Origin of the sequence: Pseudomonas sp. P179, assembly GCF_000478485.2 — a bacterium.
GTDB lineage: Bacteria > Pseudomonadota > Gammaproteobacteria > Pseudomonadales > Pseudomonadaceae > Pseudomonas > Pseudomonas aeruginosa.
In genome coordinates, this window is the sequence record NZ_KI517354.1 from 1390954 (window position 1) to 1486204 (window position 95251).

Below are 95251 nucleotides of genomic sequence, written 5' to 3' on the forward strand. Positions count from 1 at the left end.
CTGCAACTGGCGTTGCAGATCGTCCATCCGCTGGCTCAGTTCCTCCCGTTGCCGGGCCAACGCCTCGGCCTCGGCATCCGCCTGGCGCTGCGCCTCGACGAGAGCCGCCGGAGCGTTTTCCACCACGGCGGCATCGGCTGGCGGCAGGACTTCCACGGCCGCCTCCTTCACGGCGCCGGGCGCGCCTCGCTCCGGCTGGTAGCCGGCCGGCAGGCGCAGGCGCGCGCCGGCCTTGAGCCGGTGCCGGTCGGCATTGACGAAGGCCTGCGGATTGAGCTGGTACAGGGCCTCCATGAGTTGCGCGCGATCGGCGTTGCCGGCACCACGCAGGCGTCCGCTGATGGCCCAGAGGTTGTCGTTGGGGCGAGCCAGGTATTCGTCGCCCGGCTCCAGCAGTGCCGGGTCTACGACGGCCGCGGCACTACGCGGCGCGGGCGCCGGCGTCGAGGATTGCCGCTGCGGCTCGATCCCGCTGCGCGCGGCCGGAAGCATGCGCGGCGTATAACCGAGCGGATCGAGCAGTACGGTGAATTCGCGCACGATGCGGCCGTTGGGGCGGGCCACCTCCACCAGGAAATTCAGGTAGGGCTCCTGCACCGGTCGGCTCGAGGACACATGGATGCGATTGCCACCGCGCCCCTGGAGCACCGGACTGAAACGCAGCTCGTTGAGGAACTGCAAGCGTTCCACCCCGGCCGCGGCGAAGACGTCGGCGCCCGCCAGGCGGACCTCGATCTCGTCCGCGCCGAGATCGCCGACGTCGAGCAGTTCGATATCCGCATCCAGCGGCTGGTTGAGCGCCGAATGCAGGGTGATGTCTCCCACTCCCAGGGCGCTCGCCTGCCCGGCCAACAGGCACGACCAGGCACACAACATGACACGCAAGGCTTTACCGGGCATTCCGTTCTTTTCTCCGCACTTCGAGCACACAGCCGGCCAGCGGTCGACTGCTACATCTATTTCACGTTAGCCCGAATTTCGCCCCGTACAGGGCTGAACGCACCACATGGCGCAAGACATGGCTTTTTGCCATCACTGAATAGAGGAATGCCGTGGAAACGGTCAAGATTTTTCGTCAGAAAACCGACGAAAACCTCTGTAGAGGGCTTTCGGACGAAAGCCCAGGAGGTGATGCCATAAAAATGGCGATTCTAGCGGAATTTCGTGACGCAGTGCTCAGCGCTTTTCCAGGTTCGCCAGGATTCGCAAGAGCACCTGCTGGCACAGCGCCTGCTCGGACTCGTCGATGCCGGTCAGTACGTCGTTGCGAACGCTGGCGGCGATGGCCTCGATATCGGCGATCAGCACATCGGCCTTGGGCGTCAGCACGATGTGCTTGGCCCGCCGGTCCTCCGCCACCGCCAGGCGCCGTACCAGGCCCTGGGACTCGAGGCCGTCGAGCAGCCGCGCCAGGGTCGGGCCTTCGACCCCGACCGATTGGGCCAACTCGCGCTGGGTGGGCGAATCGCGATGGCGCGCCAGATGCAACAACACCAACCAGCGCGCCTGGGACAGGCCGAGGTGACTGAGGCGGCGGTCGAGTTCAGCGCGCCAAGCACGGGAAGTCTGGGCTAGCAAGGTGCCGAAATAGTGCTTGTCTGTCTGAGCCATAGGAAAAAGGAGGTCCGATATTTCATTTGACTAATTATTAGTCGGCTAATAATGCCCGTCCAATTTTCCCCCGTACAATGACAAATTGTCGCACGATATGCCCAGGCCACGCCCTGTCTACCACTTCGCGTACTGGTCCTCGACGAAGCCCCAGAGCCGCTCGATCCTCACCTCGGCACGACCTCGCGGACGCAGCACACCGCTGAAACAACCGAATATCTGCTTGAAGTTGCTCGCCAGCAGACCGAGGTTCAGCCGCTCCTGATGCATGCCGTGAGCCTCGAAGCGCAGCTCCACCTGGCCATCGTATGAACGGATGGTCCAGGGCCGCAGCGGCTGGTCGCGGTCGAAGTCGAAGCGCACGCTGTCGACCTTCAGCAGTTCGCCGTCCAGCCAGTAGCAGTTCTCGGTGAAGCTGGTCTCGTTGACCCCGCACGACAGGTTCAGGCCGACCCGCAAGCCGTCCGCCTCGCCGGACAGGCAAGCCCAGTTCCAGAAGGTTTCCGGGCGCATGTAGCCCGCCGACCAGTCGTGATGGGCGAAGGCGTCCAGCGCCTGCAGGTCGTGGTCGCCGAGGGCGCTGCGCACGTCGCCGCGACAGCGCACGCCGGCCACCTTCTGCGCGTAGACCCAGCCGTTCACCGCGGTCGGCGTACATAGGCACATCGGCTGGAAGCTCGGCGCCTCCTCGCTGAAGCAGGCGTCGATGCGGGTGCCATCGTCGAGTTCCACCAGCAGGCGTTTCTCCCGGGGAGCCATACGGTTCTCCAGGCGTAGCAGGTTGCGCCCCTGGCGCAGTTCGCAGACGCCGTCGTCCGGGGTCTGGGAAAACCGGGTTCCGAACCCCAGCGGCAGCTTGAAGCGCCGCTCCAGCATGCGTCCGCTGGAAGGCTGGTAGAGGTAGACGAAGCCGACGCCAAGCAAGCTCAGCTGGGCCAGGGCGCAGCCGCCGATCAGCTCCGGGCTGATCAGGCCGAAGTACTGGAACTGATGGAAGCGTCGCCATTTGCCCAGGGCCCCCACGCGCCGGCCCATCGGCGAACGGAAGTCGAAATCGCGGTAATTGATGTGCTGCGGGGCACTCGGGAAGATGCCGTAGTGCGGTTGGCCGTTGGCCTGGATCAAGCGCTGCATGGGGTCCGTCCGGAAGTCGTCTCGCGGTGGGGCCGGCAGCTCTGCGAAGAGCGGCCGTGCCTGGCATTTTTTCCTGTCGAACCTAGCATTCGCCGCCTCGTCCCGCAGTCACCGGCGGCGCCAGCCATAGGGACAAAATCGGCCATGGACTCAGGCCACCACCTGGTTGCGGCCGAACGCCTTGGCTTCGTAAAGCGCGCGATCGGCATGCTCGTAGAGATCGTAGAGACGCTTCAGGTCGTTGCCCGGGGTCGGCCACAGGCAGGACACGCCGACCGACAGGGTCACTTCGCGCGCCGTGTCCGACGCCTCGTGCTCCATGCGCAGCGCCTGGACCTGTGCGCGCAGCGCTTCCGCGCGCAGCCTCGCCTCGTGCTCGTTGGCGCCGTACAGCAACAGGGCGAACTCTTCGCCGCCCAGGCGCACCGCCATGTCCAGCGGACGCCTGGCATTCGCCTCGAACACCGCGCCGATGCGCTGCAGGACCGCATCGCCAGCCTGGTGTCCGTAGCGGTCGTTATAGGCCTTGAAATGGTCGACGTCGCAAAGCAGCAGCGCCAGGGTCTTCTGTTCGCGCTGGGCCTGGCGCCAGAGGCGGTCGAGGTGCTGGTTGAAGCTGCGCCGGTTGTGCAGGCCGGTCAGGCTGTCGTGGTCGGCCATCACCCGCAACAGGCGGCTGATGAGGAAATGCTCGCGCGACTTGAACTCCAGCAGGTAGCAGCCGACCGCGCCGATCAGGTTACCGAACAGCAGGAACAGCAGGTTGTTGCCCAGCGGCTCCTGGGTACCCGCCCACCACTCGAAACCCAGGTAGGCGAGCAGCACGACCAACGCACAGCTCAATGCCTGCGACAACCGCAGGCCGGCGAGGAAATAGGCGGCGAAACTGACCAGCAGCAGGCCTTCGTAGGGATAGCCGGGATCCGCCCGGTGCGCCAGGCCGACCACCGCCGCCGCACCGACGCCAAGGGCGAGGACGCAGGCGATGCTCAGCGGCACCATCAGCTGGATGTGCCGGCGCAGCATGATCAGGCAGCCGCAGACCAGTAGCAGGACCAGCACGCCAAGGCGCACCGCCAGTACGCCCCACAGCGGGGGACCAGCGAGGATCAGCAGGTCGATGCCGATGAACGCCAGCCAGACGAGCATGCCGACGCTGAGGGCGATGCGTTTCAGCGCGAAGCTGTCCTCCAGCATGTAGCGCCGGTAGTCACGCTCCAGTTCGGGAAGGAAACGCAGACCGCGGAAACCGCGGTTCAATTGGTCGGCATAGAGATTGGAACGGGAGTCGTCCAACCGGTCCTTCTGTGTCACGCACACCTCTTCTCTTGGAGGGCTTGGCGTCACAGTAGACGCTTGCGAAGGACGTCACAAGATTGGCGTCAGAAAATACCGGCAAATGGCCATATCACGACTCCAGTTCCACCTGCAGGGCGGCGCGCACGCAGTGCAGCACGCCACTCGGCACCCGCTTGCCGAAACGCTCCTCCAGCGCCGCCACCGGCGGCAGTTCGCCGTCTTCCTCGAGGAAGGCGTCCTGGATTTCGCCGAGGAGTTCCTCGGGCAGATCCAGCGCCTGCTCCAGGCTCACCTGCTGACCGGCGATGGCCTCGGCGAGCATCGCGTAGACGTTCTTCTCGCTGCAATTGAGCTGGCGGGCTATCTGCGCCGGGGTCATCCCCGCACAGGCCAGGCTGGCCAATTCGTGGCGCAGGTCCTGCGGCGGCGCGGCGGGCGCCGCCGGCGAGTCGGTGAGGACATCGAGGAAGGCCTGGCCGTAGCGCTCAAGCTTGCGCGCGCCGACCCCGCTGACCTGGGCCATGTCGGATAGCGAGCGCGGCTGGCTGCGGAGCATTTCCAGCAGGGTCGCGTCGGGGAAGATCACATAGGGCGGCACCGAATGCTCTTCGGCCAGCTTGCGCCGCAGCGCGCGCAGGGCCTCCCACATTTCCCGCTCTTCGCTGCGCACCAATTGGCTGGCGGCGCTGGCGCCGCCGCTGGAGGAGCCCTTGGCGCGCTGGGGTTTGAGGTCGCGGCGCAGCTCCAGCCGCACCTCGCCCCGCAGCAGCGGACGACAGGCCTCGGTCAGGCGCAGGCCGCCGAAGCCGTCCAGGTCGACGTCGGCCAGGCCGCGCGCGACCAACTGACGGAACAGGGTCCGCCACTCGTCTTCGCCACGCCCCTTGCCGATCCCGAACACCGCCAGGTGCTGGTGGCCGAGACTGCGGATCTTCTCGGTCTCGCGGCCGAGCAGGATATCCACCAGATGGCCGACGCCGTAGCGCTGGCCGCTGCGGTAGATCGCCGACAGCGCCTGGCGCGCGGATTCGGTGGCATCCCAGGTTTCCACGCCGTCCACGCAGTTGTCGCAATGCCCGCAGGGCTGCGGCATCTCCTCGTCGAAATAGGCCAGCAGCGCCTGGCGCCGGCAACGGGTTTCCTCGCAGAGCGCCAGCATGGCTTCCAGCTTGTGCCGCTCGACGCGCTTGTGCCGCTCGTCGCCCTCGGAACTCTGCATCATCTGCCGCAGCAGCAGGACGTCCTGCAGGCCGTAGGCCATCCAGGCGTCGGCCGGCAGGCCATCGCGGCCGGCGCGGCCGGTTTCCTGGTAATAGGCCTCGAGGCTCTTGGGCAGGTCGAGGTGGGCGACGAAACGCACGTTGGGCTTGTCGATGCCCATGCCGAAGGCGATGGTCGCCACCATGATCAAGCCTTCCTCGTTGAGGAAGCGCTTCTGGTGGTGGGCACGCAGTTCGTTGGACAGTCCGGCGTGATACGGCAGCGCGGGGAAGCCCTGGTTGCCGAGGAATTCCGCGACCTCCTCGACCTTCTTCCGCGACAGGCAGTAGACGATGCCGGCATCGCCGCGCCGCTCGGAGAGGAAGCCGAGCAACTGCTTGCGCGGCTGCTCCTTGGGCACGATGCGGTAGAAGATGTTCGGCCGGTCGAAGCTGGAGAGGAACTGCTCGGCGTTCTGCAGGTGCAGGCGCTGGATCATCTCCTCGCGGGTACGCATGTCCGCGGTGGCGGTCAGGGCGATCCGCGGCACCTGCGGGAACAGCTCGGCAAGCTGGCCGAGCTGCAGGTATTCGGGACGGAAGTCATGGCCCCATTGCGACACGCAGTGCGCTTCGTCGATGGCGAACAGGCCGACCGGCAGTCGTTGAAGGAAGGCCAGCATGCGCGGCTGGACCAACCGCTCCGGTGCCAGGTAGAGCAGCTTGATCTCGCCACGCTGCAGGCGCTCGGCGATGTCCCGCTGCTGCTCGGGGTTGAGGGTGGAGTTCAGCGCCACCGCCGGCACGCCGAGTTCGTCCAGGGTGGCGACCTGGTCCTCCATCAGCGCGATCAGCGGCGACACCACCACCGTCAGGCCTTCGCGCAGCAGCGCCGGGACCTGGAAACACAGGGACTTGCCACCGCCGGTGGGCATCAGTACCAGCGCATCGCCACCCTCGGCTACCCGCTCGATGATCCGTGCCTGGTTGCCACGGAAGGCGTCGTAACCGAAAACGTCTTTGAGGATGCGTAGGGCTTGCTCGCGCATGAAGGACTCCAAATCGAGCGGCGCATTATACGCCAGGGAGGCTCGATCGGGCCGGTACCTTGTCGCCGGAAAGGACGAAAACCTCAGCGATAGCGCTGACGTTCCTGTTTGAAAAGGATGCGGACGATGGCGAATTCGCGCTCCATCTGTTCGATCAGCGCCGGCGCCCGTTGCAGGTCGCCGCGCCTGGCGCTTTCTTCCAGCTCCTTGCAGTAGCCGGCGAGGAGTACCGCGCCCATGTTGCTGCTGCCTCCCTTGAAGCTGTGTGCGGTATGCCGCAAAGCCTGGGCATCGCCGGCCTGAAGGGCGGCATGCAGGCTGCGCAGGCGCTCCTCGGAGTCGAGCACGAAGGTATCCAGCAGGACCGGATATTCGTCCTCCATGACCTCCTGCAGCGAAGCCAGAACACGATCATCGAGATGCGGCGCGGACATTCGATCGCTCCCTGAAGTCGACTTCCGATGCCCTACCCATTAGGAGCACCGCGACGAAAGCGCGATTATGCCTGAGGCGACCAGAAAAACTCCACGGACACCACCTTTCCGTCGGCCGACCACTGGCAACGATCGGACAATTCGCGGATCAGGCGCAAACCCCTGCCGCAGAGGCGTTCCTGGCGCTCCACGGCATTCAGCGCGCGCTCCACGTCGAAACCTTCGCCGCTGTCCTCGACCCGCACCAGCAGACGCCCCCCCGCGCCATGCGGCGCCAGGTCCAGGTGCAGTCGCACGTAGCCGTCGCGCAAGGCCTGCAGGCGGCTGACCCGCTCCTGGTAATAGCGGGCGAATCCCGCCGCGTCGCTCTTCATCGTCGAATCGAGGCCGATGACGCCATGTTCCAGGGCGTTCGAATAGAGTTCGGCGAGCACCGTATACAGCGCGCCGCCGCGCGCGCGCAGGTCGTGGACCTCGAGCAGCAGTTGCAGCACATGGGGCAGCGGGTTGAAATGCTTGAGGGTTTCGGCGCGGAATTCGAAGCTTACCGACCAGTCCAGCGGACTGCTCACGCCGCTATCGGAAAACGCCAGCGGCGGGCATTGCAGGCCGCTATCCGGCTGCAGCCGCACTTCGAGCATGCTCACGTCGTCCTGCACCGCGCCGCGGAACTGCGCCAGGCTGCGCTGGATCTCGTCGAACAGCGCGGACGGCTGGCGATTGCGCTCGAACAGCTGGAGCAGCCGCGCCTCGCCGAACATCTCGCCAGCCTTGTTGCTGGCCTCGAGGACCCCGTCGGAAAACAGGAATATCCGATCTTCGATATCCAGCGGATAGGTTTCGCAACGGTCGCTGAACGCCGCCGGTTCGAGGATTCCCAGCGGCAGGTGGCGGGACACCAGGGCGACCCGCTCGCCGCTGGCGGCGCGCAGCAGGTAGCCGTCCGGCAAACCGCCGTTCCAGACCTCCACCAGTTCGCGCTGGAAGCTCAGGTTGAGCAAGGTGGCGCAGCAGAACACGCCGACCGGCAGGATGCGCTTCAGCTTGGCGTTCATCTCGCGGAGGATGTCGGCCATCGGATAGCCCTTGGCGGTCATCCCGTAGAACACCTCGGCCAGCGGCATCGCGCCGATCGCCGCCGGCAGGCCGTGGCCGGTGAAGTCGCCGAGCAGCACGTGCATGCCGCCGGACGGCTTGTAGGCGGCCAGCAGCAGGTCGCCGTTGAACAGCGCGAGGGGCGATTGCAGGTAGCGCACGTTGCTGGCGTTCAGGCAGCCGGAATGGGCCACCTTGTCGAACACCGCCTTGGCCACCCGCTGTTCGTTGAGCAGGTGCTCGTTGTGCCGGACGATCAGGTCGCGCTGCTCCAGCACCGTTCGTTGCAGCAGGTGCAGGCGTCCCATGGCGTTGATCTTGGCTTCGAGGATCACCCGGTTGTACGGCTTGGAGAGGAAGTCGTCGCCGCCCGCCTCCAGGCTCTGCACCAGCGCCTCGGTTTCGCTGAGGGAGGTGAGGAAGATGATCGGCACCAACTCCTCGCCGGCCTGCTGCTTGATCCGCCGGGCAGCCTCGAAGCCATCCATCACCGGCATCATCACGTCCATCAGGACCAGTTGCGGCCGCTCGGTCTCGAACAGCGCCACCGCCTCCAGGCCGTTGCCGGCGGTCAGCACGCGATGCCCCTGGCGGCTGACGATGGTCGACAGCAGCAGGCGGTCGGCCGCGTTGTCCTCGGCGATGAGAATCGTCAGGCTCTCGATCCGCGCCGCCGGGGGATTCATTTCAGCTGATCTTGAACAACTGCTCGAAGTTGGAGATGGCGAGGATCTTGCGCACTTCCGGGCTACAGTTCGCCAGGCTTATCTGCGCGTTCTCGCCGCCGGCGTGGTCGCGCAGCAGCAGGAGCATGCCGAGGGCCGAGCTGTCCAGGTAGGTGGCGTTGCGCAGGTCGACGACATAGCGTCGCGGAGTGATCGCGACCCGCTCGTAGGCATCGCGGAAATCCTGATGGGCCCCGAAGTCGAAGCGCCCCTGGATCTGGATGGTCAACTCTTGCCCATCGGCCGAGGGCAGCGCAGTGATGGCCATGGAAGTCTCCTGGTAGGCGTGGCGGATCGAGGGAAGGCTTGAATCATGTAAGCAGTTCCCCGGCAAAGCGGCAACTTGCCAGATCACCTGACTATCAGAAATATCTGTCAATACAACTAGATCGCGCAGTCCTAAACTGCCCCGCTCCGAGCCAGCCGTCCTGTGCCGAGCGGGCTGCGACGGCGCCGCCGCGCGTGGCGCTCGGAGCCTGGGCAGTGGGCGAAAGTCTCGTCCCACCTGCCCGTCCCAAGCGGACCCGCGCCAGGCTGCCAGGTCACCCCCGGCGCAACCTGGCGCGGGTCCGCTTCCTTGCGCTACTTGGCCCGGTAGATGATGCCCGGGCTGCACTGCACCATCTGGTAGTGGTCGGGCAGGTTGTTCAACGCCTCGGAGGCGCCGAGGAACAGGTAGCCGCCAGGCTTGAGCGTGCCATGGATGCGCAGCAGGATGTCGCGCTTCACCTCGGCGGAGAAATAGATCAGCACGTTGCGGCAGAACACCATGTCGAACTTGCCGAGGCTGGCGTAGCTGTCCAGCAGGTTCAGGGCACGGAACTCGACGCGGCTGCGGATCGCCGGCTTGACCGCCCAGCGCCCCGGTCCCTTGGCGTCGAAATAGCGTTGCAGACGCTCCGGGGACAGACCGCGGCCCATCGCCAGGGTGTCGTATTCGCCGGCCTTGGCGGCGGTGAGCATCGACCCCGACAGGTCGGTGGCGACGATCTGCACGCCCGCCTTCAACTGCCCCAGGTTGGTCTTCTCGAACTCGTCGATGGCCATCGACAGCGAGTATGGCTCCTGGCCTGACGAACAGGCCGCCGACCAGATCCGCAGGCGCTGCCCGCCGTTGGCCTTGATCAGTTCGGGAAGAACCCGCTGCTTGAGCACCTCGAACGGGTAGGTATCGCGAAACCACAGGGTCTCGTTGGTGGTCATCGCGTCCACCACCATCTCGCGCAGGCCGCCGCGCTGGGTCTGGATGCGCTGCACCAGCTCTCCCAGGCTCTTGATGCCCTGCTGCTCCATCAGCTTGTTCAGCCGGCTCGAGACCAGGTACTGCTTGTTGCTGCCCAGCACAATGCCGCAGGTCTTCTCGAGGAAGACCCTGAACAACTCGAAATCCGCATTAGCTGCCGACACGCATAAGCCTCTTCGCCCTGGGCGACCGGAACGCAGCCGGTCGCCCGTATTCACATTGTTGTCGAGGGCCGATCGCTCAGCCCGCGTCCACCGCCTTGATCCGCTCCACCACCCGCGCCGCCAGATCGTCCGGACGGAACTTGGCGAGGAAGTCGTCCGCACCGACCTTCTTCACCATCGCCTGGTTGAAGACCCCGGACAACGAAGTATGCAAGAGAATGTGCAGTTTCTGCAGGCGGGGATCGCTACGGATTTCCGCCGTCAGGGTATAACCGTCCATTTCCGGCATTTCGATGTCGGAGATCAGCATCAGCAGCTCGTCTTCCGGACGCCGTCCCTCGGAGAGCATGTTCTGCAGGTACTCCAGGGCCTGGCGCCCGTCGTTGAGCGCGGTCATTTCCACGCCGACCGCCTCCAGGCAACGGATTACCTGCTTGCGCGCCACCGACGAATCGTCCACCACCAGCACCCGCTTGGTCACCGCGCGGCTCTGGGTCTCGGCGTCCACCACTCCGTGGGACACTTCCTCGGACGTCGGTGCGACCTCCGCGAGCACTTTTTCCACGTCGATGATTTCCACCAACTGCTTGTCCACCCGGGTCACCGCGGTCAGGTAATGCTCGCGGCCGGCGCCCTTGGGTGGCGGATGGATCTCTTCCCAGTTCATGTTGACGATGCGCTCCACCGAGCGCACCAGGAAGCCCTGCACCTTGGTGTTGTACTCGGTGATGATCGCGAAGCTGTTGGTCAGGTCCTGCAACCCGCGGCGGCCGGTGGCCAGCGCCAGGTCGAGGATCGGAATGGTGCCTCCGCGGATGTTCGCCACCCCGCGCACCACCGGGCTGGACTTGGGCATCACCGTCAGGCGCGGGCACTGCAACACCTCTTTCACCTTGAACACGTTGATGCCGTAGAGCTGGTTGCCGTCCAGGCGGAACAGAAGCAGCTCCAGACGGTTCTGTCCGACCAACTGCGTACGCTGGTTGACTGAATCCAAAACACCGGCCATTGGCGCTCCCCTCAGACGGTCGTGCCGGACTCCGGCACGACCATTGCTTAACCCGTTGCATGAAACAGGCAACGACAGTTTTTCGACGAATAATGGCATGTAGCCATACTTCTCTACGGTTTTTACCCGTTTTGCTCGGGCTCGGCTACCTGTGCGCGGCTAACAACAGCCAGGCCCAGGGTTTTACCGCTCCCGAGGTACTTATCGGCTCCACCCAGGGGTTTCTTGAATTCAAGGTAGAAGAATATCTGCAGAATAGCGGACTCGACGGGCGCTACCAGATTCAGGTCAATCGCGTCGACCCGCGCTTGCGCCTGGCCGAATGCGACAGGGACTTGACGCTCAGCCAGGAAAGTCCGGCACAACCGATCGGCAGGGTCACCGTGCGCATCAGTTGCGAAGGCAGTGCGCCCTGGACCATCTTCATGCCGGCGCAGGTGAAACTGTTCCGCCAGGTAGTGGTCGCGGTGCAGCCACTCAAGCGCGCGCACGTGCTGGAGGATGCCGACATCGCCCTGGTCGAGCGCGACGTCGGCCTGCTGACCCAGGGCTACCTGACCGATCCGGCCCGCGTCGTCGGGCAGAAGCTGCGCCGACCGGTGGTCAACGACCAGGTGCTGGCGCCGGTCTTCCTCGAGCAGGCCGAGGCCGTGCGCAAGGGCGACCAGGTGGTGATCCTCGCACGCACCGCCACCATCAACGTCAAGATGCCCGGCGAGGCGCTGTCCGATGGCGCCCCGGGCCAGCAGATCCGCGTGCGCAACCTGCGCTCGCAGCGGATAATCAAGGCCCGCGTGATAGAACCCGGCACGGTCGAGGTGAATATGTAGAGGGAAAGCCGTGGCCGGTAGCGCTGGCGCTACCCCGGCGGGTTTCTCTAAACTGGGAAACGACGCACGAAAATAAGTCCTAAAGTTTTTCAAGCCTTCGCCGAAAAGCTAGGCAAGCGTCCAATACCTTCGAGGTTTACAACCATGGTCATCGACTTCAACCGGCTGAATCCCGGCAGCACGCCAGCCACCACCGGCCGTACCGGCAGCACCGCCGCGGGGCGTCCCGACGCCACTGGCGCCGACAAGGCAGGCCAGGCCGCGACTTCCGCTCCGAAGAGCGGCGAGTCGGTGCAGATCAGCGAAACCGCCCAGAACATGCAGAAAGTCACGGACCAGCTGCAGACCCTGCCGGTGGTCGACAACGATAAGGTTGCCCGGATCAAGCAAGCGATCGCCGATGGCACTTATCAGGTCGACAGCGAGCGTGTTGCCAGCAAGCTGCTCGACTTCGAATCCCAGCGCTGACCTCGAAGGACGCGCTGGAGGACATTGGACGCCGAATGAACTCCCGAGCCCGAGATGCCTGACTCCCCTACCCTGCTCGATCTGTTCGCCGAGGATATCGGCCACGCCAGCCAACTCCTGCAGTTGGTCGACGAAGAATTCCAGGCCCTGGAACGGCGCGAGCTGCCGGTCCTGCAACAGCTTCTCGGGGCCAAGCAGCCACTGATGCAGCAACTGGAGCGAAATGGCCGGGCCCGCGCGGAAATCCTCCGCGAAGCCGGCGTTTCCCTCGACCGCGAAGGCCTTGCCCGCTACGCCCGCGAGCGCGCGGATGGCGCCGAGCTGCTGGCGCGCGGCGACGAACTGGGCGAACTGCTGGAGCGTTGCCAGCAGGCCAACCTGCGCAACGGGCGGATCATCCGCGCCAACCAGGCTTCCACCGGCAGCCTGCTGAACATCCTCCGCGGCCAGGACGCCCCGAGCCTGTACGACAGCCGCGGCGGCACCGCCTCGAGCAGCCGGCAACGCCCGCTCAGCCAGGCCTGAACCCGACCAGCACACGTATCAAGGCACAGTGCTATCATTGAGGCATTCGTGCCCCAGGAGAGCATTGAAGGTGCCCAACCCGTTCGTCGAAGAAGCGGGGCCGCAACCCCCGAAGGTGCTCAAGGCCCCCGTGGAAATCCAGGCCAACCTGCGCCTGCTGCAGGATAGCCGCGACTCCCTGCTGATCACCTTTGCCGATCGCAACCAGCGCTTCCAGAGCTTCCTGGTGGACATCGACCGCGACCGCGGGATGGTCGCGCTGGACGAACTCATCCCCAACACCGGCGAACGTTTCCTGCAGAATGGCGAGGCGTTTCGCGTCGAAGCCTTCCACGAAGGCGTGCGTATCGCCTGGGAATGCGAGCGCCCGGTGCAGTTCGGCGAACACGACGGCGTTCCCTGCTACTGGGCCGCCCTTCCCGCCGAAGTGCTCTACCACCAGCGCCGCAACGCCTACCGCGCCAGCATCAAGCAGAGCCAGCCGATCGCCGCGGAAATCGCCGGGGAGAAACTCCGCGCGCCGCTGAGCGGACAACTGCTGGATATCTCCGCCACCGGCGCCAAGCTGCGCTTCGCCGGCAATGTCGCCGAACGCCTGCATCCCGGCGAGATCTACGAAGACTTCAGCGCCCAGCTGCCACAGGGCGCGATCAGTAGCGCGATCGAACTGCGTCACGTGCGCTTCGACGAAAAGCTCGACGCGACCTTCGCCGGCGTCCGCTTCAGCGAGATGAGCGGCCTCGCCCAGCGTCAGGTGGATCGCTTCGTCTACCAGTTACAGCGCGAAGCGCGGCGCTTCGAGAAAGACGAACTGTTCTGAGTTTCACAGGACCAGCCCCAGCGCCGCCAGGCGCGGCAGGTCCTCGGGACGGTCGACGTCCCAGAGCGCCGGCAACAGGTGATGCTCCCAGCCCAGTTGCCGGAGACGCTCGCAGGTGAGCGCCAGCAGGCGGTCTCCGCCCCAGGGCATCGACTCGAACAACAGCGGGTCGACCCGGGTCAGGCCGAGCAGCGCGTAGCCGCCCCGCTCCACCGGCCCCAGCACCGCCTGGTGGCGGCCCAGGGCGGTGCAGGCCGCTTCCAGGTAGTCGCCGTCCAGCACCGGGCAGTCGTGGCGAATCAGCAGTACCGCCTCGCTTTCCGCCAACCCCAGCGCCGCGATACGCCGCATGCGCTCGCCGGGGTCGCCGGCCGGCTGGCTCATCAGGCTCCAGCCCAATGCCACCGCCAGCGCCTGCAGATCGCTGTCCAGATCGTCGTCGAACCAGAGGATGCGGGCGCTGAAACCGCGATCGGGCAGGCGCAGGGCGCGTTCCAGCAATACCCGCTGCAAGCGTCCCGCGCTCTCCTCGCCGATGGCCTGGGCGATCTTCGGCCGCCGCTGCCCGGGCGGCAGGTTGCGCACCATCAGGTGAAGGGAAAGCGTCGGACTCATCGCAACCTCTCCTGCCTATCGGCTCCCGCGGCGAGCGGAGTTCAGTTCTGCGTCGCACCGTCGGCCTGCGGCGCGTCGGGCTCGCCATCGACCATCTGCTCCTGCACCGCCTGTTCGTCTACCCGCGGATCGAGCGCCGCGACCAGCGGGGAGCTGGTCATGTTGTCCGGGGTCGGCACGTGGTGCAGCGGCGCGTCGTCGACCCGGTGCAGGCCGCTGACCTTCTCCGGATGGACCCGCCAGACCAGGATCAGCGCGCAGGCGCTGACGAACGCATATAGCATGTTAGCGCCAAACAGCCGCATCAGCGCGCCGGCCGCCAGCGGCCCGATGCAGGCGCCGACGCCGAAGGTCACCAGCAGCATGGCGGTCAGCGAAACCCGTCGCTCGGTCTCCACATGGTCGTTGGAAAAGGCCACTGCCAGCGGATAGAGGGTGAACTGCAACATGCTCGCGGCGATTCCCAGGGCCAGCAGCAACGCCAGCGGCATCTGTTGCAACAATGCCAGCGGCAAGGCGAACAGGCACAGCAGGATGGCGCAGGCGCGGATCAGCCAGGCGCGGTCGCGACGGTCGGACAGCCAGCCGAGCGGCCACTGCACCAGCAGCCCGGCGAAGATGCAGGCGCCCATGTACAGGCCGACCTGCTCGTTGGGCAACCCCAACTGGTTGGCATACAGCGGCGCCAGGCCATAGAAGGAGCCGACCACCAGCCCCGAGACCAATACGGTGGTCAGCGACTGCGGCACCCGGCGGATGAAGAAGCGTGGTTCGAGCGGCGCCGGGCGCAGCGCTGCGGGGTGGATCTTGTGGGTCAGGGCCAGCGGCACCAGGCACAGGGCGAAACAGAAGGCCACCAGCATCAGCAACTCCGGCCCCAGTTGCGGATGCGCCACCAGGATCATCTGGCCGAGCACCAGGCCCAGGTAGGAAGCCGCCATGTAGCCGCCGAACACCGCGCCGCGCTGGCTGGCATCGGCCTGCTCGTTGAGCCAGCTCTCGATCACCATGTACTGGCACATCAGGCCCAGGCCCATCACCATGCGCAAGGCGATCCAGGCCGGCAGCCAGGGCAGCAGGCCATGGCCGAGGACCGCGGCGGTGACCACCCCGGCGCAGGCGACGTAGGCGCGGATGTGGCCGACCCGGGCGATCAGCCGGTGACCGACCTTGCCGCCCAGCACCAGGCCGAAGTAGTTGGCTGCCATCAGCGCGCCGACCCACAGGCCGTCGACCTTGTCCGCCGCCAGGCGCAGCGCCAGGTAGGTGCTGAGCAGGCCGGAGCCGGTGAGCATCAGCAGAGTAGCGAAATAGAGGGCGCGAAAAGAGAAGAAAATCCGCCGCATCGGACCTCCGGTCCCGTACAAGGGAGCCGGCGCCGCTCGCGGACTGCCCGGCTCGCACAGCGTTGGAGTCCCGGGGAGGCCCCGGGACAGGACGCGGGATGCCGAAGCCGGCACCCGACACCACGACCCTGCCGCCGCGAGGCGGCAGGGGGTGACACAGGGCTAGGAAAGTACCACGGTGGATCAGGCCTGGGCTGCCAGGACACGACGCTCCCAGGGGCTGATCTCGTCGAAGAAGCTGGTCAGCTCCATGCTCTTGGTCGCCACGTAGCCTTCGACGAACTCGCTGCCGAACAGTTCGCGCGCCAGCGCGCTGCCTTTCAGGCGCCGCAGGGCATCGTACATGGTGCAGGGCAGGGTCAGTTCCTCCGGTACCTCGAACTCGCCCTGGATCGCCGGGCTCGGCTCCAGTTCGTGCTCCAGGCCGTAGAGACCGGCGGCCAGGCTGGCGGCGATGGCCAGGTAAGGGTTGGCGTCGGCGCCCGGCAGGCGATTCTCGACGCGCCGCGCGGAGGCTCCGCTGGCCGGGATGCGCAGGCCGGCGGCGCGGTTATCGTGGGACCAGCAGGCGTTGTTCGGCGAAGCGTAGGGATGGCAGAGGCGCTGGAAGGAGTTCACGTGCGGCGCGAAGAAGGGCGTGAAGTCCGCCAGGCAGGCCTGCTGGCCGCCGATGAAGTGGCGGAACGCGGCGGAAGGCTCGCCATCGGCTTCGCTGAAGATGTTTCGCCCGCCGTCCAGTTCGACGATGCTCTGGTGGATGTGCATCGAGCTGCCCGGCGTCTTCGCCAGCGGCTTGGCCATGCACACCACGATCAGGCCGTGCTTGAGCGCGACCTCCTTGAGCAGGTGCTTGAACAGGAAAGTCTGGTCGGCCAGCAGCACCGGGTCGCCATGCAGGAAGTTGATCTCGAACTGGCTGGTGCCCATCTCGTGCATGAAGGTGTCGCGCACCAGGCCCAGCGCATCCATGCAGCGGTAAACGTCCTCGAAGAACGGCCGCAGGCCGTTGTTGGAAGACACGCTGAAGGCCGAATAGCCCAGCTCACGCCGGCCATCCGGCCCCAGCGGGGCCTGGAACGGCTCGTTGGGATCGGTGTTCGGGGCGAAGACGAAGAACTCCAGTTCGGTGGCCACCACCGGTTGCCAGCCGTGGGCGGCGTAGCGCGCCACCACCTGCTTGAGCAGGCCGCGGGTGGACAACCCGGACGGCGTGCCATCCAGTTCCTGCGCGTCGCAGATGGCGAAGGCGCGCGGAGTGTTGCTCCAGGGCAGGCGATGGACCTGGGTCGGCTCGGCGACCAGCGCCAGGTCGCCATCGTCGCTGCCATAGAAGCGCGCCGGCGGGTAGCCGCCCATGATGCATTGCAGCAGTACGCCACGGGCGAGCTGCAGGCGCCGGCCGCTGAGGAAGCCCTCGCCGGTCATCACCTTGCCGCGCGGCACCCCGTTGAGGTCGGGGGTGACGCATTCGATTTCTTCAACTCCAGCCAGCCGTTCGGCGAGTGAGCCTTGGCCTTCGATAGTCATGACTTCTTATCCTTGTTGGTATCGCGGATGCCGCACCGGGCGGCGGCCGCGTACAAAATACGCATCGCTTGTTCAAGATATCAAGCATGCGGCACATTCTCGCGTGTGCAAAGCCTTTCGCCGCAGAGGCGTTCTGCCTTGCCTGCCGGGTACGAGGAAAAACGCCGGCCAGGCGTATATCCTCTGTGCCTTCGCCGCCCTACCCGCCACAGGAGTACTGCCGTTGATTCTCGGAACACCCAAGGCCGACTGGCTCGCCGAATTCCCGCGCCTGGCCGACCTGATCGCCCTGCGCCCGAGCGAGTGGTTCAACCCGGCCATCGCGCCGAGCGCCGAAGCCCTGGCCGACGTCGGCCTCGGCGCCGCCGACGTGGCCGACGCCAGCGCCCGCCTGCAGCGCTTCGCCCCGCTGATCGCCCGGTTGTTTCCGGAAACCGCCGCCAGCGGCGGCATCATCGAGTCCGACCTGGTCGAGGTCGCCGCCTTCCACGATGCCCTGCGCCAGCATTACGCCGCCGAACTGCCCGGCCGGCTCTGGCTGAAACGCGATAGCCACCTGCCGATCTCCGGCTCGATCAAGGCCCGCGGCGGCATCTATGAAGTGCTCGCCCATGCCGAGCGCCTGGCCCTGGAGCACGGCCTGATCGGCCTCGACGACGACTACTCGCGGCTGGCCGAGGCGGATTGCCGGGCATTCTTCGCCCGCCATCGGATAGCGGTGGGCTCCACCGGCAACCTGGGCCTTTCCATCGGCATCATCGGCGCCGCGCTGGGCTTCCAGGCCAGCGTGCACATGTCCGCCGACGCCCGCCAGTGGAAGAAGGACAAGCTGCGCGCCCACGGCGTGACGGTGGTGGAGTACGCCTCCGACTACAGTGTCGCGGTGGAACAGGGCCGCCGCGAAGCGGCCGGCGATCCCTACACCCACTTCGTCGACGACGAAAACTCCCGCGACCTGTTCCTCGGCTATGCCGTCGCCGCCGAGCGACTGCGCGGCCAGCTGGACGCCGCCGGCATCCGCGTCGACAGCGAGCACCCGCTGTTCGTCCATCTGCCCTGCGGGGTCGGCGGCGGTCCCGGCGGGGTGGCCTTCGGCCTCAAGCTGGCGTTCGGCGACGCGGTGCACTGCCTGTTCGCCGAGCCGACCCATTCGCCCTGCATGTTCCTCGGCGTCTATACCGGCCGCCACGAGCAGGTTTCGGTGCAGGACTTCGGCATCGACAACCGCACCGCCGCCGATGGCCTGGCGGTGGGGCGTCCGTCGGGCTTCGTCGGCCGCGCCATGCAGCGCCTGCTCGACGGCTACTACACGGTGGACGACGACGAACTGTTCCGCCTGCTCGCCTTGCTCGAGCGCAGCCAGGGCATCCGCCTGGAACCCTCGGCCCTGGCCGGCGCGCCGGGCATCGCCCGGGTCACCCGTGAGCCGCAGGGCTATCGCGAACGCATGGGGCTGACCTCGGCGCGCCTGGCCAATGCCACCCACCTGGTCTGGGCCACCGGCGGCGGCATGGTGCCCGAGACGGAAATGCGCACCTACCTGGAGCGAGGCCGCTCGCTGCTGGACTGACACCGACACGCGCGGGGCGCCACGACCGTCCCGCCACCTCCCGACGAGGACCTTGCATGCGCACACCCGCCTGGCTCGGCAGCGGCATGCCGCTGCTCTTCGTGCTGCTCTGGAGCACTGGATTCCTCGGCGCCAAGTTCGGCCTGCCGTACGCCGAGCCCTTCACCTTCCTGGCCATCCGCCTGCTCCTCGCGGCCGCCCTGCTGGCCGCCTTCGCCCTGCTCAGCGGTGCGCCCTGGCCGGGCTCGGCACGGCTGGCCGGGCATGTCGCGGTCGCCGGCCTGCTGGTCCATGGCCTGTACCTGGGCGGGGTGTTCCTCGCCATCGAGCACGGCATGTCGGCCGGCCTGACCTCCCTGTTGGTCGGCCTGCAACCGCTGGCTACCGCGGCCCTGGCCGGCATCTGGCTCGGCGAGCAGGTCAGCCGCCGGCAATGGCTGGGACTGGCGCTCGGCCTGGCTGGCGTAGCCCTGGTGGTACTCGGCCGCATCCACGGTGGCGCCGACGGCCTGGCCTGGGCCGCGGTGCTGGTGGCACTGGCGGCGATCACCTGCGGCACGCTGTACCAGAAGCGCTTCTGCGGCGGCATGGACCTGCGCACCGGCGGCGTCGTCCAGTACCTGGCCAGCGGCGCCCTGCTCGGCCTCGCCGCCCTGCTTTTCGAAAGCCGCGAGGTGCAGTGGAGCACGCCGTTCGTGCTGACCCTCGGCTGGCTGGTGCTGGGACTCTCGTTCGGCGCCGTCGGCCTGCTCTACACGCTGATCCGGCATGGCGCCGCGTCGAAGGTGGCGAGCCTGTTCTACCTGGTGCCGCCAGTGACCGCGCTGGCCTCCTGGCTGCTGTTCGACGAGCGCCTGGCGCCGGCGGCGATCGGCGGCATGCTGCTGGTGATGCTCGGCGTCGCGCTGGTCAACTGGCCGGGCCGGCGCGCCTGAGGCCTCAGTGGCTGTAGTGCCGGGTGGCGGCGAAGCGGTTGAGGAACAGGTGGATCACCAGCACCGTCATCAACGTGATCAGCACCGCGAAGCACACCGAGGTAAATCGGTAGAGCACGCTGTACATCATGTCGTGGGTTGGCGTCAGGTACTGGCCGAGGACGATCGCCAGGGTGGTCAGCGCGCCGAAACCGATCCCCGGTACGCCGTTCTCCAGCATGTGGATGCGCGCGCAGAACATCGCCGAGATCCACAGCAACAGGGCGACGAAGGGCAGGATGTCGTAGTGATCGTAGAGCAGCACCTGCAAGCCCACCGCCAGCGCACAGCCGAGCAGCGTACCGAGGGCGCGGATGCGCCCGGCGAAGTGCACGCCCTTCCAGTGCATGGGAAACAACACCAGGATCGAGGCGATCTGCGCCGACAGCGAGTCCTTCAGGTCGAAGGTCTGGAAGACCACGAAGGACAGGGTCGCCACCGTGGCCCCGAGCAGCGTCTCGTGGCGCCGGCTGGGGGCGTCCTTGGCCGGCGCCTGGCGCGGCGGCCGCGGTTCGACGTCGGGGAACAGGTAGAACATCAGCACGGCGATGGCCACCGTCAGCCAGGTGGCGACCATGTTGCTGGCGAGCATGTCGAACAGATCGACGTCCGGATAGCTGGCAAAGTGCAGCAGCATCGAGAGGAACACCGAACTCAGTGCGCCGAAGAAGAACAGCGGGCCGCGCGCCATCAGGGCGAAGCGGTAGACGAAGAGGCCGAAGACGATAGGCGTCATCAGCAACGGCCGGTCGCCGAACAACCCGTACAGCACCAGTACCTCGACGCTGATCACCACCGAGTTGGCGAGGAACTGGCGGACGATGTGCAGGTTGATCACCGGCGTCAGGCCGAGCAGCAGCATCGGGTAGACGCCGAAGAACGAGCCGTAGTCCCAGTTCATCAGCTTGCAGACGAAGAACCCCAGGGTGCCGCCGCCGGCGATGCGCAGGCACTGACGCAGGTCGTTGGCGGACATCGCGAGCTTGGCCGGCATGGCGTCAGTAGACGTAGTGCAGCAGGCTGATGGCGACGATCTGCGCGCGACCGAGCAGATGGCTCAGGCCGTCGCCGGGATAGAGCTGCACGGTGGCCTTGGCACCGGTGGGCAGCAGGCCTTCGGGAAGTTCGTCGAGCACCACGTGCAGGCGCTGGCGCTGGGCGTCGCGGACCCAGCGGTCGGAGGTGACCGGCGCGGCGAGGTCGCCGTTGGCGTCCAGCTGGCCCTCCTTGACCCCGGCGTCGATGGCCGCCACCCGCGCGCCGAACACTTCGCCGGGACGCGCGTCGAACACCACCGCCGCACGGTCGCCAGGGCGCACGTAGCGCAGCGATTTCTCGCGGAAGTCGGCGACGATGTCGATACGGTCGTCCACCAGCGCCGCCACCGGCGTTCCGGCCGGAACGTAGGTGCCCGGGGTCAGTTGCAGGTTGCTCAGGGTCCCGGCGCGGTCGGCCCGGACGCTGCTGTATTGCAGTTGCAGACGAGCCTGGGCCAGGGCATTGCGCGCCTGGCGCAGGCGCAGGTTGTCCTCGCCGGCCGTGCCGCGTCGCGCGGTCAGCTCGCCGATCCGCGCCTGGGCCGCGGCGACCCGGGCACGGGCGGCCTGGGCCTGGGCGCTGACCTGCTCGTGCATCTGCTGCGACACATGGTGGCGCTGCACCAGTTGGGCGGTGCGGCGCGCCTCGCTGTCCAGCTCGCCGGCGCTGCTGCGCGCGGCCAGGAGGTCGGCCTTGGCCGAGGCGATGGCGGCATCCAGCTCGCGGTTGGTGCGCTCGGCTTCCTCCAGTGCCAGTTCGGCCTGGCGCACGGCCAGTCGGAAAGGCTCGGGATCGAGGCGGAACAATACTTCGCCGGGCTGCACGTGGCCGTTGTTGGACACCAGCACCTCGGCGACCTGACCGCTGACACGCGGCGCGACGCGCACCACCGGCCGGGTCAACTGGGCCTGCGGGGTGAGCGGCATCCACAGGTCGGCGACCAGGAAGTAGACGAACAGCAACACAAATACCGCGATAGCGACTTGAACCCAACGGGCAAATCGTTGATCGGGAGTCATAGGGTACGAGCCTCGAATCCAGCGGGAATGCAGTCGCCGCAGCGGGGCCTGAATGCGGGGGTTGGCGCGGCCGGGATGGAACCGGCGACCCGGACGACGGCCAGTGGGTAGCCGTCGCCGCTGCGGCGACCAGGTGACGCAGTATATTTCGAGACAATCGCCCCTGGCCTGCCGGCATCGGCAATAGATCGTTACAGACAGCGTAACAATCGAACGAGCCGGCACGGCAGGCCGCTGCCGCAGTCCGGCACCGGGCCATGCATCGCCAGTGCCAGGACACCCCTGTAGCCCTCCTGCGAACTCTAGCAGTGGTCGCGCCCGGTCGACGGCGTAGATTGGCTGAACGATGCGTCCTTCCTGCCTGCGCATCGCCTGCCGCCAAGGACTGCGGATTTCTCCCGACACGCCATACCGCGCGCCAGACGGCTGCCTGAAAAGGCAGGCCAGGTATTCAGTGGAGATACACCATGGCAACACAAGGAGTGTTCACCCTTCCCGCCAACACCCGGTTCGGCGTCACCGCCTTCGCCAACTCGTCCGGAACCCAGACGGTGAACGTGCTGGTCAACAACGAGACGGCCGCGACCTTCAGCGGGCAAAGCACCAATAACGCCGTCATCGGCACCCAGGTGCTCAACTCCGGCAGCAGTGGCAAGGTACAGGTCCAGGTCAGCGTCAACGGCCGCCCCTCGGATCTGGTCTCGGCACAGGTAATCCTGACCAACGAGCTGAACTTCGCCCTGGTCGGCTCTGAAGACGGCACCGACAACGACTACAACGACGCCGTCGTGGTGATCAACTGGCCGCTCGGCTAGGAGTTCGGAAGGGACGGGATGGCGGCAAGCCGCCATCCCTTTCCGACTTCCTGCTATGCCTTGAGCACCTGCCCGAGCAGCAGCAGGCCGGGCAACCAGGCGGTGAATATGGCGCTGGCCAGGGTCAGGTAGGCCACCGGCTTCTGGATGCTGCGGGACAGCCCCAGCAGCAGGAAGAAACAGAACCAGAGCAACGCCCAGACTGTCCAGTTGACCGCGTTCCACAGGCCGAACGGACCACTGGCGCCGGCGAACGACTCGATCGCCACGGTGCAGGCGGTGAGGCTGACGAACAGGCAGAACCAGCCGAGGCCCTTGCCGTCCACCTCGAGGAACTGGTTGGCGGCCACCCACAGATAGGTAAAAGCGAATAGCAGGGTTAGCGCTCCGGCCTTCAGCGAGCCCTGCCCGGCTGCTGCGGAAAAGATCAGGTAGAACGCGACGCAGGCGCTCAGCACGCCGACCAGGAAGTTGATCACCGCCACCTCCCGACCGCTGATCTTGCCCAGCAACCAGACGGCATTGAGAAACAGCACCGCGCCAACGTACAGCAGAACCAGTCCCAGCATCATGACGATACCCCTCTTGTTATTGTTCTGGTCGGCCCGGATCGCTCAGGCGGACGGCTCGTTTCCCAGCAACTCCTGAGCGATCTTCAGGATCGGCTCGCGCCGCTTCATCGCTTCCCGCGACAGGTACTGGTGCGCCTCGCGCTCGTCCCAGCCATGGCGCTGCATCAGCAACGCCTTGGCCTGGTTGATCCGGGCCTGGCCGGCGATGCGTTCCTGGAGCTGCTCGGTCTTCTGCTTCAGCTTCGCCATTTCCTCGCTGATGCGCCGCGCCGATACCAGCACAGGCAGCACCCGGTGGGCGTCGAGCGGCTGGGTGATCACGCCGTGGCACTCCAGCTCGATGATCTGCGAGAGCACCGCGGGGCTTTCGTACTCCACCAGCGCCACCAGGGTAGTGCGCGGAGTTCCGGCGGCGAGCAGCGCAGCGATCTCGTCGTGGTGGCGATTCTGGAAAATGCTGGTGAAGACCACGTCCACCGGCACGTCGAAAGCTTCCGGCGGCGGCCAGCACTGGCGCACCGAACAACCGATGCGGATCAGCTGCAAGACCAGGGCGTCGCTGACCTCTCCCGGCGGGTTGAGTACCAGCACCTGCAACTCGCGCAGGCTGCCGAGCAGCGAGTTGGCGCTCATGGGAGCGCTCCCCCGCCCATGCTGGCGGACCAGTCGTCGAGGTTATGCACGACGACATAAGGATCGGGGCGAATCGGTTCGGGCGACTGCCAGCGGACCTGGAACACGCCGCGCGCATCGATTTCCGCGATGCGCGAAGACAGGCGGCTGTGGTTGTTCTGGCGCTCCACCCGGACCGGCCCCTGGGGCGCGTCGATGTCGATGTCGTACAGGTGCCGCTGCACGTCTTCCACCCGCCAGCTGCCTGCGGCCTGCGCGGCGCGGCCGAGCAACAAGGTCTGCCAGTAGGCCGCCTCGGCCCAGGCAGTGATGGTCGCGTTCTCCGGGAAGAAACCATGGCAGGCCTGGACGAAGGCTCGGCTGGCGGGCGTATCGATGCTGGAGAAGTAAGGCGCGACCACCACCTGCCCCTCTGCCACGTCGCTCTCCATCTTCGCCACCTCCGCCTCGCTGGTGGTCAGGCTGGCGATCGGCGGCCGCCTGCCATCGCCGTAGCGACGGGCGATGGCGCGATACAGCTCGGCGGTGCCGGTGCCCACCACGGTGGAGAAGACCACGTCGGCGCGCGCCTGGTAGATGCGCTCGACGGCGCGCTGCACGTCGTCGTCGGAGGGATACAGCGGAATGTAGATTTCCTCGAGCACCGTGCCGCCGTGCTGGCGGTACAGGTGGCGCATCACATGGTTGCTTTCCCGCGGATAGATGTAGTCCGAGCCGATGAACACCACCCGCTCGCCGTAGTGGCGAATCAGGTACGCCGCCAGCGGCGCACTGTTCTGGTTCGGCGCCGGACCGCCGTAGACGATGTTCGGCGAATACTCGAAGCCCTCGTAGGGGGTCGGGTAGCAGAGCAGCGCGTCGGCGCGCTCGACCACCGGCATCACCGCCTTGCGCGTGTGCGACATGTAGCAGCCCACGAGGAACCGTACCCCCCGGTTGCGAATGAAGTCCTCGGCGCACAGCCGATAGCGGTCCGGGTCGCCGCCAGGGTCCTGGGACAGCGTTTCGATCGGGCGACCGCCGACGCCGCCCTCGCGGTTCAGTTGCTCGACCGCAAGCAATGCGCCATAGCGCTGCGAGCGCTCGATATCGGCGGTGACGCCGGTTTCGGAGAACAACAGGCCGATCAGCGGCCGCTCCTGGTGCGATCCCATCCGTTTCCTCTCCTGTGACTGTCGCTCAGCGCCGCACGAAGCGAACCCGCTCGTGCTCCAGGCTCGCCAGGTAGGTCGTGCAGTTCCCGTCGCCCGGCTGGTGGTGGTCGAGCAGATGCTCGGCCAGCGGTACCTCGAGATGATGACGGACGCTGCGGCGCAACGCACGGGCGCCGAACTGCCGGTCGAAGCCGGCGCGGGCGATCTTCGCCAGCACCTCCGGGGTCGCCTCCAGGCGGCAGCGATGCTTCTCCAGGCGCCGGTTGAGCCGCTGCACCTCCAGCTCGACCAGGCGCGCGACGACGTCGCGTTCGATCCAGTTGAAGGTGACCACGCTATCGAGACGATTGACGAACTCCGGCGAGAAAGTCTTCAGCAGCCGGGCCCGGACCATCCCGTCGATGTCCCGCCGCCGGCGCTCGCCGCCGACCGGCAGCAGGCGCCAGGGCAGGCGCTGGCGACGCTCGTCGTAGCGCTGGATCTCATGGGCGCAGAGATTGCTGGTCATGAACACCAGGGTATTGCGGAAATGGTAGGTGCGTTCGCCGGAAGCGACCCGCAGCAGGCCGTTGTCGAGTACGTTGAGCAACGCATGGACCACTTCCGGGCTGGCCTTTTCCAGTTCGTCGAAGAGAACGATGCCGGGGCGCCCGGGACTGCCGTCCAGCTTGTCCTGCTCCAACAGGGTGGTGCCCTCCTTCGCCCCGACGTAGCCCGGCGGCGCACCGGTGAGGGCGGCGGCATAGTGCTCCTGGGACAGGGTGTTCATGTCCACCCGGCAGAACCCCTCGGCGTCGCCGTGCAGGGCCCTGGCCAGGGCGCGCACGATCTCGGTCTTGCCGACCCCGGTGGGGCCGAGGAACAGCGCGCTGAACAGCGGACGGCGCGGGTCGGCGATGTCCGCGCGAACCACCTTGAGCATGTCCTCGACGGCCTGTAGCGCCGGTTCCTGGCCGAGCACCTCGGCGCGCAGGCAGTCCATCACCGCCGCCGGGTCGAAACGGAAACGGCTGTGCAGGGCGCTGCGGTGACTCAGGTGGGCCTGGAGCAGACTTGCCTCGGCAAGATTCTCCCGCGCCAGGGCCTGTTCCTCGTCCTGCTGCCGGCGGGACTGGTCGAGCATGTCGCTCAGAAAAGGCATGGATGAAACTCCTTCTGCCACAGGGGGAAATGGCGGAGACGGCGTGCCGCACGACGGCACGCCGGTGCCGTCAGGCCTCCTTCTCCAGTCCCTCGTAGGGCAGCCGGCCGACCGGACATTGCGCCACACCGGTAGTCGAGCGGGTCAGTCGCTCGACATTCTCGCGCGCCTTCTCGGCGTCGGTGACCCAGGTGCGGTAGAACTCGAACGGACACTCCGCCAGGCCCCGGTCGCCATCGCCGGACGCCTGCAAGCCGCTGTAGCCGCGGTGGAGGATCTTGAACAGGTGGTTCTGCGACTGATCGTTGGCGCGCGCATCGCGGATCTGCGAAAGCGACAGCTGGGCGTACTGGATACCCATTTCCTCCTCGCCGCACTCACCGAGGGTACGACCGTCGAAGCCGATGATCGCCGAGTGGCCGAAGTAGGAATACACGCCGTCGAAGCCGGCGGCGTTGGCCACCGCCACATAGCAGTTGTTGGCCCAGGCCATGGCCTTGGCCATCATCACCTGCTGGTCCTTGGCCGGATACATGTAGCCCTGGCAGCGCACGATCAGCTCGGCGCCCTTCATCGCGCAGTCGCGCCAGATTTCCGGGTAGTTGCCGTCGTCGCAGATGATCAGGCTGATCTTCATGCCCTTCGGCCCTTCGCTGACATAGGTCTGGCCACCGGGATACCAGCCCTCGATGGGGCACCAGGGAATGATCTTGCGGTACTTCTGGACGATCTCGCCGTTGTTGTCGATCAGCACCAGGGTGTTGTACGGCGCCTTGCGCGGATGCTCCTCGTGCCGTTCGCCGGTGAGGGAGAATACGCCCCAGACGTTGGCCTTGCGGCAGGCGCGGGAGAATATCTCGGTTTCCTCGCCGGGGATCGCCACCGCGGTTTCCATCATCTCCGCCGGATCGTACATGATGCCCTGCAGGCTGTACTCGGGGAACACCACCAGGTCCATGCCGGGCAGGCCCTGCTTCATGCCAACGATCATGTCGGCAATCTTCCGGGCGTTGTCCAGGACCTCCGCCGCGGTGTGCAGGCGCGGCATCTTGTAGTTGACCACCGCCACTCCGACGGTGTCGTTGCTGCTGGAAATATCGCCGTGACGCATGGGTATCACCTCTTGTTGTTATTTTTTCGGGACGAAAAAAGGCCCTCCCGGGTAACCCCGGGAGAGCCCATTTGCTCTGTGCGTATGCGTTAGGTTCGGTCCCGCGACATCGACGCTGATGCGCACGACCTGATGGCGCCACTTATAAGCCCCGTCGGAAGGAGCTGTCAAGGCTCGGGCAAGGCCATGTAATCGGCGCGCTCGCGCAAGCGCACGGCGCGCGCCTGAGATAGCATGCAGCCATCATTCGCACGGAAGCTTCGCCAATGAAATTCGGACTCTTCGCCTCGACTGCCCTCTTCCTCCTGTCGGTCTGCGCACTTCCGGCGCTGGCTGCCAATAGCCCCTGCTCGGGAAAGAAAGGCGGTATCGCCGGTTGCGACGGCGATATCTTCCTCTGCAACGACGGCTCCATCAGCGCCTCGAAGCGCAGTTGCGCGGCCTACTTCGGCAACGCCGGAGGACGTACCGGACAACCCGCCGTACAGCGTCTGCAAGGCACGACGCAGGGCTGTGCCTGTGGCAGCGGCTCGTTCTGCACAGGCCCGCGCGGAGGGGTGTACTGCCTGACGCCGGGCGGCAAGAAAAGCTATCGGAGAAAGTGACGGCAAGCGGACTGTCGAAGCGGCGAGGGAAGCTGGAGCAGAGCATGAAATGGCGTCCCGGAGAGGGGTCGAACCTCCAACCTTCCCCTTAGGAGGGGGATGCTCTATCCAATTGAGCTACCGGGACACGCCGGACATGGCGAGCGGTGCGCCGCGTCCGGGCGGCATGTTAACGGCAGAGAAAGCGTTTGTCATGCCACTGCCACCAAGGCTGCGCATAATTTTCCGCAACCCTGGAGGTGCAGCATGAACCAGACCGTTGCCATTCCCGCCGCACAGGACCTGCCGGACGCTCCGCGCCAGCCGCGGATACCGGACTCCCCCTTCGCCAGCTTCGACGTGCGGATCGCCAGCGAGCACGACGCGCCGCGCCTGTCGTTGCTGCTACAGCAACTCGGTAGCGCCGATCCGCGCCCGGACCCGGCGTTGCTGGCCATCCAGCTGCAACGACCGCGCGGCGACCGGGTCACCCTGGTGGCCGAGCGCGGCGAGCGCCTGCTCGGCACCTGCACCCTGCATCTGATCGAACACCTGGCGCACGATTTCGCCCGCTCGGCGATTCTCGAAGACATGGTGGTCGACCGCCACGCCCGCGGCCAGGGCGTAGGCCGCGAACTGATCGGCCGGGCCGTGGAGCGCGCGCGCAGTTGGGGCTGCTACAAACTGGCGCTTTCCAGCCACCAGGACCGGGAAACCGCGCAGCGCTTCTATGCCGCGCTAGGGTTCACCAGCCACGGCGTAAGCCTGGCGCTGCATCTGGGCTGACATCATCATGCATTTTGCAACCGGTAAAATGCCCATCCGTGCAAAGTGCATGTGAGAGAGTCTCAGGCACATATATAATTCATTGATTTAAAAGGATTTTTTATAGAAAAAAGTTGGCACAACCGCTGCTACAAGACCCTCAGGATCAAACCTTGGCCATCTGCCTGGCAAAGCTACGAAATGGAGGTGAACATGAGCAGCTCACGCAACCTGGTCGGCACCGGACTTCTTTCCCTGCTGGCTCTCGTAGTCTTCCAGAACAGCGCACTGGGCGACGAGGACAGGACGCAGGAACGCAACGGCGAAAGGCCGGTAGTGCTGGACAGCAACGCAACGCCGCAGTGGGCACCCGCTGCGCAACAACTGGTGATCCAGGCGCCCGACGAATCCCCGCGCATCGTCACCGTAGGCGAGGACGAGCGCGGCACGGCGCTGGTGACCGCGGCCGACGAACAGGCCTGGACATTCTGACGAAGCAAGCGCCGGGAGTCCGGCATCCAACGACGCTACACCGCCGCACAGGTCCCCGGGATGCTGGCGAGCGGAAAGGGAGAAAGAACATGTGGATCCTGGCTTTGCCGCTGACCGCCCTAGCCCTTTCAGTCGGCGTCTACGGGCTGCTCTGGCTGATAGAGCGCGGAGGAGACGAATATCCAGCGAAGCTTCCGCTGAGCGACAAGGGCGCCACGGAACCTCGGCGCCACTGAGCCGGCACAAGGAACAGCGAGCCCGACGGAGAGGGCTCCGGGAGCGAAACCATGTCACGATCCGCCGTCATTCTTCTGTTCGTAGTGATCGCCAGCGCGATCCTGGCGCTGAGCCTGCCGCCCGAGGCCACCCTCCTCGCCTGGTGCGCCTGGGGTCTGCTGGGCATTTCCGGCGCATGGCTGCTGTTTGCACTGGTGGTAGGTCGGCGAATCCGCTTCGATCCAAGCCTGGACTGATTTCGCCCGCAGCGCTTTGCCGGGCGCTACAGCGTCGCTCACAGCGGCAGGCACACGCCGTCGCGCGCCAGTTCCACCCCTTCGGGCAACGCAGCGGGGTGGTCCAGCAGCCAGGCGTCCAGCGTATGCCCGACGTGAGTCAACACGGCCCGCCGGGGACGCAGCGAGTCGATGCACTCCAATGCCCGCGTGAGGTCGTTGTGGTTGCGCGGCGGCTGCTCCTGCGGCGGCATCGAGCAGTCCAGCACCAGCAGGTCCAGCGGCGCCGCGAGCAATCGCGAGGCGCTGTCCGCCGGCAGCCCGACGGTATCGGTGAGGTAGGCCAGGCGCCGTATCGTTCCCTCCTCGGAAGCCCCCTCCAGCAAGTAGCCGAAGGTTGGCTTCGAGTGGACCAGCGGCAACGCGGTCGCCGCCAGCGCGCCCCACTGGCGCCGCTCGAAGGCGCCGAAGGGCTGGCTGAAATCGAGGATGCCCGGATGCTTGTAGAGGTCGGCGAGGCCCTCCGGGTCAGCCGGGCCGTGCACCGGGATCACCAGACCCTGGCCCCAGCGCAGGTGCAGCAGGCCCTGGGCGTGGTCGGCGTGGTAATGGGTCTGGAGGATGCCATCGAGGCTATGGGGCGGGAAGCGCTCGCAGAGATCGACCAGGCCGCTGTCGATCAGCCAACGCTGGCCGGCGCACTCCAGCAGCGCGCTACAGGGACGGCGACGCAGGCCGGCGTCGGCGCGGGCGTTGCGACAGGCCGGGCAATCGCAACCGTAGACCGGCACCTGGCGGGCGTCGCCGGTGCCGAGCAGGGTCAGGCGCATGCGCGGTCGCTGCCGAGACGGGCCAGGAGGGTGCGTAGCGTGTCGTCGAGATCACCGGAGTTGTCCAGTTGGAACAGCGGGCCCTCCAGGCCGGCGGCGAACTCGGCGTTACGCGCCAGGCGCGCCTCGATTTCCTCGGGGCTTTCCCGGCCGCGCGCCAGCAGGCGCTGGCGCAGCACCTCGGGTTTCACCCCGAGCAGGACCGCGAGCAGATCCGGATAGCGCCGGCGGGCCTGCGCCAGGTAGCCGCGCGAGCCGTTCACCAGCACGTCGTAGCCCTGCGCCAGCCACTCGTCGATCTGCACCGGAATGCCATAGCAAAGGCCGTTGGCGCGCCAGCTCATGGCGAACGCCGAGGCCCGCTCGAGGGTGTCGAACTGCGCCGGAGTCACCGCCTGGGCGTCCTCCCCCACCGCTTCCGCGGAGCGCGTGATCACCCGCCGCACGATACGGCAGCCGCGCAGCGCCAGGGGCTCGCGCGCGGCCTGCAACAGGCTGTCCTTGCCCGAGCCGGAAGGCCCCATCAGATAAATCAGTCTGCCTGTCATCAGAACACTCTCTGCCCGCCGCGCCAGACCTGACGCACCACCGGCTGGTTGTTGCCGAGCGCCCGCGCCTGCAGCAGATCGGCGCGCAGGCCGACGCGGATTTCGCCACGATCGGTCAGCCCGGCGGCCAGCGCCGGGGTACGGCTGACCATCGCCACCGCGCGCGGCAGGTCGTAGCGGATCGCATCATACTCGCTGTGCTCGCCGGCGAGCAGCAAGGCCGCATGCAGCAGGCTGGCCGGATAGTAGTCGCTGGAAAGGATATCCAGCACGCCGATTCCCGCCAGTTGCGCCGCCGCCACGTTGCCCGAGTGGGAACCGCCGCGGACCACGTTGGGCGCGCCCATCAGCACCTGCAGGCCGTGCTCGTGGCTGGCCCTGGCGGCCTCCACGGTGGTCGGGAACTCGGCGATGGCCATGCCGTAGCCGGCCGACTCGCGGACATGCGCGAGGGTCGCGTCGTCATGGCTGGCCACCGACAGGCCGCGTCCCTGGCAGACATCGACGATGGCCGCACGGGCGGCGTCGCTGTAGCGCTCGGAGTTGGCTACCTGCTCGACGATGAAGGCGTCCATCTCGGCATCGCTCAGGTGGTACTTGCCCTGGTAGTACTCGCGGTACTTCTCCAGCCTGGCGAACTGGCGCTGGCCGGGGGCGTGGTCCATCACCGAGACCAGTTGCACCAGCGGATGCTCGACCAGTTCGCGGAACACCTCCAGCGTCTGCGGATGGCTGACCTCGCAACGCAGGTGCAGGCGATGGTCGGCGCGCGCGTCGCCGCTGGCGGCGGCCTCGCCGATGGCCTCGAGCATCTTCGGCAGCTGCTGCATGCGCTTGCCCTTGGGGTTGACGTCGCCGATGGACAGCGCGTCGAACACCGTGGTGATTCCCGCGGCGACGATCTGCGCGTCGTGCGCCAGCACCGCCGAGGCCGATGGCCAGTCGACGCCGGGACGCGGGGTCATGTGCTTCTCCAGGTTGTCGGTGTGCAGCTCGACCAGACCGGGCAGCAGGTAGTCGCCCCCCAGGTCCTCGGCCCCGGCCAGGTGGCTGCGGCCTTCGTCGACCGCGGCGATCAGGCCGTCGCGCAGCAGCACGCTGCCGACGAAGACCCGCTCGGCGCTGACTACCCGGGCATTGCTGAGAACGCGTTCAGACGACATGGGCTTGCTCCTGGCGGGAAAGCTCCTGGCTCATGTCCAGGTAGCGGCTGGCCACCGCCTCGCGGGCGGCGCGGTCGTGGAAGATGCCGATCAACGCGGCGCCAGCGGCCTTGGCTTCGCCGATCAGCTCCAGCACTACCTGGCGGTTGGCTTCGTCGAGGGACGCGGTCGGCTCGTCGAGCAGCAGGATCGGCCACTCGACCATGAAGCCGCGGGCAATGTTGACGCGTTGCTGCTCGCCGCCGGAAAAGGTACCCGGCGCCAGTTGCCAGAGGCGTTCCGGGATGTTCAGCCGGGCCAGCAGGCTGCGCGCCCGCAGTTCGGCGCTGTCGCGGCTCCAGCCACGGGCCAGGGCCGGCTCCATGACCACGTCGAGGGTCGCCACCCGCGGGATCACCCGCAGGAACTGGCTGACGTAGCCGAGGGTCTGGCGACGCACGGCGAGCACCTCGCGAGGCTCGGCGCCGACCAGTTCCAACCAGTCGCCGGCGTGGCGCAGGCGGATGCTGCCTCCGGCCGGCAGGTAGTTGCCGTAGAGCGTGCGCAGCAGGGTGCTCTTGCCGGCGCCGGAGCGTCCGTGGAGCACCAGGCATTCGCCGCCGGCGACATTGAAGTTGAGCCCGCGCAGCACATTGAGCACTACGCCCTGTTGCTGGTGCAGGGTGAAGGTCTTGCTGAGGTCGCGGACCTCGATCAGGTTGTTCATCGCTACTTCTCCGGGCGCCCGTCGCGCGGACCGGCGCCGACGCTTCGGCTCAGGGTTGCAGGACCGACGACACCAGCAATTGCGTGTACGGATGCTGCGGGTCGTCGAGAATCTGGTCGGTGAGACCGGCTTCCACCACCCGCGAACGGCGCATGACCATCAGGCGGTCGGCGAGCAGGCGCGCCACCGCCAGGTCGTGGGTGACGATCACCACCGCCAGGTCCAGCTCGCGCACCAGGCCGCGCAGCAGGTCGAGCAGGCGCGCCTGCACCGACACGTCGAGGCCGCCGGTGGGTTCGTCCATGAACACCAGGCGTGGCGCCGAGACCAGGTTGCGGGCGATCTGCAGGCGCTGCTGCATGCCGCCGGAAAAGGTTCGCGGCAGGTCGTCGATGCGCAGCGGATCGATCTCCACCTGTTCCAGCCAGTCCAGCCCGGCCTGGCGCAGCCGACCGTAGTGGCGCACGCCCTGGGCCATCAGCCGTTCGCCGATGTTGGCGCCGGCGGACACGCCCATGCGCAGGCCGTCGCGCGGGTTCTGCTCGACGAAGCCCCACTCGGTGCGCAGCAGGGTGCGCCGCTCGGCTTCGCTGGCGGCGTAGAGGTCCAGCCAGCGGTCGCCGTCGTCGCGGTAGGCGACCGTGCCGGCGTCCGGCGGACAGCGCCCGGAGAGCAACGAGAGCAGGGTCGACTTGCCCGAGCCGGACTCACCGACGATGCCCAGCACCTCGCCGGGGTAGAGATCGAAGTCGACCTCCTGGCAGCCCTTTTCCGGCCCGTACAGGCGGGTCAGGCCACGCACCGAGAGCAGCGGCCGGTCGCGCGCGTCGAGGTTCGCATCGATGGATTCGCAGACCGCGTTCATTGCGCGTCCTCCCCTTCTTCCTGGCAGGCACGCCGCTGCGTGCAGTAATCGGTGTCGGAACAGACGAAGCGCTTGCCGCCACGGTCGTCGACGATCAGTTCGTCCAGGTAGGACTCGTGGCTGCCGCAGAAGGCGCAGCTTTCTTCCCAGCGCTGGACTTCGAAGGGGTGGTCCTCGAAGTCCAGGCTCGCCACCCGGGTGAACGGCGGAACCGCGTACAGGCGTTTCTCGCGACCTGCGCCGAACAGCATCAGCGCCGGGCTCATGTCCAGCTTGGGGTTGTCGAACTTGGGAATTGGCGAGGGATCCATCACGTAGCGCTCGTCCACCGTAACCGGGTAGGCATAGCTGGTGGCGATATGGCCGAAGGTGGCGATGTCCTCGTAGAGCTTCACGTGCATCACCCCGTAGTCGTCGAGCGCATGCATGGTCCGGGTCTCCGCCTCGGAAGGCTCGATGAAGCGCAGCGGCTCGGGGATCGGCACCTGGTAGACCATGATCTGCTCGCCGCTCAGGGCGGTTTCCGGTATCCGGTGGCGGGTCTGGATCACCGTCGCCTCCGGGGTCCGTTCGGTGGTGGCGACCCCGGCGGTGCGGGCGAAGAAACGCCGGATGGATACCGCGTTGGTGGTGTCGTCGGCGCCCTGGTCGATCACCTTGAGCACGTCGTCGGCACCGAGGATGGCCGCGGTCACCTGCATGCCGCCGGTGCCCCAGCCGTAGGGCAGCGGCATCTCGCGGCCGCCGAAGGGCACCTGGTAGCCGGGGATCGCCACCGCCTTGAGCAGGCCGCGGCGGATCATGCGCTTGGTCTGCTCGTCGAGGTAGGCGAAGTTGTAGCCCTGCTCCGGCGCGGCGCTGGCTTGCGGGGAAAGGCTCATGCGCGCTTCTCCTGGTCAGTGGGTTGCGCGGATTCGGCGACGCCGGGACGACGCAGCTTGCGAATCAGCTCCAGCTCGGACTGGAAATCGACGTAGTGCGGCAGCTTCAGGTGCGAGACGAAGCCGCCGGCCTCGACGTTGTCGCAGTGCATCAGGACGAACTCTTCCTGCTGCGCCGGCGACACCACCTCCTCGCCGTATTCCTCGGCGCGCAGGGCGCGGTCGACCAGGGCCATGCCCATCGCCTTGCGCTCGGCGTAGCCGAAGGCCAGGCCGTAGCCACGGGTGAATTGCGGCAGCTCCTCGCGGGAACCGACGAACTGGTTGACCATCTCGCACTCGGTGACCTCGATCTCGCCCACCGGCACCGCGAAGCCGAGTTCCTCGGGCTCCAGCCAGACCTCGCAGGCGCCGATGCGGATCTCCCCGGCGAACGGATGGTTGCGGCCGTAGCCGCGCTGGGTCGAATAGCCCAGGGCGAGAAGGAAGCCCTCGTCGCCGCGGGCCAGGGCCTGCAGGCGCTGGGCGCGGCCGGTGGGGAAGTCGAGCGGCTCGCGGGTGATATCCGGCACCGCGCCGGGCAGCTCGTACTCCGGCGTCATCAGGCCTTCCCGGTCGAGCAGGCCGAGCACGCGCGGACAAGGCTCCAGGGACGCGCCCCGCTCCACTTCGGGGCCGGGGTAGTCGCCCTCGGCGAGCAGGCTGAAGTCGAGCAGGCGATGGGTATAGTCGAAGGTCGGACCGAGCAGTTGCCCGCCCGGCAGGTCCTTGTAGGTCGCCGAGATACGTCGTTGCAGACGCATTCCGGCGGTGTCCAGCGGCAGGCTGGCGGCGAAGCGCGGCAGCGTGGTGCGGTAGGCGCGGAGAAGGAAGATCGCTTCCATCAGGTCGCCGGCCGCCTGCTTGATCGCCAGTGCCGCCAGTTGCTCGTCGTACAGCGAACCCTCGGTCATCACCCGCGACACGGCCAGCGGCATCTGCTGGCGGATCTGCTCCACCGACAGCTCCGGCAGCGCGGTATCGCCGCGGCGCTTGCGCGCCAGCAGGCGATGGGCGTTGTCGATGGCCTTCTCGCCACCCTTGACGGCTACGTACATCAGGCCACCTCCTCGACGGGTTCGCTGACCCGGGTACTGCGTGGCAGGCCGAGGATGCGCTCGCCGGCGGCGAAGAAGGCATCCAGGCCCCTGGGGAATTCGGTGCGTGCGGCGCGCTGTGCCCAGAACCCGGCGCTCACCGGCAACGCCACCTGGCGCACTTCGGCGATGCCCGGTCCGCGCCACTCCAGCGAGGCGCCGCCATCGAGGCCGGCAAGCTGGATCAGCAGGGTGCAGGACTGGTCCGGATAACGGTCGCTGCCGCTGTCGAAGCCGCTCAGGTCGTCCAGCTCGCCTTCGTCGAGCAAGGCGAACAGCGCCTGCTCACGCTCGGCGACGATCGGGCAGCCGCAATGGAAGGCCAGGTTGGCGCGCAACGTCGGGCTGTCGAGACCCGGCGCCAGCCACAGCGGGGTGTCGGAGTCGAGGAAGCTCAGGCACAGCGCGTAGCTGGCCGGTTGCAACGCGGCCAGCGCCGGTGCGCGGTCGAGGTTGCGCACCAGCCCCGGTTCGGCGAGGGCCTTGAGCGCCGCGCGGAAACTCCGCTGGGCATCCAGGACCGGGTCCTGGAACGCCGGTTGCAATAGCGCGGCGGTATCCGCCGGGCTGGGAAGCGAAGCGCTGGTCATCAATCTTCTCCTCGGACCAGGGTGAAGAACTCCACCTTGGTAGTGGCGATTTCCGCCTCCTGGGCGGCGCGGCGCTCGGCCTGGGTGCGGGCCAGCGGTTCGATCAGGCGCGCCTGCCAGGCCGCCGCGTCGGCGCCCTGCAGGTGCGCGTCGGCCAGGGCGGCCAGTTCGGCGTGGCGCTTGTCGCGCCCGGCGACATAGCTGTAGCCGGTGCGTCCGTCACCGAGCCGCACCACGCAGCGGGTCACGGTCATCTCGCCGAGGTTGAACGGGCTGCCGGTGCCGCCCATGCGTCCGCGCACCAGGGTCATGCCGGTCTCGGCGGCGCGCAGCAGGTGATAGTCGGCATCGCGCAGGGCGTCCGCATGGGCGTCCAGCTCCTCGCGACGGGCGCGGGCGAGCACGCCCATCCAGCGCTGTCGTGCGGCGATGGTGGGATCGGAATGCAAGGCGGTCATGGGCTTCTCCTAGGGGGCGACCTGGTACTGGAAGCGATCGGCGCGGCTGATCGACTGGGCCAGTTCCACCGGTTGGCCGGTACGGTCGCGGGACAGGGTGAGGACGGTGAGCAACGGCGCATGGCGGGGCATCAGCAGGCGCGCCGCCTCCTCGCGATTGGGCAGGCGCGCACCGATCAGGCTGTAGGTGCGGGTCAGCGGCAGGCCTTTGTCGGCCAGGTAGCGACGCAGCGAACCGCCCTGGTAGTCGGCGAGCAGCTCGCTGCGGGAAACGGCGTAGCAATGGCGGATCAGGCTCACTGGCTGTCCGTCGAGGTAACGCAGGGTGGTCAGTTCCAGCACCCGCCCGCCCTCGCCGATCCCCAGGTGGGTGGCCTCGGCGGCGCCGGCCGGACGCTGGCGCGCCTCCAGCAGCCGGGCCTCGACCCGGTGGCCCTGGGCCGAGAGCGACTCGGTGTAGGCGTTGGCGGCGCCCATCGGGTAGATCGTCGGCGCCTCCAGGACCTGGGTGCCCTTGCCCTGGCGCCGCAGCACGCGGCCTTCGAGCACCAGTTCGTCGAGCGCCCTGCGCAGGGTATGGCGGTTCACCGCGAAGCGCTGGGCCAGCTGGATCTCGCCGGGCAGGTAGTCGCCGGGGCGGTAGGCCAGCAGTTCCTGGCGCAGCCGTTCGGCCAGTTCGCGGTACAGCGGTTCGCTTTGTCTAGACAAGTGCATGGTTTGGAAAGGGCGCACCAGGCGCCCTCCTCGCGTCGTCAGATGAACAGCTTGCGCAGGCGTTGTGACAGAACGTCGATCAGGCTCACCACCACGATGATCACGATCAGCACGGCGCAGGTCTGGCCGAACTGGAAGCCGCGGATGGCCTCCCAGAGGATCACGCCGATGCCGCCGGCGCCGACCATCCCGACCACGGTGGCGGAACGCACGTTGGACTCGAAGCGGTACAGCGAATAGGAGATCCACAGCGGCAGGACCTGCGGGATGACCCCGAAGATGACCTCCTGCAGGGCGCTGGCACCGGTGGCGCGGACGCCTTCGACCGGACCGGGGTCGATCGCCTCGACCGCCTCGGCGAAGAGCTTGGCGAGCACCCCGGTGGTGCTGATGAACAGCGCCAGCACGCCGGCGAACGGGCCCAGGCCGACGGCGACCACGAAGAGCATGGCGAAGACCATCTCGTTGATCGAACGGCAGGCATCCATCACCCGCCGCACCGGCTGGTAGACCCACCAGGGCACGATGTTCTCGGAGGCCAGGATCGACAGCGGGATGGCGCAGACGATGGCCAGCACCGTGCCCCAGAGGGCGATCTGCACGGTGACCAGCATCTCGCTGAGGTAGAGCTTCCAGTTGCCGAAGTCCGGCGGGAAGAAGTCGGCGGCGAAGGTCGCCATATTGCCGGCGTCGCGGAACAGCACGGCCGGGTTCATTTCCGCGCCCTTCCAGGACCAGGCGAGGATGGCGAGGAACAGGCCCCAGCCGACCAGGCGTCCCCAGGATGGCTTGCCGGTGGCGGCCGCCGCGGCGGTGGTGCTCAGAGTGCTCATATCGGGAATCTCGACAGCGGTATTGGCGAATCGGGTGGGCGCGGCGCCGGCCGCGCCCGGGGTGGATCAGCCGGCGTTGGCGGCGGTCTTCTGCTCGCGCTCGGCCATGCGTTTCTCCAGCTTGGCCAGCTCCTCGTCGAGGGCCTTCAGCTTGGCGGCCTTCTCCTCGGCGCCGAGGTTGGCGTTGTTCGCCACGTCGGTGCGCTGCTTGAACAGCTCGAGCTGGCGGATCGGCAGCAACTGGTCGTCGTCGGAGGGCTGGAACTTCGACCATTGCAGGTCGGCGAGGACCTTCTTCTGCTCGGCGTTGGCGCCGTACTTGAAGAAGAAGTCGCGCAGCTTGTTCTTCTGCTCGTCGCTCAGGTTGTTGCGCCACACCAGCGGGTCGCCCGGGATCAGCGGCGACTTCCAGATCACCTTGAGCTGCCTGGCCTTCTCCGGCTGGGTCAATTCCAGGCGCTCCATGCCCTCGGTATTGAAGGTGGCGACGTCGACCTGCTTGTTGGCCACCGCCAGTGCGTTGACCTCATGGCTGGAATTGAGGGTGCGCTTGAAGGCCTTGACCGGGTCGACGTTGTTCTTGGCGAACACGTAGTAGCCGGGCACCAGGTAGCCGGACGTGGAGTTCGGATCGCCGTTGCCGAAGGTCAGGCTCTTGGCGTTCGCCAGCATGTCCTCGACGCTGTCGATCTTGCTGTCCTTGTTGGCGATCAGCAGGCTCCAGTAGCCCGGCGCGCCACTGGCGGCGACGGTCTGGGCGAAGATCTCGCCGTGGGCGCGATCCACCGCTTCCATGGCGGCCTTGTTGCCGTACCAGGCGATGTCGACCTTGTCGAAACGCATGCCCTGGATGATCCCGGCGTAGTCGGGGGCGAAGAAGGCCTTCACCTGGTAGCCGGTCTGCTGGCTCATGTCCTTGAGGAAGGGTTCCCAGATGCTCTTGAGGTTCTGCGACGACTCGGTGGAGATGATCCCGAAATTGATCACCGGCTGGTCGGCGTGCGCCATCCCGGCAAGGGAGCCGGCGAGCAGGGCGGAAGCCGCGAGCACACGACTGAAGCGTTTCAACATGGAGAGAACTCCTGGGCAGGGTTTGGCGGGTTTTTATGCGGTTCGAATGACGTCAGGCGCGCGCGAGGGTCAGTTCCGGCTGGCTCTCCGCCCCGCGCCGGGCACGGTCGGAAAACAGCAGCGGGGTGTCCCCTTCGGCGCCGTAGAGTTCGTTGAGGAAGCCTTCGGAAAGGTGCTCGCTGCTGCCGTCGAAGAGGATCCGGCCGCCCTTCAGGGCCACCGCGCGCGGGCAATAGCGCAACGCGTAGTCGACCTGATGCAGGGTCACCACCACGGTCTTGCCGTCGTGGCGGTTGATATCGGCGAGGATGTCCATCACCTTGCGCGCCGACTCCGGGTCGAGCGAGGCGATCGGTTCGTCGGCGAGAATCACCTCGGCCTTCTGGGTCAGGGCGCGGGCGATGGCCACGCGCTGCTGCTGGCCGCCGGAAAGGGTCGAGGCGCGCTGCCCGGCGAAATCGGCCAGGCCGACCCGTGCCAGCGCTTCCAGGGCCTGGCGCTTCTGCTCGGCGCTGAACAGCCCCAGCGAACCGCGCCAGCGCGGCATGCGACCGAGGAAGCCGAGCAGGACGTTGTCCAGCACGCTGAGGCGGTTGACCAGGTTGAACTGCTGGAAGATGTAGCCGATGTCGGCGCGCAGGCGACGCACTTCGCCGCTCAGGCGGCCGGACGCCTGCAGGCGGCGACCCAGCACGTCGATGCTGCCGCCGTTGTCGCGGTCGCAGCGGGCAAGCCCGGCGACGTGACGCAGGAGCGTGGATTTGCCGGAGCCGGATGCACCGATCAACGCCACCATCTCGCCCGCCTGGATCTCCAGCCTCAGGTTGAAAAGCGCCTGCTTGCGGGCAAAGGTCTTGTTCAGGCTGTCGACACGGATCACCGCGCTCATCGTTCTCCCTCCAATCGGTTGCACGAAGACGCCAGCGGCGCCATCTGGTGTAGACCAAGATAGAAGGAGACTGTGTCAGCCCGGTGAAGTGACGATGACAGTCGAGTGACAATCCCTTGAACGACCGGTGGTCAGAAGGCCATCATCCAACCCCCAGTAAAAAACTAGGCTTTTGCTGAATCGCTCGCATTTCAGATAGCTGGTACTGGCAAAACGCCGGCACGCAACGCACAATTGACGTCAACTAATTGTTGTTTCCGAAATAACAGACTGAACGGCTAGCGGAAATCGTGGTCATAGGCCCGAGAACAATGAACGCTTCCTCGGCACCGCTTTTCCCTGACTCTACAGGTTCAATGTATGCGCCCACTGAAACAGGCAACTCCTACCTACTCCAGCCGTACCGCTGACAAATTCGTCGTTCGTCTGCCCGAGGGCATGCGTGAGCAGATCGCAGAAGTCGCTCGCAGCCATCACCGTAGCATGAACTCCGAGATCATCGCCCGACTCGAGCAGAGCCTGCTCCAGGAAGGGGCGCTGCAAGACAATCTCGGTGTTCGCCTGGACAGCCCGGAACTCAGCCTGCACGAGCGCGAGCTGCTGCAGCGTTTCCGCCAGCTGACCCACCGTCAGCAGAACGCGCTGGTCGCCCTGATCGCACACGATGCGGAGCTGGCCCAGGCCTGAGCGCCGAAGCCCACGCGTAGCGCTTGAAATGGCCGGCATTCGCCGGCTTTTTCTTTATGGATGGCCAAACCATGGGCGAGTAACCGCAAGGCGGTTATCCGCCGGCCCCTGTAGCGGTGGCGTTATCCCTCCAACGCCACGAGGGAGAGCCGAATGAGCTATCGCCTGGCCGCCGATGCCCTGGTCTGGCTGCACCTGGGCTTCATCCTGTTCGTCCTGTTCGGCGGCCTGCTGCCGTTGCGCTGGCCACGCCTGGCCTGGCTGCACCTGCCGGCGGTGGCCTGGGGCTGCGCCGTTGAGTTCCTCGGCCTGCCCTGTCCGCTGACCCCGCTGGAGAATCGTCTGCGCCGGGCCGCCGGGGACGCCGGCTACAGCGGCGGCTTCGTCGAGCACTACCTGTTGCCGCTGATCTATCCCGCCGGCCTGACCCCGGCGGTGCAATGGATCCTTGGCGCCATCGTTCTGCTGGTCAACCTGATCGCCTACCTGTATCTGTGGCATTGCCGCGGTAGCCGCTGAGCCACGGATGCCACGTCATTCCGTACCTGGATAATGCTGCGCCGGCAGCGAGGCGAATCGTAGGTTGGTCTCCCCTGCCCAGCCCGGAGTCATTCCCATGCATCCCTATTTCAGTCTCGCCGGTCGCATCGCCCTGGTCACCGGCGGCAGCCGCGGCATCGGCCAGATGATCGCCCAGGGTCTTCTCGAAGCCGGCGCCCGCGTCTTCATCTGCGCACGTGACGCAGAGGCCTGCGCCGACACCGCCACACGCCTCTCGGCCTACGGCGACTGCCAGGCGATCCCCGCCGACCTTTCCAGCGAAGCCGGTGCCCGGCGCCTGGCGCAGGCGCTCGGCGAACTCAGCGCGCGGCTGGATATCCTGGTGAACAACGCCGGCACCAGTTGGGGCGCAGCGCTGGAAAGCTATCCGGTGTCCGGCTGGGAAAAGGTCATGCAGCTCAATGTCACCTCGGTGTTTTCCTGCATCCAGCAACTGCTGCCGCTGCTGCGCCGCTCGGCCAGCGCGGAGAACCCGGCGCGGGTGATCAACATCGGCTCGGTGGCGGGCATCAGCGCCATGGGCGAACAAGCCTATGCCTACGGGCCGAGCAAGGCCGCGCTGCATCAACTGTCGCGGATGCTGGCGAAGGAACTGGTCGGCGAGCACATCAATGTCAATGTGATCGCTCCCGGACGCTTTCCGAGCCGCATGACCCGTCACATCGCCAATGACCCGCAGGCACTGGAGGCGGACAGCGCGTCGATTCCCATGGGCCGCTGGGGTCGCCCGGAGGAGATGGCGGCGCTGGCGATCAGCCTGGCCGGCACCGCCGGCGCCTACATGACCGGCAACGTGATCCCCATCGACGGCGGTTTTCATCTCTGAGCGCCGCCAATCCGGGTAACATGACGCCCCCGACCGCTCGCCTCGTCCCGCCATGACCCACAGCGTTTCTCCCATCGGCTACATCCGCTCCTGCTTCATGGAGAAGTTCGCCATCCCGCGCCAGCCGCTGCTCGCGCCGGCGGCGCGGGGGACCCTGGAACTGCTGCCGCCGTTCGACCAGGTGGAAGCGCTGGAAGGCCTGGAGCAGGTCAGCCATGTCTGGCTGCTGTTCCTCTTCCACCAGGCCCTGGAAGACAAGCCGCGACTGAAGGTGCGCCCGCCGCGCCTGGGCGGCAACCGCTCGCTGGGAGTCTTCGCCACCCGCGCCACCCATCGGCCGAACGGCATCGGCCAGTCGGTGGTGCGCCTGGAGGGCTTCGAAGCGGGGCGCCTGTGGCTGTCCGGAATCGACCTGCTCGACGGCACCCCGGTACTCGATATCAAGCCCTACGTACCCTACGCCGACGCCGTGGCCGACGCCCGCAACGGCATCGCCGACGCGCCGCCGCCGGGCATCGCCGTGGAGTGGAGCGAGCAGGCGCGGCGCCAGGCCCATGAGCACGGCCAGCGGTTGCGGCAGCCGGTGGCCGAGCTGATCGAGCAATGCCTGGCGCAGGACCCACGCCCGGCCTACCAGAAGCCAGAGCCCGGGCGCCGCTACGGGGTGCGCCTGTGGGACCTCGACGTGCATTGGCACTACCCGCGCCCGGACCTGATCCGCGTGCTGGACGTCGCCGGCGGCGATTGAGCCTTCTCAGCGCAGCGGATTGAGCGCCAGCGCGTCGCTTTCGAAGACTTCCTGTTCGAGGATCAGCGGCTCGACCAACGGTCGGCTGTCGCGGAAATGCGCGGTGCGGGTGTGCGCCTCGTAGGCTGCGTCATCGCGATAGACCTCGTAGAGATAGACCAGGTCAGGGTCCTGTCGGTCGCGGGAAACGTCGAACACCAGGCAGCCGGGCTCGGTGGACACGGAAGCGGCGGCGTTGACCTGGATGGCATCGATGAAAGCCTCGGCGCAGCCGGGCCTGAGGCGGGTCTTGATAAAGATGCAGTACACGGAAACTTCCTTTTGTTTTAGATTTACAAAATTATTGTATACAAAAAAGGAAGCAAACCCATGTCCGACCGCCCTGCCCGCCCCTCCCGCCTCAACGGCCTGCGTCACCTCGCCCTGCTGGTGCCCAACCTGGAAGAATGCGAGCGCTTCTATGTCGACGTGCTGGGCATGGAAGTGCTGAACCGCGCCAACGAAGACCTGGTGTATCTCACCTGCGGCAACGACAACCTTTCCCTCGGCCGCGCCCACGCTGCCAGCAACGGCCTGCAGACCATGGATCACTACGGCTTCGTCGTCGACAGCGTGGAGGAACTGGAGGCCTGGTACCGTTACCTGAAGGCGCTGGGCGTGACCCTGCTCGACCAACCCTTCGACCACGGCGACGGCGCGCGCAGCTTCCACCTGCTCGACCCGGCGGGCAACAAGGTGCAGCCGCTGTACCATCCAGCGGTATCCGGGCAACGCCTGGCCTGAGCCTCGGGCAGCCCTCTCCCCTCTCCCTGAAGGGAGAGGGGCGACTCGGTACACTGAGTGCCAGCAACCTCGCTGGCTCCTCATCTCCACTTCTTGACTTTCATCAAGCGCGTTCCGCCCCCGCACCTCCTAGCATCCGGCAACGGAAGCGATTCCACCGCCAGGCGCAGACCCCACCGCAGCGCGGCGTCCCTTTTTTCGCCGGTAGCCAGTAGTAGATGGAACCTATGCGCGCCCTTCGTTTTTCCGCCGGATCGTGGCGGTGTGTCTTCGCCTGGATGCTCCTGCTGGTCGGCCTCGCCGCCCAGGGTGCCGAACTCAGCGATTTGGAGCGCCTGCGCATCGCCCAGGTATTCCCCGCGGTCGAGCGGATCGGCGACCCCGAAGGCGACTACGGCGTACGCCGCCTGAGCAAGGGCGAGGAAACCCTCGGCTACGCCTTCCAGACCCTCAGCGTCACCGACATCCCGGCTTACTCCGGCAAGCCGATCAACCTGCAGGTGATCCTCGATCCGCAGGCGGTTATCCGCGACGCCTACGTCCTCGAACACCACGAACCGATCCTGCTGATCGGCATCCCGGAAGAGAAGCTGCACGCCTTCAGCGCCAGGTACGACGGCGTGCGCGCCGACCAGCGGGTGGTGGTCGGCCGCTCCAGCGACCCGCAGGCGGTTACCGTCGACGCGGTGAGCGGCGCCACGGTGACGGTGATGGTGGTCAACGAGATCGTCATGCGCGCCGCGCATACGGTGGCGGTTGCCCTCGGCCTGATCGAGGACCGCGGCAATGTGCGGCCCAAGCCGGCGCAGGTGCGCCAGCAGCCGGCAGCGACGGCGAGCTGGAGCGAATTGCTCGGCAACGGCGCGATCCGCCGCCTGCAGTTGAGTCGCGGGCAGATCGACGACGCCTTCAAGGGCAGCGAGGCCGAAGGCATCGGCGAGGCCGACGCGGCGCACCGCGACGAGCCGTTCATCGATCTCTACAGCGCCCTGCTCAACCCTCCCGCGGTGGGCCGCAGCCTGCTCGGCGACAACCAGTACCGCGAACTGATGGCGTCGCTGAAGCCAGGCGAATACGCCTTCGTCGTGCTCGGCGACGGCGAGTATTCCTTCAAGGGTTCCGGCTACGTGCGCGGTGGCATCTTCGATCGGGTCCAACTGCGCCAGTTCGGCGACATCATCAGCTTCCGCGACCTCGACTACCAGCGCCTGTCGGACGTCTACGCCGAAGGCATGCCGGAGTTCCGCGAGATGGCGATCTTCGTCGCCCGCGCCAGCCAGCGTTTCGATCCGGGCTCGCCCTGGACCCTGGAGTTGCTCGTGCGGCGCCAGACCGGCCCGGTGGCGGGGGTATTCACCAGCTTCGAGCTGGCCTGCCAGACGCCCGAGGAATACCTGGAGCGGCCGCAGCCAACGGCCGAGGAACTGGCCGCCCTGGAAGAGGCTGCCCGGCCGCTGTGGCTGCGGGTCTGGTACCAGAAGAGTTTCCAGGTCGGGGTCCTCTGTACCGCCCTCGTCCTGCTCCTGGCGATCCTCTTCCTCCAGGACCGCCTGGTGCGACGGCCGCGCCTGATGCAGCGACTGCGCACCGGCTACCTGGCGTTCACCCTGGTCTACCTGGGCTGGTACAGCCTCGGCCAGCTATCGGTGGTCAACGTGCTGACCTTCGTCCACGCGCTGTTCGAAGGCTTCCGCTGGGAGCTGTTCCTCAGCGACCCGCTGCTGTTCATCCTCTGGACCTTCACCGCAGCCAGCCTGCTGCTCTGGGGCCGCGGCGTGTTCTGCGGCTGGCTGTGCCCGTTCGGTGCGCTACAGGAACTGCTCAACGAACTCGCGCGCAAGCTCCGCGTGCCGCAGTTCCAGGTGCCGTTCGCCGTGCACGAGCGGCTCTGGGCGATCAAGTACATCATCCTGCTGGTGCTCTTCGGTCTCTCCCTGGAATCCCTGGCGCTGGCCGAGCAGGCCGCGGAGGTGGAGCCGTTCAAGACCGCCATCCCCCTCGGCTTCGACCGCCAGTGGTGGTTCGTCGCCTACGCCGTCGCGCTGCTGGTGGTCAACCTGTTCACCCGCAAGGTCTATTGCCGCTACCTCTGCCCGCTGGGCGCGGCCCTGGCGATCCCGGCCAAGGCGCGCCTGTTCGACTGGCTCAAGCGCCGTGCGGAATGCGGCAGGCCCTGCCAGCTCTGTGCCCGCGAATGCGAGATCCAGGCGATCCATCCCGACGGCCGCATCGAGGCCAACGAATGCCACTACTGCCTCGACTGCCAGATGACCTACCACGACCAGGACAAGTGCCCGCCGCTGGTGAACAAGCGCAAGAAGCGCGCGAAGAGCGCGCCGGCGGACAACGCGCGGATACCCGCGGAGAACCTCTGACCTGGCTCCCTTTCCCCTGACTGCCCTTGAGGACGACACGAGATGAGCGACGACACGAAAAGCCCCCACGAAGAAACCCACGGCCTGAACCGCCGCGGCTTCCTCGGCGCCTCGGCGCTGACCGGAGCCGCCGCCCTGGTTGGCGCCAGCGCCCTGGGCAGCGCGGTGGTCGGCCGCGAGGCCCGGGCCGCGGGCAAGGGCGAGCGCAGCAAGGCCGAGGTCGCCCCCGGCGAACTGGATGAGTACTACGGGTTCTGGAGCGGCGGACATTCCGGCGAAGTACGCGTGCTCGGCGTGCCGTCGATGCGCGAGCTGATGCGCATACCGGTGTTCAACGTCGACTCGGCCACCGGCTGGGGCCTGACCAACGAGAGCAAGCGGGTCCTCGGCGACAGCGCGCGCTTCCTCAACGGCGACTGCCACCATCCGCACATCTCGATGACCGACGGCAAGTACGACGGCAAGTACCTGTTCATCAACGACAAGGCCAACAGCCGGGTCGCGCGCATCCGCCTGGACGTCATGAAATGCGACCGCATCGTCACCATTCCCAACGTCCAGGCGATCCACGGCCTGCGCCTGCAAAAGGTGCCGCATACCCGCTACGTGTTCTGCAACGCCGAGTTCATCATCCCCCATCCCAACGACGGCTCGACCTTCGACCTGTCCGGCGACAACGCCTTCACCCTGTACAACGCCATCGACGCCGAGACCATGGAAGTGGCCTGGCAGGTGATCGTCGACGGCAACCTCGACAACACCGACATGGACTACAGCGGCAGGTTCGCCGCCTCCACCTGCTACAACTCGGAGAAGGCCGTCGACCTCGGCGGCATGATGCGCAACGAGCGCGACTGGGTGGTGGTGTTCGACATCCCGCGCATCGAGGCCGAGATCAAGGCGAAGCGCTTCGTCACCCTCGGCGACTCGAAGGTGCCGGTGGTCGACGGCCGGCGCAAGGACGGCAAGGACAGCCCGGTGACCCGCTACATCCCGGTACCGAAGAACCCCCACGGGCTGAACACCTCGCCGGACGGCAAGTACTTCATCGCCAACGGCAAGCTCTCGCCGACCTGCACCATGATCGCCATCGAGCGCCTCGGCGACCTGTTCGCCGACAAGCTGGCGGACCCGCGCGACGTGGTGGTGGGCGAGCCGGAACTGGGCCTCGGCCCGCTGCACACCACTTTCGATGGCCGAGGCAACGCCTATACCACGCTGTTCATCGACAGCCAGTTGGTGAAGTGGAACCTGGCCGACGCGGTGCGCGCCTACAAGGGCGAGAAGGTCGACTACATCCGCCAGAAGCTCGACGTGCAGTACCAGCCGGGGCACAACCACGCCACCCTGTGCGAGACCAGCGAAGCCGACGGCAAGTGGATCGTGGTGCTCAGCAAGTTCTCCAAGGACCGCTTCCTGCCCACCGGTCCGCTGCACCCGGAGAACGACCAGTTGATCGACATTTCCGGCGAGGAAATGAAGCTGGTCCACGACGGCCCGACCTTCGCCGAACCGCACGATTGCATCCTCGCCCGCCGCGACCAGATCAAGACCCGCAAGATCTGGGACCGCAAGGACCCGTTCTTCGCCGAGACGGTCAAGCGCGCGGAAAAGGACGGCATCGACCTGATGAAGGACAACAAGGTCATCCGCGAGGGCAACAAGGTCCGCGTCTACATGGTCTCGATGGCGCCCTCCTTCGGCCTCACCGAGTTCAAGGTGAAGCAGGGCGACGAAGTCACCGTGACCATCACCAACCTCGACGAGATCGAGGACGTGACCCACGGCTTCGTCATGGTCAACCACGGCGTCTGCATGGAGATCAGCCCGCAACAGACCTCGTCGATCACCTTCGTCGCCGATAAGCCCGGGGTGCACTGGTACTACTGCAGCTGGTTCTGCCACGCCCTGCACATGGAAATGTGCGGGCGGATGCTGGTGGAAAAGGCTTGATCCACGCAGCGCGGTCGCTGGCCGGGCGCCGGGCGGGGCCGCTCCTCGCCCTGCTCCTGCTCGGCCTCGCCACGGCCCGCGCGGAGCCGGTCGACGGCCTGCCGCTGCGGGCCGACGGCGATGGCCGCTGGAGCCTGGCGGCGGGCCGCTACGCCGGCAACTTCGTCATCGACCGGCCGCTGCACCTACGCTGCGAGGCCGGCGCCGAACTGGACGGCGGCGGCCACGGCAGCCTGCTGACCCTGACCAGCCCCGGGATCACCGTCGAGGGCTGCCGGCTGCGCAACTGGGGGCGCAACCTGACCGAACTCGACGCCGCGATCTTCGTCGGCAAGGCCGCCAGCGACGCCGTGATCCGCGGCAACGATCTGCGCGGCGCGGGCTTCGGCGTCTGGCTCGACGCCACGGCGGGCGCGCAGGTGCTCGACAACCGCATCGAGGGCGACGAAAGCGTGCGCTCCCAGGATCGCGGCAACGGTATCCACCTCTATGCGGTGAAGGACGCCCTGGTCCGCGGCAACCGGGTCAGCCACACCCGCGACGGGGTCTACATCGACACTTCCAACGACAGCAGCATCGAAGCCAACCGCTTCGAGGAGCTGCGCTACGGCGTGCACTACATGTTCACCCACAACAGCCGGGTGACCGACAACCTGACCCGGCGCACCCGCACCGGCTACGCGCTGATGCAGAGCCGCAAGCTGACCGTGACCGGCAACCGCTCCATCGACGACGAGAACTACGGCATCCTGATGAACTACATCACCTACTCGACCCTGGCCGGCAACCGCGTCGAGGGCGTGCGCAGCGGCAGCACCGGCGACGCGATGATTTCCGGCGCCGAGGGCAAGGCGCTGTTCATCTACAACTCGCTGTTCAACCGCATCGAAGGCAACAGCTTCGCCGACAGCGCCCTGGGCATCCACCTCACCGCCGGCTCGGAGGACAATCGCATCGCCGGCAACGCCTTCATAGGCAACCGCCAGCAGGTCAAGTACGTCGCCAGCCGCGAGCAGGAGTGGTCCGCCGACGGCCGCGGCAACTACTGGAGCGACTACCTGGGCTGGGACCGCGACGACGACGGTCTCGGCGACGTCGCCTACGAGCCCAACGACAACGTCGACCGGCTGATCTGGCTGTACCCGCAGGTACGCCTGCTGTTGAACAGCCCGAGCATCGAGCTGCTGCGCTGGGTCCAGCGCGCCTTCCCGGTGGTGCGCTCGCCCGGCGTGCGCGACAGCCATCCGCTGATGCGGATGCCCGCCGCGGAGCCGAGGCCATGAGCCTGGTCGAGATCGACGGCGCGACCCTGCGCTACGGCGCCCTCACCGCCCTGAGCGGGCTCGACCTGCGCCTGGAGCCCGGCGAGGTGCTCGGCCTGCTCGGCCACAACGGCGCCGGCAAGACCACCACCATCAAGCTGGTCCTCGGCCTGCTGGCCCCCAGCGAAGGCCGCGTGCGGGTCCTCGGCCACGATGCGAGGAGCCTGGGGGCGCGCCGCCAGCTCGGCTACCTGCCGGAGAACGTGACCTTCTACCCGCAGCTCAGCGGCGCGGAAACCCTGCGCCACTTCGCCCGCCTCAAGGGCGTGGCGCCGGCCGAAGCCGCGCGCCTGCTGGAACAGGTCGGCCTCGGCCATGCCGCCAGGCGGCGCCTGAAAACCTACTCGAAGGGCATGCGCCAGCGCCTCGGCCTGGCCCAGGCGCTGCTCGGCGAACCGCGCCTGCTGCTGCTCGACGAACCGACGGTGGGCCTCGACCCGCTGGCCACCGTCGAGCTCTACCAATTGCTCGACCGCCTGCGCGGCCAGGGCACCGGGATCGTCCTTTGCTCCCATGTGCTGCCCGGCGTCGAGACGCATATCGACCGCGCCGCGATTCTCGCCGGCGGCCGCCTGCAAGTGGCCGGCAGCCTCGCCGAACTGCGCCGCAAGGCGGCTCTGCCGACCCGCGTGCGCCTGGCCAGCCCACATAACCCGCAGTGGCTCGAACGCTGGCGCCGGGCCGGCCTGGCGGCGCGGAGACTGGACGGCCAGCGCATCGAGGTACTGCTGGACGATGCCGAGCGCGACGGCGTGCTGGAAGCGCTGCTGGCCGCGCGCGAGTTCGACCTGGAGATCCTGCCGCCGTCGCTGGAGGACCTCTATCGCCACCACATGTCCCCCGCCCCCGCCGGAGCCACGCCATGCCCGTAGTCTGGACCATCGCCCGCAAGGAACTGGCCGACGGCCTGCGCAATCGCTGGCTGCTGGCGATCAGCCTGCTGTTCGCCCTGCTCTCGGTGGGCATCGCCTGGTTCGGCGCCGCCGCGGCCGGCCAGGTCGGCTTCACCTCGGTGCCGGCGACGGTCGCCAGCCTGACCAGCCTGGCCACCTTCCTGATGCCGCTGATCGCCCTGCTGCTGGCCTACGACGCCATCGTCGGCGAGGAGGAAGGCGGCACCCTGCTGCTGCTCCTGACCTACCCGCTGGGGCGCGGCCAGTTGCTGCTCGGCAAGTTCCTCGGTCACGGCCTGATCCTCGCCCTGGCCACCCTGATCGGCTTCGGCAGCGCGGCGCTGGCGATCCTCGCGCTGGTGCCGGAGGTCGAGGCGGCCATCCTGCTGGGCGCCTTCGGCCGCTTCATGGGTTCCTCGCTGCTGCTCGGCTGCGTGTTCCTCGCCCTGGCCTACGCCCTGAGCAGCCGCGCCAGCGAGAAATCCAGCGCCGCCGGGCAGGCGCTCGGCCTGTGGTTCTTCTTCGTCCTGCTGTTCGACCTGGCCCTGCTGGCGATCCTGGTCCTCAGCCAGGGTCACCTGAGCCCGCGGCTGCTGCCCTGGCTGTTGCTGCTCAACCCGACCGACCTCTACCGGCTGATCAACCTGTCCGGCTTCGACGCAGCCGCCGCCGGCGGGGTGGTTCCCCTGGCCAGCGACCTGCCGGTGTCCGCCAGCGCCCTCTGGCTGGCCCTGGCCCTCTGGGCCTGCGCTGCCCTGGCGCTGGCCCACGGCCTGTTCCGCCGCCGCCCCATCTGACTCACGAGGTTCCGCCATGCAACGTCATACCCTCCCCCTGCGCCCTCTGCTCGGCACGCTCCTGCTCGGCCTGCTGCTGGCCGGCTGCGATGCGTCGCGGGACGACGCCACGGCACTCGGCCCGGTGCCGATCGCCAGCGGCGACGAATGCCACGTCTGCGGCATGCTCATCGAGGAAATGCCCGGTCCCAAGGGCGAGGCGGTGCTTCCCGGCGCGGTGCGCAAGTTCTGCTCCACCGCCGAACTGTTCGGCTGGTGGCTGCAACCGGAAAACCGCCAGGGCCAGGCGCGCCTGTATGTCCACGACATGAGCCAGGCCGACTGGCGGCACCCCGACGATGCCCGCCTGATCGACGCCACCCGCGCCTACTACGTGGTCGGCATCCAGCGGCCGGGCGGCATGGGCGCCACCCTCGCCTCGTTCGCCGACGAAGAGGCCGCGACGCGCCTGGCGGCCGAGGAAGGCGGCCGGGTACTGCGCTTCGACGAGATCGACCAGGCGGTGCTGCAAGGCGTGGGCGGCGACCACCCGCACCGGCACCCGGCGCACTGAGCGGGGGCCGGAAAGCAGAAAGCCCCTGCCGCGGATACGGCAGGGGCTTTCTTCGCCTGGCGCGACGAGGCGCGGCGGAGGCCTACTTCTCGACGAAGGCGCGCTCGATCAGGTAGTCGCCCGGCTCGCCCATGCGCGGCGAGATCTTCAGGCCGAAGCTATCGAGCACGGCGCTGGTCTCTTCCAGCATGCTCGGGCTGCCACAGATCATCGCACGGTCGTCCTGCGGGTTCATCGGCGGCAGGCCGATGTCCTCGAACAGCTTGCCGCTGCGCATCAGGTCGGTCTGGCGGCCCTGGTTGCGGAACGGCTCCCGGGTCACCAGCGGGTAGTAGATCAGCTTCTCTTTCACCTGGTCGCCGAAGTACTCGTGTTCCGGCAGGACCTTGGTGATGAAGTCGGCGTAGGCCAGTTCGCTGACCCAGCGCACGCCGTGGACCAGGATCACCTTCTCGTAGCGCTCGTAGGTTTCCGGGTCCTGGATCACGCTGAGGAAGGGCGCCATGCCGGTGCCGGTGCTGAGCAGGTAGAGGTGCTTGCCGGGCAGCAGGTCGTCGTGCACCAGGGTGCCGGTCGGCTTGCGGCTGACCATCAGCTCGTCGCCTTCCTTCAGGTGCTGCAGGCGCGAGGTCAGCGGGCCGTCCGGGACCTTGATGCTGAAGAACTCCAGGTGCTCTTCGTAGTTCGGGCTGGCAATGCTGTAGGCGCGCATCAGCGGACGACCGTCGACTTCCAGGCCGATCATCACGAACTGGCCGGTCTTGAAGCGCAGACCCGGGTTGCGGGTGGTCTTGAAGCTGAACAGGGTGTCGTTCCAGTGGTGCACGCTGAGAACGCGCTCGGTGTACAGATTGCTCATCAAAGACTCCTAGGAAAACGCGGGCGCACACCAACAGCAGCAGACGTGACGCAGTTGCGCGGCATTTTATCGGTTGCCAAAATATCCGCAAAATGAATTGTCTGGATAATGCTTATCCAGAATATGGATATGGGATAACACGATATCGGTCGGCCGCCGGCCGCCGAGGGCTCCCATCGCTCCCGCGGACGGGGCGCAAGGATAACCGAGCCAACCCCGCCGACGGAACGGCAAAATGTCGCGGGGCCTTTCGCTCTAGACGAGGAAGCCTGGATGAAATTCACCCTCCGCCAGCTCGAGGTGTTCGTCGCCGTGGCCCAGCAGGAGAGCGTCTCCCGCGCCGCCGAGGGGCTGTCGCTGTCGCAGTCGGCGACCAGCACCTCGCTCGGCGAGCTGGAGCGACAGTTCGACTGCAAGCTGTTCGACCGCGCCGGCAAGCGCCTGACCCTCAATGCCCTCGGCCGCCAACTGCTGCCGCAGGCGGTGGCGCTGCTCGACCGCGGCGAGGAAATCGAGAACCTGCTCAACGGCAAGACCGCCTTCGGCTCCCTCGACCTCGGTGCCACCCTGACCATCGGCAACTACCTGGCCACGCTGCTGATCGGCGCCTTCATGCAGCGCCAGCCGGACTGCCGGGTGCGCCTGCACGTGCACAACACCGCCCAGGTGGTGCAGCAGGTCGCCCACTACGAGCTGGACCTGGGCCTGATCGAGGGCGACTGCCGGCATCCGGACATCGAGGTGCAACCCTGGATGGAGGACGAACTGGTGGTGTTCTGCGCCCCCCAGCATCCGCTGGCGCGGCGGGGCGGCGCCGACCTGGAACGGCTGACGCGGGAGGCCTGGATCCTCCGCGAGCAGGGCTCCGGCACCCGCCTGACCTTCGACCAGGCCATGCGTCATCACCCGCGGCCGCTGAACATCCGCCTGGAGCTGGAGCACACCGAGGCGATCAAGCGTGCCGTGGAGTCCGGCCTGGGCATCGGCTGCATTTCCCGCCTGGCCCTGCGCGACGCTTTCCGCCGCGGCAGCCTGGTGCCGGTGGAAACGCCCGGCCTGGACCTGCGCCGGCAGTTCTACTTCATCTGGCACAAGCAGAAGTACCAGACTGCGACCATGCGCGAGTTCCTCGACCTGTGCCGCAGCGAGACCGCCGGGATCAGCCGCAGCGACGAGATCGTGCTGCCGCTGATTCCCTGACTCAGTTGGCCAGGGACAGGTTGCCGTCGCGGTACTGGCGGTACGAGGTATAGGGCAGCGCGAGGGTGTCGATCACCCCGGACAGCGCGAAGTCGAGGGCCAGCACCTCGAGGATGCCGTCGGCTTGCGCCGGCGCCACCGGCGACCCGGTCTTCACGTTGAGCCGGCAGAAGGTGTAGCTGACCCCGCTGTACACCCGCGGCAGGCTGGTGCAGGCGGTCGCCTTCAGGCGCAGGTCGTGGGCGGCGCTGGCGTCGTCGCGCACCAGCGTGTTGACGGAACCGCACCCGCCGAGCGTGGCGAGCCCCAGAAGCACCAGCAAAGAAAGCCCCGAACGAAACATTCCTTCATCTCCCTGTGCGAACGCCAGCCGAGTATGGCCGGCCTTGCGCCGCTTCACCAACCCTTGACGTTGTCCCAGCGCCAGTTGCGGTACTGGTACAGCAGCGTACCCAGCAACGCATAGGTGGCGGCCATGCCCAGCAGCACCAGGGCATGGTCGCTGACTTCGCGCAGCGGCAGGTCCATCTGGTTCATCTCGGCGATGGCGCGAATCGCCCAGGTCGAGGGGATCGCGTCGGCCAGCCAGCGTACCCAGTCCGGCATGGCCTGTTCCGGCCAGCTGTAGCCGGCCATGTAGAACAGCGGCAGGGTGATGAAGGTCATGGTCAGGTACACCGATTCCTCGGTGGGCAGCAGCTCGGCGATGAACTCGCTGAGGGCGATCACCGCGATCAGGAACGGCAGGACGATCCCCAGCAGCATGAAGAACGAGGCCGACTGGCGATAGCCCAGCAGGTGCGGCCAGATCACGTAGAAGAGCATCGCCAGCACGGTCCAGATCAGCAGTTGCGCGCTGTAGCGGCCGAAGCGGGTCGACAGCGGCTGGCGCATGTAGCGCGGGGTGCCGCCGCGCAGCATGATGTTGCCGCGGGTGCAGCCGAGCAGCAGGCTGTGTTGCAGGATCAGCGACAGCAACCCCGGAAGGACGATGGCGGCGAAGCTGATGCCGGGGTTGAACAGGTCGGTCAATTGCCCTACCAGCGGGCTCAGCACCACCTGCGCCTGGGTCGCGGTGAAGCCTTCGCGTTCCAGCAGGGCAGCGTTGTAGCGGTTGGTCAGCGCGCTGTAGACCGCCGAGATGTCCTGCTGGATCTGGCCGTTGGCCATGCGGTTGGTGGCATCGCCGAAGTACGGGATCACCAGCGCCTCGCCGCGCAGCAGGCGCTTCTCGAAGTTCAGCGGGATCACGATGATCGCGTACAGCTCGCGCCAGGCCAGGTCGCGCTTGGCCTGCGGCAGGCTGTCGTAGCCGACCACGGCGACCTTCGGCGCCGAATCGAGCAGCCGGACCAGCTCGCGCGACACGTCGCTGTGATCCTCGTCGACCACCGCCACCGGCAGGTCGAGGGCGGTGTGGTTCATGTACGGCAGCGAGGTGATGCACACCGAGGCCACGACCATCAGCCACATCGGCTTGGACAGCATGGCCTTCAGGGTTTCCCGGAGGATCTGCAGGTAGTTCTTCATATCGGGCTCAGGTCCAGGCGGCTGCGCAGGCGCATCTTGGCGATCATGTAGGCGATCAGCGGGTACAGCGCCAGCTTGGCGCAGGTGTAGAGCGCCGAACTGGGCGGCGCCTGGCGCAGGAACTGGTCGAACAGGCCGTGCAGGGTGTGGGTCAGCGGCTCGGCCTCGGCGATCACCCGCGCCAGGGTCGGCATCGCCAGTTCCGGGATCAGCACTCCCGAGTAGGTCTGGGCGACGCCGATCAGCATGCCCACCAGCGAATAGGCAGTGAAGCGGTTGGCGGTGAAGACGAACAGCACCAGCCCGACGCTCTGCGCGGCAATCACGTAGAACAGCGTGATCATCAGCATCGCCAGCGGGCTGCCGTTGATGCGCGCGCCGGAGAACGCCACCAGCAGGAAGATTTCCAGCATCAGCAGCGCGGTGAACAGCAGCGTGTAGGGCGCCAGCTTGCCCACCAGGCGTACGCCGAGGGCCTTGGCCCGCAGGATGTGCGGCGAGGAGGCGCGCAGTTCCGGCGCCTCGCGGGCCAGCACATGGACCATGGTGACGATCACGAACAGCTGTAGCAGGTGCACGATGGCGGCGAACTGCTGGTAATAGATGTAGTTGCCGCTGGCATTGAACAGGCTGTCGTAGGACACGCTGATGCTCGCCAGGTGCGGCAGCGCCGCCGGCATCCCGGCGGCCAGGCGCGGACGCAATTCGCCGTTGAGGCTGGCGACCAGCGCCGAGAAGTCCTGGGTGGCGGCGTAGCCGGCCGAATACAGCAGCGCGTTGTAGTACAGCTCGGCCTTCGGCGCGCGCCCGCCGAGCACGTCGGCCTCGAAGTCCGGCGGGATGTAGAGCAAGGCGTAGGCATCGGCCTGACGGATCGCGTCGAGCCCCTCCTGGACGCCGGCGGGAACGGTGATCACCTGGGCGTGGGAGGTCGCGTCGAGTTCGCGGATCAACTTGCGCGACAGTTGGCTATGGTCCTTGTCGATCACCGCCAGCGGCATGTCCAGCAGGGTACCGGCCTGGTAGACGCCGCTGATCACGCCGAACAGCAGCAGCGGCCAGCACCAGCCGAGCCAGTGGATGGTCCAGCTGCGGCAGGCGATCCGCGTCTCGGTGTTGAACGCCTGGACGAAACGGCTGGCGTTGCGCTTCAGCGCGGCCCACGCCATCGCTCAGTTCGTCCAGCGCCACAGCGCGCTCATGCCCGGGCGCAGGCCGGGTGTCGGCTGCAACGGGTAGAAGCGGGTCTCGAAGGTCTTCAGGTCGAAATCGCCGGTGGCGCGGGTCGCGCGCCTGGTCGAGAAATCGCCCAGCGGGGCGATGTAGCGCAGCTCGGTCTCGACCTCGGCGCCGCCCAGGCCGGGCACCTGCATGACGATGCGGTCGCCCTTGCGCACCTTGGCCAGGATGTCCTCGCGCAGGTTGAAGACGAAGTAGCTGTCGTCCAGCCGCACCAGCGTCAGCAGCGGACTGTAGGCGTTGATCAGTTCGCCCTGTTCGGCGGGGATCGGCCCGACCTCGCCGTTGACCGGCGCGCGCACCTGCAGGTCGTCGATCTGCGCCTGTAGCTCGGCGATCTGCGCGTCGGCCCGGCGCACCGCGGCCTGCAACGCCTGGCGGCGCTCCTCGCGGTCGCCCTTGAGACCTTCGTCGAGATTGGCCCGCGCCTCGGCGACGCGGTCGCGGGCGACATCGCGCTCACGCCGCGAGAGGTCGAACTGGGTCCGCGAGAGGAAGCCGCGCTCGACCATCTGCTGGTTGCGCTGGAAATCCGACTCGGCGTTGCGCAACTCGGCCTCGGCCTGTGCCAGGCTGGCCTTGAGCGCGCGGATGCTCTCCTCGCGGGTACCGTGGAGCGACTCGTCGAGCTGCGCCTGGGCCTGGTTGCGCGCCGCGTGCAGGGCATCGAGCTGGGCTTCCAGCTCGGGGCTGTCGAGGCTGATCAGCAGGTCGCCCTGCTTCACCTCGTCGCCGCGCCGCACGTGCAGCACCTGGACCCGGCCCTTGGCCTTGGAGGAAACGATGACGTTGGTGGCGTCCGCCTCGCCCTGCAACAGCAGGGGCGGATTGTGCAGGCGCAGGTAGAGGGTGATGGCGACGATCGCGAGGATCAGCAGCGGGGTAAAGAGTTTCCATCCCTTCATGGGGCAGGCTTCCTGAACACGACCGGGCGATGGTAGTACATTGCCAGGCCGTTGCGCTGGCCGGAAGCGCGCCGGAGACCGGCTCCGGCGCGGCGACGAATCAGGCTTCCCCTTCGGCGTCCTCGCTCGCCACCCGCCGCGCGGCGGCGCCGTCGGACTTCGCCGAAGGGAAGCGCGCCGAGGCGAAGCGCACCACCAGGATCGCCAGCGCCAGCAGCAGCAACGCCACCGAGACCAGGATGATGCCATCGTCCGGCGTATGGTTGTGCTGGATGTCGGCGATCATCAGGCGGGTCAGCGCGGTCATCGCCACGTAGATCAGGAAGCGTACCGGCATGTGGGGGTCTTGACGACACCGAAAGCCTGCGCTGTCACAAAAAAGACCTTAAAAACTCACAAAGCCCCGAAAGGGGATTTTTATTTCAGGTGCTCGTCCAGCCATAGCTTAAACTCTGGATCGTCGTCATCTGACGAATCTGATTGGTTATTGTGCAGTGTTCCAGCAGCAGCCATTTTTATATTTATGTCGATCTTCTGCCTTATCTCTTTGATTTTTTTCGACCACTGCTCATCTGTAGGCTCATCCCCTTCTGGAAGGTATCGCTGAATGACCCACTCAGCAGACAGGTAATGGTCCGCAGCAGTGAATGAGCCCGGGGACTTGCTCTCAAGATAGGCTTTCTTATCTGCAAGCTCAGTAGCAGACCACCGACGAAAAGCCTCCTCTTTTTCCAGCCCGACCATACTCTTCAACCTGTCGATGATCCCCATGCCTCTCCCCCTCTTCGAATCAGACCAGTAACAGCCTCAGAACGTAACTCGAACACATTCATAGCAGAATTTAAAAACGCTCAGAACAGGTTCAGAAGCGATTCTGAATGAAATCTCAATTTCCCCGTTTGCAGAATAACTTGTTCAGCCCCTCGCCAACCGAGTCAGGAAACGGGCGTGTCCATTTTCCGCTCTCATGGTCCAATTGCGTAATCACCTCACCCTCGAAATTGCAATCAATCGACTGAGTGATCCTCGACGTGCCTCTCGCACAGTTGATCTCGTAATAGCTAACACTGCTCTCAGTCTTCGAACGCTTCTCGCTTTTACAGATGACCGAATCCGCTGGGCTACGAGCAAAGACATTGCAACGGCAGATGGGTGGTAGGGGGGAGTCGATCTTGAACCAAACCTCATACCGCCCAGTTTCAGTGCGGACAGCCCCTTTTGTAGAAACGGTCTGGTCATTCGCGCCTTTGAAGACCTCGTGCCATGTATCCGAGGCTTGGAAATCCTGAGCGCTCTTTGGCGTATCAGCGCTCATGGCCGTCACTGACAACACTACGGCGAAGACGATGATGAAGGTGCGGGTAACGGTCACTGGCAGTCCCTGCAGAGTGAATGAGGACTGGCATCATCCCAGCGGCTGATCAAGGGAACAAGCAACCTTGCCGCTCATACTGGCCTGATGACATAGTGACGGCTCGGAAAGACACTGATGAGGGATGAGCTGTGGAGTCAAAACGGATAGCGCTGCTGATCGATTGTGACAACGTTAGCCATGCAGCCATCGGCGGTGTGCTCGACGAGCTTGCCAAATACGGCATGGTGAACATCAGGCATGCCCACGGCAACTGGAGTTCTCCAAACCTCGCAGGGTGGGTCGAGAAGGTTCACCCTTACGCCATCCGGCCCATGCAGCAGTTCGCTTTCACGAAGGGCAAGAACGCCACTGACTCAGCGATGATCATTGACGCAATGGACTTGCTATACAGCAAGAACGTCGATGCTTTCGCACTCATGACCAGCGACAGCGACTTCACACCACTCGTGCTGCGCCTCCTCGAAAGCGGGTTGCCAGTGTATGGCTTTGGCGAGAAGAAGACTCCTAAGCCGTTCGTAGATGCTTGCTCGCAGTTTATCTACACAGAGAACCTGATGACCGACGATCAGGAGAAGGCTGCAGAGGGTGAGCCACCCAAATCGACGAAGCGCTCCCGCAACGAGCTGCGAAGCGATACATCTCTCGTGCGATTGCTCAGGACTGCTGCAGAGAAAACCGCCGATGATGCTGGGTGGTCGCATCTCAGCCAGGTTGGGGAATTCATACGCAACAACAGCTCCTTCTCAGCGATTAACTATGGCTACCGGACGTTGGGCGACCTCATTCGCACGTCAGAGCTTTTCGTGATCGATATGCGTCACGGCGGCACAGCCATGTTCATCAAGAACCCGCGCAAACCAGCCGCAGCAACGCACCATCAACACGAGTCCAGCACATCGTAGAGCGTCGGCGTTTGTGCCGTGTTCTGAACGCTTTCATATTTGGTTCTGAACACACTATGAGCATTTTCATATTCTATTCGAAACAGAATCTTATTTATATACAGGAAAGCCGCAATGAAATTCATTGACGATATCTTGGAGTCAATATCTGGAAGCACGAGAACAAAAATTGAAGATCCTTTCATTGGCGCTTTCATTGGCTCGTGGCTAATTTGTAATTGGGATAGCTTAGCGCTGCTGGTATGGGGAGAGGGAACCGCCACAGATCGAATTGCAGCCATTAGCAAGCACTACCACGAATTGAAGATATTCGAATTCAACTCACTCGTGGCAATCCCCCTACTCATGACAGCTCTATTTATATTTGCCTTTCCTTGGGTGTCATGGGTTTTGAAATCTATACTGAAATATGCCAACGAGCGCCTGCACGAACAAGCTGTAGCGATAGAAATCAGTAAGGTTGAGCGGCAAGAAGCTCTAAACAAAAAAAGACTTTTAGCTGATCCCGAGAAGAAATTCTTGGAAGAGAACGTCAGGTTAGACATTGAACGTAGAAAAGAGGTGATTGAGCAACTGAAACTCAGAACGGCTCGATTCAAGGAGAAAGCTGATGCAGCGGCCTCGGCAGCAGCTGAAGCGAAAGCTGCGTTAGAGGTTACTGCGGCTGCAGCCGCAGAGACGAAAAGTCGCGCAAGTCAGGCTGCACTTGACGAGGAGAAAAGGCAAGCAAATGCAGAGCTTGAAAAACAACGTTTCAGCTTAGCAAGCGCGCAGCTAAAATCAGCACAAGCATCAAATCGGTTTCCTTCAGCTTATGCTCTTATGCAAACGTTAGAAGAAAGCCTCAAAAATGACGATATTTATTTATCATTGGAAGGGCTTGGAGAAATTGTAGCAATGATTTTCGGCTACAAAAGCTTCAACACACTCGTGCATGACGAGAACTTCAATAACAAAACCTTGGCACAGGTTGCATACATCTGTTATGACCGAGATGAATTTGCAACGACTCTGGAAACCATCGTCCAAAACGAAGGGTCCAGAAACGAGGACTTGGACGCTGAATCGCTATTCGACCATGTGACCTCGATCTTCGACAATCTTGATTTTAAACTACTCCCAAAAGATGAAGTCGAAGAAGTCTGCCGAGAAGTATGTAACAACATGCGATATGACTTACTGAATAGCGAGGAGTTCTCAGGCCCAATCGCTGAGTCGGATACTATTTTCGATGAGGTTGAGATTGACGATCTGGAAGACATCACCTTTGAAAATGGGCTGAGTGTTACTTTTTCTGGCACAGCAAGTGGAAACCACAGAAAAGAACACGACATTTCTGGACGTGATATAGAATTCAGCATCGAAATAAAAAGTGCATTATTAGTCGGCACCAAAGGATTAGGTGAACTGGAGCGTGGTAAAGTGTCAGCCAATCTGGTTAATTACGACTATGAGCCAGAAAATGAAGCGGATAAAGGTTGAGCAATTTTCAATCCCGATATTTGAATCAGATCTCGTAGCCTGATGGCGTATGCGGCATTGGATCACTCGGAGCCTTGTAGCCCCAAGCACGCCACCGGTTCACCTCTTCGCCTGTGCTACGGATGTGTGCCTGAATCGCTCCCCTCGCCTGTATCTGAGTCCTCCTGCCCCCGCAGCATATGCTTGATACATTCGAAAAAAGCCGCTCGAAAGCGGCCTGAATCATTTAGTGGGCTGTCAGTCTGTCTTCTCTTTTACTGACGGGAACCGGGCCGAGGCATATCGCACTACGAGAATCGAAACGGAAAGGAGCACCACCCCCCCCGTAAGGTAAAGAATGCCCTCGTCCGGGGATTTATGATGCGACACGTCACTAATCAGCAGCCGAATCAAAGCCGTAACGCCAATGTAGAGAAGAAAGCGCAATGGCATATGGTTTGTGCGGAAATAAATTCCGCTCATAGCCAGCAGCTCGAGATAGATAAACAGCAGCAGAATGTCATCTACGCTGATTTTGTCTTGATGGAGCATGTCAATGAAGGTGGTGATGCCCGCGTAGACCGTGATCGCCCCGATCCCGAAAAGCGCAAGGTAATGGAACAGCTCAACCCCCAGGTTCCCAAGGCTGTTTGCCCCAGCATGAACCCTTACGCGCATCCGATCCGCCCATTTCATACCCACTCTCCCCGCACACGCCGAAATCGGCAAAAAAATCAACACAGCAATTTAGAACTACGAAAAAGGAAATCTACGCCATAACCCAATAATTTTTCTGAGTTTTGAAGAGATTCTTGCACTGCAAAAAAATGTTAGTTACAGGGCGATTGGTCTTGAAGTAGATACCGACCATCGCGCCCAACTCGAGGTAGATGAACCGCAGGAGGATGTCGTCGATCGACGCATGCCCCTTGTTCACCATCCCCAGGAAGGCCGCGCCCGCCGCCCAGAACACCGTGGCGCCGATGGCGAACAGGGCCAGGTAGTGGAAGGCCTCCACCAGCAGGTTGCCGAGGCTCTCCGCCTGGTGGTGCATGCTTGCGCGCAGGCGCTCGGCCCGATTCTGTTTCATAGCTTCTCCCGACAAAGATGACGGCCACCTGGCCCGAAGCGTGCAAGGCCCAGGCCAAGGCACGTGCGCAGATAGACGTCCGCACGTCGGCGCAGGGTACAGCCCGGCGGTGACAAAGAACTTTCCGGGCGGTACCCAGTCCCAACCAGCACGACAGCATTCAGGTGGTCCACCATGACCGACAGCAGCCCTTTCCAGCTCCTCACCGAGGCCTTCCAGGCCGAGTACCGGGTCAACCTCAGCCTGGAGCGGCCGGACGGCAGCATCGTCCTCACCCTCTCCAACGAACGCGGGGTCGCCGCCAAGCGCCTGATCCGACCGGCGCAACTGCATGACCTGGAACAGTTGCAGCGGATGATCGAGAGCATCCGCTTCGGCATCGCCATCGAAAACGGCACCAGCGCGCCGCAACTGTTGCAGGCGATGACCCAAGGCAAGGCACGCTGGCCGATAGCTATCTGATGGCAGCGGCGACCTGCGCGCGTCCTTCGCCGGCGCCGAAATAGGCGGCCAGTACCGCCAGGTCGCGGTCTTCCAGCACCCCCGCCAGCTGGCGCAGGCGCAGCCAGGCGTTGAGGTAGGCGTAGCGCGCTTCCGCCAGGTCGCGGCGGGCGCCGTAGAACTGCTGTTCGGCGTCCAGCACGTCGCGATTGACCCGCTCCCCGCCGGCGACGCTGCGCCGCGTCGCCGTCACCTGTTCGCGCGCCGCCGCCACCGCCATCTCGTAGGCACGCACCTTGGCCAGGCTGCTGGCGGTCAGGTCGAACTGGCTGTGCAGGTCATTGATCACACTGGCCACCTGGGCATCCAGCTCGGCCTGGGCCTGGGCGTACTTGTCGCCGGCCTGGCGGGTCGCTGCCGACACCCGCCCGCCCTCGAACAGCGGCAGGCTGAGACGCAGGCCGACACTGTCGGTGTCGTATTTCTGCTCGTAGGTGCTTTCCGAAGCCGAGTGCGTCTTGCTGCTGCTGGCGTAGAGGCTGAGCCTGGGCAAGTGGCCGGCACGATTGCGCTCCACCTCGTAGGCTGCCGCCTCCAGCGCATGGCGCTGGGCGCCCAGCTCGGCGCTGCGTTGCAGGGCCACCTGGCGCCAGCCTTCGAAGGTCGCCGGTTGCAGGCGCAGCGCCGGGAAGCGCTCGATGGGCGCGGCCAGTTCGCGATCCTCCAGTGCCTGCCCGAGCATCGCCTCCAGCGTACGCCGCGCCGCCGCCGCGCGATCGCTGGCGGCGATCTCCTCGGCGCGGGTCAGGCTCAGCCGGGCGCGGGTCTCCAGCAGGTCGGTGCGGGTGCCCTCGCCTTCCTCGAAGGCACGCTGGTTGAACGCCAGCTGGGTTTCCAGGGCGCGCCGCTGGGCTTCGGCCAGGACCACCTGCTCGCGGGCGAACAGGGTTTCGCTGTAGGCGGCGAACAGGCGCACCGCCAGTTCCTGGCTGCGCCCGCGGAACTGTTCGTCGGCGAACAGCGCCTGGGCCTCGCCCTGGCGGTAGCGCGCGTAGGCCTCGTAGTCGAACAGCGGCTGCTCCAGGCTGAGGGTCGAGGCGTAGCTGCGATAGTCGCGCTCGACGCGGGCGTCGCCCTGGCTGACGGTGGAGTCGTTGCGCGCCTTGTTGTAGTCGTAGCGCAGGCTCGGCAGCAGGCCGGCACGGCCGATGGCGCGGTTTTCGCTGCCGGCGCGGCGCTCGTGGAGCGCCGCCTGGAAGGTCGGGTCGTGGCGCACCGCCAGTTGGTAGGCGTCCAGCAGGCCCAGCGCCTGGGCCGAAGAGGCCGAAAGCAGCGCGGAGGACAGCAGGCAGGCTCGCAGGCGATTCATTCTTCCCCCAGCGCCAGGTGGGTACGGTCGGCCAGCGGCTTGAACAGGTAGTTCAACAGCGAGCGCTCGCCGCTGCGAACGAAGGCCTCCACCGGCATCCCCGGGCGGATCTCCAGGCCGGCCAGGCGACGTACGCCCTCCTCGCCTACGCGGATGCGCACCCGGTAGTACGGCGCCTCGCTGCGCTCGTCCAGCAGGCGGTCGGCCGAGACCAGGGTCACTTCGCCCTCCACCCGCGGCGTAGTGCTCTGGTTGAAGGCGCTGAACATCAGCTCCACCGGCAGGCCGACGCGGACCTTGTCGACCATCTCCACCGGCAGCCGAGCGTCCACCAGCAGCGGCTGGCGCTCCGGGAGGATTTCCATCAGTTGCTGGCCGGGCGCGATCACGCCGCCCTCGGTGAACACTTCCTGGCCGACCACCAGGCCGGCGACCGGCGCCCGTACCTCGCTGTTGGCCAGGTCGAAGCGCGCGCTGGCCAGGCGATTGCGCAACTCCTCGGCGCGCACCTGGGCGTCGGCCAGGCTGGCGCGCACCTCTTCCTGGAACTTCTCCCGCCGCTGGGCCATGCGCAGGCGCAGTTCGAGGATCTGCCGGCGGGTACTGCCGAGGCTGCCGAGGTCGCCGGCGATCTCGCCGTTGACCTGGGCCAGCAGGCGCTCGCTGTCGAGCAGGCGGTTGCGCGGCACGTAGCCCTCGCTGGCCAGTTGGCGCAGGCCGCGCAACTGTTCCTCGAGGGCGGCGCGCTGCTGCTCCTTGCTGCGCAGCGCGGCTTGCAGGCCGTCCAGTTGCGCCTGGCTGCCGGCGACCGTCTCGGCGAGACCATCGAGTTCCAGGCGCAGCGCCCGCCGACGGCTGTCGTGCAACTGCCGCTGCTGTTCCAGCAGGGTCGGCAGGCGCGGGTCGTCCAGCGCCAGCAGCTCGGCGGGAAACTCGATCCGCGCCTTTTCATCGCGCTCGGCGCTCAGCCGCGCCAGACTCGCCAGCGCCGCCAGGTACTGGGCGAACAGGCCATCGGCCTGGGCCCGGGCCTGGGTAGCGTCCATCTCCAGCAGCACCTGTCCTGCCTCCACCCGCTCGCCTTCGTGCACGCGGATGTGCCTGACCAGGCCGCCGGTAGGGTGCTGCACGGCCTTGCGACTACCGGCCACCATCACCGTGCCGGAGACCCCGACGCCCTTGTCCAGCGGGGCCAACCCGGCCCACAGGAGAAAGCCGACGAAGCCGAGCAGCACCAGCCCCCAGCCGAGCCGGGAAAAACGCTTCTCGTCCAGTTCCAGCGCCGCGCCGCCGGCGCCGACTTCGCGCAACCGCGCCTGCCCGCTCATCGCGCCGCTCCTCCCGGCACACCGCCGACCGGCATCCCCGGTCCCGGCCGGTAGCCGAAACCGAACGCCGGCGTCGGCCGTGTCGGCGCCGGGGCCGCAGCGGCCGGCGGCGAGGCGCTGGCAAGCACCTCGGCGGTCGCGCCGAAACGCTGCAGGCGTCCGCCATGCAGCAACAACAGCTTGTCGGTCAGCGCCAGCACCGCCGGCTTGTGGGCGACCAGCACCAGGCTGCTGCCGTGCCGGCGCATCGCCGCGATGGCCTCGGCCAGGGCCGCCTCACCCGCCTCGTCGAGGCTGGCATTGGGTTCGTCGAGCACGATCAGCGCCGGTCGCCCGTACAGCGCGCGGGCCAGGCCGATGCGCTGGCGCTGGCCGCCGGAGAGTCCAGCGCCGCCGTCGCCAAGGCGCGTGTCGTAGCCCTGCGGCAGGCGCAGCACCAGGTCGTGTACGCCGGCCAGGCGCGCTGCCGCCACCACCTTCTCGGCATCCACCTCGGCGAAGCGCGCGATGTTCTCGGCGATGCTGCCGGCGAACAGTTGCACGTCCTGGGCCAGGTAGCCGATGTGCGGCCCCAGTGCCGCCGCGCTCCACTGCCGCAGGTCGGCGCCGTCCAAGCGCACCGCGCCGGACAGCGGCTGCCAGGCGCCCACCAGCAAGCGCGCCAGGGTCGACTTGCCGGAACCGGACGGCCCGATCACGCCGAGCGCTTCGCCAGGCTCCAGGGCGAAACCGAGGTCCTGCAACAATGCCTGCTCGCGTCCCGGCGCGGCCGCGCAGAGCCGCTCGACGCGCAACGCGCCGCGCGGCGCCGGCAGCGGCATGCCCAGGGCAGCCGGCGGATTCTCCTCGAGCAGCCGCGCCAGCCGCTGGTAGGCCTGCCGCGCGCCGCTCCACTGGCGCCAGACCGCGATCAACTGGTCGATGGGGCTGAGCACGCGGCCCATCAGGATCGAGCCGGCGATCATCATCCCCGGGGTGATCAGGCCTTCCACCGCCAGCCAGGCGCCGAGACCGAGCACCAGCGACTGCAAGGCCAGGCGCACGCCCTTGGAGGTCGCGCCGATCGCCGCGCTGCGCTCGCTGCCGAGGTTCTGCCGGGCAAGGAAGGCCTGGTGCTGGGCGAACCAGCGCGCGCGCATGGCCGGCAACATGCCCATTGCCGCCAGGGTTTCCGCCTGGCGCAGGTTGGCCGAGGCCTGCTGGGTGGCGAGGATCGACAGTTGCCCGGCCTCGGCCAGCGGTTCGCGCGAGCGGCTTTCGTTGACCCAGGCGAGCAGCACCAGCAGCAGCGCCCCAACCAGGGCGAGCAGGCCGAGCCAGGGACTGAAGAGGAAGATCACCAGCAGGTAGAGCGGGAACCAGGGCGCGTCGAAGAAGGCGAACAGGGCGTTGCCGGTGAGGAACTGGCGCAGGCTGGTCAGGTCGTTCAGCGCCTGCCCGACGGCCTGCTCGCCGCGCTCCAGGCTGGCGCGGAACGAGGCGTCGTAGATGCGCTGGTTGAGTTGCATGTCGAGCTGGCCGCCGAGGCGGATCACCACCAGGCTGCGCACCCACTCCAGGGCGCCGAGCAGCAGGTAGAGGCCGAGCACCATGAGGGTCAGCATCAGCAGGGTCATGTGGTTGCCGGAGCCGAGCACCCGGTCGTAGACCTGCAGCATGTACAGCGACGGCGCCAGCATCAGCAGGTTGATCACCGCGGTGAACAGCGCGACGCTGCGCAGCGCCGGGCGGAAGCGGCCGAGGGTGGCGAGGATTTCATTGCGCGGCGAGGCCGGCCGGAGCTTCATCGGAGTCGGGTCCTGTGGGTGTCCGGGCCGCGAGCGGGCCCGGAGGACATTGCGGCAGTCTCCGCTTGCCGGGCACGGCCGGCGGAGGAACAATCCGGGGGCCGCCGTCGCCACGGGTGCGAGGCGCAGCGACGGCGGTTCGTGCGCCGGAGAGGAGCGCCAACTCCTCTCCGGCCTTTAGCGCAAGCAGTCCACGAACGCTATCGTGGACAGTTGCTCAGGCCGCCAGGGCCAGGTCGTGCGGCAGTTCCTGCACGCCGACCACGCCGATTTCCGCCGCTGCCGCAGCCGGGGTGGCATGGGCGACGCCGGCCGCGGCCAACTGGTCGAAGGTGGAGTTGATCGACAGGCTCGGGTCGACCGCTTTCAGCAGCGCGTCGATCTGCCCCTGCAGGGCGCTGCTGTCACCGCTCATCAGGCCGTAGACCACCTTGTGCACGGTGCCGTCGCGGCCCTGGGCGATCGGCGAATCCAGGCCCAGGTTGCTGAAGCTCACCTCCTGGCTGTCCAGGGCATAGCCACCGCTGGAGGCGCCGCCGGTCAGGGTGTCGCCGAGGGCGATGCTGTCCAGCTTGCCCCACAGGGTGTGGCTGGGGTTGCTGAACAGGGTGTAGTGGAGGTCGCCGCCGGCGATGAAGGCCGCGTCGCTGGCGGTGCTCTTCAGCGCGTACTGGCTGCCGTCGAACGGACCGGGGTTGAAGCCGCCGGTATTGCTGCCGTCCACCACCTGGCCCGGACGATGGTTGACGTCGCCGAAGTAGGCCGACCAGTCCGCCAGGTAATCCGCTACGGTCCAGCCGCTGTAGGTGGTGCTGTAGGAAATCGAAATGCTCATGCCAAAACTCCAATTCAACGAGTGGTGAATGCCGGAGCGCACGGATGCCCGCTCCGGTTTTGCCCTTCACTGGGCAAAACGGGGGTCAGAACTGGTATTCGAGGGTGCCTTGCAGGGTCCGCCCGCGACCGAGGGTGAAGGCCAGCACGTCGCCCAGCGGCACCAGGTAGGCGCGGTCGGTGACGTTCTCCATGGCCAGGCGCAGGGTCAGTTCATCGCTCACCCGGTAGCTGCCGTACAGGTCGTAGACGGTGTATTCCTTCCAGTCCGCCGGGTACACGCCGGCCTGCGACACCGTGGCGCCGCCAGCCACCGAGTAGCCTTCGCTGTAGCGGGCACGGGCGCCGACGTCCAGCCTGCGGTCGAAGAAGCGCATGCCCAGGGTCAGCGAGCCGCGATCCATCGGCATGTGTTCGGCGGAGCCGAGCACCGCGCTGCAATGGGTGGCGGCGTTGGCCTGCTCGTCCGGCCGCATGTCGATCACCGGCGGGCGGCGACCGCTGCCCTTCACCGTCTGGGTGACGCCGCCGAGCCAGGCGGTCTTCGAACAGAAGTCGTTGCTGCCGATCATGTGCGTGTAGGAGAGCTGCCCGTAGGCCAGCCCGGCATCGTAGTCGAGCTGGTACTCGACGCCACGGAAGCGCGTGCTGTCGAGGTTGTTGACGTAGGCGCTGTTGCCGATCCCGGCCATGCCGTAGCCCGGCGGCTGCATGCCCATGCCCATGAAGATGAAGTCGTCGACCCGGGTGTCGAAGTAGGCGACCTTCAGGCCCAGGCGGTCGTCGCTGAACCAGAGGTTCTCCTTCAGCACGTTGAAACCGACTTCCCAGGCCTTCGAGCGCTCCGGACTGAGGAACGGGTTGGGGTACATGTTTTCCGCGCCGCCGCCGTGGGGGCGGCCGGTGATCAGGCTCTCGGTCACCGCCGGCGGGCGCCAGCCCTTGCCGTAGGTGGCGAACAACTGCAACCAGTCGACGCCGGGCTTGACCGACAGGCCGAAGGTCGGCGAGAAGCGCCCCTCCTCGCGGTCGACGGCGTATTGCAGCGGCATGTCGGTCTGCCGGGTGGTGCCAAGGATGAAGGTGCGCGCGTTGAAGCCGGTGTCGCCGCGCAGGCGGTAGCGGTCGTAACGCAGCCCGGCGTTGAGGTTGAGCCAGTCGTCGTAGTCGTAGTCGAGACGGGCGAACAGGCTACCGAGGGCGCGGTCGCCCTTGGGGGTCATGCCTTCGGCCGCAGGGAAGCCGACCGCCGAGGTGCTCGCCCGCGGCTGGCTGGAGTCCGGCCGCACCTTGTCGTAGAAGAACTCCAGGCCATAGTTGGCGCGCAGCGTGGAGAGATCGTCGAGAGCGAAGGTCGAGGTGTTCTGCGCCTGCGCGCCGTAGGTGTCGGTCTGGTAGGTGATCGAGTAGCCGGGGGTGATACCGCGTTGCAGGGTCTGCTGGCGGTTGCGGTTGTCGACGTAGTAGAGCTTGGCCTTGAAGTCCACCAACGGGTTGTCCGGCGCGTAGCCGTAGTCGATGGCGAAGTTCTGCGCACGCACGTCGCTGCTGCCGAGCTTTTCCCAGAGCGCCTGGTTCTCGGTGTTGAGCATGTTGGCGTCGTCGTAGGACACCTGGGTGGTCAGGTAGCTGAACTGCAGGCGCTGGTCCTGCGGCAGGGCGACGCCAAGCTTGGCCAGTCGCGAGCGCATCACGTAGCCGGAGTAGGCCACCGGCGAATGCTTGACCCGCTGCCCGGCCTCGGGATTGAACCAGGCGCCGGTGCGCAGCTCGCCAATGCTGCCCTTGGTCCCCGGGTCGTAGTCGCCCAGGTGGCGCTCGCTGGCGGCGACCAGCATGTCCCAGACCTCGGTGCCGATGGCGAAGGCCGCGCTGCCGATGAAGTGGGTGCCATTGGCGTCGCCGCCCAGGCCGCTGGTGAGGCGCACCCGGCCACCGACCTGCTTGCCCGGCCTGACCAGGTCGCGGGCCTCCAGGGTGCGGAAGTTGGCGATCCCGCCGATCACCCCGGCGCCGCCCATGGCCGAGCTGGCGCCCTTGTCGATGACCACCTCGCTGAGCAGCTCGGGATCGACGTAGAGCGTCCCGTTGCGCTGCTGGTGGCCGCTCTGCTGGTAGTTCTGGCGCATGCCGTCGACCGACATGTTGACCCGCCCGTAGTCCTGGATGCCACGGATGTTCACCGACAGGCCGGGGTCCTGCTGGCTCACCGAGGAGTACACCCCGGGGGATTCCTCGAGCATGTCGGCGGCATGCCGCGGCGGGTTGCGCTCGATCTGCTCGCGGCCGATCACGCTGACCGAATGCGGCGTCCGGTAGACCCAGTCGTCCGGACGCGCGGCGGAGATCACCGAGGGCGACATCTGCACCAGGTCGTCCTGGCTGACGCGGATCAGGCTCAATTGGTCCTTGCCGGAGAAGCGGTATTCCACCGGGCTGCCCTGGAGCATCTGGCTCAGGCCGTCGGCCAGCACGTATTCGCCGTGCACCGCCGCGCTGCCGAGACCGGCGAAACGCTGGCTGTCGAAGAACACCTGGACCCCGGCCTGCTCGGCGAATCGCAGCAGGGCGCGGTTCAGCGGTTGTGCCGGGATGTCCAGCCGGACCCGGCGCAACGCGGTCTGCTGCTGGCTCGCCGAGTCCGCCCCGTCTTGCGCATGCAGCGGTAGCGCGGCCGTTCCCAGCAGGACCAGGCCCAGCCCCAGGGCCAGTTGCGCCCCCTTGCGACCGCCTCGCACGGCACTCCATCCACGATGTTTCATGACAGCGCCTACACTCCATCGTTTTATGTAATAAGAATCAGTCTCGTTAAGAGAACGATGGAGGCAGGGAAAGTCAGTAACGGAAATCGAGAAAATTTTTCGCCGGCGGGATCCACGGCTCGAAAATGCGCTTCCCGGCCCCTGCCGGAACAAGCGCGCGGGGCGACTGCCCGGCCCGTGGTCGAGGCTCTCGGAAGCGATCGCGCCGCTCAGTACAGCAGCGTCACTCCCGCCAGGCCCAGGCTGCGCACGCCCAGCTCATCGCTGATCGACTGCAACGAGGCCTCCAGGTCGGCGAGCCGGAATACCCCGCTGACCCGCCGCTGCGCCAACGCACCGGGAGCCACCAGCAAATGCCCCGGCCGGTAGCGATTGAGGCGCGCCACCACCTCGCCCAGCGGCTGCTCGTCGAAGACCAGCAGGCCGCGCCGCCAACTGGTCAGGTCGTCGAGGCGACCGCCCAGCGGCGCCTCGACGCCGCCCTCCGCGCTGTAGCGCAGGCTCTCGCCCTCGCCCAGCTCGCGGCGTCCGACGGTCCCCGTGCGCGGATGCGCCAGGGCCACCGCGACGCGGTGTTCGAGCACCCCGACCTGGACGCTGCCGTCGTCGTTGCGGCTGACCAGGAACCGAGTGCCCAGCGCGCGAGTGCTGCCGCCGGCGCTTTCCACCACGAAGGGCCGGGTCTCCCGGCCCGCGCGTGGGGCGGCGCGGAAGATCGCGCTGCCTTCGAGCAGGCGCACCCGTCGCTCGCGGCTGTCGTAGGCGACATCGATGGCGCTCTGTGCGTCCAGTTCGACCTCGCTGCCATCCACCAGCCGCAGGATGCGCACCTCGCCCTTGCCGGTGGCGTGGTCGGCCAGCCAGCTCACGCCGGCGTCGCGTTCGTTCCAGGCGCTGCCCAGGGCCAGCAGCACCGCCGCCGCCGCGGCCCAGCCGCGCCAGCCCTTGCGCCGCCCCCCGGCGCGGCGCGGCGCGCTGGCGACCGGCGTCTGAACCATCGTCCGCGGTTCGGCCAGCGATCCCAGCTGTTTCCAGGTCCGTTGCGCCAGCGCCAGCGCGGCCGGGTGCCGGGGGTCAGCCGCCAGCCAGCCGTCCAGCGCTTCGCGCCGGGACCGGTCGAGGTCGCCGCCGTCCAGGCGGATCGCCCATTCGGCGGCCTGCTGGCGGATCTGCTGTTGTTCCTGGGGGCTGTTCACGTGCGGCTCTCGTTGGTCGTTATAGAGGTTCAGACGCGCGAACCGGCAAGACTCGGTAATCCATTCAGCGGGAATCCTCGAGTGCCTGCATCACATGGGCCAGGGCGCGGGCCAGGTGCTTCTGCACCGAGCTATCGGAGATTTCCAGGCGTCTCGCCACCTCGGCATGGGTCAGCCCCTCCAGACGGTTGAGACGGAAGATCTCACGGGTGCGCGGCGGCAGTTCGGCGACTATCTCGCGCAGGCGGGCAAGCGCATCGGCATCCACCGCGGACTCCTCGGGGCCGGGCTGGTCGGCGACGAACCCGGCGAGGTCGTCGTTGGGCCGGGTCTCGGTGCGGCGCCGCCGTTCCTGCCGGTAATGGTCGATGGTGAGGTTGTGCGCGGTGCGGTAGAGATAGGCGTCGACATGCTCGATCGGCTCCTTGTGCCGCTGCTCGGCCAGGCGCAGGAAGCTTTCCTGCGCCAGGTCCGCCGCCAGGTGTGGATCACGGGTCTTGCGCAACAGATACGACTGCAACTGCCGGGCATGCCTGAGAAACAGTGCCTTGAGATCCTGCTCCGCCAACGGCGCATCCACCCACGTCCTTTCAGAAGGGCAGCAGCATATTTTTTATGATAATGATTTTCAATCGTATTCTTGTGAGATGCCGGGGCTCAGCCGAACACCGAGCCGCCGCCGAGGTAGGCCAGGCCCGCGCCAAGGGCCGCCAGCGCCAGCGGCGGGCGCATCGGCGCGTCGTTGATGGCGAAGGCCAGTTGCGCCAGCGGAAACAGCAGCAGGCAGAGCAATGCGCAGGGGATCGAACGGCGGCCGCCGCTGGCCACGGACCAGACGTAGCCGATGAGCAGAAGGGCGAAACCGAAGTCTTGCATGCCGGGCATCCTTGCGGGGCGGAAGGTATGCGCCGCGCAACGGGCGGCAGGCGCGCAACCTTAGCAGAAGCGCGGGAGCCGAGGAAAACCCGGCGCGGCCCGTGCCGCGCCGGGTTCGCTCAATTGCCGCTGCAACCGCTGCCCCAGGCCTTGTACTCGACGGTATGCCGCTCGCCCTGCGAGTCCTCGTAGACCAGGCGCGCCGGGACGATCCCACAGGCGCTCCACAGGTCGGTCTTGTAGATCACCCGGGCGATGTCCAGGCGCCCTTCCACGTAATGCTGGCGGAGCGATTTCGAGTCCGGGTTGGGTCCGTAGGGCTGCTGCTGCGCCTGGGCCAGCGGCGCCAGGCCGAGCAGCGCGACAAGTGCCAACGGGATCACTTTCATGAGGATGTCTCCTTGGTAGAACGTTCAGCCTGAAACTACGCTGCGGAGACTGTCAGGCTCATGAGCCCGGCGTGACATTTCTGTCAGACGACGACCGCCCCGGCAATGCGCCAGCAATCCTGGCGCTATCCACGGACGGCAAGACGCCATATACTGTATGGATAACCAGTCAAAGCAACCTTGCGACTCAGAAGGCACAGAGGTGATGAATGGCCGTCGAAGTGGTGTACCGCAGCAGCCGGGATCAGGAGCGTTTGTTCATGGACAAGGCTGAAGCCGATCGTTACGACAAGATGCTGGAGCTGGCGGAAACGCTGGCCGAGGTGCTGCAGAAGGCGGTGCCGTCGCTGAAGGAGGAACAGGTGGAAGAACTCGGCATCTTCATGGCGAAGAACCGCGACGCCTTCGCCCGCGCCTTCAAGAACCAGCCGGACGCCCTCAACGAACTGTTCGAGGAAAACGCCGCGGACGAATGAGCCGCCGCTGCAAGCAAAGCGCAAGGAGCCGAAACATGCCGCGACAACTTGCCGGCCTGCTGTGCGTCCTCCTCGGCCTCGCCGGCGCCCCTGCCCTCGCCTGCCCGTTCCGGGCCACGGACGCCGAGACACCGGCAGCCTCTGCCGGCGCCGCGCAGGTCCTGGCCCTGGGCGGCACCGGCAGACTGCAACTCGACCTGCAACGGGCCCCCGCCACCCTGCTGCACAGCGGCGACCTGCTGATCGCTCGCTACGCCGAGGGTCATTACCTCGCCCACCGCCTGCTCGAAGGCAACGAGATGGGCGCGGACGAGGGCGAACGGCTCGACCTTCCGCGACAGGTTCGCCTGCTCTTCGGAGCCCTGCCGCTGGACGGCCTGCCCGACGCCGAGCGCGAGCGTCTCCAGGCGCAGCGCCAGGCCCTCGGCCTGTGCGACCGGCGCGCCAGCGTCAGCCGCTACCGCGTGGCCGGCACCGAGGTCTATCGCCTGCGCGGCAGCCAGGCCGGCAAGCCCTACCACGCGCTCTACCTGCTCGACGGTCCCCAGGTGCACTACCTCGACAGCTCCGGCAGCGACGCCTTCGTCGAGCAGTTGCTCGCCAGCCTGCGACGCCGCTGAGTCCGCGCGGCGCTTGTCCGACCCGCGCCCGGCTTGCCGGAAACCGGCGCTTGCCGTACAACGCCCGGCAGCCCCATCGACCAGGAAGGCCCCATGCCCGCTCTCCCCGCCTCCCCCGTCCGCTCCCGACGCTGGCGCCTGGACCGGCGCAGCCTGCTGCTGGCACTGCTGCTGTTCGGCCTGCTGGTCCTGCTCGCCACCCTGGGCCGGCATTGGGGCTGGATACGCAGCTTCGGCGGCGACCTGCTGGCGGTGGTCTGGCTCTACTACCTGATGGGCAGCGCGCTCAGGGCGCCGGCCGCCTGGCTGGCATCCGCCGCCTTTGCCGTCGGCGCGCTGCTGGAACTGGGCCAGTACCTGGCGGCGCAACTGCATTGGCAATTTTCCAGTCCCGTGCTGCGCATCGTTCTCGGTAGCACCGCCGACGGCTTCGACCTGCTCGCCTATGCCCTCGGCGCGCTGCTGGCATGGTGGCTGGAGCGCCGGCGCTGATCAGCCGTCGGGCTGCTCCAGGGCGTTCACCAGTACCTTGAGGAAACGCGCCGCCTCGCCACCGGTGGCGGCGCGGTGATCGAAGCTCAGCGAGAGCGGCAGGATCGGGTGGATCGCCATCTCGCCGCGCCAGGCCACTACTTCGTCGCGGATGCCGCCGGCGCCGAGGATGGCCACCTGCGGCGGCACCACCACGGGGTTGGCGTAGCGGCCGAACAGGGTGCCGAAGTTGGATAGGGTCAGGGTCGCGCCGAGCATTTCCGCCGGCGGGATCGAGCGTGCCTGGACGTCTTCGCGCAGGCGCCGCATACCGGCGCGCAGGTCCTCCGCCGAACGCGCACCGACGTCGCGCAGCACCGGCACGAACAGGCCGTCCGGGGTGTCCACGGCGATCCCCAGGTCGAGCCGCTCATGCAGTTTCAGCGACAACGAGGCGCCATCGAACCAGGCGTTGAGGGTCGGCTCGGCGCGACAGGCCTCGGCCAGCGCCTGGGCCAGGCGGATCAACGGGTCGCGTGCGGTCTTCCAGCGATGCAGGTCGGCGTCGCCGTAGATCGTCACCGGCACCACCTCGGCATGCGAGCGCGCCATGTTCAGCGCCATGCTCCGCCGTACCCCGCGCAAGCGCTCGCCGCCGAAGCGTTCGCGGGCGCCCTGGGCGGCGGCCTCGACGTCGGCGCGGGTGATCAGGCCATCCGGGCCGGAGCCGCTCAGGCCGGCCAGTTCGACGCCCTGCTGGCGGGCGAACTGGCGCACCGCCGGGGTCGCGCGCGGTGCCAGGTGTTCGCGGGTGGACGGTGCGGCGCCGATGAAGAAACGGTCCTCCAGGGCGCTACCGCCGCCCTCCAGGCGCCCCACCACGGTACCGGCGTCCGCCTCCTCGCCCTCGAAGCCCACCAGCGGTTCGCCGACGTGGAGGATGTCGCCCTCGGCGCCGAACAGCTTGCCCACCACCCCATCGTAGGGCGCAGGGATGTCCACCAGCGCCTTGGCGGTTTCCACCGAGACCAGGCGCTGGTCGGCGCGCACGCTGTCGCCGGCCTTGACGTGCCATTCGACGATTTCCGCTTCCTGCAGGCCCTCGCCCAGGTCGGGCAGCTTGAAGTGCTTCATGGTCGTCTCCCCTTGGCTCAGGCGTAGCCGAGCACGGTGTCGCAGGCCGCCAGGATGTCCTCCACGGCGGGCATGTACAGCGCTTCCAGGCGGTACAGCGGCGGCGGGATATCGGCCGCGGCGACCCGCTGGATCGGCGCCCGCAGGTCGAACAGGACACGCTCGTAGAGGCTCGCGGCGATTTCCCCGCCGAGGCCGCCACTCTTCGGCGCCTCATGGACGATCACGCAGCGACCGGTCTTGCGCACCGAGGCTTCGAGGGTGTCGAGGTCGAGCGGCTTGAGGCAGGCGACGTCGATCACTTCGGCCTCGATGCCGCGCTGCGCCAGGCGCTCGGCGGCCTGCTGGGTCTCGTGGACGCTGGCGCCCCAGCTGACCAGGGTCAGGTCGCCGCCTTCGCGAAGGGTGAAGCAACTGTCCAGCGGCAGGCGCCGGGCGTCGTCCGCCAGCGGCTGCGGGTTCATCCGGTAGAGCCGGGTCGGCTCGAGGAAGATCACCGGATCGGGATCGTCGATCGCCGCCAGGAGCAGGCCGTAGGCCCGCGCCGGCGACGACGGCACCAGCACGCGGACGCCGGGGATGTGCGCGAACATCGCCTCGGTCGCCTCGCTGTGGTGCTCCGGCGCGCGGATCCCCGCGCCCATCGGCGTGCGCAGCACCAACGGGCAGGCCAGGCGGCCGCGGGTGCGATTGCGCAGGCGGCTGGCATGGGACACCAGTTGCTCCATGGCGGCGTAGATGAAGCCCATGAACTGGATCTCCATCACCGGCTTCAGGCCCTGGGCGGCCATGCCGATGGACAGCCCGGCGATCATGTTCTCCGCCAGCGGCGTATCCAGCACCCGCTTGAAGCCGAAGCGCTCGCGCAGGCCGAGGGTGGCGCGAAACACCCCGCCGTTGACCCCGACGTCTTCGCCCAGCACCACCACCGTCTCGTCCTCGGCCATGGCCCGGTGCAACGCCAGGTTGACCGCCTCCAGAAGGGCCAGGCGTTTCGCTTCGCCGTTGCGCTCATTCATGTTCGGCCCCTCCCTGCCGCCGCGCGGCGCGCTCCAGCAATTGCTCGCGCTGCTCCTCCAGGACCGCCGGCCAGCGCGCGTAGACATGCTCGAACAGTGCCTGCGGCGCCTGCGCGGCGAACGTCTCGAAACGCTCCACCGCCTCCTGCACCCGCGCCTGGCACTCGCCCACCAGCGCCTGCTCGCGCTCCTCGTCCCACTGGCCGCGGCCGGCGAGGAAGGCGCGCAGGCGCTTGATCGGCTCCTCGCGCCAGGCCTGGTTGACCTCCTCGGCGGAACGGTAGCGGCTGGCGTCGTCGGCCGTGGTGTGGTCGCAGAGGCGATAGCTGATGCACTCCAGCAGGGTCGGCCCCTTGCCCTGGCGCGCGCGCTCCAGGGCCGCGCGGACGCGTTCGGCGACCGCCAGCACGTCGTTGCCGTCCACCTGTTCGCCGGGGAAGCCGGCACCCACCGCCTTCTCCGCCAGGGTCGGCGCGCCGCACTGGATGCGCCGCGGCACCGAGATCGCCCACTGGTTGTTGTTGACCACGAAGAGCACCGGCAACTGCCAGGCGCCCGCCACGTTCAGCGCCTCGAGGAAATCGCCCTTGCTGGTGGCGCCGTCGCCGCAGGTGGTCACCGCCACCCGGTGCTCGCCGCGGATGCGGAACGCCGAGGCGACCCCGCAGGCATGCAGGGCCTGGGTGGCGATCGGCACGCAGATGGGAAAGTCCTGCGCCGCCAGCGGTTCGGCGTAGTCGCTGCCGCGCTCGTCGCCGCCCCAGTAGAGGAGGATGTCCTCCATGCGCACGCCGCGCATCAATTGCACGGCGGTATCGCGGTAATACGGCACCAGCACGTCCTCGGCGCGCATCTGGCTGCCGATGGCCACGCCGATGGCTTCCTGGCCGAGGGTTGGCGCATAGGTGCCGATCCGCCCGGTACGCTGGAGGGCCACCGCCTTCTGGTCGAACAGGCGGGTCAGGAGCATCTGCCGGTAGAGGCCGACCAGCGCATCGCTGTCGCCGGCCCAGGCGGGCAACTCGCCGAGGGGCCGACCGTCGCTGTCGAGGTAGCGGGTGAAAGGCGGGTCGATCCGGTTGTGAACCATCGCAAACCTCCTCCGCACGCCGGGTAGGCGTGCCGCTCAGGGTCGCGCCGCGGGTGGCGGCGTGCACGCGCGGCGCGGCGGGGGTGGCCCGCACTGCCGCTGGCGAGGCCCGCTGGCGGCCTCGCCGGAAACGCCGGCCCGTCACTGCGGGCCGTAGAGAATCCGTTCCGCCAGACGGTCGGCGATCCGCGCCGGCGACTGGTGGTCGGCCTGGGCATGGGCATAGATCTCGGTGAGCCGCGCGGGAATCCGCGCCAGGTGCGCGGTGATGCTGTGCGGGTCGGCGCCGCGGTGCTTGAGGGCGACGTAGATCAGGCCGCCGGAGTTGATCACGTAGTCCGGCGCATAGAGGATGCCGCGCGCCTCCAGCTCGTCGGCGACCTCCGGCCGCTCCAACTGGTTGTTCGCCGCCCCGGCCACCGCCGCGCAGCGCAACTGGCTGACGCTCTGGCTGGTGAGCACGCCGCCCAGGCCGCAGGGCGCGAGGATGTCGCAAGGGGTGGAGAGCAATGCCTCCGGCGCCAGCGGATGGGCACCGAGCTGCTCGACGGCCAGTTGCACCCGGCCGGGATCTAGGTCGCAGACCAGCAACTCGGCGCCGACCGCCGCCAGTTGCTCGGCCAATGCGTAGCCGACGTGGCCGAGCCCCTGCACCGCGACCCGCAGGCCTTCCAGGTCGTCGCTGCCGAGGCGCGCCTGGGCGCTGGCGCGAATCCCGGCGAACACGCCGAGGGCGGTATGCGGCGAGGGGTCGCCGGCCTGGGTGGTGCTGGTGACGTGGCGGGTCTGCTGGGCGATGCAGTCCATGTCGGCGCTGGAGGTACCGCTGTCCACCGCAGTGATGTAGCGTCCGCCGAGGCTTTCGATGAAGCGCCCGAAGGCCTCGAACAGCGCGCCGCGATTGTCCAGGTGCGGCGGGCGGATGATCACCGCCTTGCCGCCGCCCTGCTCCAGCCCGGCCAGGGCCGCCTTGTAGCTCATGCCCTGGGCCAGGCGGATGGCGTCGCCGATGGCGGCTTCGTCGTTGGGGTAAGGCAGGTAGCGACAACCACCCAGCGCCGGGCCGAGTCGCGTGCTGTGGATGGCGATAATGGCCTTGAGTCCCGTGGCCGGGTCTTGGGCGAGGTGGAGACCCTCGAGCCGGGCCGCGTCCATCATGTCGAACATGCTGGGGCTCCCCTGCTTGCTGCTTGTTGTCCGGGCCGGGCCGTTGCCGCCCGGCACCTTCAGTATAGGCAGGCGTCGGCGAAACGCCCGCAAGGCCGACGACCAGGCGGCGGCGCTCGCCGAGCCGGGTACTGGACGAAGCTTCGGCGGACGGTTACAACCTTGGGGTCCGCCCGCTCGAAACCGGCCCCGGCGTGCTCCGAACGGCCCGTCCGCAGCGATCCAGGCGCACCAGGAGGAAAGCCATGGACCCGCGTCAAGCCTGCCTCGATTGTCTCGCCCAGGAACCGCCAGCGCTGTTCGAGGCGGCCCTGTGGATCGCCGCGGAGCACCTCCCGGCGTATTCGCCCGCCCACACCCTGCGCGAACTCGACGAACTCGTCCGGCAGATCGGCGCCAGCCTGGACGACCGCGCCTCGGCCAGCGAGCGCGCCCAGGGGTTGCTGCGGCGAATGAGCGAACAGGGTTTCTGCGAAGACGACGACTTCCCCCTGCAACCGCGCTCGGCCCTGCTCCCGCTGGTGCTGCAGCGGCGCCAGGGACAGCCGTTGTCGCTGGCGCTGGTGGCCATGGAACTGGCGCGGCGGCTGGACATTCCGCTGGTCGGAGTGAACTTCCCGGGACGCTTCCTGCTGCGCGTGCCGCAGGCCGACCATCTGCTCGACCCGGCCACCGGGCGACGCCTCTATACCCCCGACTGCCGCGAACTGCTGCTGCGCCTGCAAGGGCCGAAGAGCGAACTGCAAGCCGCCTACCTGAAGCAGGCCTCTCCCGGGGAAATCCTCCAGCGTCTGTCGCGCAACCTGCGACAACTGCACAGCGCCGCCGGCGAGCCGCTGGCCGCGCTGAAGGATGCCCAGCGGGTGATCGAACTCGGCCCGGTGGGCGCCGCCGACCACGAGGCCCGCGCCGGCCTCTATCGGCAACTGGATTGCCCGCAGGCGGAACGCTACGACCTGGAACGCGCGCTCTTGCTCAGCGACGATCCCACCGAGCAACTGCGCCTCGGCCAGCGCCTGGGCGAACTCGCCCCGCCGACCAGCCGCGCCCTGCACTGAGGCCGCTCAGGCGAGCAGGCCGAGGGCCTTGGCCCGCGCCACCGCCTGGGTCCGACGGGCCACCCCGAGCTTGCCGTTGATCCGCCGGGCGTGGGTCTTCACCGTGTGCAGGGAAATGAACAGTTGCTCGCCGATCTCCTGGTTGGAGCAGCCCTGGGCGATCAGGCCGAGCACCGCCAGCTCCCGGCAACTGAGCGGACTGAGCCCCTCCTCTTCTTCCCCCGGCAGGGCGGCGAACAGTTGCGGCTGGCGATCCCGCAGTCGCCGCTGCGGCAGTTGCAGGCCCAGCCGCTCCGCCAGCTCCAGGCCGCTGCGCAGGGTCTGCTGGGCCTGGGGCAATTGTCCGGAGAGGAACTGGCACTCGGCGATACCCATGCGCACTTCGCAAAGCAGCGTCTGCCGCCCCTGCGCCTCGAGAATGGCGAGCAGCCCGCGCAGCCGCGCTTCGGCGGCGGCTGCCTCGCCGCTGTAGAGTTCGGCCAGTGCCAATTGGTGCTCTACCCGCGCTTCCAGCTCCGGTTCGGAGGGCGGCGACAGGCGCGCCCGTCCCGGCTGGAAGTAGGCGCGGACCCGCAGCAGGATCTCCCGCGCCTGCGCCGGCCTTCCCTGCTGCAGGGTCAGGGCGGAGCTGACCAGCAGCAGCGCGCCGCGATACAGCGGATCGGGGACATGGCGCTGCTGCATCAGCCGCTCGACCTCCAGCAGGCGGTTGAACGCCGCGTCCAGGTCGCCCTGCCCGGCCTCCAGCAAGGCCAGTCCCAGGTAGCCGTAGAGCGCCCAGGGATCGAGATTCTCCCGTGCCTGCTCCAGCCCCAGCCGATACCAGTGCCCGGCCTCGACCTCGCGGCCCTGCTGCAGGCACAGGCGCGCGCGGCGCAGGGCGATCCGGCCGAGCATCGGGCTGCCCTGCTGGCCGAGGTCCTCCAGGTAGCGCTGGGCGCGATCGAGGACGCCTTCCGCGCGCAGCAGTTCGCCGCGCTGCTCCAGCCACTGCGCCCGCTCCAGTTCGATCAGCGCCTCGAAGATCAGGCTGTCGTGCTCGCGCGCCAGGCGCAAGGCATCGCGGCCGATCAACCGCGCCTGGTCCATCCGCCCCTCGATCATCGCCAGTTGCATCAGCGCCGAGCGGCAGATCAGTCCCTGCGACCAGGCGTCCTCCGGCAGTTGCTCCAGCGCCTCGCGCAGGTAGTCGGCGGCGCCGCGCTCGCCGCGGCAGTGCAGGAGGATCCCGAACAAGCCCTGCCATTGCGCCAGCAGCACCCGCTGGCGGGACGCCGAGGGCATCGGCAGGAAGCGCGCCAACTGGCCGATGCAGTCCTCGGCTTCGGCCAGGCGTCCGGCGTAAAGCAGCGCCCAGGCATTCAGGATCACCAGGCGCGGCGTGCTGGCCAGCAGCGCCGCCGGCAGTTCGTCGCGCAGGGCCAGGACCATGCCGATGTTGTGGCCGTGCAGCAATTGCTCCTCGGTGAGCTTCTGCAACAATCCGGCGGCGGTTTCCGGTTCGTCGGCGGCCAGCGCCTGGTCGACCGCCTCGCGGGTCTCGCCGTGTTCGGCGAACCATTCGCAGGCTTCCCGGTGGAAGTCCCGCTGCGGGCGCTGCGGCGCTTCGCGCCAGGCCTCGCGGATCGCCGGTGGCAGGCTGTAGCGCTGGTTCGCATCGGCCAGCAGGGGGAAGCCCCGCGCCAACAGGTCGTCCAGCCCGTGGGGCAGCTCCTCGAACAGCCGGCGGAACAGCTCCGGACCGACTTGCGGCAGCCAGGCCAGGGCACGCGCGGCGTCGGCCAGCGGCGGCGGCAGCTCGTCGAGCAACTCGTGCTGGAGGTATTCCTGCAACAACGGTCCGGCCGTCTCTTCGCCGACCAGCAGGCGCAAGCGCAACGCGGCGCACCAACCGCCGCTGCGTTCCAGCAGTGTCCCGGCCGTAGCGGCATCGGCGCTGCGCCCGTGCAGGCGGAGCAGTTCGGCGACCTCGTCGGCATCGAACGCCAGCAGGCCGCCGTCGACCTCCAGCAACTCCCCTTCCAGCAGCAACCGCGCCAGGTTGCACTGCGGCCGCCGCCGGCTCGCCAGCCACCAGCCCACCCGTGGCGAGGCCGCGCTCAACAGGCGATCGAGGCAGGCGTCGAGGGCGGGGTCGGGGTGCCGTGGGTAATCGTCGAGCAGCAGCCACAGCGCGGAAGCGTTGCGCAGCCGCCGGCACAGCTGCGCTTCGTCGCTGTCCTCGGCCAAGCCGAGAGCGCCGGCCAGGCGGCGGCGGAAGGTCGCGGGGTCCAGCGCTTCCCCGCCCAGCGCCAGCCAGACCACCTGCACGCCAGGCGGCGCCCGCCGCGCGCATTCTCCGAGGAGGACGGTCTTGCCGCTGCCGGCGGGCGCGCAGAGCAGTCGCAGGCGGCATTCGCCGCGCAGCAGCGGCTGGTGCAAACGGGGCCGCGGCAGGTGCTGCGGCGGCAGCCGCGGCAAGGCGGCGGGCAGCTCGGTCGGCTCGGTCATGGCAGTGCTCTTGTTCTGTCGAAGCGCCTTGCCGGGAGCCTAGACCGCGCCTGCCCCGCTGCTGAACGATGATTGCGCCGGGTGATGGGCCGTCATAACGCACGAGCGCGTCGGCACAAGCCGACGCGCTCGTCGCGACTGGCCGGGACTCAGCGTACCCCGGCGTTGCGCAGGGCGGCCGGCGTGTAGTCGGCGGACGAGGCCTTGAAGCCGAACTCGTAGCCGCGCTTCTCCTCGTTGTTCATGCCCAGCGCCAGGTAGCGACCGGCGATCACGTCGTAGAGCGCCTCCAGGGTGTAGCCGGCGACCTTCTGGTCGTAGTGGTACTGCGCGTGGCCCTCGCCGACCCGCCAGAGCTGGCCGCGACCGTCGTAGTGGTCGACCAGGGCGATCTGCCAGCTGTCCTCGTCGATGTACATGTGGCGCTTGGCGTAGATGTGCCGCTCGCCCGGCTTCACCGTGCCGACCACTTCCCACACCCGGTGCAGCTCGTAGCGGGTCAGGTCCTGGTTGATGTGCCCGGCCTTGATGATGTCGCCGTACTTCAGGGTCGGGTCGTTGAGCTTGTAGGCGTTGTAGGGGATGTACATCTCGCGCTTGCCGACCAGCTTCCAGTCGTAGCGGTCCGGGGCGCCGGAGAACATGTCGAAGTTATCCGAGGTGCGCAGGCCGTCGGCGGCGGTGCCCGGGCCATCGTAGGCCACCTGCGGGGCGCGCCGCACGCGGCGCTGGCCGGCGTTGTAGACCCAGGCCAGGCGCGGCTCCTTGACCTGGTCGAGGGTCTCGTGGACCAGCAGCACGTTGCCCGCCAGGCGCGCCGGCGCGGTCACCTGCTGCTTGAAGAAGGTGAGGATGTTGGCCGCCTTGCTCTGGTCGAGGTCGGGCATGTTCTGCGGGAATGCCACCGACTCCTCGAAGCGGATCGGCGTGAAGCTGCCGTTGGTCTGCGGGGTGGCCTGGACGATGGTGCGCTTGAGGTTGCCGCCGCGGTAGCGGGTGATGTGGTTCCAGAGCACTTCGACACCGTTCTTCGGGATCGGGAAGGCGTAGTAGCGGCTCTTCTCGAAATTCGACAGGCCGTTGCCGTCGTTGATCGGCTGCACGTTCAGCGCGCTCTGCCTGACCGCCTCGTCGATCTCGGCCGGCAGGGCCACCGTGCGATGGGTCTTGTACACCGGGATCCGGTAGGTTTCCGGGTAGCGCTTGAACATCGCCAACTGGCCGTCGGAGAGCTTGTCCTTGTATTGCTCGACGTTCTGCGCGGTGATGGTGAACAGCGGCTTCTCGTCGGCAAAGGGATCGGAAAGGAAGCCCTTGCCATCGACCTTGCCGGCGCTGGCCGCGAGGCCGCCGGTCCAGGCCGGGATGCTGCCGTCGGCGTTGCCTTCCTTCTGCGCGCCGATGGGGGTCAGGCTGCTGCCGAGCTTGGCGGCCTCGTCGGGCGAAACCGCCGCCGTCACCGAACCGGCCAGCAGGCTGAGGGCCAGCGCCCCGGAGGACAGGAGTCGTGCTGTTTTCATGCGTCGTTATCCTTGTTCGTATCCGCGAAAGCGGCCGCCCCGAGGGGCGGCGGACCTCAGAAGTTCACCCCGAAGCTCACCGCGAGGAAGTCGCGGTCGTTGATCGGGTTGTAGTTGCCGCCGAAGAAGTCGGTGTAGCTGATGCTGGCGGTATAGGTGTTCTGGTAGTCGGCATCGAGGCCGACGCTGACGGCCTTGGCGCCCTCGCTGAAGTTCGGCCCGTAGCCCTCGACGTCGTGCGACCAGGCCAGGTTCGGCTTCAGGTTGACCCCGGCGAACACGTTGGGATATTCGAGGATCCCGCGCAGGCGGTAGCCCCACGAGTTGCGGGTGTAGAAGCCGTGGCTGTTGCACTCCTGCGGGTTGGCCACGTTGAGCGCGCCGGTGCACAAGGCGTTGTTCGGCAGTTCGCCGATGCCGTAGATGGCGTCGCGGCCGTAGCGCAGGTCGTCGCCGTCGACCCCGCTGAGGTGGTTGTAGCCGACTTCGCCGACCACGGTCAGGCGGTCGGCCGCCAGTACCCGGTCGAAGAACTGGGTGACGGTCACCTGTGCCTGGGTCACCGGCTTGCGCACGTAGCCGTTGATCACCTCGCCGGCGCGCGGGGTGGCGAAGCCGCTGTCGTAGATCGGGTTACCGAACAGGGTGGTCGGGTAGATCGCGGCGATCGACATGTCGGTGCTGTTGATTTGTAGCGGCATGTTCGGCCGGTAGCTCAGCTCGCCGGCCACCGAGGTGCTGCCGATGTTGGTCTGGAAGCTCAGGCCGTAGAGGCGGATGTCCTCGGGATAGTCGATGAAGTAATAGCCGGTGGAGCGCCCGGTGACCGGGTCGGAGGTGGCCAGGCCGTTGCCGGCGATCACACTGTAGTACGGGTTGCGACTGTGGTAGTTCATCGCGTACAGGCCGAACTCGGTGTCGTTCAGCTCCGCCGCGTACCAGCGCAGGGCCAGGCCCCACTGGCCGCTGTCGCGGGCATCGCGATCGCCGGCGCGCGGCAGGTAGCGGTAGCCGTTGGCCGGGTTCGGGTCGAAGTCGCTGCCGGCGTAGACCATCCGCTCGCAGCCATCGGCGACCACGTCGGTGGTAGAGAAGAAGGTGCCGCAGTTGTCGATCACCGTCTGGTCCCACTCCAACTGGTAGAAGCCTTCGACGGTCAGCGCGTCGCTGATGCCCTGGGACAGGTAGAGCATGTTCACCGGGATCAGGCCTTCCTTGATCTCCGCGCCGGGCCGGCGGAACGCGGCGACGTCCATCGGGTTGATGCTGTTGATCGAGTTCTGGATGAACGTGCTCTCGCCCCAGCTCACCACCTGCTTGCCGACCCGCACGCTGCCGGGCAGGTCGCCGATGCTGTAGTTGTGGTAGAGGAAGGCATCGAGCAGCTGCGCCCCGGAGGACTTGGCGCCCTCCTTGCGATTGTGGTCGTCGATGTCGTAGAGCAGGCGGTGTTCGTCCTTCAGCTCGAAGTCGTACCAGTACTTGCCACGGAAGAACGCGCCGGTGTCGCCGTACTTGAGTTCGAGATCGTGGATGCCCTTGAAGATCTTCGAGAAGGTTTCGCCCTTCTTGAAGTTGAGCCGGCCGTCGTCGGAGGTCTGCGACGAGGCGTGGCCGCCGTTGCGGGTGCCGATGTAGTCCTTGTCGGCGGAACGCATGGACCAGCTGGCCCCCACCGACAGCGACGAGTCGAATTGCCCTTCGATCTCCCCGATGTTGAATGACACGGCCGAGGCCTGGGTGGCGCAACCCAGGGCTGTGGCCGCAGCGAGTGCGTGCAGAGGGAAGATTCCGCGCCTTTTTGTTGTTGTCATGCGGCTCTCCTGACAGGGTCGAGGTGGCTACACCCTACCCAGCGGCCCGAACGGCGGTAAGCGCACCAAGGAGGTATTCCGGCTGTCGCCCGAAAGAGTGAACAGGGGCCCTGGAAAGCGCCTCGGCGAACGCCATATGCAGGATGGATACGCCGTCATCCAGTGCATGGATGACGGCGCGGCACTGTTCCGCCGGCGGCGGCGATGGCATCCTTCGCTGCATGCAGCCCGAACAGACCATTCCCGCCGACCGCGATCTCGCCGACGCCACCCGCGAGACGGTCATGCGTTATCACCTCAGCTGGAAGCACCGCGACATCGACGCGGTGATGGCGCTCTATCATCCCGAGGTCGAATACAACGACTTCTTCCAGAACCGCCGGATGCGCCTGGCCGATCTCCGCGAGTACGTCGAGGCGACCATGCCCAAGGGCCCCGACGAGTCGCTGGAGCACACCGACCGTATCCGCTTCGACGGCGATACCGCCTTCATCCAGTACCGCCTGCGGGTGACCCTCAGCGGCCGCCTGGCTTCGTTCCGCGCCAGCGAGGCGATCACCGTGCGCGACGGCCTGATCTGGCGCATCAACGAATACGCCTCGCTGGTCCACGAAAGCGGCGGCGGAGCCCAGGCCGGCGGCGACGGCCGGCCGCCGGCCAGCCGCCTGGGGCTTTCGGCCAAGCAGCTGAGCCTGCTGGCACGCGACCTGGAGCACTACTTCCAGCAGGCCCAGCCCTATCTCGATCCGGACCTGGACCTGACCCAGGTGGCCAATGCCACCGGCTATACGCGCAACCAGATTTCCTACCTGCTCAACCAGGTGCTCGGCCTGAGCTTCTACCAGTACGTCAACCAGACCCGCCTGCAACACCTGCTCGGCCAGCTTTCCGGCGAGCTGCCCGGACGGGTCGACGAACTGGCCTTCGCCGCCGGCTTCAATTCGCTGTCGGCCTTCTACCGCTGCTTCCGCCAGCACACCGGCCAGTCTCCGCGCGAATACCTGAAGCGCCTGTCGTCGCGCCGCTGAGATTTCCCAGCGGACCCGCGCGCACGACAGGCGCACGGCATCTTCCTACCCTCGCCGCATTCCCCCTTCCCTCTCGCTATGGAGCCCTCTATGTCGGCCTGGCGCCACCTCAGCCTGTGGATGAATCAACTGGACGATCCGCTCGAAGCGCGCCCGTCCCTGGAAGAATCCCTCGAGGTCGACGTGGCCATCGTCGGCGCCGGCTACACCGGCCTCTGGACCGCCTATTACCTGAAGCGCCGGGCGCCGCAGTTGCGCGTCGCCATCGTCGAGGCAGAAACCGCCGGCTTCGGCGCCTCGGGGCGCAACGGCGGCTGGCTGATGGGCAACCTGCTCGGCGAGGACGGCCTGCTCGCCGGCTTGCCGCCGGAGCGGCGCCGGGCCGGCTACGACCTGCTGCACGGGATTCCCGACGAAGTCGCGCGGGTGCTGCAAGAGGAAGGCATCGACTGCGACTACCGCAAGGGCGGCGTGCTCTACTGCGCGGCGCGCTACCCGGAACAGGAACGCCGCCTGCGCGCCTATCTGCATGATCTCTATGCCGAAGGCCTGGACGAAAGCGACTACCGCTGGCTGACGCCGCAGGAACTCGACCAGCAGTTGCGCATCCCCGGCAGCTACGGGGCGATCCATTCGCCGCACTGCGCCACCATCCAGCCGGCCAGGCTCGCGCGCGGCCTGGCCCGCGCGGTGGAGCGCCTGGGCGTGCGGCTGTTCGAGAAGAGCCGGGTGCTGCACTGGCAACGCGGCCTGCTGCGCACCGAGCGCGGCGAACTGCGCGCCGAATGGATCGTGCCGGCGGTGGAAGGCTACGCCGCCAGCCTGCCGCCGCTGGGCCACTACCAGTTGCCGGTGCAGAGTCTGCTGGTGGCCACCGAGCCGCTGCCGTCGTCGGTCTGGGCGGAGATCGGCCTGGAGCGCGGCCAGGCCTTCAGCGAATTCAGCCGCCAGGTCACCTATGGCCAGCGCACCGCCGACGACCGCCTGGCCTTCGGCGCGCGGGGCGGCTACCGCTTCGGCGGCAAGCTGCGCAGCGACTTCAGCCTCGACGACGAGGAAGTCGGCCTGCGTCGCTACCTGTTCGGCGAACTCTTCCCGCTGCTCAAGGACGCCAGGATCAGCCACACCTGGGGCGGCAACCTCGGCATGGCCCGGCGCTTCCGCCCGCACATGTTGCTCGACCGCGCCAGTGGCATCGCCCTCTCCGGCGGCTACGGCGGCGAAGGGGTCGGCGCCAGCAACCTCGGCGGCCGCACCCTGGCCGCGCTGATCCTCGGTGAGGACAGCGAGCTGCTGCGGCAGCCCTGGGTGCTGGGCGAGCGTCCGCTGGACAGCCTGGCCCGCTGGGAACCGGAACCCTGCCGCTGGCTCGGCTACAACGCGATCATCCGCAGTTTCGTCCATGAGGACCGGGTCCTTGCCGACCCGCACAGCGCGCCCTGGCGCCGCAGCCTGGCGCAAACCCTCGCGGCCGGCATGGAAAGCCTGATGCGCTGAGAATCCCCTCCACCTCCCACAGAGGAAAAACCGCATGGCCCTGACCCTTCTGAAAAATACCGCCGGCGCCGATCTTGGCGCCGCCAGCCCGGTCGCGGTGCCCCTTGGCGAGCCGGTCGCGCAGACCCGCGCCTACGCCGTGGAGCGCACCGACCAGGTGGAAACCGGCATCTGGGAATGCACCCCCGGACGCTGGCGGCGGCAGATCGTCGAGCAGGAGTTCTGCCACTTCCTGCAAGGCCGCTGCACCTTCACCCCGGACGGCGGCGAGACCATCCGCATCGAGGCCGGCGATGCCCTGCTGCTGCCGGAGAACAGTCTTGGCGTGTGGGATGTGCAGGAAACCGTGCGCAAGAGCTACGTGATCATCCACCGCTAGCCCGGGCGGCGCGACGGCGTCACTCGAAGCGCCCGTGGCGCCCCTCGCCGTCCTTGAAGCGCTGCGCGCCCTCCAGGGTCTCGCCGCTCTCGATCACCGCCAGCCCGCCCTGGAATTCGTTGGCCAGGGCCACGTCGAAGGACAGTTCCCACTGCGCGTATACGCTGGCGCGATCGGCGAGCATGCAGGTCTGCGGGAAGGCGGCGAGTTCCGCCGCCAGCTCCTCGGCCTCGGCTCGCGCCGAACCGCTCGGCACCACCCGGTTGGCCAGGCCGATCTGCAACGCTTCGTCGGCCTTCACCGGACGCCCGGTGAGGATCAGGTCGAGCGCCCGGCCCTGCCCGACGATCCGTGGCAGGCGCACGCTGCCGCCATCGATCAGCGGCACCCCGAAACGCCGGCAGAACACTCCGCAGATAGCGTCCTCGGCCATCACCCGCAGGTCGGCGAGCAGCGCCAGCTCCAGCCCGCCGGCCACCGCATAACCTTCGATGGCGGCGATCAGCGGCTTGCCGAGCTGCATGCGGCTCGGCCCCATCGGTCCGTCGCCCTCCGCCTCCAGGCGATTGCGCCGCTCGCCATCCTCGGCCACCGCCGCCAGGTCGGCGCCGGCGCAGAAATTGCCGCCGCTGCCGGTGAGTACCGCGACCCGCGCCGTATCGTCCGCTTCGAACTCGCGCAGGGCGTCGGCCAGGGCCTGGGCGGTCGGCCGGTCCACCGCATTGCGCCGCTCCGGGCGAGCGATGACCAGGGTGGTGACCGGGCCGTTGCGTTCGACGATGACACTCATGACAGACTCCCTGCGGAAAAAGCGAAAAAAGACACCGGCCGGATGGCAGAAGACCGGCGTCAGCCGGTCTTCACCTTAGTCCTTTTCCCGCGGCCGCGCCGCATCCGCCGGGCGTCTCAGAGCGCGTGCTTCTGCAGGTTGGCCATCATTTCACGGAGCGCCTCGACGTTGTCCGCCGGGTGCGCGGCGTTCTCGAAGTCGCAGATCTGCTGCCAGTGCGCGGCCACGTCCTCGGCGTCGAAGCCGGCCTTCGGATCGAAGCCGAAGCCCAGGCTGCGTTCCCAGCGTACCTTGCCGATCCAGCCACCGCCGACCTCATAGAGCCCCGAGGTATCCTCGCAGGCCGAACTGCCGAGGTAGACCACCAGCGGGCTGACCAGCTCCGGCTTGAGCTGCTCGAAGACCTGCGGCGGGATCAGCCCCTCGGTCATCCGCGTACCGCCGGTGGGGGCGATGGCGTTGACCAGGATATTGTTCTTGCGCCCTTCCAGGGCCAGGGTGCGGGTCAGGCCGTAGAGGCCGAGCTTGGCCATGCCGTAGTTGCTCTGGCCGAAGTTGCCGTAGATGCCCGAGGTCGAGGAGGTGAACACCACCCGCCCGTAGGCCTGCTCGCGCAAGTGCGGCCAGGCGGCGCGAGTGACCTTGTAGGCGCCTTCGACATGCACCTGGTAGACCAGGTCCCAGTCGGCGTCCTCCATCTTGTGGAAGGTCTTGTCACGCAGGATGCCGGCGTTGTTGACCACCACGTCGACGCGACCGAAGGCATCCAGCGCGTTCTCCACGATCCTGCCGCCGTCCGTGACCGAGTCGTGGTTGGCCACCGCGGTGCCGCCGGCGGCACGGATCTCCGCCACCACCTTGTCCGCCGCCGAGGCACTGGCGCCTTCGCCATGGGTGCTGCCGCCGAGGTCGTTGACCACCACCCGGGCGCCATGCTTCGCGAACAGCAGGGCGTGGGCGCGGCCAAGGCCGCCGCCGGCTCCGGTGACGATCACGACTTGGTCGTCGAAACGCAGGGCATCGCTCATGTTCGGGACTCCAGGGCAGTAGGAAGGATTGCCCGAGTGTCGGCCAGCCCGCCGGCGGGGACAAGGCTTCGCGCCGCCATGAATGGCGCCCGATAAGGCAGCGGGATGTTCCGCTTCAGTCGAACGGAATGTACAGCCGGCCACGCGGGCCGAGCTTGAACAGCCACCAGTCGTAGTTGTGCCGGACCACCACCAGCAGCAGGCTGCCGAGCAACGCGAGGCCGGCGCCGACGGCGTACCAGCGACTGCCTTCCTGCCAGCACAGGTAGCCGAGCCCGAGCGCCAGCAGCAGGCCGAGTTCGGCGAGGACCATCCCGGACTGGCGGATGAACGGTTGCGCCTGCACCATCTGGCGGAACAACCAGGAGCCCTCGTCGAACGCGCGCAAGGGAGAAACGGGATCGTGCATGGAGACCTCCATGGGTGACGAAACGCCTCGTCCAGCGAGGCGCCAGCACCCTAGCCCCGATCCTTGCGCGATGGCACTTGCTGCAATCTCAAACTCGCTTAAGAAAACTCTGAATCATCCAGTCGGGCGCGAAACGCCAGGTAATGTTCGAGCACCGCCGCCGGCGCTTCGATCTGCGGATAATGGCCGATGCCATCGAGCAGCACGCAGTCGGCATCGGCGACCAGTTGCCGGTAGCGCTCGACCATGTGCGCCCCGGAGATCGGGTCGACGGCGCCGTCGATCACCCGCAACGGCACCCCGCCGTGCTGCAACGCCGCCACCCAGCGCTCACGCTGCTCGCGGCGGTCGACGATGTAGCGGATCAGGCGATGCATCACCCGCTGCCCCTGGTTGCTTTCGATCAGGCTCCAGAAGGCATCCAGCTCGGTCTCGCCGGGCTGGCTGCGCGGGCCGAAGACCTTGGCGAAGTTGCGCGCCAGGGCGCGGCGGTCGAACAGCCGGCCGAACAGCCCGCCCAACGGGCTCAGCAACAGCTTCTGGCTGAGCACCGGGCGGTGCGTTTCCGGGAACAGCCCACCATTGAGGAACACGCAGGAGGCGAGCCGCAGCCGGCCTTCGTGATGGCGGGCGAGCAGTTCCTGGGCGACGCTGTCGCCGTAGTCGTGGGCCAGCACGTGCAGCGGCTCATCGATTCCCAGGCGGCCGAGCAGCGCCTGTTGCAGGTCGGCCTGCTCCAGCAGGCTGTAGCGATGGGCGCGCGGCTTGGCCGAATCGCCGAAGCCGAGCAGGTCGCAGACCAGCACGCGGTAGCGCTGCGCCAGCGGCTCCCAGAGGTAGTGCCAGTCCCAGGCGGCGCTGGGAAAACCGTGGATCAGCAGCAACGGCCGACCCTGCCCGGCTTCCCAGTAGCGGATCGGGAAGCCCTTGAAATCCAGGGTGCGGCCCCGCCTCCGCCAGGCCTCCAGTGGAATGCCGGGCAGCGCCGCGGTCACTGGCGGTAGCCCGGGTTCTGCTGGTCGAGCTTGCGCAGCAGCGCCGGCCAGGCGAGCTGGCCGCCCATGCCGGTCTTGCTGCGCATCACCCCGGCGATCATGTCGCGCGCGCCGGCGAGGATCTGCCCCGGGATGTGGATCAGCTCGGCGCCGCCGCTCTGCGCCATCACCTGTACCTCGCAGGCGCGTTGCAGGGTGAACATCATGAGGAAGGTATCGGCGATGGAACCGCCGCAGGTGAGCAGGCCGTGGTTGGGCAGGATCAGGAAGTTGCTGGCCCCCAGGTCGGCCTGCAGGCGGGCCTTTTCCTCATGGTTCAGGGCGACGCCCTCGTAGGCGTGGTAGGACAGGCTGGAGAGCACGAACAACGATTGCTGCGACAGCGGCAACAGGCCCTGCTTCTGGCAGGACACCGCGATCCCCGCGGCGGTATGGGTGTGCAGCACGCACTCGACGTCGTGGCGGACCTCGTGCACCGCGCTATGGATGGTGTAGCCGGCCGGGTTGATCTCGTAGGGGCTGTCCATCAGCTTCTTGCCGCTGGCATCCACCTTCACCAGGCTGGAGGCGGTGATCTCGTGGAACATCAGGCCGAACGGGTTGATCAGGAAGTCCTCGGTGCCCGGCACCTTGGCCGAGATGTGGGTGAAGATCAGGTCGTCCCAACCGTGCAGGGCGACCAGCCGGTAGCAGGCAGCGAGATCGACACGGGTCTGCCATTCGGCGGCGGAGACCTGGGCTTGCACATCGGCGGGCAGGGAGTGAACGGCGGTCACGGCGGCATCCTCTTTTGTCGTTATCGGATGCCCGCAGTCTAGCCCCGCCCTCCTCCGGCGACTGTCGCCGGGCTTACACTCGCGCGCCGGCTGAATGGCGGAGGATTCAGCCGGCCTATGCGCGCAGGCTACAGGCAGTGGGCGACCAGGGGTGCGACCAGCAGGTTGAACAGCCCGGTGAGAACCATCAGCAGACCGGCCGCCGAACCTTCCTCGCCGCCGAACTCGTAGGCCCGACTGGTGCCGGCGCCGTGCGCGCCGACGCCGAACAGCGCGCCGCGGGCCAGCGGCGTGCGCAAGCGCAGGACGCGCAGCAGGGTGCCGCCGATCACCGCGCCGAACACCCCGGTGATCATCACGAAGGCGGCGGTCAGTTCCGGCACGCCACCCAGGTCGTGGGACATCTCCATGGCGAACGGCGTGGTGATCGAGCGCGGCAGCAACGACAGCGTGACCTGGCCGTCCAGCGCCAGGGCCTGGGCCAGCGCCCAGGAGCTGCCGATGGCCACCGCGGTGCCGGCGAACATCCCGGCCAGCAGCGCCGGCCAGTGGCGCATCAGCAGCTCGCGCTGCTGCCAGATCGGGATGGCGAAGGCCACCGTCGCCGGACCGAGCAGCGCCACCAGCCAATTGGTGTCGCGGGCGTAGTCGGCGTAGCGGGTATGGGTGGGAATCGCCAGGGCGTAGAGCAGCACCGGGACGAACACGATGGGCGACAGCCAGTACCACTTCACCCGGCGGTACAGCTGGCGGCTCAGCAGGTAGCCGCCGACGGTCGCCGCCAACCAGAACAGGGCTTGCTTATCGAGACTCATGGCGCGCCCTCCAGCGGCACATCCACTCCACCGACACCGCGGTGACCAGCATCACCAGCAGGGTGCTGAGCATGATCACCAGGAGGATGCGCCAGCCCTCGCTGCGTAGCAGCGCGCCGTAGTCGAGCAGGCTCATCAGCGCCGGGATGAAGAACAGCAACATCTCCGCCAGCAACAGGCCGGCGCCGGCCTGCAGCCAGGCCGGACGCAGCAGGCCGCTGGCGAACAGCAGCAACAGTGCCGCCAGGCCGACCACCCCGCCCGGCAGCGGCAGGCCGATGGCCTTCGCCAGCCAGCCGCCGGCCCACCAGAAGGCGATGAGTACCGCCAGTTCGGCGGCAAGGCGGGACAGACGGCGGACGAGCGGGGGCAACATGGGAAAGGCCTTGGCTGGGAAATCGGGGATGGAGAAAGGATAAGGCCCGGCCTATCATCCCCAAAGCGAATTGTCCGCATGAGAGCCATTCCAGAATGGAATTCCGTCAACTCCGCAGCTTCGTCGAAGTGGTCCGCCAGGGCAGCTTCACCCAGGCGGCTCAGGTCCGCCACGCCAGCCAGTCGACCATCAGCAAGCAGGTCGCCCAACTGGAGCAGAGCCTTGGCGTGCAGGTATTGGAACGCAACGGGCCGCACGTGCGCCTGACCGACGCCGGCGCCGTGGTGTTTCGCCGCGCCGAGGAGATGCTGCGGCTGCGCCGCGACCTGCTCAGCGAATTGGACGACCTCAGCCAGCTCAACCGCGGCGAACTGCGCCTGGGCCTGCCGTTGCTCGGTGCCGACGCGCTGTTCGCCCAACGCTTCGCCGAATACCGGCGGCGCTATCCGAACATCGCCGTGCACCTGGTGGAGGGCGGCAGCAAGACCATGGAGCAGGCGGTGCTGGCCGGCGAGCTGGAATTGGCCGGCAGCCTCACCCCGGCGGACGACGGCTTCGACTACCAGCCGTTCTGCAACGAACCGCTGGACGTGCTGCTGCCGGCCGGGCATCCCAAGGCCGCTGCCGCCAGCGTCGCCCTCGGCGAACTGGCGGACAGCCCGTTCCTGCTCTACCAGCAGAGCTTCACCCTCAACGACCGCCTGCTGCGCGCCTGCCTGGAGGCCGGCTTCAGCCCGCGCGAAGGCGGCCGCAGCGGCCAGGCCGACTTCCTCGGCGCGCTGGTGGCGGCCAACCAGGGAGTGGTGCTGCTACCACGGGTGATCGCTCGCGAGATCGAACGCCCGGGAGTGGTGCGGGTCCTGCTCAGGGAGCCGGACCTGCGCTGGGACATCGCCTTCATCTGGCGCCGTGGCGGCTACCTGTCGCGGGCGGCGCAGGCCTGGCTGGAGCTGCTGCGCGAGCAGCCGCTGGAGGAAAGCCCGGCGTAGGACGAATAACCGCCAGCTCGGCAGAGGCTACGGCGGATAACGCCTGGGGGCGTTATTCGCCCTACCGCTTGCTCCCTCCCCGTGTAGGGCGAATAACCGCTACGCGGTTATCCGCCACCTCGGCAGGCGTTTCGGCGGATAACGCCTGGGGCGTTATTCGCCCTACCGCTTG

General features: G+C 67.1%; 101 protein-coding genes, 1 tRNA gene and 1 pseudogene (1 of these 103 cut by a window edge). 35 read left to right on the plus strand and 68 right to left on the minus strand.

Annotated elements, in window-relative coordinates; translation table 11 throughout:
• The 10 genes from HMPREF1224_RS19050 to HMPREF1224_RS19095 all read right to left on the minus strand — a co-directional run.
• On the minus strand, window positions 1-900 hold the beginning of the coding sequence (locus HMPREF1224_RS19050) for a motility hub landmark protein FimV (protein ID WP_010793255.1). 1149 nt of this gene lie to the left of the window's left edge; only the first 900 of its 2049 coding nucleotides appear in the window; it begins with the start codon at window positions 898-900; its stop codon lies off the left edge, out of view.
• A gap of 276 nt (window positions 901-1176) precedes the next feature.
• Entirely contained in the window at window positions 1177-1611 is a 435-nt protein-coding gene (locus tag HMPREF1224_RS19055; RefSeq protein ID WP_003091721.1) for a MarR family transcriptional regulator, read from the minus strand.
• A gap of 117 nt (window positions 1612-1728) precedes the next feature.
• A complete protein-coding gene (locus tag HMPREF1224_RS19060) occupies window positions 1729-2745 on the minus strand; it encodes a DUF2804 domain-containing protein (RefSeq protein ID WP_010793256.1) in 1017 nt (338 codons plus the stop codon).
• A 150-nt stretch (window positions 2746-2895) separates the two neighbouring features.
• Entirely contained in the window at window positions 2896-4065 is a 1170-nt protein-coding gene (locus HMPREF1224_RS19065; RefSeq protein ID WP_003119637.1) for a GGDEF domain-containing protein, read from the minus strand.
• A gap of 88 nt (window positions 4066-4153) precedes the next feature.
• Complete coding sequence (gene recQ / locus HMPREF1224_RS19070; protein WP_003091724.1) at window positions 4154-6292, minus strand: DNA helicase RecQ; 2139 nt, start codon at window positions 6290-6292, stop codon at window positions 4154-4156.
• Between the two features lie 83 nt (window positions 6293-6375).
• Window positions 6376-6726: a two-component system sensor histidine kinase HtpB gene (gene htpB, locus HMPREF1224_RS19075; protein WP_003091725.1), complete on the minus strand. Its 351-nt coding sequence runs from the start codon at window positions 6724-6726 to the stop codon at window positions 6376-6378.
• 65 nt (window positions 6727-6791) lie between these two features.
• Window positions 6792-8507, minus strand: a complete 1716-nt coding sequence (gene hsbR, locus HMPREF1224_RS19080) for a two-component system response regulator HsbR (RefSeq protein WP_003098751.1) — start codon at window positions 8505-8507, stop codon at window positions 6792-6794.
• 1 nt (window position 8508) lies between these two features.
• Window positions 8509-8814 (minus strand): anti-anti sigma factor HsbA, encoded by a 306-nt coding sequence (gene hsbA, locus HMPREF1224_RS19085; RefSeq protein WP_003091727.1) that lies wholly within the window; start codon window positions 8812-8814, stop codon window positions 8509-8511.
• A gap of 314 nt (window positions 8815-9128) precedes the next feature.
• Entirely contained in the window at window positions 9129-9953 is an 825-nt protein-coding gene (gene cheR, locus HMPREF1224_RS19090) for a protein-glutamate O-methyltransferase CheR (RefSeq protein WP_003091728.1), read from the minus strand.
• Between the two features lie 76 nt (window positions 9954-10029).
• Window positions 10030-10962 (minus strand): chemotaxis protein CheV, encoded by a 933-nt coding sequence (locus HMPREF1224_RS19095; protein ID WP_003098747.1) that lies wholly within the window; start codon window positions 10960-10962, stop codon window positions 10030-10032.
• Between the two features lie 131 nt (window positions 10963-11093).
• Here HMPREF1224_RS19095 and flgA point away from each other — a divergent pair, with 131 nt between their 5' ends.
• The 4 genes from flgA to flgZ all read left to right on the plus strand — a co-directional run bounded on the left by flgA (window position 11094) and on the right by flgZ (window position 13605).
• The gene (gene flgA, locus HMPREF1224_RS19100) at window positions 11094-11792 is read left to right on the plus strand and encodes a flagellar basal body P-ring formation chaperone FlgA (protein ID WP_003098745.1); all 699 of its coding nucleotides are present in this window, start codon (window positions 11094-11096) and stop codon (window positions 11790-11792) included.
• 144 nt (window positions 11793-11936) lie between these two features.
• Window positions 11937-12260, plus strand: a complete 324-nt coding sequence (gene flgM, locus HMPREF1224_RS19105) for a flagellar biosynthesis anti-sigma factor FlgM (RefSeq protein WP_003098742.1) — start codon at window positions 11937-11939, stop codon at window positions 12258-12260.
• A gap of 54 nt (window positions 12261-12314) precedes the next feature.
• Entirely contained in the window at window positions 12315-12785 is a 471-nt protein-coding gene (locus HMPREF1224_RS19110) for a flagella synthesis protein FlgN (RefSeq protein WP_003091733.1), read from the plus strand.
• Between the two features lie 28 nt (window positions 12786-12813).
• A complete protein-coding gene (gene flgZ, locus HMPREF1224_RS19115; protein WP_003119635.1) occupies window positions 12814-13605 on the plus strand; it encodes a flagellar brake protein FlgZ in 792 nt (263 codons plus the stop codon).
• Window positions 13606-13608: 3 nt separating this feature from the next.
• On the opposite strand, the gene HMPREF1224_RS19120 is transcribed toward flgZ, so the two are convergent.
• The 3 genes from HMPREF1224_RS19120 to HMPREF1224_RS19130 form a co-directional block, all read right to left on the minus strand.
• Entirely contained in the window at window positions 13609-14220 is a 612-nt protein-coding gene (locus HMPREF1224_RS19120) for a TIGR04282 family arsenosugar biosynthesis glycosyltransferase (protein ID WP_003113134.1), read from the minus strand.
• Between the two features lie 41 nt (window positions 14221-14261).
• Window positions 14262-15566, minus strand: coding sequence for an MFS transporter (locus tag HMPREF1224_RS19125; protein WP_003098737.1), 1305 nt, complete (start codon window positions 15564-15566; stop codon window positions 14262-14264).
• A 183-nt stretch (window positions 15567-15749) separates the two neighbouring features.
• Entirely contained in the window at window positions 15750-16991 is a 1242-nt protein-coding gene (locus tag HMPREF1224_RS19130; protein WP_003119633.1) for a glutamine synthetase family protein, read from the minus strand.
• A 325-nt stretch (window positions 16992-17316) separates the two neighbouring features.
• Between HMPREF1224_RS19130 and dsdA the strand changes: the two genes are divergently transcribed.
• Complete coding sequence (gene dsdA / locus HMPREF1224_RS19135; RefSeq protein WP_010793257.1) at window positions 17317-18663, plus strand: D-serine ammonia-lyase; 1347 nt, start codon at window positions 17317-17319, stop codon at window positions 18661-18663.
• A 56-nt stretch (window positions 18664-18719) separates the two neighbouring features.
• Window positions 18720-19598 carry a DMT family transporter gene (locus HMPREF1224_RS19140; protein ID WP_003098734.1) on the plus strand — a complete coding sequence of 293 codons (879 nt, stop codon included), beginning with the start codon at window positions 18720-18722 and terminating at the stop codon, window positions 19596-19598.
• Between the two features lie 4 nt (window positions 19599-19602).
• On the opposite strand, the gene HMPREF1224_RS19145 is transcribed toward HMPREF1224_RS19140, so the two are convergent.
• On the minus strand, window positions 19603-20613 hold the full coding sequence (locus HMPREF1224_RS19145) for a DUF2955 domain-containing protein (RefSeq protein WP_003119630.1): 1011 nt from the start codon (window positions 20611-20613) through the stop codon (window positions 19603-19605).
• A gap of 22 nt (window positions 20614-20635) precedes the next feature.
• Entirely contained in the window at window positions 20636-21694 is a 1059-nt protein-coding gene (locus tag HMPREF1224_RS19150; RefSeq protein ID WP_003119629.1) for an HlyD family secretion protein, read from the minus strand.
• 467 nt (window positions 21695-22161) lie between these two features.
• Between HMPREF1224_RS19150 and lecB the strand changes: the two genes are divergently transcribed.
• Window positions 22162-22509 carry a fucose-binding lectin LecB gene (gene lecB, locus HMPREF1224_RS19155; RefSeq protein WP_003098728.1) on the plus strand — a complete coding sequence of 116 codons (348 nt, stop codon included), beginning with the start codon at window positions 22162-22164 and terminating at the stop codon, window positions 22507-22509.
• Window positions 22510-22562: 53 nt separating this feature from the next.
• On the opposite strand, the gene HMPREF1224_RS19160 is transcribed toward lecB, so the two are convergent.
• The 5 genes from HMPREF1224_RS19160 to HMPREF1224_RS19180 all read right to left on the minus strand — a co-directional run bounded on the left by HMPREF1224_RS19160 (window position 22563) and on the right by HMPREF1224_RS19180 (window position 27120).
• Window positions 22563-23081: an AmiS/UreI family transporter gene (locus HMPREF1224_RS19160; protein ID WP_003098725.1), complete on the minus strand. Its 519-nt coding sequence runs from the start codon at window positions 23079-23081 to the stop codon at window positions 22563-22565.
• Between the two features lie 42 nt (window positions 23082-23123).
• A complete protein-coding gene (amiR, locus tag HMPREF1224_RS19165) occupies window positions 23124-23714 on the minus strand; it encodes a transcriptional antitermination factor AmiR (RefSeq protein ID WP_003098722.1) in 591 nt (196 codons plus the stop codon).
• Window positions 23711-24868, minus strand: coding sequence for an aliphatic amidase expression-regulating protein AmiC (amiC, locus tag HMPREF1224_RS19170; RefSeq protein WP_003117566.1), 1158 nt, complete (start codon window positions 24866-24868; stop codon window positions 23711-23713). Before amiC ends, amiR begins: the two co-directional genes overlap by 4 nt.
• A gap of 25 nt (window positions 24869-24893) precedes the next feature.
• A complete protein-coding gene (locus tag HMPREF1224_RS19175; protein WP_003098718.1) occupies window positions 24894-26009 on the minus strand; it encodes an AAA family ATPase in 1116 nt (371 codons plus the stop codon).
• Window positions 26010-26079: 70 nt separating this feature from the next.
• The gene (locus tag HMPREF1224_RS19180) at window positions 26080-27120 is read right to left on the minus strand and encodes an aliphatic amidase (RefSeq protein ID WP_003091756.1); all 1041 of its coding nucleotides are present in this window, start codon (window positions 27118-27120) and stop codon (window positions 26080-26082) included.
• 266 nt (window positions 27121-27386) lie between these two features.
• On the opposite strand from HMPREF1224_RS19180, the gene HMPREF1224_RS19185 reads away from it, so the two are divergent.
• Complete coding sequence (locus HMPREF1224_RS19185) at window positions 27387-27725, plus strand: YdcA family protein (protein ID WP_003091758.1); 339 nt, start codon at window positions 27387-27389, stop codon at window positions 27723-27725.
• A 50-nt stretch (window positions 27726-27775) separates the two neighbouring features.
• Here the strand turns inward: HMPREF1224_RS19185 and HMPREF1224_RS19190 are convergent.
• A tRNA-Arg gene (locus tag HMPREF1224_RS19190) sits at window positions 27776-27852 on the minus strand.
• 119 nt (window positions 27853-27971) lie between these two features.
• Between HMPREF1224_RS19190 and HMPREF1224_RS19195 the strand changes: the two genes are divergently transcribed.
• From HMPREF1224_RS19195 to HMPREF1224_RS19210, 4 genes are all read left to right on the plus strand, one after another.
• Complete coding sequence (locus HMPREF1224_RS19195; RefSeq protein WP_003091762.1) at window positions 27972-28490, plus strand: GNAT family N-acetyltransferase; 519 nt, start codon at window positions 27972-27974, stop codon at window positions 28488-28490.
• Between the two features lie 192 nt (window positions 28491-28682).
• On the plus strand, window positions 28683-28961 hold the full coding sequence (locus HMPREF1224_RS19200) for a hypothetical protein (protein WP_003113127.1): 279 nt from the start codon (window positions 28683-28685) through the stop codon (window positions 28959-28961).
• An 89-nt stretch (window positions 28962-29050) separates the two neighbouring features.
• Complete coding sequence (locus tag HMPREF1224_RS19205; protein WP_003091766.1) at window positions 29051-29197, plus strand: hypothetical protein; 147 nt, start codon at window positions 29051-29053, stop codon at window positions 29195-29197.
• Between the two features lie 51 nt (window positions 29198-29248).
• Complete coding sequence (locus HMPREF1224_RS19210; RefSeq protein WP_003098706.1) at window positions 29249-29434, plus strand: PA3371 family protein; 186 nt, start codon at window positions 29249-29251, stop codon at window positions 29432-29434.
• A gap of 38 nt (window positions 29435-29472) precedes the next feature.
• Here HMPREF1224_RS19210 and phnP read toward each other — a convergent pair whose 3' ends face one another.
• The 13 genes from phnP to phnC all read right to left on the minus strand — a co-directional run bounded on the left by phnP (window position 29473) and on the right by phnC (window position 40097).
• Complete coding sequence (gene phnP, locus HMPREF1224_RS19215) at window positions 29473-30243, minus strand: phosphonate metabolism protein PhnP (protein ID WP_010793258.1); 771 nt, start codon at window positions 30241-30243, stop codon at window positions 29473-29475.
• On the minus strand, window positions 30234-30791 hold the full coding sequence (phnN, locus tag HMPREF1224_RS19220) for a phosphonate metabolism protein/1,5-bisphosphokinase (PRPP-forming) PhnN (protein WP_003098703.1): 558 nt from the start codon (window positions 30789-30791) through the stop codon (window positions 30234-30236). Before phnN ends, phnP begins: the two co-directional genes overlap by 10 nt.
• Window positions 30791-31954: an alpha-D-ribose 1-methylphosphonate 5-triphosphate diphosphatase gene (locus HMPREF1224_RS19225; protein WP_003091776.1), complete on the minus strand. Its 1164-nt coding sequence runs from the start codon at window positions 31952-31954 to the stop codon at window positions 30791-30793. The genes phnN and HMPREF1224_RS19225 overlap by 1 nt, the downstream gene beginning before the upstream one ends.
• Window positions 31944-32660 (minus strand): phosphonate C-P lyase system protein PhnL, encoded by a 717-nt coding sequence (gene phnL, locus HMPREF1224_RS19230; RefSeq protein ID WP_003098702.1) that lies wholly within the window; start codon window positions 32658-32660, stop codon window positions 31944-31946. Before phnL ends, HMPREF1224_RS19225 begins: the two co-directional genes overlap by 11 nt.
• A 49-nt stretch (window positions 32661-32709) precedes the next feature.
• The gene (gene phnK, locus HMPREF1224_RS19235; RefSeq protein ID WP_003098701.1) at window positions 32710-33525 is read right to left on the minus strand and encodes a phosphonate C-P lyase system protein PhnK; all 816 of its coding nucleotides are present in this window, start codon (window positions 33523-33525) and stop codon (window positions 32710-32712) included.
• Window positions 33522-34406: an alpha-D-ribose 1-methylphosphonate 5-phosphate C-P-lyase PhnJ gene (locus tag HMPREF1224_RS19240; protein ID WP_003098700.1), complete on the minus strand. Its 885-nt coding sequence runs from the start codon at window positions 34404-34406 to the stop codon at window positions 33522-33524. Before HMPREF1224_RS19240 ends, phnK begins: the two co-directional genes overlap by 4 nt.
• Window positions 34403-35503, minus strand: coding sequence for a carbon-phosphorus lyase complex subunit (locus HMPREF1224_RS19245; RefSeq protein ID WP_003098699.1), 1101 nt, complete (start codon window positions 35501-35503; stop codon window positions 34403-34405). Before HMPREF1224_RS19245 ends, HMPREF1224_RS19240 begins: the two co-directional genes overlap by 4 nt.
• Window positions 35503-36132 (minus strand): phosphonate C-P lyase system protein PhnH, encoded by a 630-nt coding sequence (gene phnH / locus HMPREF1224_RS19250; protein ID WP_003113122.1) that lies wholly within the window; start codon window positions 36130-36132, stop codon window positions 35503-35505. Before phnH ends, HMPREF1224_RS19245 begins: the two co-directional genes overlap by 1 nt.
• The gene (phnG, locus tag HMPREF1224_RS19255; RefSeq protein ID WP_003098697.1) at window positions 36132-36590 is read right to left on the minus strand and encodes a phosphonate C-P lyase system protein PhnG; all 459 of its coding nucleotides are present in this window, start codon (window positions 36588-36590) and stop codon (window positions 36132-36134) included. Before phnG ends, phnH begins: the two co-directional genes overlap by 1 nt.
• Window positions 36591-36599: 9 nt before the next feature.
• A complete protein-coding gene (gene phnF / locus HMPREF1224_RS19260; RefSeq protein ID WP_003091792.1) occupies window positions 36600-37322 on the minus strand; it encodes a phosphonate metabolism transcriptional regulator PhnF in 723 nt (240 codons plus the stop codon).
• A gap of 20 nt (window positions 37323-37342) precedes the next feature.
• A complete protein-coding gene (gene phnE, locus HMPREF1224_RS19265) occupies window positions 37343-38137 on the minus strand; it encodes a phosphonate ABC transporter, permease protein PhnE (RefSeq protein ID WP_003091793.1) in 795 nt (264 codons plus the stop codon).
• Window positions 38138-38203: 66 nt separating this feature from the next.
• Window positions 38204-39208, minus strand: coding sequence for a phosphonate ABC transporter substrate-binding protein (gene phnD, locus HMPREF1224_RS19270; RefSeq protein WP_003091795.1), 1005 nt, complete (start codon window positions 39206-39208; stop codon window positions 38204-38206).
• A 52-nt stretch (window positions 39209-39260) separates the two neighbouring features.
• Window positions 39261-40097 carry a phosphonate ABC transporter ATP-binding protein gene (gene phnC, locus HMPREF1224_RS19275; protein ID WP_003098696.1) on the minus strand — a complete coding sequence of 279 codons (837 nt, stop codon included), beginning with the start codon at window positions 40095-40097 and terminating at the stop codon, window positions 39261-39263.
• A gap of 360 nt (window positions 40098-40457) precedes the next feature.
• Here phnC and amrZ point away from each other — a divergent pair, with 360 nt between their 5' ends.
• The 4 genes from amrZ to tsaA all read left to right on the plus strand — a co-directional run bounded on the left by amrZ (window position 40458) and on the right by tsaA (window position 42919).
• Entirely contained in the window at window positions 40458-40784 is a 327-nt protein-coding gene (gene amrZ, locus HMPREF1224_RS19280) for a transcriptional regulator AmrZ (RefSeq protein ID WP_003091802.1), read from the plus strand.
• 153 nt (window positions 40785-40937) lie between these two features.
• Complete coding sequence (locus tag HMPREF1224_RS19285; RefSeq protein WP_010793259.1) at window positions 40938-41303, plus strand: DUF2784 domain-containing protein; 366 nt, start codon at window positions 40938-40940, stop codon at window positions 41301-41303.
• Window positions 41304-41400: 97 nt separating this feature from the next.
• On the plus strand, window positions 41401-42171 hold the full coding sequence (gene rhlG, locus HMPREF1224_RS19290) for a 3-oxoacyl-ACP reductase RhlG (RefSeq protein WP_003113116.1): 771 nt from the start codon (window positions 41401-41403) through the stop codon (window positions 42169-42171).
• Between the two features lie 52 nt (window positions 42172-42223).
• A complete protein-coding gene (gene tsaA, locus HMPREF1224_RS19295) occupies window positions 42224-42919 on the plus strand; it encodes a tRNA (N6-threonylcarbamoyladenosine(37)-N6)-methyltransferase TrmO (RefSeq protein ID WP_003113115.1) in 696 nt (231 codons plus the stop codon).
• A gap of 6 nt (window positions 42920-42925) precedes the next feature.
• On the opposite strand, the gene HMPREF1224_RS19300 is transcribed toward tsaA, so the two are convergent.
• Window positions 42926-43228, minus strand: a complete 303-nt coding sequence (locus tag HMPREF1224_RS19300; protein ID WP_003098690.1) for a heme-binding protein — start codon at window positions 43226-43228, stop codon at window positions 42926-42928.
• Between the two features lie 60 nt (window positions 43229-43288).
• Between HMPREF1224_RS19300 and HMPREF1224_RS19305 the strand changes: the two genes are divergently transcribed.
• The 7 genes from HMPREF1224_RS19305 (at window position 43289) to HMPREF1224_RS19335 (ending at window position 51595) form a co-directional block, all read left to right on the plus strand.
• Window positions 43289-43702 (plus strand): VOC family protein, encoded by a 414-nt coding sequence (locus HMPREF1224_RS19305; protein WP_003098688.1) that lies wholly within the window; start codon window positions 43289-43291, stop codon window positions 43700-43702.
• A 227-nt stretch (window positions 43703-43929) separates the two neighbouring features.
• Complete coding sequence (nosR, locus tag HMPREF1224_RS19310) at window positions 43930-46077, plus strand: transcriptional regulator NosR (RefSeq protein ID WP_010793260.1); 2148 nt, start codon at window positions 43930-43932, stop codon at window positions 46075-46077.
• Window positions 46078-46119: 42 nt separating this feature from the next.
• Window positions 46120-48030, plus strand: a complete 1911-nt coding sequence (gene nosZ, locus HMPREF1224_RS19315) for a TAT-dependent nitrous-oxide reductase (RefSeq protein ID WP_010793261.1) — start codon at window positions 46120-46122, stop codon at window positions 48028-48030.
• Window positions 48027-49313 (plus strand): nitrous oxide reductase family maturation protein NosD, encoded by a 1287-nt coding sequence (locus tag HMPREF1224_RS19320; protein WP_010793262.1) that lies wholly within the window; start codon window positions 48027-48029, stop codon window positions 49311-49313. The genes nosZ and HMPREF1224_RS19320 overlap by 4 nt, the downstream gene beginning before the upstream one ends.
• Window positions 49310-50224, plus strand: a complete 915-nt coding sequence (locus tag HMPREF1224_RS19325) for an ABC transporter ATP-binding protein (protein ID WP_010793263.1) — start codon at window positions 49310-49312, stop codon at window positions 50222-50224. Before HMPREF1224_RS19320 ends, HMPREF1224_RS19325 begins: the two co-directional genes overlap by 4 nt.
• Window positions 50215-51042: an ABC transporter permease gene (locus HMPREF1224_RS19330; protein ID WP_003098680.1), complete on the plus strand. Its 828-nt coding sequence runs from the start codon at window positions 50215-50217 to the stop codon at window positions 51040-51042. The genes HMPREF1224_RS19325 and HMPREF1224_RS19330 overlap by 10 nt, the downstream gene beginning before the upstream one ends.
• 16 nt (window positions 51043-51058) lie before the next feature.
• Window positions 51059-51595: a nitrous oxide reductase accessory protein NosL gene (locus HMPREF1224_RS19335; protein WP_003091829.1), complete on the plus strand. Its 537-nt coding sequence runs from the start codon at window positions 51059-51061 to the stop codon at window positions 51593-51595.
• A gap of 82 nt (window positions 51596-51677) precedes the next feature.
• Here HMPREF1224_RS19335 and fpr read toward each other — a convergent pair whose 3' ends face one another.
• Window positions 51678-52454: a ferredoxin-NADP reductase gene (fpr, locus tag HMPREF1224_RS19340; protein ID WP_003091832.1), complete on the minus strand. Its 777-nt coding sequence runs from the start codon at window positions 52452-52454 to the stop codon at window positions 51678-51680.
• Between the two features lie 273 nt (window positions 52455-52727).
• Here fpr and HMPREF1224_RS19345 point away from each other — a divergent pair, with 273 nt between their 5' ends.
• Window positions 52728-53654: a LysR family transcriptional regulator gene (locus HMPREF1224_RS19345; protein ID WP_003091833.1), complete on the plus strand. Its 927-nt coding sequence runs from the start codon at window positions 52728-52730 to the stop codon at window positions 53652-53654.
• A 1-nt stretch (window position 53655) separates the two neighbouring features.
• On the opposite strand, the gene HMPREF1224_RS19350 is transcribed toward HMPREF1224_RS19345, so the two are convergent.
• The 7 genes and pseudogenes from HMPREF1224_RS19350 to HMPREF1224_RS45340 all read right to left on the minus strand — a co-directional run bounded on the left by HMPREF1224_RS19350 (window position 53656) and on the right by HMPREF1224_RS45340 (window position 58700).
• Window positions 53656-53997 (minus strand): YceK/YidQ family lipoprotein, encoded by a 342-nt coding sequence (locus HMPREF1224_RS19350; RefSeq protein ID WP_003098676.1) that lies wholly within the window; start codon window positions 53995-53997, stop codon window positions 53656-53658.
• Window positions 53998-54050: 53 nt separating this feature from the next.
• Window positions 54051-55184: an ABC transporter permease gene (locus HMPREF1224_RS19355; protein ID WP_003098675.1), complete on the minus strand. Its 1134-nt coding sequence runs from the start codon at window positions 55182-55184 to the stop codon at window positions 54051-54053.
• Window positions 55181-56353: an ABC transporter permease gene (locus tag HMPREF1224_RS19360; RefSeq protein WP_010793264.1), complete on the minus strand. Its 1173-nt coding sequence runs from the start codon at window positions 56351-56353 to the stop codon at window positions 55181-55183. The genes HMPREF1224_RS19355 and HMPREF1224_RS19360 overlap by 4 nt, the downstream gene beginning before the upstream one ends.
• 3 nt (window positions 56354-56356) lie before the next feature.
• The gene (locus HMPREF1224_RS19365; RefSeq protein ID WP_003091837.1) at window positions 56357-57328 is read right to left on the minus strand and encodes an HlyD family secretion protein; all 972 of its coding nucleotides are present in this window, start codon (window positions 57326-57328) and stop codon (window positions 56357-56359) included.
• Window positions 57329-57428: 100 nt separating this feature from the next.
• Window positions 57429-57668, minus strand: a pseudogene (locus HMPREF1224_RS19370) (phosphate-starvation-inducible PsiE family protein); the annotation flags it as partial.
• A gap of 77 nt (window positions 57669-57745) precedes the next feature.
• Window positions 57746-58099, minus strand: coding sequence for a hypothetical protein (locus tag HMPREF1224_RS0112070; protein WP_019396036.1), 354 nt, complete (start codon window positions 58097-58099; stop codon window positions 57746-57748).
• A 115-nt stretch (window positions 58100-58214) separates the two neighbouring features.
• Window positions 58215-58700, minus strand: a complete 486-nt coding sequence (locus HMPREF1224_RS45340) for a surface-adhesin E family protein (RefSeq protein ID WP_123823006.1) — start codon at window positions 58698-58700, stop codon at window positions 58215-58217.
• Between the two features lie 131 nt (window positions 58701-58831).
• On the opposite strand from HMPREF1224_RS45340, the gene HMPREF1224_RS19375 reads away from it, so the two are divergent.
• Window positions 58832-59605 (plus strand): NYN domain-containing protein, encoded by a 774-nt coding sequence (locus HMPREF1224_RS19375; RefSeq protein ID WP_010793266.1) that lies wholly within the window; start codon window positions 58832-58834, stop codon window positions 59603-59605.
• A gap of 114 nt (window positions 59606-59719) precedes the next feature.
• The gene (locus tag HMPREF1224_RS45345) at window positions 59720-61087 is read left to right on the plus strand and encodes a hypothetical protein (RefSeq protein WP_010793267.1); all 1368 of its coding nucleotides are present in this window, start codon (window positions 59720-59722) and stop codon (window positions 61085-61087) included.
• Window positions 61088-61324: 237 nt separating this feature from the next.
• Here the strand turns inward: HMPREF1224_RS45345 and HMPREF1224_RS19385 are convergent, their stop codons facing one another.
• Both HMPREF1224_RS19385 and HMPREF1224_RS0112075 read right to left on the minus strand, forming a co-directional pair.
• Entirely contained in the window at window positions 61325-61768 is a 444-nt protein-coding gene (locus HMPREF1224_RS19385) for a phosphate-starvation-inducible protein PsiE (protein ID WP_025986831.1), read from the minus strand.
• Window positions 61769-61835: 67 nt separating this feature from the next.
• Window positions 61836-62156 carry a phosphate-starvation-inducible protein PsiE gene (locus HMPREF1224_RS0112075; protein WP_010793269.1) on the minus strand — a complete coding sequence of 107 codons (321 nt, stop codon included), beginning with the start codon at window positions 62154-62156 and terminating at the stop codon, window positions 61836-61838.
• A 174-nt stretch (window positions 62157-62330) separates the two neighbouring features.
• Between HMPREF1224_RS0112075 and HMPREF1224_RS19390 the strand changes: the two genes are divergently transcribed.
• Window positions 62331-62618: a DUF3509 domain-containing protein gene (locus HMPREF1224_RS19390; RefSeq protein WP_003091839.1), complete on the plus strand. Its 288-nt coding sequence runs from the start codon at window positions 62331-62333 to the stop codon at window positions 62616-62618.
• On the opposite strand, the gene HMPREF1224_RS19395 is transcribed toward HMPREF1224_RS19390, so the two are convergent.
• From HMPREF1224_RS19395 to HMPREF1224_RS19435, 9 genes are all read right to left on the minus strand, one after another.
• Entirely contained in the window at window positions 62611-63966 is a 1356-nt protein-coding gene (locus tag HMPREF1224_RS19395) for a TolC family outer membrane protein (RefSeq protein ID WP_003119606.1), read from the minus strand. The two genes, HMPREF1224_RS19390 and HMPREF1224_RS19395, sit on opposite strands and share 8 nt — an antisense overlap.
• Window positions 63963-65294 (minus strand): HlyD family type I secretion periplasmic adaptor subunit, encoded by a 1332-nt coding sequence (locus HMPREF1224_RS19400; protein ID WP_003098666.1) that lies wholly within the window; start codon window positions 65292-65294, stop codon window positions 63963-63965. Before HMPREF1224_RS19400 ends, HMPREF1224_RS19395 begins: the two co-directional genes overlap by 4 nt.
• A complete protein-coding gene (locus HMPREF1224_RS19405; protein ID WP_010793270.1) occupies window positions 65291-67081 on the minus strand; it encodes a type I secretion system permease/ATPase in 1791 nt (596 codons plus the stop codon). The genes HMPREF1224_RS19400 and HMPREF1224_RS19405 overlap by 4 nt, the downstream gene beginning before the upstream one ends.
• Window positions 67082-67298: 217 nt before the next feature.
• Window positions 67299-67916 carry a heme acquisition protein HasA gene (hasA, locus tag HMPREF1224_RS19410; RefSeq protein ID WP_003091842.1) on the minus strand — a complete coding sequence of 206 codons (618 nt, stop codon included), beginning with the start codon at window positions 67914-67916 and terminating at the stop codon, window positions 67299-67301.
• An 85-nt stretch (window positions 67917-68001) separates the two neighbouring features.
• Window positions 68002-70677, minus strand: a complete 2676-nt coding sequence (gene hasR, locus HMPREF1224_RS19415; protein ID WP_010793271.1) for a heme uptake receptor HasR — start codon at window positions 70675-70677, stop codon at window positions 68002-68004.
• Between the two features lie 209 nt (window positions 70678-70886).
• On the minus strand, window positions 70887-71873 hold the full coding sequence (locus HMPREF1224_RS19420) for a FecR family protein (protein ID WP_010793272.1): 987 nt from the start codon (window positions 71871-71873) through the stop codon (window positions 70887-70889).
• Between the two features lie 64 nt (window positions 71874-71937).
• Window positions 71938-72453, minus strand: a complete 516-nt coding sequence (locus HMPREF1224_RS19425) for an RNA polymerase sigma factor (protein ID WP_003107536.1) — start codon at window positions 72451-72453, stop codon at window positions 71938-71940.
• A gap of 77 nt (window positions 72454-72530) precedes the next feature.
• The gene (locus HMPREF1224_RS19430; protein WP_003107534.1) at window positions 72531-72749 is read right to left on the minus strand and encodes a hypothetical protein; all 219 of its coding nucleotides are present in this window, start codon (window positions 72747-72749) and stop codon (window positions 72531-72533) included.
• A 119-nt stretch (window positions 72750-72868) separates the two neighbouring features.
• A complete protein-coding gene (locus HMPREF1224_RS19435; RefSeq protein WP_010793273.1) occupies window positions 72869-73138 on the minus strand; it encodes a DUF2790 domain-containing protein in 270 nt (89 codons plus the stop codon).
• A 209-nt stretch (window positions 73139-73347) separates the two neighbouring features.
• Here HMPREF1224_RS19435 and HMPREF1224_RS19440 point away from each other — a divergent pair, with 209 nt between their 5' ends.
• The 3 genes from HMPREF1224_RS19440 (at window position 73348) to HMPREF1224_RS19450 (ending at window position 74726) form a co-directional block, all read left to right on the plus strand.
• The gene (locus HMPREF1224_RS19440; protein WP_003091854.1) at window positions 73348-73614 is read left to right on the plus strand and encodes a YebG family protein; all 267 of its coding nucleotides are present in this window, start codon (window positions 73348-73350) and stop codon (window positions 73612-73614) included.
• A gap of 35 nt (window positions 73615-73649) precedes the next feature.
• Window positions 73650-74234 carry a hypothetical protein gene (locus tag HMPREF1224_RS19445; protein WP_003119595.1) on the plus strand — a complete coding sequence of 195 codons (585 nt, stop codon included), beginning with the start codon at window positions 73650-73652 and terminating at the stop codon, window positions 74232-74234.
• Between the two features lie 93 nt (window positions 74235-74327).
• Entirely contained in the window at window positions 74328-74726 is a 399-nt protein-coding gene (locus tag HMPREF1224_RS19450; RefSeq protein ID WP_003107529.1) for a DUF2809 domain-containing protein, read from the plus strand.
• Here HMPREF1224_RS19450 and HMPREF1224_RS19455 read toward each other — a convergent pair whose 3' ends face one another.
• The 4 genes from HMPREF1224_RS19455 to HMPREF1224_RS19470 all read right to left on the minus strand — a co-directional run bounded on the left by HMPREF1224_RS19455 (window position 74727) and on the right by HMPREF1224_RS19470 (window position 79115).
• Window positions 74727-75839 (minus strand): dihydrolipoamide acetyltransferase family protein, encoded by a 1113-nt coding sequence (locus HMPREF1224_RS19455; protein ID WP_003138213.1) that lies wholly within the window; start codon window positions 75837-75839, stop codon window positions 74727-74729. It abuts the gene before it with no gap.
• Window positions 75840-75856: 17 nt separating this feature from the next.
• Window positions 75857-76858, minus strand: coding sequence for an alpha-ketoacid dehydrogenase subunit beta (locus HMPREF1224_RS19460; RefSeq protein WP_003106981.1), 1002 nt, complete (start codon window positions 76856-76858; stop codon window positions 75857-75859).
• The gene (pdhA, locus tag HMPREF1224_RS19465; protein ID WP_003106978.1) at window positions 76851-77948 is read right to left on the minus strand and encodes a pyruvate dehydrogenase (acetyl-transferring) E1 component subunit alpha; all 1098 of its coding nucleotides are present in this window, start codon (window positions 77946-77948) and stop codon (window positions 76851-76853) included. Before pdhA ends, HMPREF1224_RS19460 begins: the two co-directional genes overlap by 8 nt.
• A 141-nt stretch (window positions 77949-78089) precedes the next feature.
• On the minus strand, window positions 78090-79115 hold the full coding sequence (locus HMPREF1224_RS19470) for a Leu/Phe/Val dehydrogenase (RefSeq protein WP_003091859.1): 1026 nt from the start codon (window positions 79113-79115) through the stop codon (window positions 78090-78092).
• A 245-nt stretch (window positions 79116-79360) separates the two neighbouring features.
• On the opposite strand from HMPREF1224_RS19470, the gene HMPREF1224_RS19475 reads away from it, so the two are divergent.
• Complete coding sequence (locus HMPREF1224_RS19475) at window positions 79361-80173, plus strand: SirB1 family protein (RefSeq protein ID WP_010793274.1); 813 nt, start codon at window positions 79361-79363, stop codon at window positions 80171-80173.
• 6 nt (window positions 80174-80179) lie between these two features.
• On the opposite strand, the gene HMPREF1224_RS19480 is transcribed toward HMPREF1224_RS19475, so the two are convergent.
• The 3 genes from HMPREF1224_RS19480 to HMPREF1224_RS19490 all read right to left on the minus strand — a co-directional run bounded on the left by HMPREF1224_RS19480 (window position 80180) and on the right by HMPREF1224_RS19490 (window position 85997).
• Window positions 80180-82663, minus strand: a complete 2484-nt coding sequence (locus tag HMPREF1224_RS19480) for a LuxR C-terminal-related transcriptional regulator (RefSeq protein ID WP_003160792.1) — start codon at window positions 82661-82663, stop codon at window positions 80180-80182.
• Window positions 82664-82812: 149 nt separating this feature from the next.
• Window positions 82813-84183: a DUF1329 domain-containing protein gene (locus HMPREF1224_RS19485; protein WP_003111022.1), complete on the minus strand. Its 1371-nt coding sequence runs from the start codon at window positions 84181-84183 to the stop codon at window positions 82813-82815.
• A gap of 56 nt (window positions 84184-84239) precedes the next feature.
• The gene (locus tag HMPREF1224_RS19490; RefSeq protein ID WP_003102337.1) at window positions 84240-85997 is read right to left on the minus strand and encodes a DUF1302 domain-containing protein; all 1758 of its coding nucleotides are present in this window, start codon (window positions 85995-85997) and stop codon (window positions 84240-84242) included.
• A gap of 284 nt (window positions 85998-86281) precedes the next feature.
• Here HMPREF1224_RS19490 and HMPREF1224_RS19495 point away from each other — a divergent pair, with 284 nt between their 5' ends.
• From HMPREF1224_RS19495 to HMPREF1224_RS19505, 3 genes are all read left to right on the plus strand, one after another.
• A complete protein-coding gene (locus HMPREF1224_RS19495; protein ID WP_003119583.1) occupies window positions 86282-87025 on the plus strand; it encodes an AraC family transcriptional regulator in 744 nt (247 codons plus the stop codon).
• Window positions 87026-87115: 90 nt separating this feature from the next.
• Window positions 87116-88522: an NAD(P)/FAD-dependent oxidoreductase gene (locus tag HMPREF1224_RS19500; RefSeq protein ID WP_003102335.1), complete on the plus strand. Its 1407-nt coding sequence runs from the start codon at window positions 87116-87118 to the stop codon at window positions 88520-88522.
• Between the two features lie 34 nt (window positions 88523-88556).
• Entirely contained in the window at window positions 88557-88901 is a 345-nt protein-coding gene (locus HMPREF1224_RS19505) for a cupin domain-containing protein (RefSeq protein ID WP_003091873.1), read from the plus strand.
• A 19-nt stretch (window positions 88902-88920) separates the two neighbouring features.
• On the opposite strand, the gene HMPREF1224_RS19510 is transcribed toward HMPREF1224_RS19505, so the two are convergent.
• From HMPREF1224_RS19510 to HMPREF1224_RS19540, 7 genes are all read right to left on the minus strand, one after another.
• Entirely contained in the window at window positions 88921-89691 is a 771-nt protein-coding gene (locus tag HMPREF1224_RS19510; protein ID WP_003091874.1) for a crotonase/enoyl-CoA hydratase family protein, read from the minus strand.
• 116 nt (window positions 89692-89807) lie between these two features.
• Window positions 89808-90719 carry an SDR family oxidoreductase gene (locus tag HMPREF1224_RS19515; protein WP_003111019.1) on the minus strand — a complete coding sequence of 304 codons (912 nt, stop codon included), beginning with the start codon at window positions 90717-90719 and terminating at the stop codon, window positions 89808-89810.
• A gap of 115 nt (window positions 90720-90834) precedes the next feature.
• Window positions 90835-91128 carry a hypothetical protein gene (locus HMPREF1224_RS19520; protein ID WP_003114489.1) on the minus strand — a complete coding sequence of 98 codons (294 nt, stop codon included), beginning with the start codon at window positions 91126-91128 and terminating at the stop codon, window positions 90835-90837.
• Window positions 91129-91226: 98 nt separating this feature from the next.
• The gene (locus HMPREF1224_RS19525; protein WP_003102328.1) at window positions 91227-92123 is read right to left on the minus strand and encodes an alpha/beta fold hydrolase; all 897 of its coding nucleotides are present in this window, start codon (window positions 92121-92123) and stop codon (window positions 91227-91229) included.
• The gene (locus HMPREF1224_RS19530; protein ID WP_003114490.1) at window positions 92120-92899 is read right to left on the minus strand and encodes a class II aldolase/adducin family protein; all 780 of its coding nucleotides are present in this window, start codon (window positions 92897-92899) and stop codon (window positions 92120-92122) included. Before HMPREF1224_RS19530 ends, HMPREF1224_RS19525 begins: the two co-directional genes overlap by 4 nt.
• 128 nt (window positions 92900-93027) lie before the next feature.
• Window positions 93028-93714 (minus strand): LrgB family protein, encoded by a 687-nt coding sequence (locus HMPREF1224_RS19535; protein ID WP_003102323.1) that lies wholly within the window; start codon window positions 93712-93714, stop codon window positions 93028-93030.
• Window positions 93701-94090, minus strand: a complete 390-nt coding sequence (locus HMPREF1224_RS19540; RefSeq protein ID WP_003091885.1) for a CidA/LrgA family protein — start codon at window positions 94088-94090, stop codon at window positions 93701-93703. The genes HMPREF1224_RS19535 and HMPREF1224_RS19540 overlap by 14 nt, the downstream gene beginning before the upstream one ends.
• Window positions 94091-94185: 95 nt before the next feature.
• Here HMPREF1224_RS19540 and HMPREF1224_RS19545 point away from each other — a divergent pair, with 95 nt between their 5' ends.
• The gene (locus HMPREF1224_RS19545) at window positions 94186-95079 is read left to right on the plus strand and encodes a LysR family transcriptional regulator (protein WP_003114492.1); all 894 of its coding nucleotides are present in this window, start codon (window positions 94186-94188) and stop codon (window positions 95077-95079) included.
• The last annotated feature ends 172 nt before the right edge of the window (window positions 95080-95251 follow it).

What these genes read in the sequence shown, in the direction of transcription:
- HMPREF1224_RS19055 (WP_003091721.1), bottom strand. Translation starts at nt 1,611, where the DNA reads ATGGCTCAGACAGACAAGCACTATTTCGGCACCTTGCTAGCCCAGACT.
- HMPREF1224_RS19060 (WP_010793256.1), bottom strand. Translation starts at nt 2,745, where the DNA reads ATGCAGCGCTTGATCCAGGCCAACGGCCAACCGCACTACGGCATCTTC.
- recQ (WP_003091724.1), bottom strand. Translation starts at nt 6,292, where the DNA reads ATGCGCGAGCAAGCCCTACGCATCCTCAAAGACGTTTTCGGTTACGAC.
- htpB (WP_003091725.1), bottom strand. Translation starts at nt 6,726, where the DNA reads ATGTCCGCGCCGCATCTCGATGATCGTGTTCTGGCTTCGCTGCAGGAG.
- hsbR (WP_003098751.1), bottom strand. Translation starts at nt 8,507, where the DNA reads ATGAATCCCCCGGCGGCGCGGATCGAGAGCCTGACGATTCTCATCGCC.
- hsbA (WP_003091727.1), bottom strand. Translation starts at nt 8,814, where the DNA reads ATGGCCATCACTGCGCTGCCCTCGGCCGATGGGCAAGAGTTGACCATC.
- HMPREF1224_RS19095 (WP_003098747.1), bottom strand. Translation starts at nt 10,962, where the DNA reads ATGGCCGGTGTTTTGGATTCAGTCAACCAGCGTACGCAGTTGGTCGGA.
- flgM (WP_003098742.1), top strand. Translation starts at nt 11,937, where the DNA reads ATGGTCATCGACTTCAACCGGCTGAATCCCGGCAGCACGCCAGCCACC.
- HMPREF1224_RS19110 (WP_003091733.1), top strand. Translation starts at nt 12,315, where the DNA reads ATGCCTGACTCCCCTACCCTGCTCGATCTGTTCGCCGAGGATATCGGC.
- HMPREF1224_RS19120 (WP_003113134.1), bottom strand. Translation starts at nt 14,220, where the DNA reads ATGAGTCCGACGCTTTCCCTTCACCTGATGGTGCGCAACCTGCCGCCC.
- HMPREF1224_RS19125 (WP_003098737.1), bottom strand. Translation starts at nt 15,566, where the DNA reads ATGCGGCGGATTTTCTTCTCTTTTCGCGCCCTCTATTTCGCTACTCTG.
- HMPREF1224_RS19130 (WP_003119633.1), bottom strand. Translation starts at nt 16,991, where the DNA reads ATGACCGGCGAGGGCTTCCTCAGCGGCCGGCGCCTGCAGCTCGCCCGT.
- HMPREF1224_RS19140 (WP_003098734.1), top strand. Translation starts at nt 18,720, where the DNA reads ATGCGCACACCCGCCTGGCTCGGCAGCGGCATGCCGCTGCTCTTCGTG.
- HMPREF1224_RS19145 (WP_003119630.1), bottom strand. Translation starts at nt 20,613, where the DNA reads ATGTCCGCCAACGACCTGCGTCAGTGCCTGCGCATCGCCGGCGGCGGC.
- HMPREF1224_RS19150 (WP_003119629.1), bottom strand. Translation starts at nt 21,694, where the DNA reads ATGACTCCCGATCAACGATTTGCCCGTTGGGTTCAAGTCGCTATCGCG.
- lecB (WP_003098728.1), top strand. Translation starts at nt 22,162, where the DNA reads ATGGCAACACAAGGAGTGTTCACCCTTCCCGCCAACACCCGGTTCGGC.
- HMPREF1224_RS19160 (WP_003098725.1), bottom strand. Translation starts at nt 23,081, where the DNA reads ATGATGCTGGGACTGGTTCTGCTGTACGTTGGCGCGGTGCTGTTTCTC.
- amiR (WP_003098722.1), bottom strand. Translation starts at nt 23,714, where the DNA reads ATGAGCGCCAACTCGCTGCTCGGCAGCCTGCGCGAGTTGCAGGTGCTG.
- amiC (WP_003117566.1), bottom strand. Translation starts at nt 24,868, where the DNA reads ATGGGATCGCACCAGGAGCGGCCGCTGATCGGCCTGTTGTTCTCCGAA.
- HMPREF1224_RS19175 (WP_003098718.1), bottom strand. Translation starts at nt 26,009, where the DNA reads ATGCCTTTTCTGAGCGACATGCTCGACCAGTCCCGCCGGCAGCAGGAC.
- HMPREF1224_RS19180 (WP_003091756.1), bottom strand. Translation starts at nt 27,120, where the DNA reads ATGCGTCACGGCGATATTTCCAGCAGCAACGACACCGTCGGAGTGGCG.
- HMPREF1224_RS19185 (WP_003091758.1), top strand. Translation starts at nt 27,387, where the DNA reads ATGAAATTCGGACTCTTCGCCTCGACTGCCCTCTTCCTCCTGTCGGTC.
- HMPREF1224_RS19195 (WP_003091762.1), top strand. Translation starts at nt 27,972, where the DNA reads ATGAACCAGACCGTTGCCATTCCCGCCGCACAGGACCTGCCGGACGCT.
- HMPREF1224_RS19200 (WP_003113127.1), top strand. Translation starts at nt 28,683, where the DNA reads ATGAGCAGCTCACGCAACCTGGTCGGCACCGGACTTCTTTCCCTGCTG.
- HMPREF1224_RS19205 (WP_003091766.1), top strand. Translation starts at nt 29,051, where the DNA reads ATGTGGATCCTGGCTTTGCCGCTGACCGCCCTAGCCCTTTCAGTCGGC.
- HMPREF1224_RS19210 (WP_003098706.1), top strand. Translation starts at nt 29,249, where the DNA reads ATGTCACGATCCGCCGTCATTCTTCTGTTCGTAGTGATCGCCAGCGCG.
- phnP (WP_010793258.1), bottom strand. Translation starts at nt 30,243, where the DNA reads ATGCGCCTGACCCTGCTCGGCACCGGCGACGCCCGCCAGGTGCCGGTC.
- phnN (WP_003098703.1), bottom strand. Translation starts at nt 30,791, where the DNA reads ATGACAGGCAGACTGATTTATCTGATGGGGCCTTCCGGCTCGGGCAAG.
- HMPREF1224_RS19225 (WP_003091776.1), bottom strand. Translation starts at nt 31,954, where the DNA reads ATGTCGTCTGAACGCGTTCTCAGCAATGCCCGGGTAGTCAGCGCCGAG.
- phnL (WP_003098702.1), bottom strand. Translation starts at nt 32,660, where the DNA reads ATGAACAACCTGATCGAGGTCCGCGACCTCAGCAAGACCTTCACCCTG.
- phnK (WP_003098701.1), bottom strand. Translation starts at nt 33,525, where the DNA reads ATGAACGCGGTCTGCGAATCCATCGATGCGAACCTCGACGCGCGCGAC.
- HMPREF1224_RS19240 (WP_003098700.1), bottom strand. Translation starts at nt 34,406, where the DNA reads ATGAGCCTTTCCCCGCAAGCCAGCGCCGCGCCGGAGCAGGGCTACAAC.
- HMPREF1224_RS19245 (WP_003098699.1), bottom strand. Translation starts at nt 35,503, where the DNA reads ATGTACGTAGCCGTCAAGGGTGGCGAGAAGGCCATCGACAACGCCCAT.
- phnH (WP_003113122.1), bottom strand. Translation starts at nt 36,132, where the DNA reads ATGACCAGCGCTTCGCTTCCCAGCCCGGCGGATACCGCCGCGCTATTG.
- phnG (WP_003098697.1), bottom strand. Translation starts at nt 36,590, where the DNA reads ATGACCGCCTTGCATTCCGATCCCACCATCGCCGCACGACAGCGCTGG.
- phnE (WP_003091793.1), bottom strand. Translation starts at nt 38,137, where the DNA reads ATGAGCACTCTGAGCACCACCGCCGCGGCGGCCGCCACCGGCAAGCCA.
- phnD (WP_003091795.1), bottom strand. Translation starts at nt 39,208, where the DNA reads ATGTTGAAACGCTTCAGTCGTGTGCTCGCGGCTTCCGCCCTGCTCGCC.
- phnC (WP_003098696.1), bottom strand. Translation starts at nt 40,097, where the DNA reads ATGAGCGCGGTGATCCGTGTCGACAGCCTGAACAAGACCTTTGCCCGC.
- amrZ (WP_003091802.1), top strand. Translation starts at nt 40,458, where the DNA reads ATGCGCCCACTGAAACAGGCAACTCCTACCTACTCCAGCCGTACCGCT.
- HMPREF1224_RS19285 (WP_010793259.1), top strand. Translation starts at nt 40,938, where the DNA reads ATGAGCTATCGCCTGGCCGCCGATGCCCTGGTCTGGCTGCACCTGGGC.
- rhlG (WP_003113116.1), top strand. Translation starts at nt 41,401, where the DNA reads ATGCATCCCTATTTCAGTCTCGCCGGTCGCATCGCCCTGGTCACCGGC.
- tsaA (WP_003113115.1), top strand. Translation starts at nt 42,224, where the DNA reads ATGACCCACAGCGTTTCTCCCATCGGCTACATCCGCTCCTGCTTCATG.
- HMPREF1224_RS19305 (WP_003098688.1), top strand. Translation starts at nt 43,289, where the DNA reads ATGTCCGACCGCCCTGCCCGCCCCTCCCGCCTCAACGGCCTGCGTCAC.
- nosR (WP_010793260.1), top strand. Translation starts at nt 43,930, where the DNA reads ATGCGCGCCCTTCGTTTTTCCGCCGGATCGTGGCGGTGTGTCTTCGCC.
- nosZ (WP_010793261.1), top strand. Translation starts at nt 46,120, where the DNA reads ATGAGCGACGACACGAAAAGCCCCCACGAAGAAACCCACGGCCTGAAC.
- HMPREF1224_RS19325 (WP_010793263.1), top strand. Translation starts at nt 49,310, where the DNA reads ATGAGCCTGGTCGAGATCGACGGCGCGACCCTGCGCTACGGCGCCCTC.
- HMPREF1224_RS19330 (WP_003098680.1), top strand. Translation starts at nt 50,215, where the DNA reads ATGCCCGTAGTCTGGACCATCGCCCGCAAGGAACTGGCCGACGGCCTG.
- HMPREF1224_RS19335 (WP_003091829.1), top strand. Translation starts at nt 51,059, where the DNA reads ATGCAACGTCATACCCTCCCCCTGCGCCCTCTGCTCGGCACGCTCCTG.
- fpr (WP_003091832.1), bottom strand. Translation starts at nt 52,454, where the DNA reads ATGAGCAATCTGTACACCGAGCGCGTTCTCAGCGTGCACCACTGGAAC.
- HMPREF1224_RS19345 (WP_003091833.1), top strand. Translation starts at nt 52,728, where the DNA reads ATGAAATTCACCCTCCGCCAGCTCGAGGTGTTCGTCGCCGTGGCCCAG.
- HMPREF1224_RS19350 (WP_003098676.1), bottom strand. Translation starts at nt 53,997, where the DNA reads ATGTTTCGTTCGGGGCTTTCTTTGCTGGTGCTTCTGGGGCTCGCCACG.
- HMPREF1224_RS19355 (WP_003098675.1), bottom strand. Translation starts at nt 55,184, where the DNA reads ATGAAGAACTACCTGCAGATCCTCCGGGAAACCCTGAAGGCCATGCTG.
- HMPREF1224_RS19360 (WP_010793264.1), bottom strand. Translation starts at nt 56,353, where the DNA reads ATGGCGTGGGCCGCGCTGAAGCGCAACGCCAGCCGTTTCGTCCAGGCG.
- HMPREF1224_RS19365 (WP_003091837.1), bottom strand. Translation starts at nt 57,328, where the DNA reads ATGAAGGGATGGAAACTCTTTACCCCGCTGCTGATCCTCGCGATCGTC.
- HMPREF1224_RS0112070 (WP_019396036.1), bottom strand. Translation starts at nt 58,099, where the DNA reads ATGGGGATCATCGACAGGTTGAAGAGTATGGTCGGGCTGGAAAAAGAG.
- HMPREF1224_RS45345 (WP_010793267.1), top strand. Translation starts at nt 59,720, where the DNA reads ATGAAATTCATTGACGATATCTTGGAGTCAATATCTGGAAGCACGAGA.
- HMPREF1224_RS0112075 (WP_010793269.1), bottom strand. Translation starts at nt 62,156, where the DNA reads ATGAAACAGAATCGGGCCGAGCGCCTGCGCGCAAGCATGCACCACCAG.
- HMPREF1224_RS19390 (WP_003091839.1), top strand. Translation starts at nt 62,331, where the DNA reads ATGACCGACAGCAGCCCTTTCCAGCTCCTCACCGAGGCCTTCCAGGCC.
- HMPREF1224_RS19395 (WP_003119606.1), bottom strand. Translation starts at nt 63,966, where the DNA reads ATGAATCGCCTGCGAGCCTGCCTGCTGTCCTCCGCGCTGCTTTCGGCC.
- HMPREF1224_RS19400 (WP_003098666.1), bottom strand. Translation starts at nt 65,294, where the DNA reads ATGAGCGGGCAGGCGCGGTTGCGCGAAGTCGGCGCCGGCGGCGCGGCG.
- HMPREF1224_RS19405 (WP_010793270.1), bottom strand. Translation starts at nt 67,081, where the DNA reads ATGAAGCTCCGGCCGGCCTCGCCGCGCAATGAAATCCTCGCCACCCTC.
- hasA (WP_003091842.1), bottom strand. Translation starts at nt 67,916, where the DNA reads ATGAGCATTTCGATTTCCTACAGCACCACCTACAGCGGCTGGACCGTA.
- hasR (WP_010793271.1), bottom strand. Translation starts at nt 70,677, where the DNA reads ATGAAACATCGTGGATGGAGTGCCGTGCGAGGCGGTCGCAAGGGGGCG.
- HMPREF1224_RS19430 (WP_003107534.1), bottom strand. Translation starts at nt 72,749, where the DNA reads ATGCAAGACTTCGGTTTCGCCCTTCTGCTCATCGGCTACGTCTGGTCC.
- HMPREF1224_RS19435 (WP_010793273.1), bottom strand. Translation starts at nt 73,138, where the DNA reads ATGAAAGTGATCCCGTTGGCACTTGTCGCGCTGCTCGGCCTGGCGCCG.
- HMPREF1224_RS19440 (WP_003091854.1), top strand. Translation starts at nt 73,348, where the DNA reads ATGGCCGTCGAAGTGGTGTACCGCAGCAGCCGGGATCAGGAGCGTTTG.
- HMPREF1224_RS19445 (WP_003119595.1), top strand. Translation starts at nt 73,650, where the DNA reads ATGCCGCGACAACTTGCCGGCCTGCTGTGCGTCCTCCTCGGCCTCGCC.
- HMPREF1224_RS19450 (WP_003107529.1), top strand. Translation starts at nt 74,328, where the DNA reads ATGCCCGCTCTCCCCGCCTCCCCCGTCCGCTCCCGACGCTGGCGCCTG.
- HMPREF1224_RS19455 (WP_003138213.1), bottom strand. Translation starts at nt 75,839, where the DNA reads ATGAAGCACTTCAAGCTGCCCGACCTGGGCGAGGGCCTGCAGGAAGCG.
- HMPREF1224_RS19460 (WP_003106981.1), bottom strand. Translation starts at nt 76,858, where the DNA reads ATGAATGAGCGCAACGGCGAAGCGAAACGCCTGGCCCTTCTGGAGGCG.
- pdhA (WP_003106978.1), bottom strand. Translation starts at nt 77,948, where the DNA reads ATGGTTCACAACCGGATCGACCCGCCTTTCACCCGCTACCTCGACAGC.
- HMPREF1224_RS19470 (WP_003091859.1), bottom strand. Translation starts at nt 79,115, where the DNA reads ATGTTCGACATGATGGACGCGGCCCGGCTCGAGGGTCTCCACCTCGCC.
- HMPREF1224_RS19475 (WP_010793274.1), top strand. Translation starts at nt 79,361, where the DNA reads ATGGACCCGCGTCAAGCCTGCCTCGATTGTCTCGCCCAGGAACCGCCA.
- HMPREF1224_RS19480 (WP_003160792.1), bottom strand. Translation starts at nt 82,663, where the DNA reads ATGACCGAGCCGACCGAGCTGCCCGCCGCCTTGCCGCGGCTGCCGCCG.
- HMPREF1224_RS19485 (WP_003111022.1), bottom strand. Translation starts at nt 84,183, where the DNA reads ATGAAAACAGCACGACTCCTGTCCTCCGGGGCGCTGGCCCTCAGCCTG.
- HMPREF1224_RS19490 (WP_003102337.1), bottom strand. Translation starts at nt 85,997, where the DNA reads ATGACAACAACAAAAAGGCGCGGAATCTTCCCTCTGCACGCACTCGCT.
- HMPREF1224_RS19495 (WP_003119583.1), top strand. Translation starts at nt 86,282, where the DNA reads ATGCGTTATCACCTCAGCTGGAAGCACCGCGACATCGACGCGGTGATG.
- HMPREF1224_RS19500 (WP_003102335.1), top strand. Translation starts at nt 87,116, where the DNA reads ATGTCGGCCTGGCGCCACCTCAGCCTGTGGATGAATCAACTGGACGAT.
- HMPREF1224_RS19505 (WP_003091873.1), top strand. Translation starts at nt 88,557, where the DNA reads ATGGCCCTGACCCTTCTGAAAAATACCGCCGGCGCCGATCTTGGCGCC.
- HMPREF1224_RS19510 (WP_003091874.1), bottom strand. Translation starts at nt 89,691, where the DNA reads ATGAGTGTCATCGTCGAACGCAACGGCCCGGTCACCACCCTGGTCATC.
- HMPREF1224_RS19515 (WP_003111019.1), bottom strand. Translation starts at nt 90,719, where the DNA reads ATGAGCGATGCCCTGCGTTTCGACGACCAAGTCGTGATCGTCACCGGA.
- HMPREF1224_RS19520 (WP_003114489.1), bottom strand. Translation starts at nt 91,128, where the DNA reads ATGCACGATCCCGTTTCTCCCTTGCGCGCGTTCGACGAGGGCTCCTGG.
- HMPREF1224_RS19535 (WP_003102323.1), bottom strand. Translation starts at nt 93,714, where the DNA reads ATGAGTCTCGATAAGCAAGCCCTGTTCTGGTTGGCGGCGACCGTCGGC.
- HMPREF1224_RS19540 (WP_003091885.1), bottom strand. Translation starts at nt 94,090, where the DNA reads ATGTTGCCCCCGCTCGTCCGCCGTCTGTCCCGCCTTGCCGCCGAACTG.
- HMPREF1224_RS19545 (WP_003114492.1), top strand. Translation starts at nt 94,186, where the DNA reads ATGGAATTCCGTCAACTCCGCAGCTTCGTCGAAGTGGTCCGCCAGGGC.